Source organism: Granulicella sp. L60 (assembly GCF_009765825.1).
Taxonomy (GTDB): Bacteria; Acidobacteriota; Terriglobia; order Terriglobales; family Acidobacteriaceae; genus Edaphobacter.
On sequence record NZ_LMUR01000015.1, the window covers coordinates 528,798 to 644,140 of the forward strand.

Sequence of the window (115,343 nt, forward strand, 5' to 3'; positions counted from 1 at the left end):
CATCCTCCTCCGCATAGTCGACCGTGATTGCGCCTAGGCTTCGCGCCATCTCTAGACGTTCGGGCAGACGATCAATCGCGATCACTCGAGCTGCACCAAGCATGAACGCGCTGGCGATAGCGAACTGGCCGACGGGTCCACAGCCCCACACAGCGACGGTATCTCCCGGCTGGATCTGCGCATTCTCAGCTGCCATGTATCCAGTTGGAAAGATATCGGAGAGGAACAATACCTTCTCATCGGGAAGATCGCTCTCGATCTTCAATGGACCGACATTCGCAAAGGGAACACGTGCATACTGCGCCTGGCCACCGGCGTAACCGCCCATCATATGCGAATAGCCGAACAGGCCTGAGCCCGAATATCCGTAAGCCGCTTCCATCAGGTGAGCATTGGGATTGCTGTTGTCGCAGGCCGCCCAGATCTTCTTCTTGCAGAAGAGACAGTTCCCGCAGGCTATGGTGAACGGCACCACCACTCGATCGCCTCGACGCAGATTAGTCACGTCTTTGCCGACTTCTTCGACAATTCCCATGAACTCGTGACCCAGGATGTCTCCTGACTCCATCGTGGGAATGAATCCGTCATACAGATGAAGATCTGAGCCGCAAATCGCAGTCCGGGTGATCTTGATGATCGCATCATGCGGATTTAGTAGCTGCGGATCTGCTACGGTGAGTGTTTCTACTTTGCTTTTTCCCATCCAACAAACAGCTTTCATGACTTCCTCCGGTTACGCGAACTGGAACTGCGTGGGCTTCGATTGCGGCTTAGTTCGAGCCTGGTGGCGTTGGGATCTTCTCACCATAAGTGGACGCCTTTGTTTTTCCGATAAGGCCTCGATCGCCGTGAGGTTGTCCCTGGGTTCTTGGTATCTCTCCGGCCTCAGCGAGCGCTTTAAAGTGCCGCAGATTTTCGATTACGGCTTGCTTTGGATTACGGCCCACGAAGGTCTCCCATGCGCTGGCGAGCTTCCCCATGCGGAACTCCTGCAGCACTGTCACCATGGTGCCGCGACCGCCTGAAGCCTCTTCAAAGATAACCTCGCCTGCATTGTCTGAATCACCCCCGGTTGATCGCCACGCGATCCGCTTACCCGGTTCGTCCGCTAAGATTTCTGAGTCCCATTCAATGGTCTTTCCGTCTGTTTCCATAACCCAATGGGAGGTCCGTTCACCAGTTTTGACGACCCGAGTGATCTGTTCTTGCCATGCGGGTGCCCGTTCGACGTTGCGCCAGATTGTGTAGAGGTCTTCAGGGGAGGCCTGAACCAAGGCCGAAGTCCTGACCCATAGCTTGCCATCTTTGTCTTCGGGAGGAGGCAGATAGCGCCCATTGAGAATCATGCCGGCTGCACCGGTAGTGGGTAATTCTTCAGCGTACGGCTTTTCCGTAAGGGCAGAGGACATCGCAATCTCCTTTGCGTATCCGTACAACGCAATGTTTGGGTTTGTCTGGTGGCTTTCTCACAGACCTACTGACATAGACGCAGAAAGCTCGGTTCGCGTGGTCTGCCTCCGCAGACACAAAACACCGAGGCCCCTGTTGAGTAGGCCTCGGTGATCTTTGCTCTTAGCATCCCGTTACTTTTCCGAATTAGGCTTGGCCATCTTCTCGTGCATGGCACCCTTCACATTACCTGGCACAACGTTGGCTAGCGCACCTTCTAACTTCGTTTTGAAAGATGCGGCGTAGACATGATCCTTGCCCGCCAGCAATGCTTCGACACCCTGATGAGCTACATCGCCAGGCTGACTCTCCGACTTACCATTCTGTCCGACCTCGGTATCGTCCATCCCTGCGCGATGGAAAAAATCGGTATCCGTCGGTCCGGGCTGCAGCGCGGTGACGGTGATACCCGTCTCTTTCAACTCGTAGCGCAAGCTGTGAGCGAAGGAAAGAACAAATGCTTTCGTTGCCGCATAGACAGCCTCTCGAGGTGCTACCATCTCGCCTGCGATCGAAGCGGTAAAGAGGATCTTTCCGGCATCAAGCTCTCTCATATGCCGTACAACGGCTTTGGCCAACTGTACCGTGCCGACGCAATTGAGTTCGACCATATTCAGCTCGGCATCCAGATCCGTTTCTGAAAATAGTCCGCCTACTCCGACGCCTGCGTTGATGCAGGCGATATCGAGTGGCCGACCGAGCGACTGTATCTGAGACCATAGCTGATCGACACCGTCTCGGGTGGCGAGATCGGCATTTACTTCAATTACCTGATGTCCAATGCTGCGAATTTCTGCTGCGGCGGGAGCCAACCTGTCTCCTGCTGAAGCTATGATCACGTCATAACCTCTGCCTGCCAGCTCCTTCGCCAACCCGAAACCGATTCCGCTCGACGCGCCTGTAACTAATGCCAGCTTGTCATCCATGACCTTTGCTCCTGCAACTCAATGTGCGTGCGATCGTCCCACGCAGTCAGATGCAGACGCAACCGGACGCGATGGTCCGGTCCATGCGTGGTCATCACGAGCAAAGTCGAATAGTTAGATTCGTCCCCGTCCTCGTCCAAAGAGCAGGTAGATGACGACTAAGGCAAGGATCAGGCTGATGCCTCCCCCGCCGTAGTATCCAACGCCAGGTCCCATGTAGTACCCGCCGCCGCCGAAAAGAACTACTAAGAGAATGAGTATGAGAGGCATAGGCGGAAGTCTAGCATCTGTTTCGAGTCAGTTCTCGCGCTGTTCGCGAGCGAGCATCTTACATAGAGTACGCAGCACGTAAACCAAGACAGAGGCTTCCAAATGTATCATCACGTCAAAAAGTTAATGTACACCGTAAATATCGGAAAGCCGGACGTCCGGTTCGGCAATATGCTGCTCGAACAATTTGGTGGCGCCAACGGGGAGTTAGCCGCTGCGATGCAGTACACCATTCAGGGATGGAACTGTGTCGACGACCTCGGTCGCCGCGATTTGTTGCTCGACATTGGAACCGAAGAGCTAAGTCACCTTGAGGTCGTGGGCGCTCTCATTCGAATGCACTTGAAGCCATTGAAGACGAATCGCGAGGCGGCCGAAGCTGATCCTCTAGTCACGATCGCAGGTGGCGGCGGTGTCAATCTGTTTGATTCCATGGGCAACGCATGGACGGCGAACTATCTCAAGATCACGGGCGAGCTGGATGTGGACCTTCGCAGCAACATAGCGGCCGAAGCCCGGGCGAAGATTGTCTATGAGCGCCTGATCGACCACACCGACGATCCTGGCTCCATCGACACGCTCCAGTTCCTGATGACAAGAGAAATCACCCACATGAAAGCATTCCAGGCTGCGCTCGATAGCATGGAGAAACAGCCATTCTCGATTGGTATGCTGAAACCCACCCCGGGAATTGTGGACGAGTACTTCAATGGATCTACTGGAGATGGATCCGAGGGTGATACCGACATGCATGGACCATGGACTTCATCATTTGGACTTCACCCCGTCGAGTCGCAGCTCGTAGGAGGAAAGGGTCTATCCGTCGGCAACATCAACGGAAAGATTGCTGGAGAAGATCGGGGCAAGCAGGACGATGCTCAGAAAGCGACAACCTCTCCGGGGGCTGAAGCGATTGGTAAGAAGAAGGCCGTCAACGGAAAGGATGGGAAGAGCACCTCTCCGAAGAAGCGTTCCTGATCTGCAACATACGGCTAAATGTAGCGAAGGGCGATGGAGAGTGGTTGGTTCTTCCATCGTCCCTTTTCTAACGTTCTTCGACAAACTCTTCCAGCATGGAAAGAATCTGATCTCGGTGGGCACGGTAAAAAGCCAGATTGTCCGGAGCTATCGATTCGCTTTCAGGTTCTCCTGGCCTTCTCAATGCGCGACTACGTGCGTCCCGGCGACCAGCCCGAACAAGCACTATAACTCCCAGCACGACTTCTCTCGGGCTCAAACCGCATTTCTCCAAAGATGTGTGTTCTCGCGGATCCTGCGCGAGTTCGCGAACTAATTCATTCAACGAAGAATCCACCGCGCCCGTTGCTCTGACCATTGATCGCTCCGAGGCCTGAGTTGGAATCTTTCGCCTCATCCAGGACAGCCTTGTAGCGATTCAGGTAATCGTCCGTTAGTTTAAAGTTGCGAATTTCTCGCTCGTCCGTCGGGCTGAAGGATTGGGCCCGGGACGTGAGGGGGCAAAGAGCACACACACATGACAGTGCAAGCAGAATGGTTAGTTTGCTGGAAAGGAGCATCGACGACCCCAAAAATTGAAGTTAGGTCGAACTGATGAGAAGTTATATTGATGTTCTGTTGTGGGCGTTCGGATCGATACCTGCAACCCGCACAGCGTGCAATTGATGGGACGCAGACGCGTCTGAAATAGTTGTTACATTCAGTTAATGCCAGAGAGGGCGCGGAGCCAGAGTCGGTCCTGGCAATCGAACGCTCTTTCGTTCCGATAAATCGGCTAGCCGCGATGTTCCCGCAAATAAATCGGTTAGTGTCAAAGTCTATTTTGACTTCTCAAAGGGTTCCGATACCCACGTTGGGCTTGTCAGAACCATCGTCCACCTCGGCCCTTTCTGGTAAAGCTCGCCTTCCATCTTCACGAATGTCGGTACCTCACCATCAATGACCCACAGCTTAACGTCAGCGGGCTGTTTACCGATGACGGGCGCGACGACTCCAGATACTCCTCCGGGCTCGATATGAACGTTGAATCGATTGGAGCGGCGACTACCTCCTCCAACTCTTGCGCTGTCCGTACCATCCGGTTTGATCGAGAGTTTGACGACGCGGGGCTTTGAGGCCACAGCAAGATATGAGGTCTTGAATTCGGTCGCCTTCGCTGGAAAGTTCTCGACCACCATGGAGACCATTCCATTGACGAGATCGGATGGCAGGTCCATATGTTCAACCTTCAACTCGTCCTTCCCATCCTTCATCTCGCGCCAGGTGACCGCGCCAGCCGGAACGTCAACGGCCACGTCAACTGGCTCCGGGAAAGACGGCCCCTTTTGAATATGATGATCGCTTATAAGCTGAAAGACAGAACCCTGACGAAAGACAGTGCTTTCGTCGTCGATCGACCCATCCCGGAAACGGAAAACAAGGCGAGAATGTACTTTATCTCCTCGGATGACATTCACCTGATCACCAATCGCGATCACACGTCCGTCGTTCGTCTTCAGCAACAGAAAGCCGTGTACTGAGCCCTGCTTATGGGTTGCCGGAATAGGATCCGAGAAGGCAGAGAGAGCCGTGATCCAAAGGACAATGAGCGCACAGGCCAGGGATCGGCCCGATGCAAGCAACTGCGATTGAGAAAGTGAGGACATGATTGAGTTAGGCAGCTGAGTAATAGCTAGAGAGTTGGATGGTAGCTAGAGATATGTCAGTTGCATGTAGTGACCTTAGACAGCTAAGCCAAAAGAGCCAGCCTCGAGAGGCCGACTCTTGAATTGCCTGGCGTTGGCGGTCAATTAGTAGCGTGTTGTTACCTTCTCAACAACCACGGGCTCGTCATCGACGCGACCATCTACAACCTGATGTCCTTCCGAGATGTTTCCAAAGGTTCCGCGACCGCCTTTTGCATCTTCATTGCCCGCTTCGTTGGCGGAGGAGACATCGTGAGCGCCAGTGTCCTTCAGAGCTGCCTTGGCAGCATCGATCTGCTCCGAGGTATCGCAATGAACCGAGAGGAGGGTTCCGCCATCCTTGACCGCACCCTCATAGCGCTTTGCTTCGTATTCCGGAATGCCAAGGCCCACAAGCGCACCGACGATTCCGCCTACTGCTCCGCCAACCCCGAGGCCGGCGAGTGCTCCCATGATTGGACCCGCGGCGATGAGTGGGCCGACGCCGGGAATAGCCAAAGCACCTATGCCCGCCAACAGGCCCAGGGTTCCACCGATAACACCACCTGTCGTGACCCCGGTCGCTGTGCCTTCGGGAGCCTTGGTGCTCTTTTCATGAGCGAAGGCGCGTGTGCTCTCATCATCGGGTAGAAGAACAGAGATCGATTCGTTGGTGAATCCCTTCGACAGAAGGTGATCCACTGCGGCCTCCGCGGTAGCGGGGGTCTTATAAATACCGAACACTGCAACGTGTTTACTTGACATGTGTAGCTCCTATGAAACTTTCGAATCCGGGGTTGATGAGCGCGCGGCTTATTGCTTGACCGTGAGCTGATTCGTGAGATTGTCGGCGGAGATCACCGCAGCCGCATCGGATGCGACCTGCTGCTTCTCTCGTTCTGATTTCACAGGCCCTTTTAAAGTGACCTTGCCATCGAGTGTGATGATCTTCACGTTGTGGGCGTACGTCGAAAGCTGTTTGTCTGCGATGATGGCTTTCCGTATCTTTGCTGTGGTCATGCGATCAGCGGTTGCATTCGATTGGTTATCGGCGTTTTGGCTCTGGTTCTTATTCTGTTGTGAGTTATCGGGTGCGGTCTGCTGAGCATGAGCAATTGAGACCGGTCCGAGAGCGCAAAGGACCAACACCGCGGCAGCGGTGGGTATCTTACTGAGATGTTTCATGAGGAGCCTTTCGTCGGACGGATCGTCTGACCTACCGGGTTTACGCATCTAGCTTCCCGTATGTATTCATATAGTGTGACGGGAAGGACTGATGGCGAGTTGTCCTCTGTATTGACTATTACAAAGGGAACACAATGCAACGATGAGCGGGAAGGAGAATTCGTCTAATTGAAGGATGGGTGAGCTGACCCTCAACTTCGTGACTTTTTGAGTCTCAACTTCACATATTCGGCGTTTGACTTTGCCAATGCCGTGGAGATCCAACCGGTAGCGAGATCCGAAAGATAGTCCCACTTCTGCCCGAATCGCAGCTACTTCGGTATTGGATTGTTCCGCCATGACCTTGAACGATCTCTTTCACGATCCAAAGGCCGAGGCCGTTGCCTTCGACTTTGTTGCTCTTGAACGATTCGAATAGAGTCGGCCGCATGTGCTCAGGTATGCCGATTCCATTGTCTGCGATTGTGATAGTAGCGACATTCCGGCGTAATGCCACTCGCACGAAGAGATTGCCTGAGTGTGGCAATGCATCGATAGCGTTCAATAATAAGTTTGTGAGAACCTGAAAGATCTCGCCCTTCTTAACCGCAACCAACGCGGTCTCCACCGATCGAGTCTGAAGGTTGATTCGGTTCTTTGAAATTTGCTGGTCGTGGAGACGAAGGGCAGAAGTTGCCAACTCCACCAGATCAATCTCTTTGGCCTCTCCGTCCAGGCGAATGAAGCTTAGGCTTCTACTCGTGATCTCTCCCAGACCCCGTAACTGGCTGTCCGCCTCATCCAGATAGTCGATGCTCGGAGACGAAGGCTCAGCGAGGTTCCTGGACAGGAAAATAAGATTCGTGAGGGCTGCAAGACGATTATTGACCTCATGCATCGTTGCGCCAACCCACCTGCCCGCCAAGGCAAGTTGGTGATAGCGTCTGAGATTTTCTTCGCAGGCTTTGAGCTTCTGACCTTCGTCCGCAAAGGATTCGCGATTGGAGGGGGGCGAGTGCATGAGCTATCTGAGGAGATTGGATGTCTTAAGGTTGGCTAGGGGCGCAAACGCTAATGTTCACGTTACCACTTGCGTCAGCCAGTTGACACAACCAATCGGCCAGGAACGAAAATCAGGCTCTTAGCTTTGCGAGCAGGTCCGTAGGATGGACGGGTTGGAGAGTAGATCGAAGTGATAGCCCTGCTCCCGAGCTTCCTCAAGGAGATCCGCTGTCGAAGCCTTTCCAGAGAATAGCAAGACCTTGCATTGAGGCTGCGCTTTCCGGAAGTGAATCGCTAATTCAATTCCTGTCATTCCGGGCATCATGACATCGCTGATGAGGAGATCAGGAGTTGTGTCGTCACATGCGGCAATCGCCGTGTTTGGGTTATCGAAAGCGCTCGCCTTGAATCCTGCTTGATTCAAAATGATGGCGAGGGTGCGTGCAATCACAGGTTCGTCATCGACAACAAAGACGACACGACTAGTATCTGGCACCCGACACCTCTTTCTGCTTCCTGGACCTTGCTGCCCAATAATTCCTCAGGAATGGATATTAGCATTGGCTCTCGCTCCAGACGTGATGAGTCTTATATAGGAGACGAAATACTGTAGAGAAAAGATGCGTCGCACATCATCAGATGCTTGACCAAGTGAGAGCTGGCGAGCTCACTGCTCCATTATCGCCGGATGGCTGGGACCTTGGACATCAGAAGAGCTGGTTTGCGACCTTGAGAGATAACGCTTCCATTCATCACCTTCAGCGATAGTCTTGAGCAACGTGAAACGTTTGCGCATCAGGCCGGCTATATGTGGCACCAATACCCATTGGCCGATGAGATCCCCAAACCATCCCCACTGCATAACGAAACGCAGTTCGTCCGATAGAAGGACGGTTCCATCGCCACGATCATTGAAATGATGATCATGTTCAAATCGGGCAAATCTTCCTGCGATCATGCGGTCTCGGAAGAACAGCAGAGGTTCGAAAAGTTCAATGAGGCTCTCGTGAAACTGGGGCAGACCCAACTGCCAGCCCTCCCATCGCACGGTATCGCCTTCCACTACCAGACCCGAGGTGCGCCCTTTGACCGGATGCATCCCAAGTTCTCGCTCGACAATCTCAACGCTTGTGGACAATAGAAAACAACGCTCCATTGGCGCACGAACCAGGATTTCTTCGCGTACGTGGTACTCCCGATTCATAGGCCTTTTTATGCGGCCTTCTGTGCATTTTTGATCAGCTTCAATCCGGTGTCTGCACCTTTGCATCCCAGCAAGTGATACTTCTTCCCTTCGAGATTGTGATAGTTGACGAAGAAGTCCTGCACCTCCTCCAACCATTCCGAGGGAAGATCCTTTAGCCTCTGGATATTCGCATACTGATGGTTCGCTTCGGCCACCGCGATCAGCCGGTCATTCCTGATCTTGTCTTTCCCGTCAAGTTGCTCTCCTTCAATCACCCCAATGAGGCGGGCGCGAACGGCGCAGCCCGGAAAAGCGGGCTCGTCCATGAGCAGCAAGACATCGATCGGATCGCCATCCGGCGCAATGGTCTGAGGAAGAAAGCCGAAATCATAAGGGAATACCATGCCCACCGGGAGGACCTTCTTGAGCGCGAAGATCCCCTGGTCGGGATCGTAGGCAAACTTGTTCCGGCTACCGGCAGGCGTTTCGATGATGACCTGCAAGAGCCCATCTTTTTTATCGATCGGTTTCAACTTTGTGGGATCTGCGAGCGATTTCATGCTTCTACCTCTTTTCTGCCTGGGGAACTACGCCTGTTACGCTCGATGCATTCTGCTCGTATCTTTTCGTATCGCGCCTGCAATACGTCCAGCTCTCCATCGCTCAGCTTCTCAATGTCCATCATCTGATCGCCAGCGGCATCAATGGCATGAATCAATTCGTTGAGCTTGAGATTGATGGCTCTCGCATCCCGGTTCTGAGTGTTCTGAATCAGGAAGACCATCAGGAAGGTGACGATCGTAGTGCCCGTATTGATGACCAGTTGCCAGGTATCGGAGTAGTGGAAAAATGATCCCGTGGCCGCCCAGATCACGATCAGCAGAATAGCTCCAAGAAATGCCCACTTCGATCCGAGCCAACCGGACGATGTCGTTGCGAACTTGCCGAAGGCATCGCCTTTGGTTTCGACAGCAATTTGTGTCGATATCTTGCCCACTGTATCTTTGGTCGTGTTCTGGGCGGTTACACGAATCTTAGCCAACTGAGTTCCTCATTCCTGCACTTATCGTGAACTCTATCCTTCTCGTTTTGCAGTCGCATTGACTTGCTTTGCGACTCCGCTCAACGTCTTATCGGCAGCCTTCTCCTCGGCCAGGGTTTCGTCCAGGAGAGAAGCAACTTCGGATAGACCCAGCAGCTTTGCAAACTCTCGGGCGGATCCATATCCCGCCATCTCGTAGTGTTCCACTCGCTGGGCCGCAGAGATCAGGGCGGCATCACGAATCGTCCCCTTATCCGTATCCTCCAGAACTTCGGAGCCTTCTTCGAGGACCCCCTTCATTCCGACACAGGTCTTGCCTGTCAGCTTTTTGCCCACCAACTCCCCGATCTTTTCGAGTCGGATCACCTGCCCCTTCGTCTCTTCCAGATGGTTGAGAATCGCTTGTTGCAACTGGGGGGTGGTCGCGGCTTTGGCCAACTTGGGTAGCGCCCGGACGATTTGTTTTTCCGCTGAGTAAAGATCCTTCAACTCATCGATTAAAAGCTCCTGCATTGTTCCAACGCTCATTGGTTTCCTCCTGGGAATTGCAGCTGTATCGCCTTCATGAGATGAATTTGTGCATCTAACTGTTGTATATAGTGAGCAAGAGCCGAGCCTACTATTGCTTTAGTATGCAGACGCTTCACAGACGAAGGTTCGCGTTTTTCGCCAAATAGATCTGTGAGCCGAATTTCTAAGCAACATCGATGGAGTTACAAGTCTTGAAATCCGAACCCGACATGCCCCTCTCGGCCCCCGGCAAGTCCGGAAGAACCGATATCGATACCCGATTGCATTTCGCCGCCCTCGTCAACTCCTCGAATGATCCGATACTCACGAAGGATCTTGATGGCAGGATCCTTAGCTGGAATCGTGCCGCGGCCCGAGTGTTCGGCTATGAGGAGAACGAGATCGTGGGCGAATCAATTTTGCGGCTTATCCCGTCAGACTTCCACCAGGCGGAGAACGAGCTCCTTCGACGGCTAAAGGTGGGAGAAACAATCGATCCATACGAAACCACCTGGACCCGAAAGGACGGAGCAGACATACCAGTCTTGGTAACGGTCTATCACGTGAGAAACGAAACCGGAGATGTGATCGGAGCCTCCAAAATCGCATGCGATCTTTCCGAACGCAAGAGGAACGACGAGAGTCGTTTCAGGTTGGCGGCTATCGTTGACTCTGCCGATGACGCCATCGTCAGCAAGGACCTGAACGGCATTATCTCGACCTGGAACGAAGGGGCGCATCGGATGTTCGGCTACAGTGCGGAAGAGATAATTGGCCAATCCATCCTGCGAATCGTTCCGGATGAGTTGCGTCACGAAGAGGACGAGATTCTGCGGAAGTTGAGAGCGGGTGAGCGAATAGATCACTATGAGACGACCCGCAGAAAGAAGAGCGGTGAAAGCGTTGACGTCTCGGTAACGATCTCACCGATCCGGAACGGAGCGGGCCAGGTGACGGGCGCCTCAAAGATTGCGCGCGACATCTCGGACCGGAAACGGATCGAGCGTCTGCTGATCCAATCGGAAAAACTCGCGGCCACGGGGCGGATGGCGGCGACGATCGCTCACGAGATTAATAACCCCTTGGAATCCGTAATGAACCTCATCTATCTGGCACGTCAGCATAGTGTTGTCGAAGGAAAGGTCCATCAATATCTCGTGACGGCGGAAGAGGAGCTAGAACGCGTCTCCCATATTGCCCGGCAGACACTGGGCTATTACAAAGACACTGGATCACCCTCCGAGGTCGCTCTCCATGCGCTCATCGAAAACGTGCTTGCGGTTTACAATTCCAGACTGACCGCCCTCGGTATCTCGGTGGACCTTCAATTCAACGATCTTCAGAAGATCGTTGTGAGTAAGGGGGAGATGCTCCAGGTGCTGTCGAATATCATCGCAAATGCCATCGACTCCATGCGCGATGGTGGATCTTTGAAGATTTCAACCCGAAAGGTGCTTGGATCCTCAGGAGATGGTATTCAGACCGTGATTCGCGACAGTGGGACTGGGATCAAACAGGAACATCTGGAAAGGATCTTCGAGCCCTTCTTTACGACGAAGGGCGATCTAGGGACAGGCATCGGTCTGTGGGTCGCCAGACAGCTTGTGGAGCGGCGTGGCGGCCAGATCTCTGTCGCGAGCAGTACTGAAAAAGAAAGCAGCGGGACCACCATCACGATCTTTCTCCCTCTTGCCTTTCCCATATCGCGCCTTACCACTGAGCAATAATAAAATATTGAAACTGGGTCATATCTATGTTCGAGCCGTCCTCAATTGTCATTCACGCAGCAGATGAATTTCTCCGAAATCACTTTAGGAATTTGATGGATGGAGCAGATTCTAAAGAGCAGCAGCGAAGTCTGCCCAAAGTTCTGGTTGTAGACGATGAGCGCCGCATCGCCGATACCCTGGCTGAGATACTCGAGTTGGCGGGTTTCCATGTGATGGTCGCCTATGACGGGTGGGAAGCCCTGGACCAGGCGGCACGCTTTCATCCCGACTATCTCCTTTCCGATGTGTTGATGCCGCAAATGAATGGCGTCGAGTTGGCCATTGCCATCCGGAAGATATATCCGGCCGCAAGAATACTGCTCTTCTCGGGACAGGCGGGAATATCAAATATCCTTTTGGAGGGACAAAGGCAGGGCTTTGAATTTGAGTTGGTCGCCAAACCCATTCACCCTACTAAATTGATAGAGCTCCTCAAGAGCGACGACTGACTCCCAAAACGGTGGGGGTGCCCGTTCTGGATGTCCTGATGTTTGCTAATCAGGCATTTTGCTGCATCGGAATATTCTGCGGTTCTGGAAGTGAGCCTGCCGGCAGTTGTTCGGCCTTCGACTCTCGATTCGCTGCTGCAAATCTTGCCGTAGGGAAGGCCGTGGGGTAATGCTCTCTTACCCAATCCATCATCTCTTCTCTCACCAGGCATTGCAGGTCAAAGGCCTTGCTTGAATCCGGTGCGCCCATGAGGCAGCGTATCTCCATACTGCGATCGGTCAGGTTCGTCACTTGAAGCCCAATCACTGTGCCATCCCACTGGGGAGCGGCCCTGACCACGACCTCCAGCTGCTTGCGAAGCTCTTTCACAGGCACCTCGTAATCGAGGTAAAGAAACGACGTAGTCAGGATATTTGCGCTCTGCCTCGTCCAGTTCGCGAACGGGTTCTCGATGAACCAACTTAGCGGAACGATCAACCGTCGCAGGTCCCAGATCTTCAGTACCACATAGGACGACGTGATCTCCTCGACCCGGGCCCATTCTCCGGAGACCACGACAACATCATCGATTCGGATCGGCTCTGTAAGCGCGATCTGTAATCCAGCGAGGAAGTTGGATGCCGTGGTCTTTGCCGCCGCCGCCAGTATCAGTGATGCCACACCTGCTGACGCCAGCAAGCCCGATCCGTAGTGCCATATCCGCGGATCATCGAAGGTCCACAATAGGGCGCCCATCGTCAGAACGATCACGAACGTTATTGCGATTCTGCGGAACAACTGAAATTGAGTATGAACCCGTCTCGCCCGAATATTGTCGGCAACCGTCACATCGTATTTGCGCAATAAGAAATCCTGAGCGACATACACGCATCCTGTGAAGAACCAACCCAGGGCGACAACGACGATCATGAAAATGACGTGTTGCACCTTATGTTCGATGTCAGCAGGGAGATCAGGCACAAACGGCAGCACGATCAATACGCACGTCAACAGAAAAATGGCACGCGCGGGGCTGCCAAGATGTTTCTGCAGACCCCAGCCGACTCTTAGCTCTGCCGGCCCTTGTCGGCGAAGCAGTCGAAACAGTAAAAAGTGAAAAGCATTCGCTAAAAATAGCGCGGCGCAGAAAAGAAAGATGACGAAAAACCATCGATGATGCGTGTACATCGCGAATATGACACCCATTGGCAAAATTCTCCTCCGAAGTCCGATGAAACTGTTCTCTTAGACGCGATTTGTGATTTGCTATCGATTGCAGAAGTTAGGATTTCGATTCCACCGGTCGACTAACCGGCTCTAAATCGGCAAATAATGAGTTGCTACACCAATGAATGCGATGTGCGATCGAGGTCGATACTCTCGGGATTGTCTAAAAGTTTCCTGAGCCGATGCCTCGATTTCCTGCCGAGAGATAGAGAAATGGGGCTCCTCTCTTGGCCTCCAGTCCCTCCGCGAGCGCCACGTGCTGCACCCGGGCGCTGGCTCCGCCCGTTTTTCCGCGGATTCGGGAATAGCCAGAGGCCGTTTTGTCAACGGTGGGCTTCTGGACTACGTTCGATCAACCGGCGGCGGCGCGGTGGCTCGCCGCCTATCTGCAAAATCGCTCGGTGAAGAACTATCTCGAGTCCGTGATTACGACGTCAGAGGGGACCGGGGGGAAGCCGCAGGTATATTCAGATCCGCAGCTTTGAGCGCACGATCTCGGTCGAAGAGCTCGAGGGCAGGGGCAGGCAGTATCTGACTGGAGATCTGAGCGGGGAAGAAGTCGACCTCGTCAGGCTGTTCCATCGCGGGGTGAAGCGACGGGCGGACGGCAGGAGCATCATCCGATAGGCATGCTCGATGATGACGAAGATGCCTGAGGCTCGCTCGTCTTCGGCGTTCAGATGCCGACAACGAGACCGAGGTATCGACCTATCTCCGCCGTCATCCCTTCGTAGAAGCCGGAGTACCCTCTCACGTCAAACAGAGATTGCGTGAATTCGGTAGTCTTAGAATCTGCGGCCAACAAGGGACCTTGGAGACATATTCGATGCAAACACCCATTTTGATTCTTCCCGGTCTTAACAACTCAGGATCTCAACACTGGCAGACCGCGTGGCAGGGTCGTAGGGTCGACGCACTGAGGTTGGAACCTGCCAGCTGGAACGCTCCCCAATTAGACGACTGGATGGAAGCGTTGTCCAAGTCCATCCAGGCTTGCGCGGGCCCCCCGATTCTCGTAGCCCATAGCATGGGGTGTCTCCTATCCGTCAACTGGGCGATCCATCATCATTCGAATCTCTCGATTCGAGGAGCCTTCCTTGTCGCCCCTCCAAACTTCAAGCGGCGGGAGTTTCCAGCTCAGTCGTTCACGCAAATTCCGGAATCGCCGGTCCCTTATCCCTCCCTCGTCGTAGCCAGTACGAATGATCCGTATTGCCCAATCGTCGTAGCTGCGGAGTTGGCGAAGAGTTGGGGAGCTGGATTCGTTTGTGTCGGGGAGCGCGGGCACATATCAACGGAGCCGGGGAATGGAGACTGGCAGGAAGGGTGGAATTTGCTCGAAGCTTTTGCCGCGGGAATCGGCGTGCACATTTGAAAGTTAGCTATGGTTTGACAAATCGGTCTTCCGCAATCAAGCTGTTAGCTCGACGGCTGCTAAGCTTGACTCGACTGCGTAGAGCTTCGACTGCAGCTCCAATAGATGTTCGCGGCGGGATACTCGCTGTTCCGGATCGGGATCAGAAGTTGTGTCAAGCGAAGAGTCTCCTCTGGCTATCGCATTTTTCTCAGCCTCAATAGCCTGCTGCAGGCGGTCCCGCTCTTTTTCCAATGTCCGTTTTTCGATGGTTCCCATAATGGAAGGCTATCATTTACGTCGGTGGACAACCTTTTGTGCGTATCCATGGAAGAGACGACGGCGTTTGTGATTTTGCGACAGCGGGTTGCACTGCGAGTAGCCCCTGGTCTTGCATCTGACAGATCCTGCGGACGGCATGGAGCGGGGACCTTGATATGCCCAGGAGAAGGTTGATCTCGCGGCCGTGTGGAAACACTTGTAACGATATTCCTGAAATCATCAGAACTTCCATCGTCGTGATGCTTAGACTCTTGTAATCTCCGAGCGTACGATAGCCGGCAAGATAGATAACGGATGTTTTCATTGAGCAGTAGCCAAACCATAGGAGGCAAACGTGTATTACAGCAAAGGGAACTACGAAGCATTTGCACGGCCTCGGAAACCAGCGAACATTGAAACGAAATCAGCCTATCTGGTTGGCGGTGGTCTGGCCTCGCTGGCAGCTGCCGCTTTTCTCATACGCGATGGCCATATGGCCGGTGATCGCATCACGATCCTGGAGGCAGCGACTATTGGAGGTGGCGCGCTCGACGGTGCCGGCAATGCAGAGACCGGCTGGCTGATCCGTGGTGGCCGCGAAATGGAGGATCACTTTGAGTGTCTCTGGGATCTCTATCGGTCGATCCCATCGCTTGAGATCGAAGGTGCCTCCGTACTCGACGAATTTTACTGGCTTAATAAAGACGATCCAAACCATTCGCTACAGCGAGCGACAATCGAGCGAGGGCTGGATGCGAAGACCGGCATGGATTTCACCCTTAGCTCAAAAGCCCGAAGAGAGATCATTGAGCTTGTTCTTGCGCTGCCTGAACATCTCTACGAGAAGCGAATCAATGAGGTTTTCGGCAAAGATTTTTTCGACTCGAACTTCTGGCTCTACTGGCGAACCATGTTTGCGTTCGAGGAGTGGCACAGTGCGCTGGAGATGAAGCTCTACGTCCAGCGCTTTATTCACCACATTGACGGTCTACCTGACTTCAGTACTTTGAAGTTCACTAAGTTCAACCAATACGAATCCCTTGTTTTACCGCTCATCACGTGGCTGCGCCAGCAGGGGGCCAGGGTCCAGTTCAATACGCAGGTGATGAATGTCGTCTTCGATATTGCGCCAGACCACAAGGTGGCGCGCCGGATCGAATGGATTCAAGACGGACAGCAGGGCGGGGTCGATGTTACTGAAGACGATCTAGTCTTTGTAACCAACGGATCATTGGTGGAGAACTCCGAGTGGGGCGATCATCACACGCCTGCGAGATTTGACCCTATCGTGCATGACGGAGGCAGCTGGCATCTCTGGAGAAATATCGCGGCCCAAGATGCAGCTTTCGGAAAGCCAGACAAATTCTGTACGAGACCGGAGGAGTCTCAGTGGGCTTCCGCCTCGATCACGACGCTTGACCCTAGGATACCCGCCTACATCGAGAAGATCGCTAAGCGGCCAACCAGGACGGGCAAGGTGGTGACAGGTGGCATCGTCAGCGTGCGCGATTCGTCATGGCTTCTGAGCTGGACCGTCAATCGTCAGCCACACTTCAAACAGCAGCCCCCTGAGCAGACCGTTGTTTGGTGTTATGCGCTCTTTACCGACCGTCCCGGAGATTATGTTACAAAGCCGATGCGAGACTGTACTGGCGAGGAGATTACAAAGGAGTGGCTCTTCCATCTCGGCGTACCTTTGCATGAAATCGATTCGTTGGCCGCCGCAGGTGCCTCACGCGCCCCTGCATGATGCCCTTCATCACGGCGTTCTTCCTGACGCGCAATGGGACCGACCGACCAAAGGTCGTGCCGGACGCAGTGAAGAACTTCGCCTTCATCGGCCAGTTTGCTGAATCGACACGGGACTGCATCTTTACAACGGAATACTCGGTCCGAACGGGAATGGAAGCGGTGTATCAACTCCTCAAGATAGAGCGCGGAGTTCCTGAAGTATTTGGGTCCATTTACGATGTCCGAGAACTCATTAAGTCGACGGTATTCCTGCGAGACCGTGAGAAATTAACCATCCCATTCTTTGCAAAACGCTGGGTGGAAAAGACCATGATCGGGCGTTTGCTTGAGGAGTATGGACTTATCTGAAGTGCGTTATCGGCTTTATGCTTAGCGTTCCGGATCAACTTGGTTCTGAGGGCAGGCGGGCACAATAACCCGGAAAAAACACAGCAATTCAGTCTTCAGCGACGCTTCGACGATAATCGACTCGATTTCCACTATCCGACCATGATTTGCACAAAAAAAACGGGTCTGACAATCGATGCTTTGTAGGCAGAACGCGAGTATCTTACGAATCAACGGAGGAGAAATCTTCCAGCAGAAGAGAGTCGACAAGGGCTATCAGGAGAACCGGCAACGGTGATCACGAAGTACTTAGGAAACTGAATGCTTATGGATAGACCAAAGAAGCTCTGACAACGAAGGCAATGACAGAGGAGTAGGGAAGTGCGGGCTCTGCTCGCGGTCTCCAAGCGAATCTGAAATGGCAATTAGTTGTGATCTCGGCGCCGAACCGGATCTTCGAAACATCGGAAAGCAGAGGGGCGGGATCTCGAAAGAGATCGCCCCTTTTTGCTTGCGCAAATTCGTGCCGGCTTCCGTAGTCAGAGTGGATGGAATGAGGTCTGTAGAATTCAACCGCTCATTCGGTGATCTCGACATCACGCCAGAATGCGATGTGGTGTTTTAGGGAGCGTGCTACAGGCTTGGGATCGGGGTAGTAATAGGCGGCGTCCAGATTCTCCGCACCGTCGACCAGAAGGGTGTAAAACCGTGCTTGGCCTTTAGATCCATCGGTGGAGGTAGTTGAACTCGGTCGGAGGAACTCTCGTTTCACATCTTCGTCAGGAAAATAAGTGATTCCATCTGATACTTTGGCGTTTTCGCTCGGGGCGATTGCTTGGCCGTTCCATATAGCTTTCTTCATTACGTTCACTCGTTTTATATTAGCCTCATTTCCCTCAGGTCTCTCTGGTTGGTTGCGTGCCTCGAAGGGCGACCTCGCTTCGCCCGGGTTCGTTATACCGTCTCGGCCGTTCGACTCCCATCAGCAGAGACCGCGAAATCCATAAGGAATATGGCAAACGCAAGAGACCCGAAGCGCCAAAACTGTTGGATCGAGGGAAAGGGATCAGAACCTTCCAGCTTGCACAGGCAGGTCAACCCAAAGGCGAACAATAGGGCAGCCATGGACGGAATCAGCTTGTCGCGGAGATAGACATGATCGAGATACCGCCAGATCTTTGCAGTAGAGACCATAACGAAGGAGAACGCCACGGCAAAGACGAAGGCCGCGAAGACTCCTGTATTGCCATGTCCCTTCAGTACCGCCACGGCACTGAAGGGCCCGATGTCCGGTGTTTGAGTGAGGATCGCGATTGCATAGAATCCGATCGAGAGAATTCCTGAATAGGTGGTCAAATCTTTAAGCGAAATGGTCAATTGGGAAACTCCAAAGAATTATTTTCTCTATTTAAAATGACGACCTCACAACGGTTAAAATCTTCGCTCATTCTGCCTCGACGAGCGTTCGAAACGTAAGGGAGTATCGCAGCGAATCTACGGGAGGGATGCTATGTTCCCACTTGGTTCGGGAGGCGCCCTCCAGAATATAGATCGATCGCGGCTTTATCGTTTGCGACCGGCGAAGCCAGCCAGTATCTGTGGGAAGGCGGAAGCGCATCGTCGCCGGGGACAGAAGAGAAACGCCGACAATGACGCCAAATTGCGGCTTGTCCTTGTGCCAACCGATTCCAGCTCCCGGAGGATACTCGTTGACTCCGCCTTGCTGGAAGTCTTCCACATGCCGACCGGAGAATTTCGCGACCTTCTTGCGAAGTTCCGTCATGAAGGAAGGGAAGCCATCTGCAGCTTCGACCTGCCGTCGCGAGTAATCGTAGCGGAGCCCAAACGAGGTGACACGGCGGTTACCCAGATAACCATGAAATTCAAAGGGTTTGAGCTCGAGAGTGGAAAGTGACGCTACAAGCGCAGCTTCTTCCGCTTCGCTGATGATGTCTGCTTCATAACGAAACCCGGCGGGCGTTGAGGGCGGTTCACTCTCGAATTCAGCAAACAGTCCACTTTGCGTTGCCATTAGCGTCCTCCTGAAAATCTTTCTTCCCCGGTGCTTAACCACGAGTGGGTAGAACGAAACGATCCGACTTTAAAACAAATTCAGCTGCGGCGTTTGGGCCGATCTCGTACTAGGGATCTTGTCATCGAATACCGTTCTGCCTCCGATCGACCGAGAGATAGAACGCTCATGCGCGATTGCAGCGTCAAAATCCGCAAGCGGCTCCCGTTCCTCCTCGACCGTACGAGTGAGTCTGTCCAATCGCCGGAAACCCTCAAGCTTTTCCGTATGTCCAAGTCGAGCTGCCTCCAGAGACCGACGAAGAACTGCCAGAGATTCATCGTAGGTTTTGAGAGGTACGGGGAAGGGATGTCCGTCTTTGCCCCCATGGGCAAACGAAAAACGCGCGGGATCGGAGAATCGGCTTGGCGCTCCGTGCACGACCTCCGCAATTAGAGCAAGCGACTGCAGCGTTCGCGGTCCAAGCCCCTCCACCAGCAATAGCGATGCGAAGTCGCGAAGTTCCTCTTCATGTGCCACCGCCAGCACCCCACCCAATCGCTTCAGGTCTACTTCCTTCGCACGAACATCGTGATGCGCCGGCATCGTGAGTTTACGGGCATCGTTCAGGACATTTGCGACAGGTTCCCTCGTGATCGAAAGCAACGCACTCTGTGCCCGTTCGGCGCGGGCATCGACGAGGTTCACAATCTCTCCCTGCGGTTTGCCCACAACAGCTGCGTGAGGATCGGACACAAAGTCGCGCACCGTGGCCGAATGCCAGTGGTAGCGTCGAGCCAGATGATTCGCAGAATTCATCCCTTGCTGCACGACTGCCCACTCCCCGGATTGCGTCACAACGAAGGAGTGAAGGTAAAGTTGAAACCCATCGACGACCGCATTGTTATCGACTCGCGCGGTGAGCCGACTCGTACGTGCCAGCGCGTCACCGTCAAGTCCGGTTCTCACCGAGAACGAACGAAGTTCGTCCGGCGTCCTGACGGAGTGTCTGCCACGTCCACCGCAGACCATAAGGCCGAGTTCTGAGAACCGCGGATTGATCCCGCGTTTAAGTGCGCCAAGTACGGAAGTCGTTATGCCTGATGAGTGCCAGTCCATGCCCATCACAGCCCCAAAAGACTGAAACCAGAATGGGTCGCTCAATCTCGTGAGAAATTTCAATCTGCCGTAATTGAGGATCACCTGTTCTGCAATCGCAGTTCCAAGCTCGGTCATTCTGTCAGCCAGCCATGCAGGCACGCGGCCGCCGTGGAGCGGAAGATCGGCGGTTCCAGAGCGCTTCATGCGGACAAATACCTCAGCTTTATATTCGCCCTCTATTCGCTTATAATCAAGGGGACCCAAAGCTCTGAAGGTCATGGTCTCGGTAGGTGGCTATCAGGTGACGCAACCCCGATCCAGGTGATATTCACCGGTAGCGTTCGTTTAAAGTAATCACCAACGATGAAAGATCCGGACTCGAATGGCGGCCGCGCGGCCAGTACCGCACGTCGTCGGCGCAGGCAGTTAGCTCAGGAAGGCCCGGATTTCCAGGGCGAATTCTTCGCGCCTCCGACTGTGGCTGCTCCGGCTAAAGTCACAGCACAACCGCTCGCGACGGAGGTTGCGACCCCTCCAGCAGAGATCGATGTAACGCCCGATCCTGAGCTTACAGTCGACCAGGCCGAGGCCCTTCGAAGTATCGAGGCCGCATACGAGCCGGGTGGATTTTACCTGCTCACAGGACATGCCGGATCGGGGAAGACATACCTGATGCAGCGGCTGACCAAGAGCATGCTCGCGAAGAATCGCCGTGTCGTCCTCAGTGCCCCCACACACAAGGCTGTGGCAGTTCTCGCTCTCAAGTTGACCGAGGCGAACATTAAGGACGTAGCTTGTCGTACGATCCATAGCGTTCTCAGCCTGACACCAAAACCCCGGACGGATCGCCTTGTCTTCGAAAGAGACCGCGATGCAGAGCCAGTCAAGGCCGATGTGGTAGTGATCGACGAATGTTCTATGGTGGACCTTGAACTGTTTCGACACATCAAGCGCCATCTTCCAAATGCTTTTGTACTCTTTGTCGGCGATCCGGCCCAGCTACCGCCGGTTGGGGAGGCAGAGAGCGAGACATTTAATACGCCAAACCGCTCTCACTTGACGACGATCGTCCGGCAAGCGGCAGGAAATCCGATCCTCGAAGCTGCCAGCATTATCCGCAGTAGTCAGGGAGGTCCTTCCGATTGGTCGTGGCTCCGGCAGTCAGCGCTCGAGAGCGGACATGGCGTATTCCTGCCTCGTGAAGCTGCACATCGATGGATGCGTAAGGCTTTCACCTCTGAAGAGTTTGAAGCCGACCCGAACGCGTTTCGCTACCTCGCGTGGACGAATCGGCGCGTTCGCCAGACCAACGAGACGATTCGCCGCTGGCGTTACGGGGACAACATTCCTACGCCGTTCATGCCTGGGGAAAGGGCACTCTTTCGCGCACCTGTCATCGTGGAAGACTCCATCATCTTTGCCAACAACGAGGAGGCGAAGGTACTGGGTATCGAAAAGACCTTCCTCAGCCATGACATCAAAGAGGCCGCGGGTGTTCCGAAGTGGACTGCCTCAATCCCCACATGGCTTATCCGTCTGGAGGACAATGAAGGTGACGAGAAAGCCGTCCACATGATCTCGGATGAGAGTGAATTTCAGAAGGCGGTTACCCGGATCAAGGACGAAGCGGCAGAGTCACGTATTCGGTGGATGCATCTCCATGAGTTTCAACAGAGCTTTGCCAGGCTGCAGTCGATCTATAGTCTGACGGTCCATACGAGCCAGGGCGGGACATTCGGCTCGGTCTTTATAGACCTTCCCGATATCCGTCGACGCGAAGAAACCAATCTGCTGGAAGCGCAACAGATGCTCTATGTCGCCGCAACACGTCCGTCGAAGCGACTCGTGGTGATTGAAGCCTAGTTTGTTGTGTACTCTTTCGTTATAGGGCGCTGCCGTCAATCGCCGTTGTATTCGGGCAAAGGGTGATTGTGATTGTCCAGGACCCGAATACCAAGGCGCTCGATGGCTGCCCGGTTTGAGGCAGGAATCGGCTCAACAGGAAACCCGAGCTTCTTCCATGCGGTTAATCCTCCCTCCAACACCCATACTCGCGCCACTCCTTTCCTTCGAAGAGCGAGAGCAACTCGGGCGCTGGTCAGTTCTCGAGCGGAGGAACAGTAAAGAACGACGTCCAGGTCCTTTGGAACCTTGACATGACCGGGAACGCGAAGGCGTTGCGGGTCAACCCGGATAGCTCCTGGAATGCCGGGAAAGGGTTCGGTTTCGTCGAAGCTTACAAGATCGACCAGAGCAATATTTTCATCCGCATCCAGTCTTTGGCGCAACAGCGAAGGGCTTATCTTGCGGAGGCGCAATTTATGAATCATCCGGATGAGCGTTATTGCCCGCCAAGCGGCGTAGAGAATCAACGGAACCCCTATCGCCACGGCCAGAAGATGTCCGAAACGGGTTACATATGTTATTGCGACATTCAATCGGTCTGCAAACACATATCCGACACCGACATAAAACGTGGACCACAGGAGAGAACCGACGGCATCATAAGCAAGAAAGGAGGTTATCGGGATGCCCTCCATGCCCGCGAGGGGAGGAGTCACACCATCCAGTCCAGGAACGAATTTGGCAACCAGAAGAGAGCGCGGACCCCAACGTTTGAACACCCGTCTCGCTCGCTGTGCGGCGTATCCGGGGTCGCTGCTAAAACTGCAGAGCAACCGAAGGATCCTGCTGCCCCACCGCCGCCCGGCCTCAAACCAAACGAGATCGCCAGCCAGACAACCGAGAATACCCACGAGGATGATGAGATCTATCCTGAACTCACCGTGGCCAACGAGAGCTCCCGCCATCATAAGGAAAGCAATCGCGGGCACAGGCAAGCAGAGTTGACTCGCGAAGACCACCAGCCATAGGGTGGGATAAGTGAGTGGGACCATGTTACCCATTGATCGGCCACAATTTGTACAGTTGAGAAATCGTAGAAACGGCTCTCCCTATCAAATCTCTAGGCCGTTCCGATTGAAGGAAGAGGCATGAGAGCGGCGAGTTCGGAAGACTTAATGGAATCATCGAGAAAGGATCATTCATTGTCCAAGCGACTGATAACGCTGGATTCAGGCCCGCGTCGTTCCAGCCAATGATTCGATGCGGTCATCGACTTCATTTACCTAAATTGAGTCGAAAGGGCCCGCCGGTCGACGGCACCCTTTGCTGTGTTTGGAATGCTGCTTACGATGTGGATTCGTTCGGGAACCTCAAAGCTGCTGAGCTTTGACCGGCAGTAGTCCTCAAGTTCCTGCTCAGACGCATTACTTCCAGAGCGCAACACGACTGCCGCATGAACACATTCTCCATAGATCGGATGCGGCTCCGGGAAGGCCACAGCTTCGAGCACTGCCGGATTCGAAAGGAGTGCGACATCGATATCGCCCGGCGCGATCTTTTCGCCGCCCCGGTTGATCTGTTCTTTGATTCTTCCCTTCAGATCTAGATATCCGGGTGTGTCCATGCTGCCCAGATCCCCACTACGGAACCATCCATCGGAGAAGCTGGAGGCGTTTGCCTCAGGATTCTCGAGGTATCCGGAGATGACAGTCGCACCGCGGACCCAAACTTCACCTATACCGCCAACGGGTAGGTCATTTCCATCCTCTGCAACAATCCGCATCTCAACTCCTGTGGGTAAGCCGACCGAAGATATTCGATTCGTTCCATGCATAGGCAGAGGATTGGACGATACCTGGTGGGTCGCTTCCGTCATCCCGTACGCCGAGATGACGGGCGCACCAAAAGTTTTATCCATCGCAGTGGCGAGATCTTCGTCGATGGGCGCGCTGCAACTGCGAATGAAGCGGAGCGCCGGAGCTGATAATCCCGGGTAATCCTGCGATGCACGGTTAACCAGAATGCGGTGGATGGTGGGCACCGCAGTGAACCATGTCGCCCTAACCCTAACCATGTCCGGCCAGAACAAGTGGGCAGAAAACCCGCCGGTAGTGGGAAGGTAGACGCTCCCACCGCTCACAAGGGTTGCGAGTAAACCCGCGACCAGACCATGGCCATGGAACATCGGCATAACGATCAGTGTTGCGTCTGCGGGTGAGAGATCATACCAGGAAGCTATATTTCGAATCGATTCAAGGATATTGCGATGTGTCCACGGAACGGCTTTGGGCGCTCCTGTCGAGCCGGCTGTGAACATCACCAGAGCGACATCATCGCCCGCTATAAGAGATGAGCTGGTCCCTGCCTCGGCAGCCGGAGTCTTGTTCGCAATGTCATGAATGTGGACTGCTGCGGAGGAGCTTGAGACCTCGACGTTCACGGTCCACAAAGCTGATGTTCCGGACAAAAACGCGGAATGATCCACCTGATTTTCCAGATGTTTTGGGATCAGCAAAGCATGCGCAGATAGGGCGTTGAGGCGTGCCTGCACATCGATCACGGTGAGCGAAGGATTCAGCGGGGCGAGACGAGCTCCGAAAGAAGTCACCGCCAAGAGTGCTACAACGAACTCGATACAGTTGTCAGCGAGCAACGCAACCGTATGGCTGCGATTCAAACCTAGTAAAGATAACTGCGTCTTCGCGCTGTTCACTAACAATTCCAGTTTCTGGTAGTTGACCACATGACTCAGGTCAGAGATCCCGATAGCAATCCGTTCCGGTTGCGTTTGGGCATGTTCGGTAAGTAGCTGAGACAGATTGGTCAGAGGTGGATATCCGATGGTCGCAGTGCTCGGTCTCTCTATGGTTTTGTATTGTGTCATGGGCCTGATCGATCTACTGCTTCGGTGGAGGATCTGTGAGTTCAATCGCAAAGACCAAGTGGAGTCGCCTCACCTGATTCTTCACCAACGTTGATACCGGCTCGAGAAGACTCGTGAGCCTGTTCGTATCTACCAGCAAGCCTGGAGACGATCTAAGCTTCCCACCTTTCTCCTGATCCTTCGGTGACGGCCGTCACATACGAGACGACATGGCGAGGCTACCTTCGAGTTCAGCAACAGGCTCTTCGAGACACCGCCAGAAGGCACCAGCGGTGAAAGAGCTTCGCAACCTATCCGCGACGGTGCCGCAACAAAAAAGGGAGTCTTTCACTATGAGTTTGCCGCTTGAAGGAATCAAAGTAATTGATTTTACCGGTGTCCAGGCAGGTCCAGCATGTACCCAGATGATGGCATGGTACGGAGCCGATGTCCTGAAGGTCGAACGTCTCAACGGGGGCGATGTCACACGGCATCAGTTGCGTGACATTCCCAATGTCGATGCGTTGTATTTCACAATGCTCAACAGCAATAAGAGATCGCTGACCCTCAACACCAAGACGTCGGAAGGCAAAGAGATTATGGAGAAGCTGATCCGAGGAGCCGACGTTCTCGTTGAAAACTTCGCTCCGGGCGCCATGGACCGGATGGGATTTTCATGGGAGCATATTCAGGAACTTAACCCAAGACTGATCTTCGGATCCGTCAAAGGCTTCAACGACCAGTCGATTTATTCCGATATCAAGGTTTACGAGAATGTCGCACAGTGCGCTGGCGGCTCTGCCTCGACGACTGGGTTCTGGGACGGTCCTCCGACGATTAGCGCAGCCGCCCTCGGCGACAGCAACAGTGGAATGCACCTGTTGATCGGCATCCTGACCGCGCTTATGAGCCGTCAAAAGACAGGAAAAGGCCAAAAGGTATCTGTTTCGATGCAGGATAGCGTGATCAATCTCTGCCGCGTGAAGTTACGCGATCAGCAGAGGCTCGAACGTGTTGGCTATCTCGAAGAGTATCCCCAGTATCCCAATGGAAAGTTCACCGATGTAACTCCTCGGGGCGGTAATGCAGGCGGCGGCGGCCAGCCGGGCTGGATCCTCAAATGCAAAGGCTGGGAGACTGATCCGAACTCGTACATCTACTTCACGATTCAGGAGCAGGATTGGGGACCGACTTGCGATGCAATTGAGAAGCCTGAATGGAAAAACGATCCAGCCTACACGACAGCGGCTGCACGCCAGCCACACATCTTCGATATCTTTGCCGATATTGAGAAGTGGCTTGCCGACAAGACCAAGTTCGAAGCAGTCAACATCCTGCGGCGATTCGGAGTTCCGTGCTCTCCGGTCCTGAACATGAAGGAGATCGCCTATGACACGACGCTGCGGGCGGCCGGGACGATCGTTGAGGTTCCACACAAGGAGCGGGGTACCTATCTGACCGTCGGCAGCCCGATGAAGTTCTCGGACTTTACGCCTAAGATTACGGGTTCGCCTCTCCTAGGCGAGCACTCAGATGAGGTACTCGCCGAACTGGGGTACAAGCCGGAAGAGATCGCCAAACTGCACGACGCGAAGGTTATCTGAGGACATCAGGCGCTTAGGGTACACACTCAGGCGCCTGACCCGTCGTTATATGAGAGCGGATACATCGAGGTATCTACGTCCATCCCAGGCTTTTCGCGTCATGGCGTGGCTCAGCTGCCTCCTTGACGATCTCGTCCATCAGATAAGCCCCAACAGAACAGAGAATTGGAAGGAATTGGCAATATGGCAAGCGAATCGCAGTCTGCTGCCGTTATGACGGACGGCTTTCATTTGGTGGTCGATGCACTAAAGCTGAATGGCATCAATACAATTTATGGTGTCGCTGGCATTCCAATCACGGATCTGGCGCGCCTGGCTCAGGCAGAAGGAATGCGATACATCGGCTTTCGGCATGAGCAGTCTGCAGGCAATGCCGCAGCGATATCTGGATACCTTACGCAAAAGCCGGGCATTTGCCTCACCGTTTCAGCACCGGGGTTCCTGAACGGCATGGTGGCGCTGGCGAACGCTACTACCAACGGTTTCCCAATGATTCAGATCAGCGGATCGAGCAACCGTGCGATCGTCGATCTCCAGCAGGGCGATTACGAAGAGCTTGATCAGATGAACGCAGCGAAACCTTACGCGAAGGCGGCCTTCCGCGTGAACCGACCTGAAGATATCGGCATCGGAATCGCACGAGCAATCCGTGCGGCCGTGTCAGGACGGCCAGGTGGGGTTTATCTGGATCTGACGGCTGAAGCACTGAGTGCCGTCATCGATGCCGAAACCGGAAAACAATCTCTCGTACATGTGGTCGATCCGGCACCGCGAAGGATACCCGCTCCCGAAGCGGTCGAGAGAGCCTTAGATCTGCTCGCGACGGCAAAGAGGCCACTCATTATTCTTGGTAAAGGCGCAGCATACGCGCAGGCTGATCAGGATATTCGCTCGTTGATTGAGACGACCGGCATCCCGTTTTTACCCATGTCGATGGCGAAAGGATTGCTGCCTGACGACCACCCGCAATCAGCCGCCGCCGCCCGTTCCCTCGTTCTTGCCCAAGCCGATGTAGTGATGCTCATCGGCGCGAGGCTCAACTGGCTGCTTGCACACGGCAAGGGTGCGCAATGGTCCCCTACGGCTCAGTTCATCCAGGTCGACATCGAGCCAACAGAGATGGATAGCAATCGCGCTATAGCCGCGCCCGTGGTGGGTGACATTGCATCCGTCGTCTCGGCTTTCCTTGCATATGTTAAGCCAGGCGCCACTAAGGTGAGCACCGAATGGCTGACAGCGATTGCCGAACGCAGGAAACACAACACAGAGAAGATGGCAGTTCAACTCGCTGCCAATCCCAGCCCGATGAACTTCTCGAGCGCGCTCCGCGTCATCCGGGATGTGCTGGCCGATAAACCGGATATCTACGTGGTTAACGAAGGCGCAAATACGCTCGACTTCGGACGCAATATCATCGATATGCGCAAACCCCGCATGAGGCTCGACTCCGGAACCTGGGGTGTCATGGGGATTGGAATGGGTTATGCGATCGGCGCCGCAGTCGTGAGCCATCAACCTGTTGTGGCAATTGAAGGTGACAGCGCCTTCGGCTTCAGCGGTATGGAACTTGAGACCATTTGCCGCTACGAACTTCCTGTGGTGATTGTCGTCTTCAACAATGGGGGTATTTACAAGGGGAATGGAGTAAACCCGACCGGAGGATCTGATCCATCGCCTACGACGCTTATGCAGGGCGCACGTTATGAGAAGCTGATCGAAGCATTCGGTGGCGTTGGATATTCCGTGAGCGATCCTCAAGCTCTGACTTTAGCCCTGAACGATTCTCTTGCTTCCGGGAAGCCGACGCTGATCGATTGCATCATCGATCCGAAGGCAGGGACCGAAAGTGGACATATCCAAAACCTAAACCCAAAGAACGCCCTGTCCTCCATGAAATGATGGCAGGACCACAAATCAGCCGGCCTCGGATCTTCCGAGGCCGTTTATTTTAATACACGATTCTATAGGGGGTAAGCTTGCTTATGGCTACAGTTACTGACAACACAACGCTTCATCGCTTCGAACTGATCGAGCAAGGTGAGACTGCTTTCCTTGATTACGCATACGCAAAGGGCCAACTGGTTCTCGTTCACGCGGAGGTCCCACAGGTGCTCGAGGGTCACGGCGTTGGTGGCACTCTGGTACGGTCTGTGCTGACGGAGGCACGCACCAGGGGTCTGCAGGTTGTTCCTCAGTGCTCATTTGTTGAGGAGTACATTCACCGTCATCCGGAGTTCGCCGATCTCGTCGCTGCATCTTCCGAACAACTGTAATCTGCCTCAACAGGCGGGCGAAGACAGCCTGAATTGTCGATCATGTCATCGATCTGCTCTTTCCAGAGGCTACTTCCGAGTGGCCTCTGGGTCATGATCCAGCCTGAACCGGTATGTGAATGATATGTAGGAAAGGGTCAATGGTGCGCCGTGACCGTTTACTCTCATGAGTTCGCCTGGGGAGAAGTGCCCGACACCCGCATTGACCACGAAGTATTGGTGATACACATATTTCAGTGAAGCATCGAAGTCCCGACCGATGTTATCGCTGGTAAATCCTCCTGTCGGAGGCTTCACAAATTCCGATCCGCTACCGTTGTAGACTCCATCCTTCATCGTCGCCACACGCAACAGCTCTTCTTGAATCAAAAGCGTGAGATGAGGTATCGGCGTTAGGCTGAGGTTTACGCGGGTCTGCCGAATATTCTGCCAACCAAAGAGATCGACGAGTCCGAAAGCATTGTGCGAACTTGGATACTGTTGGTCAAAGGTGCTGATCCGTTGCGGGTTCTTGTGGGTATTTCCCGTCGCATAGTCGTATTCACCCTGGACACGAGGTGTCCAAGGAAGGCGAGCCGATGTATACGCGGCTTTGGCATATCCAGCACCGGCGTGAATCGAGTCGTTTGAATAGCTGCCGCGTTGCAACACGCCCTCGACGCTATAGTCAAAACCGCCCGGCATATTGTCGCTCACGCGTAGCCCCGGGGTTGTCTCCGTTTCCGTGCCATAGCTTCCTTGCTGGCTCAGGACGCGCGGCATGGCCTTCACGAGGACGTATGGTTCAAAGGTTGTGTGTGGAATCCAGGAATTGATCGAAGCATAGGCTCCGTGAAAGTTGAGGCCGCCGGAGTGCATATCAAGGGCGGTGGGATAGATGTTCACCACAGATGCGCTAAACAGATCGATTCTGTTTTTTTCTCCGATGCGAGCGTCAAAGCCATCAAATGTGCGACTAACGTTTGTCCAGTCGCTGATCCCCACTAATCGCTCGTCGCCGAACTTCAATTCTTGCCTGCCCGCAAACACTGAGACATGTTTGATGTGAAAGTCCAGATACGCCTGGCGGAAGTCGAACGTGTCGCGCATATTTGCGGCGGTGTACTGAAGAGGCAGTCCCAACGCATGAGCGTCGTGAAACTGGAGGTACGCTGCCAGCCACCTGGTCGGCCGCACCTTGATTCCACCATGCACTCTCGTCAGGTCATACGCCTGGGCATTTCCTGAGCTGTAGTCAATCGCGGTTTGACCTTCCCCACGTGTACGAAGATCCATATCCAGAGTCATCCATGAAGGAACGTCAGGTGACTGCAAAGACTGAATATTGCCTACAGGTTGCGGATAGTCTAGATACTGTGCCGAGGCTTTCGGGACCGCAACCGCAAGCAATGATGCTGATACCAGGAATAGCAGAGGTTTTGAAGACTTGAAGTGCATTGATTCGCTTCTTTCGGTGTCGTACATATGAGGAGGTCGGGAGATATAACTGCGAGCTAAGGGGACATCGACCGATCATGACTGAACGTCGCCTTTTCTAATGACTTCTGCCCGCGATTTGAGAGTACGGCCAGTTGCAACGATCTCCTGTGATGCAGGTCACACGAGATCCCGGGAAAGCTTCATACACTACGACTAACCATCGCGTTAGGAGTAGCTAGTTGTTCGTGTGAAGCCTATGAGATCAGTTGTAACGACAGTCGCACCTCAGATATCAAAGCTTCCATCCCTGGCTCGTTCTGTTCAGCGTGTCGTTGCGCTGGCGGGAATCGCAGGTTATGTGGAGGTCATCGGTTTCTCCGATGTTGGCGGGATCTATCCAGCCATCATGACAGGCAATACCGTTCAGCTAGGCCTGACGGTGGTTCGCGCGCAGTGGGCCCGATGCGGTCTTCTGGCCTTTGCCGTGGGCCTTTTCTTTCTAGGCGGAATTATCTCGAGTCTCATTCGCAGACACCTGCGGCGCCCTCCCGTGGAACTGATGCTGATGGCCGCGGTTCTTGTAATCGCCGGTGTAATTCGGCTCCATGTCTCCTGGCGCATCCCTGTCGAGCTGCCCTTACTGGCGCTAGCACTAGCCATGCAGGGCGAGACGATCGCCAGGTTCGGAGGCGTTTCGCTGCAAACGATCGTGGTGACAAACAACATGGTGAAATTTTCGGACGCACTGGTAGGACGCTACCTGTCTGGGCAGTCCGCTCCGAAGTCCGACGAAAAACGACCCGACCTCAAAGAGGTCGTGCTTCCAGGACTTGCATGGCTCAGCTATAGCGTAGGAGCAGGTGCGGGCGCGATGGCGTCCGCTTGGATGCGGCTGCCGCTCATTGTTCCTGCTGTCATCCTTGTATTCCTGGCAGGCGATTTATTGCGGGCAAATAGCGTGGGCAGTGAGAGCGCAGGATGACACGATCCAACACGCTATGGGTCAGCCGGCTAAATCGGAATCCTTCCTGACACTGAATGCTGAAGCCGTTCCGGTATGCTCCCCTATCAAAAGCTACTTGTGTTTTCCGCTCCTTCACGTGTGAAGGAGCTCAAAAACAAAAGCTCTCAAGAGATGTTCAAACGAGCAAAGATAGGAATTTTGATGCTGGAGAGAATCAGCCAGAAGATCATTGCGGCGCCGAGTTCGCAGGCGATAACCGATATAGGTAAGGCTGTCATTACAACCCCTCGAACGGCCAAGGTGGAGATGATAAGTACGTCAAGTATGGACGAACCCATCAGCCAGAAGGTGGGACGCAAGCCCCAGAAGTGACGGCGCTCCCGTATGGCATAGGTTACGGCCTGACTGCCAAAGACGATGGCGACAATGGATAGGGTTCTTAGTGCGTCGAGGTCTAACCGCAATTTGAATTTACCGATAGTTAGAATGATCGTATAGAACACTAGGGCGCAGGTTCCGAGGATGACTCCGGCGATGGTGATCTTGCTGATCTGCCATGAATTTGGCGCTTCCGAAGGTCTTACCCTGTCTGTCGTGAGCGACATCGCGAGGAAGTCTCCGGTGATCATCAGGATAACCATTAGGGTAGGAGTCAATACAGCATGGCCAGTCATGAGCAGTCCGATTGCGAGCAAGAGGATCTGCGAAATCTTCCCGGTCGTCGATCTGAGCGTATAGCTAAGGATTCGCTGGAACGTGATCCTCCCCTCTTTTACGGCTGCGACTATACCGCCTAATCCGGGCTCGGTGAGGACGACGCCGGCGGCCGATTTTGCAACATCGGTCGCGGTCGACACAGCGATACCTATCTGGGCCTGACGAAGTGCGGGAGCGTCGTTGGCGCCGTCCCCGCACATCCCAACGGTATGGCCGTTCTTTTGGAAGGCCTTGACCAGATCGTATTTCCCTTCGGGGAGGACGCTGGCAAAGACCGAAAAATCCTGAGGCTTCACATTGGATGGCATCGAGCCTTGAGGACAAGTAGCCCCTTGGAGACCCACTGCACGGGCTACGATTGCCGCGGTCGCAGGCGCATCCCCGGTCACCATTACCGTGCGGACTCCTAGAGTCTTGAGTTCTGAGATCAACGAGGATGAATCCTCGCGCGGCGGATCGCTCAAGGCAATAAAGCCTATAAGCTGCAGAGACGACGGCGCTCCGGCCGCTACTGCCAGAACTCGGAAACCCTGCTTTTCAAGGTCATTTGCCATCCCTTCAGCCGCAGGAGATTGAGCCGCCAGGGTGCTCACCGCTGTAAAGGCTCCTTTGACGATCCGCTGCACATCTCCCTTTGCACCCGTCGCTGTCGCCTCGGACGTCTTTCGAGCTGGATCGAATGGCAAAAAGGTGTTCCGCTTTGGCAGATCCGACGCGGGTTTGTGCGCGGACGCACCCCGGATTGCATCGTCGACTGAATCCTGACCGCCATCGGAGCTCGCGAGAGCGGCCATGCCGAGAACATGGGACTCATCGAAGCCGGGCATGGGCATCACATTGGTGACGGAAAGCTCATTTCGCGTGAGGGTCCCCGTCTTGTCCGAACACAGGACATCGATTGTTGCAGCTTCATCGACGGCGGAGAGTCTCGTGGGGAGAACGCCGACTTTCGCCAGGGTTCGTGCGCCGAGCGCCGTCGCAAGAGTAAAGGTCGCTGGCAACGCTACGGGTATCGCAGCGAGAACTGCGGTGAGCAGGAGGGGAATGATCTCGCTCCACGATAGGGAATGATGAAAGGCATAGGCTCCCATGAGGAGGATGACGACGCCGTTGAAGATAGCGAGATTTCTTACAATTCGCAAGACTGCCTTTTGTTGGGAGCTGACGACATGAGCCGTCTGAACTAGCTCCGCTGTGCGGCCGAACTTCGTTCGGCCTCCGGTGGCAGTCACCTGGGCCGTGGCCTCACCTCTCCGCACGAGGGCGCCTGCGAAGGTGGCGACTCCCGCCCCGGCCTCAGTCGGCAGAGATTCGCCCGTAAGCATGGACTGATCGAGTAATACTGATCCATCAAGCAGACGCACATCCGCTGCGACTACGCCACCAAGCGAAAGCTTAAGCAGATCGCCGCATACGAGTTCAGTGGCCGGTATGGTCTTCCAGGCGCCATCGCGTCGGACAGAGGCATTCAGGGCGAGACGAGACTTCAGCGCGGTGAGAGTCGCCTGTGCGCGGCCTTCCTGAAAATAAGCCAGTGCCGCATTGAACACCAAAAGTCCCCCGATGACTGATGCCTCGACATGCTTATGGAGTACAACCTGCAGTACGATGGACGCTTCAAGCAACCATGGCACGGGAGCCCAGAACTTGGCGAGTGCATTGCGAAACGGATGGACTGACGTATCCGGCATTGCATTTGGGCCATCCTTACGAAGGCATTCTGCCGCCGCATCACTCGTGAGGCCCGCGGGTGCTGTTGTATTAGTCGCTGGCAGGTTTGGAAGGGGGATCGTAGCTACGGCTGTCATTGTTTGTCCTGACTTTCCGCTCGACGCAAATCTCGAAGCAACTGAGGACGGGGGCGAGTCTTGGGTCTTTTCCCTGGTGCGGCACAGTCCCAAGGCAATACATATAGTGATCGAACTTTGGAAGCTGAAGTGTAACGCCAGTAAAATGCATCCGAAAAAGACGAATTTGGGATCCCGCCAAACAGGAAGTGAAGGACTACGGCTGCTGCGCAGCCGTTTCGAAAGAACGAAGCAAGAGAAGAGGACACTGCACCAGTTTGACCACCTTCTCAGCGATCGAACCAAAGATCATCGGTTTCCATCCCGACATTCCGTGAGTAGAGATCACGACCATATCGATCTGTTCGCGATCGATCACCATCATGATGTTACCGGCTATATCATTTCCGATCTCTACATTTGAGCTTGCCCTGAGACCTTTCGAAGCAAGAGCCTTGACACATGACTCCAATTGTTCTTCGGCGCGCTCCTTCATCTCCTGTAGGATCGCCTCCTCCTGAAAGAGTTCCGCCCCTGTAACCGGTGGAAGCATGGGAACGACGTTGAGCAGATACAGCTCAGCAAGAAAGCGTTGAGCAAGCGCGGTCGCTGATTCCAGCGCGAAATGGGAAGATGGGCTGAAATCTATGGGGAGAAGGATCTTCTTGGGATGAAAATGGGTGTGGGGCGCCTGCGACATGAGAATCTCCTCGTCGAACGGTGGATGATGGCTTAGGTGCGGTTGTTGGGCAGGGCCGCGTGCAACAACTCGCTGGCCAGTCAGGGCTTTGAATCACCCTGTTCTTGTCAACAATCAGAACTTTGAACTGAACTGCAACCTCAGGATTGAGAGACAGTAGATGGCCACTTCCACTCTCGTATCTCTTGGCGATCGATCCCATTCTCATGCGCGTAGTTCACGCTGTCGATGATCTGGTCCTTCAGCCACTCTTTGGTATGGGCTGCAGCAGCTTCCAGGGTGGGTACACGGTCGATCACATCGATCGCCAGATTGAAGCGGTCCACTTGATTGAGGATGGCCAATTCCAGAGGCGTGTTGATGTTGCCCTTCTCCTTGTATCCACGCACATGGAAGTTGGCATGATTCGTTCGCCGGTAGGTAAGTTTATGGATCAACGACGCGTATGCGTGAAAGTTAAGGATCACCGGTTTGTTCTTCGTGAAGAGACTGTCGAACTCGCGGTCGGAAAGTCCATGAGGATGTTCTGATTCAGGCATCAGTCGAAATAGATCAACCACGTTGATGAAGCGGATCTTCAGATTGGGGCATCGTTCCCTAAGGATGGCAACGGCTGCAAGCGATTCTGACGTAGGGATGTCGCCGGCGCACGCCATGACGACATCTGGTTCTTGCCCTTCGTCATTGCTGGCAAAATCCCAAATCCCTATTCCTTTCGTGCAGTGTTTGACTGCCGCGTCCATATCGAGATATTGCAGATGTAGAGCCTTGTCCGCGACGATCACATTAATGTAGTTCGTGCTGCGCAGGCAATGGTCCGCAACGCTCAACAAGCAGTTTGCGTCCGGCGGGAGATAGATTCGCGTAACTTCCGGACTCTTGTTTGTCACCAGATCGAGGAAGCCGGGATCCTGGTGAGTAAAGCCATTGTGATCCTGCCTCCAAACCAGTGACGTAATCAAGAGGTTGATCGAAGAGATGGGGGTTCTCCATCGCAGCTCAAGCTTGCTCTTTTCCAGCCACTTCGCGTGCTGATTGAACATCGAGTCGATGATGTGGACGAAAGCTTCGTAGGTTGAGAAAAAACCATGCCGTCCTGTGAGCACATAACCCTCAAACCAACCCTCGAGAGTATGTTCGCTCAACATCTCCATGACCCGTCCGTCGGCCGAAAGGAAGCCGCCGTCGGCGTCTTCCGGCTTTCTACTTGCCATCCAGGTCTTCCCGCTTGCCTCGTAGATCACATCGAGCTTGTTGGACGCCGTCTCGTCCGGTCCAAATACGCGGAAGCTGGTCATGTTCTTCCGCATGACATCACGAAGGAAGTGGGCAAGTGTATCGGTCGAGGAAACCTCTTTCTGGCCCGGACCGTTGACCTGCAGCGCATATTGGTGGAAATCTGGCAGATCGAGGGGCTTCCTGAGAATCCCTCCATTTGCGTGGTGGTTGGCCGTGATGCGACTCGTGCCTTTGGGAGCCATCTCTTGTAACTCCGCGATCAACCTGCCCGACTCGTCGAATAGTTCGTCGGGCTTGTAACTCCGCATCCAGGTCTCAACCATTGCAAGGTGGGCAGGGTTGGTCACAGGATCGAGAATCGGCATCTGGTGAGCACGCCAGGAACCCTCGAGCTTATGCCCATCGATCTCTTTCGGGCACGTCCATCCTTTTGGAGTGCGAAGAATGATCATCGGCCAGCGAGGGCGATCCGGAATCGTACCCGACGGCGCGTTGCGCGCCTTCTCCTGAATCGCGCGAATCTCTTTTACGCAACCCTCAATCACTCGCGCCATGAGTTGATGCATGGTCTCCGGATCATGACCTTCCACCACATATGGAGTCCATCCGTATCCCTTGAACAGCCACTCCAGCTCTTCGGACGAAATTCTCGCCAGGATCGTGGGGTTGGCGATCTTGTATCCGTTCAGGTGCAGGATCGGGAGGACGGCTCCGTCCCGAACCGGATTCAGAAACTTGTTCGAGTGCCAAGAGGTTGCCAGAGGCCCGGTCTCAGCTTCCCCGTCCCCTACAACGACAGTCACGATCAAATCGGGATTGTCGAAGGCGGCGCCAAAGCCATGGGAGATGCTGTAGCCCAACTCGCCGCCCTCATGGATGGAGCCAGGTGTCTCCGGGGTACAGTGGCTGCCGATGCCGCCCGGGAACGAAAACTGTTTGAAGAACTTCTGCATGCCAGTGGCGTCTTCACTCATCTCTGGATAAATCTCTGAATAAACGCCTTCCAGATAGCTATTGGAAAGAGTCGCGGGCGCTCCATGGCCTGGTCCCGCGAGATAGATGAGGTTCAGATCGTACTTCTTAATCAGGCGGTTGAGATGCACCCATGCAAACGTCTGACCCGGATCGGAGCCCCAGTGCCCGAGGAGTCGATTCTTGATGTGTTCGGGGTTGAGCGGCTCTCTTAGAAGCGGGTTGGCCCGCAGGTAGAGCATTCCGACGCAGAGGTAATTGCAGGCCCGCCAGTAAGCGTCGATCTTACGCAGTTCATCAGGAGTCAAAGATTGATCGAGGGGATGCGTTTCGTTGGTTTCAAGGTCGGGCGACAGGACGCTGCTCATGAAATTGCCTCATGCATGATCTGTGGAAGCTGTTATGGGGCGAAAGTGTTTTCTTTGCCGAGCAATATCGTCCGGCGAACAACGGATCGGCAATCCAGGTTCTTCACATGATGCATTCTGTGTCCGGGAGATCTGAATACATCTTCATGATCGCCCGGTCTTCCATCAGAATCTGTGACGGCCGTCACAAGAGATCAGGCAGGAGGGGTTGGCCTTCTTTCCCATTGGCAGGAAGCCTGAAGAGATCAACTTCGGTGATGGGTGTCACAGTCTTCAGTGCAGGAAACTCGTACATTCGGCTCGAGAGCGATCTCTTGGCTATTCGCGATACATGATTTCGTAGGAGAAAGAGTGAAGTCAGTGGAAAATTTACAGCGTCAACCGCAAATCTCTTTTGGAGACATCCTTCTCGCCACAGACTTTTCTGTCGCATCCGAAGCTGCCTATCAGGCTGCACTGAACATGTGCCTGTCCTTCAATGCGAAGCTCTTTATTTTGCATGTGTTTGAATACGCAAACGCCGTCCCTCCCGAGAACGGTGGCCTGTTGATCGGACTGAATAGTTTCTATCTGGAAGCCCAGAGTTCGCTTGATGAACTCCTGCGCCGTACGAAACTACAGGGGATAGACTGCAAAGCAAAGATAGGCTCGGGCATCCCCGCTGACACCATCCTCGACACCATCACCTCTCGTAACATCGACCTTGCCGTACTGGGAACTAATGCTCTTCACGGCTTTGATCGTCTTGTCTTTGGTTCGACCGCTGAAGCGGTCCTGCGAAGAGCTTCTTGCCCCGTACTGACGATAGGTCCTGAAGTTCCGCAGGAAGCCCCACGTGGGACACGCAGCGGTCCCGTCGTATTTGCCACAGATTTTCATATATGGACGACCTGCGCGATCCGGTATGCCGACTTCTGCAGTCGAGGAATGAAAGCCCCGCTCCATTGTTTGCACGTGCTTCCAAGGGCGCTCGAAGGAAAATCCCAGAGTGAAGCGATTCCCCAGATTATGACTGAGGCCCTTCAGCAGGTTGCGCTTGAAAACCGCACTCTTGTCGATCCACCCGTTTGCGCAATCAGCTATGGCAGTCAGATTTCGACTGCCATTATTGAGTACGCCAAACAACAAAACGCGAAGCTGATTGTCCTTGGAGTCCGTCAGGCTTCGATGCTTGCCTCCCACATTCCGGCTCATATTGCTTTCCGTGTCATTACCGATGCACCTTGTCCGGTTCTGACCGTCTGCTACGCTTCTCCATACGAAGAAACATTCCATAACGCTGATATAAGTACAAAGGCCCTGGGGGACACTAGAGATGGTGTTCTGAATGATTTGGACGGCATCCAATAATTCAACAATCAGGCTGGAGGATAACGATTGAAAGCAGCCACCTTTGCATCCGCCCGAGGTCCAGCCGGACCGTTCCTTGAAATCAGAGAGATCGTGCGTCCAGCACTTGTGTCAGGTCATGTAGTGCTCCGGGTCCTTGCATGTGGAGTATGTCGTACTGACCTGCATATCATTGAAGGAGATTTGCCTCCTGTTCGGCCGCTTCTTATACCAGGTCATCAGATAGTAGGCGAAGTTGTCGAAGGCATGACACCCGATCTTCCGTACGGAACTCGTGTTGGGGCCTCATGGATGGGCGGTGTCGATGGTGATTGCTGGTACTGTCGACATCAAATGGAGAATCTCTGCGATAGCCCTGCATTCACCGGATACACGGTGGATGGAGGCTACGCTGAGTTTGTCCTTGTAAGGTCGGATTTTGTGTTTCCGCTGCCTGAAGGACTTGACGCGGTCCAGGTCGCCCCATTGCTGTGCGCCGGTATCATCGGCTTTCGCAGCCTGCGTGTTGCCGGTGTTGAACATGGAGAGCGAGTTGGTCTCTTTGGCTTTGGCAGCTCGGCCAGTCTGGCAATGACCGTATTGAGGTCCTGGGGCTGCGAAGTCTATGTGGTAACTCGAGGCCAATCCCATAGAGATCTCGCCACCTCCCTTGGAGCTACCTGGGTCGGCAGGGAAGATGAGTTGCCTCCAGTACAGCTGGATCGTGCGATTACATTCGCGCCGAGTGGCAGGGTAGTGGTCAGTGCTCTCTCGGCTCTGCGTAAAGGTGGAGTGGTGGCGATCAACGCCATTCATCTCGACTCTATGCCAACATTTGACTACGACAAATTGTTGTGGGGTGAACGACAAATACGTAGCGTCGCCAATATGACAAGGCAGGACGCGCGCGACTTTCTGGAGATAGCCCATGATCTCAACATCCAGCCGCGGGTCTTTGTATTTTCATTGGACGATGCGAACGCCGCGCTTCTTGCCGTTAAAGAAGAGTCCGAGAAAGGATCAGCGGTGATTGTCCCGTGAACTGATCACGAGAGGCGTTTCAATCGGAATGCACCAGTGACGGCCGTCACATACAACCGCTGGACAGAGCTTGATCCTTGTAGCCAGAGGTATTTGATGACATCCGCATCCACGCCGCTAATCGTCGGTCCTAAGGCATCCAGCAAAGCATGCTCTTGTGTCGGACCTTGCCCCGGATACGACAGTTGCAGCAACTGCCCGCCACTGATCGTACTAGCGGTTCTCGCGGACTCTGAATCCACCCTCTCCGTCAGAACCGATGCAGGGCGGCAGCGATGAAAGCACGGGGCCTGGCGCAGGTTCTCGCGACGGCCGGACTTTTGCTCTTTGCAGCGCCCTTATCGGGTCAGCCTACTGTTCGCAATTTGACCGGAACCGTGCAGGATCGACATCATGAACCGCTAAAGGGCGCGATCGTGGAAATCGAAAACGAAGATACGAAAGGCGTCGTTTCATACATCACTGATAGAAACGGACGGTACAGCTTCAAACGTCTCGAGGGTGAAGCCGATTACCGTATCTGGTTCACCTATCGTGGCCACCGATCAAAGATCAGACAACTAAGCCAGTTCGACGGGCGCCACGATGCAACGATCAATCTGGTGATCAAAGAGTATTAGAACGGACTCTGCAGCAAGATGCCGGAGGGCCTACCCGTTCGGCATAAGGGCCTCGACGACCCATTCGAAGCGCCAAATGTCGGACTCCGCAGGAAACTGAGATGATAGATGCTGGATGCCACAGCATTATCTGAGACGACTTACCGGTCGGGAACGTACCCAAAGGGCCAATCGCCAGTTGGCACGCTATCTGGCGTTTGTGGCCGGAGCGGTGAACGCTGGAGGATTCCTCGCGGTGCGTCAGTACACCTCGCACATGTCGGGCATTGTTTCTGCGATGGCCGACAATGTCGCCGTCGGAAGCGCGAGGCTGGCATTTGCAGGTTTCGCGGCTGTTTTTGCGTTTCTGCTTGGAGCTGCCTGCACCGCCATTCTGGTGCGATGGGCTCGCAAACATGCACTGCAGAGCGAATATGCGCTTCCACTCATGGTGGAGGCGGGACTCCTGATTTCATTTGGCCTAACCGGGCGTTCGTTTGAGGGACGCCGGGTTCTCGGCACCGTGATATTGCTTTGCTTCACGATGGGGCTACAGAATGCGATCGTCACGAAGATTTCGGGTGCAGTCATCCGAACGACGCATTTAACCGGGATGGTCACTGATGTCGGTATAAAGCTCGGACGCATGGCATATGCGTTTGCAAATCGAGAGCCCCTGACAGCGGAGCTCGATATGACCAAACTGACACTCCTGACATCACTCATTGTCCTGTTTTTCGTCGGAGGCGTGGTCGGCGCTGTGGGCTACAAACACTTTGGATTTCTGTTTACGATTCCATTGGCAGTTCTATTGCTATTACTTGCTGCTATGCCCGTCATCGATGACCTGCGTGGCTATCGCGAGCCTGCGCGAGGCTGAAGTGGGCCGGAAGCTGTATTTGTGTCACCCGGCCCTAGAAGGAGAGCTGCTCCAGGACGTCAGGAGCGAGGATCAAAATCGAAGAACCTCGCATTTGAATAATACTTTCCTTCTTAAATCGCCCTAAATTGCGGGTCACAGTTTCTCGCGAACTGCCTACCAGGTTTGCCAGTTCTTCATGTGTAAGCGCCATGGTAAAGCGCATCTCGAACTTTCCACATGCGGCCGCGGTTTTGCCCCAATCCAGCAGAACCCTTGCAAGCCTGCCCGCTGAGGAGCCTGAGAGTGCCAGCCGGCGGGCATCGAAGAATGCTGCCTTATAGTCTTCCGAAAGAGCTTTGGCGGCGTGCAATCCCACTTCTTTGTGTTTTTCGAAGAATGCGAGGAATTCCTCTCTTCGGATCTTCTTGACCTGCGTAGGTTCAATTGTTTCTGCCGTCACTTCGTATGTGGCGCCGGATACTAGCGCTCCCAAACCAAGGACATCACCCGGCATAGCAATCTTCAGGATGAGAGTTTTTCCGTCTTTAGAAGTGCAGAACAGTTTGACGTGGCCGGTACAGAGCACGAAGACACTGCTGCTTTTGGCATTCTCCTCAAACAGAATCGCTCCCTTCGGAAGATTCGTCTCGGTGCCGATTGCCGCGTAGTCAGCAAGCGCTTTTTCGTCGAGATTGCAGAACATTCGCAATGCTCGATGTTCGCAGTTTGCACAGTCAAGTATGGGTCGATTAGGCATTCGTGCGCCTCAATCCGGTACGGGTAAATGCTGCCTTACTGTATAGATTACATTCGTTTGACCGGTGGCCAGCGGTAATCGGTGCCAGTCAAACGTGTCATAGGAGGTCAAACTTCCTGCCGGGTGGGTATTAAAACGCTTCACTCAGCGCAGCGGAAAAAGCGCATATGCTGGAAACAGATCTCTTGTCAGCGCATAAATTTCCATTCAGGAAGTCTCCCTGCAGGTCCATTTGATCGGCCATTGTTGCATAGTGCATGAGATGCCTGAACCTGGCTGTGTGTTCATTACATTACATAACTAATACGATGAATTAGATCTTTGGTCTGAGGAATCGCATGTAAGTGCGCTTTTTAGGGCCCGTTCAATGGGCGAAAAGGCGCATGCCTTCGATGGTAGCGGAAAGACTACTTGAAGAAATGCAGGCGCCAACAAGCGGACACCTTTGAGCTTACGGTCAATCGTGTACATCGCGGGCGCCGGCCCCGTTGGAATGGATGCAGCTGCGTCGGCTCGGATACTGGGGGCAGCACTTGTGATGGTTGGTGACATGAACGCAGAGCGGCTGTAGCACTGAAAAGGTAGGCTTCACTCCCGTCGATCTCACCAAGGGAGATAATCTAGGCGAACTGATCGCTTAGGTAGTAGGGAAGCCGGAGGTCGATGCGGCGGTCGATGCCGTCGGCTTCGAAGCGAGGGCGCAGGGCAAAGATGGAAAGGAAGCTCCGGCGACCGTGCTCAATTCCCTGATGTCGATCGTTCGTGCTGCGGGAGGAATTGGCATCCCTGGACGGTACGTGACGGAAGATCCCGGCGCTCCTGATGAAGCGGCAAAATCAGGTAGTCTCAAAATGAGATTTGGTCTTGGTTGGGCGAAATCTCATCGGTTCTTCACCGGTCAGACTCCAGTATTGAAGTACAACAGGCAGCTGATGCAGGCAATACTTTATGACCGCCTGCCCATCGCTGAAATCGTGAACGCTACAGTCATCCCACTCGCCGATGCGGCAAAGGGCTACAGCGACTTCGATTCTGGGGTGGCCAAAAAATTTGTAATGGATCCACATGGATTGCTGAAAGCAAATTAATGATACTTAGGTTCTAGAGGTCGCGGCTTGGCCTCCGCTGCCTCTAGGACAATTATCTATATCTGAAGCCGGCAAATTCCAATGGGTGCTGGAGAAGATGTCTAGATGCGCCCAACCAACAGAAAGAATACGCCGCCAACAATGAGGAGTGAGGCCACCAATGTAAGGGTGATGTACCACGCTGCGACGTTTTCGTTGCCGGGTTTCGGACGGGTGATGCCAACTCCCCAGATAAAGCCCTCGCTTATCGCCTGTGCTAGTGCTCTCATGATCTTTACCTCCGCCATTAGTATCGTGGGAACTAGCATCGCCCAATATGCAATTCTTGTCGGGAATGCTTGGTCGGCAAGAAGACGAGAGAAAATGCAGCTGAGATAATGGAAGTGCGCTGACTTGGCAACCAGCTGTGGCCGTCCGGGCCTGTTCTACTGTCGAATATGACGGCTCGAAGCGGGCGCTTCGGTCCTTGTCATATTGGGCGGAGGATGCAAACTTGGAAGGTTCGAATGGCACCCAAAGACGCCTCGAAGCGAACGGCAGGATCTCCGTTCTTCGAGATGGCGTTCTGGTGCCACTTTTACCCGACGTGAGCAGCATCCATTCGAAAAGTCCAGAAACCGGAATACTGATCGAGAGGCACACGGTACGTCGAGGGGAAGTTCCAACGCATGAGCATAAGGACCTTTGCATCCATCTTCAGCTCAGCGGCCCCGCCGAATTTGAATGGTGGTCGGGGGGCGACAATCGCAAGGTATCGACCGACTCCGGATCATTGATACTGATTTCGGAAGGAACAGCCGATCGACTGCGATGGGCCTCCCCATCAGAGCGGGTGATTCTTTCCGTCAAGGGACGCTGGCTCGAGGAATTTCTTCAAGAATCGACTGGCAAAAATGGAGTGCATTTCACGACTCATTGGGATCTTCGCGATGCGTCGCTGCAGTATCTCATCGCAGAGATGGGAATCCAGGCAACGGACGATTGGCCGCTCGGACGACTCTACGCTGACCTCGTTGAAGTAGGATTTGCATCTCATCTGATTCGCCGATATTCCTCAGACAAGATGAAGCTGCCAATTCTCAAGGGCGGGTTGAGCCTTGGACGAATACGTCGGGCCATGGAATTCATCACGGGACGCCTGGCGGATGATTTGCGACTAGAAGACATCGCTCGCGAACTTGATCAAAGCTCCTTCCATTTTGCCCACCAATTCCGAAGCAGTACCGGAAAAACACCCTATCAATATCTGCTGGACCAGCGCATGGATCGTGCTAAATCGCTGCTTAGGAATTCATCCTTTTCCGTACAAGCGGTCGCAGCAGCGACGGGATTCTCCTCGCCAGTGAATTTCATTCGGACTTTCCGGCAACGAATCGGTTGCACTCCTGGCGCATGGCGGGACGCAAATGGAGTTTCTCGTTCAAAGGTATTGGGTCCAAGCTCGATCTGATCGCCATCAACGTGGGGCCAGACCTCGATTTATAAGCGCTGTCCCTAACACGGACGGTCCAACACTTTAGCGAACCAGCTTCTGTTGATATCTGCCTAGCGTGGCTTTTTAAGCTGGGCATTAAGAACGGCATTGACGTAGCTCATATCCCGTATCAGATGACAAAGCGTGCGATCACCCCGTCCCAGCGAACAGAGTTCCCATACTTGCTCAGATACCAAGCGATGATTGGATCAAACAGCCGCTCTCGCTCGGTATCGTCTTGTACGGAACCGTAAGTCTTCTTGAAAGAATCCAAGGCTAGATACCGCAGCGAAACGCCGGTCGCGGCCAACTCCCGGTCTATTTCCTCTAACTGACCATCAGAGAGCGCAGCGTTCATATGGTGCAATTGTCTGTGAAATAAACCAATCCAGCGAAGTACTTGCATCGCTTTCAATCAAATATTGCGATCTAGCCATTCCAGAATGAGAGCAGCAGTCGCATCGCTGTTCTCTTCCATCATCAACATATGGCCGTTACCGCTTATCCCCTTGTCAGCGAGCCAAACGAAATCCCCTAAGGCCCCACAGGACACAAGCCATTCCGTCAGGTGCTTATCAACATGGAGGGGGTGCTCGAGGTCTTCACTGCCAGTCAGCACCATTACGGGCATCTTCGCGAGTAAATCGGTGTTTTCGACTCGCACCTGGGAGCAACGAACGTTCAAACGCTCATAGAGCAATCGCCAGCCGGTATATCCCAGACTCTTGGAATAACGGTCGATCTCATTCAAGGGGAATTTGCGGCTATTCCCGATCAGTTTGTCACGCACGAATTGTTCATCAGGCCTGATTGCCGGTTCATTCGGTAAAATCAATTGCCTGAATGGTGTCTGAAGGATCAGCCGTTCAGCATCTTCGAAAACAATTTCTGGTTCTGGTTGGATATTGCCCGGGGGTGCTGGAGCGGCGGCTACGACAGCAGCTATTTGATTTCGACACAGCTCGGCTAAACGCCACCCGAAAGCGCTACCCATCGAATGCGTCAAAAGGACAATTCGATCTGCTAGTCCCCGGATTAGCGAAGCCAAAGCATCGCAGACTTGGTTGCCAGTGAGAGTTTTGAGATCCACGCAGCCGCTTCTGCCATGACCCGGCCAATCAATCGCAACTACCTGATATCCCCGTTGAGCAAAATCATAAGCCCATCCCGGCGTTCCGTTTGCGGTGCGCAGATAGCAACTACCGTTGTGAGAGCCTCCATGGATCATGAGGACGGTTTCGCGACGGCAGTTGCTACCAATCGCCGGCATCAGTCGATCAAAATAGATTCCTAAAGGGCCGGCGAAAAAGTCGACTGTATGAGTGATTTTCACGTTCTTGTTGATTTGCTGCTAAATGTGCGCTGCTTCACGCAAAAGGGTGGCTACGCCATCTGTATCGTCCAGCATCGCATCGTGACCGGTCGCAATGGTCCGAGTAGTCCACGATTCATCTTTGACTAAGTTGGCATAAAACTGAGTGAATGGGTTGGGGCTCCAGTTTGTTGCCAAGACGTACATCTTGGTTTTTACTTTGAGATGATTTCCCTGAAGGCGAATCGCTTCGGCCATTGTGGCGAGTGGTTGAGGCGTCGATTTCGAGTCCACCATTGCCTGGTCGCGTGCATTGGCCAAAACAAAGGGTATGGGGCTGACCGCCAAACCACCGTGCTTGGCAGAATCTCTTATAGCTCCTACCTGCATTGGTTCAGGAGAAAGTGTCAGTACGGAATCTCCGTGCTTCGGGAACCACGCATCAAGGTAGACCAGCGAAGACAGTCTCTCCCAGAGCTTGTCCGCAACACCACTGATGACCATCCCGGCATAAGAGTGTCCACAAAGGACGACATCATCAAGATCTTCATATTCAATGAGACCCACAGCCTCCTGAATATGAGTTGAGAGGTTAATCCCAGAGTGAATCAGATGACTGCGCTCTGCCAGACCGGTCAGCGTTGGTGTATAGACATCGTGGCCTTCTTTCCGAAGAGCTTTCGCAACTCGTTTCCATATCCATCCACCCCGAAATCCCCCATGAATCAATACAAAATTCGCCATTATTTCTCCGTGTACAAATGCCTGTGCCGGGGTCACGCGCTTTTTCCGGCTAGGCGTTAACGATGCCGTTGAATATAAAACCGCAAGATCAGAAGAATATCCTGCAGCGCAATAGGACAGATCACAAGATCCCGCTATGCAATTAATATTCCTGCCTTACACCCTGAAGATGAGAACTTAGCGACGTCACCTTCAGGCTTTGTAGAAGCTCCGTCAGACTACGAGCAACGCCATAGCGTCGACGGAGACATGAGCTGCATCAGCCCCACAGGTATCAGACATCACGGCGCTAACCGCAGCAATGACAACCTCTGCATTTCTCTTGCTCATTCCTGCAATTGCATCGTCAACTGCGACCAGAGGCAGAACTGTCGCGGGTGGAGAGACGCCAGCTTTTGCTTGCCTACGACGTAGGGAGAATTCCTGCATGTTTGTTGCTCATTCCTGCGATACTTCCGAAAGTTGAATACAATTCGCACACGCGATGGGAAGATGGCTACCAGAGTTTAGCTAATTTAATTCTGTCCTGCCTCCTGTTCTAACGATCAATTGAATCATCTGGTCTCGGATAGGTATGGGACTTGGCGCGAGAAGGGATGACGGACAAGCGGTGTATTTGGATTTCGAGATGGATGGCTCTGTCAACAAGTAACTAATTCCTCTCGAAGAGTGCTTCGATCTCTCATCCTCCAGGGCACCAGCTTTTCCTGGTGCATGCCACCCGCCCAAGGAGCCGGATGACTGGAAAATCTCCACATCTCCTCCAGAGTTTTCGAGGCGGCACGGTCTAAAGTTGTTTTGATAGAGAACCAAATGAGCAGGGAACCGGCGAAACTCTTATGAAGCTCGTTGCATCTTCGCCCTGAGATGATTTTTAGTGTGGCGCGGTTGGGCTCAGCAGCCGATCCGATACCAACACATGATTTGCTGTTCAACGTCATCCCGTCAATGCCAGTTGAATCACCGAAGTTTGAAGGAGTTGGAGCGACTCATTGGAACTCCAGTGGTCGTAAATCTGTAACTCAGGAGTAGAGGCAAAGGTACCCATGGGAATCGACCGATCGCTGGAAATCTCATCAAAGTCTGTCTCGCGCATTTCTCTGGAGCTAAGGCTGCTTTTAGCAGACGTCTTTGCACTTTATCTGAAAACGAAGAACTTTCATTGGCACATGCGAGGTTCCCATTTTCGCGACTACCATTTGCTGCTGGATGAACAAGCCGACCAACTTTTCGCAATAACCGACGAGATCGCAGAACGGTCACGGAAGCTCGGTGGAACAACACTGAGATCGATCGGCGATATCGCTCGCAATCAGCGGATCAAGGATAACGAAAAAGAACAGGTTCCTCCCGAAATGATGTTGGCGGAGTTGCTTGCGGACAATCAAAGTCTGACAACATGGTTCCGTTGCGCTCACGTAATGTGCGAGGAATTTAGTGATGTTGCCACAGCCAGCCTCATAGAGAGCTGGATAGATCAAACAGAACGCAGGACCTGGTTTCTGGCAGAGACCATCGAGAGTGAATAGATTCGAGCGTTACCGCGGAAAGTAGCCGTCGGTAGCCGTTTCGATTAGACGGCCTCCTCATTGGGGAGGTGGAGTACAGGTAAAAGGAGAGACAATGAACAACGACACACAAAAGCTAGTGCCCCCTTTCACGCGGGAAACCGCCATTCTGAAGGTCCGGAAAGCTGAAGATAACTGGAACACCCGGATCGCCCAGCACGTTGCGTTAGGCTATACCGAAGACAGCGCGTGGCGTAACCGTGCAGAGTTTATCAACGGCCGCGAAGAGATCGTTCGTTTCCTGCTCCGCAAATGGCAGCGTGAGCTGGACTACCGGCTGATCAAAGAACTCTGGGCCTTCGATGGCGACCATATTGCGGTTCGCTTTGCCTATGAGTTTCACGATGACTCTGGGCAGTGGTACCGCGCGTACGGAAACGAGAACTGGGCTTTCAACGCCGAGGGCATTATGCATCATCGTTATGCGTGCATCAACGATATGCGCATCGACGAGAAAGACCGGCTTTATCATTGGCCGATAGGGCGTCGCCCCGACGATCACCCCGGATTGAGTGATCTAGGGCTCTAGTCAGATGCGGATGGGTGCGAACAGTAATGTCGTGATCGATGCGCGCAGCCGCATAGAAGCGTCAGGGCCGTCGCATCCCGTATCTAACTGTAAACCGTGTTCCAGCAAAGGTGGTATTCCCATGCACATCCAATCCGTGGTGCGGGACGAGTCGGAACTTCACTGCCGACAGATATCTTCGTATTGCAGATGCCGATCGACAAAGGCTCGCGATGTCGTATATATAGTTGATACTGACTTCCAGACCCGCCAGGCTGTTTCCAATCTAAGTAGCCTTATCGATCTGGAAGTGGTGTCTTTCGATTCGCCACAACAATTTTTGGCATACACAAGGGAAGACGAGTCATCATGCCTCATTCTCGAGTTGTGCCGACATGACCAAGAGAAGTTTCATCTCCAATGTCGTCTGGCCGCTGAAGCATTTCCTCCCGTGATCTTTACCTGCGGTCATGGAGATGTGTCCTCAGCCGTACGAGCGCTTAAGTCGGGCGCGATTGAAGTGTTGACGACTCCGATCAACTCTATCGATTTGGCGGAAGCACTGCTTACGGCATTCGCTCTGGATCGACGACAGAGACGTGAAAGGGCCAAGCAGGACGAGCTACGGAAGCGGCACGCGCTTTTAACGCCGCGAGAACGCGAGGTGTTGCCGCTTGTCGTCGAAGGGCTGATGAACAAACAAGCCGCGGACGTTCTTGGCATCTCAGAGACGACGCTGCAGATTCACCGAAGTCAGGTGATGAGAAAGATGAAGGCAGAATCCGTCCCAAAGCTTATCAGGATGGCTGCGGCTCTTGAGATCCCTTTGTGGAGGGATTCTGACACAGATGATGTTAAAGATTATCCAGATCTTCACGTCATGACAATGCTGCGGCGACGCTCGGCATAAGGGTTCGGTAGATCGCCGGCATCATCATCTTGTGGGTTTCAAGCACTTTATTCGTGACTTCAAAAAGCGGAGTTCTCTGCGTGGATGACGTCCGCTCGTCCGAGATGGGATAGCAATTGCATTGCAGGTGCAAAGGGGTATTGAGAGGCGACAAACGGTGAACACGCCGTCACTGAAACGGGTGAGATCGTCAGCGCCCCTAGCAAGAAAGATCATCGGGAACGCGGGGAGCACGTAGGAGAGGGCACAGTCCGCTAGCGCCTGTTCTCTATTTGGGCTGGGCAGGAAACGGGACAGGAGCCTAACTAAAGACCTAAAGTGCAACAATCTACCAAAGTCCAATCTACTTAGGCCGTTTATGCCTGTGGAGCCCTCCGGTCGGTTGGGCTTATTTCAAGGATGACTGAAAGCCAGACGACAAAGCGTGAGTTTGTTGAAGTCTATGTCTTTGCAATCTCCAGATCTAACTCGTGAACTTCGGCAAGGAGCTTTGAGACCATAGGAGAAGATAGAAATGCGGCTTTAAGCGGATGTTCAACCCCTATGGAATCTGCCAAGGCGAAGACACCGTCCACGGCAGCCTCACGGTGACTTCGTTCCAAATCTTCTTCTCCAGTACTGGCAAATATTCGCGCCGCAGTCGCGTGTACGCGCCAAGCAGATACAGGGACATCATGTTTCTCGATCCCGTGGATCGCAGTTGCAATGGAATCCTTGGCCGAAGATAAATCGCCTGCGGACAGGGCGATACGGGCTAGGACTTCAAGCGCAAGGGTGCGAAGCGTGAAGTCCTTAGTTTCTAAAGAATGAGTCAAGTAACGGGACGCCTCGAAACGTGCTTTTTCCAAATCACCGGTGGAGAGCCAGAACTCGGCGAGCGCTGCATAAAGAGACAAGCGGAAACGCCAGTCAAAAATGATTGGACGACGATCCATTTCATCTTGTGCCTTCATCAGCGCCGCTAAACCACGGTCGTAGTTGCCGAGTGCCGTGTGCGCCGATCCGGACAGGAGGTGACTCATGCGCACTAGATAGCTTCCGCCAAATTCATGATTGATGTGTTCCATTGGCTCACTTGTCGCGAGTACCTCTTCGAAGTCCATCGCATGGAAGTGGATCCATGCCCGGTTGAGCCGCATCATCTTTACATATGTGTAGTCCCCGTTCTTCGCAGCGGTGTCGATTGAAGTATCGAGTGCTGCCAACGCCTGGCCCCACTCGCCGCAGAAGAAAAGGGCCCGAGGTAAATAGAATTGAGCTTTTTGATAGTCGATGCTCAGATAAGGATTTTGGTCGCCCATTGCTTCTGACAGCGCATTCAACCCTTCAGAAATGAATTCGTATGCTTCTCTGTACTCGGACGATGCCCACTGAACTATTCCGTATTGAATTGTCTGCGGAGCCAGAGCGATCCGGTTGATGTTCACGCGAAGCTCCTGAAATTTCCGCTTGAAGAGATTAACCCGAAGCGAATCCCACCCGTCTGCCCACACAACCAGAAACTCATAGGTAATCTCCAATTGTGCCCGGATGAGGGGATCCTGGATCGTTGCAATGACTTCAGACGCACGTTCTGCAATTTTCATGCAGCGCTTCATGTCTTCACTCCAGAGGCATGTAGCCAAATTCAAGAGCGCACGCGCGCTTATCTCAACACGCCCAAAGGCAGTAGCCCTTTCAGATAGTTGCTCGTAGATCTCGGTGCATCGAGGATCGAAGGAGGCAACACAGATCGTCGCCAGCCGCTCTAGAATTTGTAGTTCGATGTCAGGTCGTTCCGTCGCTGAGATTCGGTCGACCAGACCAAGCGCGCGTGTCAGGAGCGCGATGGCTTCGCGGTGTGCATATCGGCGCTCAGAGTTCTCTGCGGCCAGGCTCAGGAACTTTACCGTACGAGTCCAGTCTGAAGCGTGTTCAAAGTGAAGTGCGATCTCTGCTGCCACTTCTTCCTGACGGCCCCTATGAAGCGTTTCCAGTTGAATACCAATTTGGTGGTGTCGCGCTGACTTTCGTCCCGAAGACTGTCTCTCATAGAGAACATCCCGATAGAGCACATGCACGAATTGGTAGCAAGGCAGAATGGAGCCGTCGGCCAACTGGCGGCCCTGCGCGACTGAAAGGATCTGATTTCGGGTCGAAAGATCGTGACAGATATCTTCCACCTCTTGAGAGGTATGGTCCGTGGCAAGGGCGATAACCGCCGGGGAAAACACGACCCCCTCCACGCTCGCTACGTCGAGAATCCGTCGTTCTTCCGTTCCGAGATTATCTAGTTGTGCTTCCAGAATGCGCTTCAGGCTTTGGGGTATGTCCAAAGCGAGCCGGTCAAACGGTATGCTCAGCTGGAGCCGTCCCTCCGTACTCACCAATAGACCCTGTTCAAAACTATGCTCAAGAGCCGCTACCATGAACAGAGGGTTACCTTCCGACCGGCGATAGAGCAGTGTCGCCAGATCAGTTCGGACATCTGGCTGGGGTGCCATTATGCTCAGGTATTCGTCGACGTCTGACTGGGTTAATGCCGGTAGACCGATCTCACTGCATAGACGATGCGAGAGCAACTCTTCTTTCAGCACCGTGATCGGATTGCCATTGAGAAATGCATCCAATGGACGAAACGTCCCAATGATAAGAAGCTTGGCCGGCCTATGTCTCCGAGCAAACTCGGAGAGAACATCGACTGTAGCGCGATCTACCCATTGAAGATCGTCCAATACGAGGATGAGGAGTCGGGATTCTGCCACCGTCTCCAAAGCGTCGATAACCTCGCGTAACATCCTTCCGCTCGTTGCCCCTCGGACGTCGACGTCCAGGGCCTCACGCTCGTCCCGCGTAAGGATGTCCGAGAACTGCACGATGCAAGTCGGTGCCTTCGACTTGAAGATCTGGACAACCGGCTCTCCTTCCGCCCTGCACAAGTCGCCAATTGCCTTCAGTACCGGAAAGTACGGTTCCTCAACTCCATATCCTTCAATGCATTGGCCCCACGTAACGTAAGGAGATTGGGTATTCGAGGCCCGCCGGAGAAACTCTCGGCACAAAGCCGTTTTTCCGATACCAGCTTCTCCGGTGATGAATACTAGTTGTCGCTTTCCATTCAGCGCTGCACGATAGCACTGATGTAGTTTCGAGAATGCTGAATCTCGTCCCACTAATCGCAGGTTGAACGAGTCGAGCGCTTGTCGTGACTCAGCCGCCGCGGTAGTTTCTACCGTGGCGATGAAGCGATAACCTCTGCGCGATACGGTTTCTATGAATTTCGGCTTCCTGGCGTTGTCACCGAGCGCAGCTCTTACATCTCGAATGTGACTGGATAATACCTCGGGTTGGACAAACGTATCCGACCACACCTGTTCCATCAATTCGTTGTGCGCAACCAATCTGCCAGCGTGTTCGACAAGATACCGCAAAACAGAGAATGCCTTTGGCGGTAGATGTATTCGCACTTCTTTGCCTGAAGACTGCTGCCTCATCAATAGGGATTGGTCAGCCGTATCGAGCCTAAATATCGAGAATTTGTACATTGGACGTTCCTAACGAAAAGCAGCTTCGATTAAATGTGGGGATGTAATCTCTGCATAGGGAACGAGGACTGGATAGCAAACCTATACGGTGAAACATGGTGAACTGTTTGCCTAAAAACGCCTTTCTGCCACTGACCGCTCCTGACTCATCTCTCAATGGTCGGGTTGGTAGAGGTTGGAATATTATGAAATGTGCGAGCTGACGCGGGTCGAGAGCGAGAGCCATCAGCCGAAATACGGTTGGCGAAAAACCTGGTGCGGTATTTTGTTTCGCTCTCATCTCACTATCTTCACGGGACTCGCACCAAAAGCTCAAGGGCTTGATAGAGGATTGGTGCTAAAGGTGGTGCATTCTTGCTGCTATCTTTAGGAAGGAGTCATGGAGCTATGGCGAGACGGGACCCATCACGAGACTCCACGGTTGGAAAGAGTGACGAAGGTGTAGCCTTGCACCCTTCCGAGCAAACCAACAGCAGGCGCCTGTTTGTCAGGGTCGGCGACCGAACGGTCCCATTGTTCGATGAACGGCCCATATTGGATAGTCGCCAATCTCCCTGGCACGGACTGATCCTCGAGAAATACCACCACCGAGGATGCGAAATTCCGGTTCATGACCACGATACTCTCTGTTTGCATTTGCAAACCGGCGGACAGGTGGAGATGGAGTGGTTTTGTTCTGGAAAGTCCGGGATGGTGCGCTCAGTACCCGGGAGCATGATGCTCTTGCCTGCGGGTACCCGAGATTCCGTTATCTGGCATGGGGCGACGCAAAGAATCGTCGCTGGAATCGAACCTGCACTGCTGAAGGACGCGGCAGAGCAAATGGGAATCAAGGGTCTGTGCGATTTCAGTCTCCGTTGGGGATTTCGGGATGAGCGCCTCGAATTGTTGCTCACTGAAATGAATCTGGAGATGAGGTCGGGTTGGGCAATGGGCGCCTTGTACGGGGACCTCGTAAGCATGGCACTCTCGGTGGCGCTCATCCGTCGATATGGCGAGCTTTCGAATCACATTCCCGAGAGGAAGGGAGGTTTATCTCGGTCACACCTCAATCATGTTCTCGCATATATCGAGGAAAACCTGGAAAGTGAACTCAGGCTGGAAGAGTTGGCTCAACTCAATTCGCTCAGCCGCTTCCACTTCGCACGATCGTTTCGGGAGTCACTTGGAGAAACACCTTATCAATACATACTGCGAAAGAGGATGCAACGTGCGAAACGTCTTCTTCTTTCGCCGAATTCAACGGCCGCAGAGGTTGCAAAGAAAACTGGTTTCTCAGATGCCAGTCAATTCATAAGGATGTTTAGGAAGGCCACGGGTGTTACTCCTCGTGCATGGCAGAGAGGCTTGTGAAGGGTAGCCTGGTGAAGAATACGAGGGCATCGTGTTGGCTGAACGCAGATCTCCATCCATCTTCTTATTCCGTGGGTTCGCCTTTTACGTAGCCAATGAAGCCTAATGGAAACCCGTTATAAGCTACTTCCTCACATCTAGCGGGAATACCTTATTGTGTCCACCTCGCTCAGGCAGCTACTGTACCTAAGAAATGTTTGTAGCGGAGGCGAGGCATGGCAAGTGTGAAGGAAAGCAAGACTACTGATGGGTTTGGGGAGTTCGTATATTCCAAGACCCCGGGCTATGACGAACTCACGGTGAGGGCAGCGTTCAAGCATGCGGTGCCTCTCAAAACAATAGCTATCTATTGTTATGATCCGCGAGCAGCCGAGATACCGTTCGTGCTGGCTAAAACCTTGCCTGGTGAGGTTTATCCAGGAGATGTCGTGTATGACAAAGATGGGAAGAAAGTTGGAGGCACCGCAACCATTTTTTCCGGTGGTCGTCGCGGGTGGTCGCGCTATTGACGCTCTACGTTCAATCACGATCGGACAGCATCTTTTTGGTGTGACTAACATCGTCGTAGTGCATCATACGAATTGCGGCACGAGCAGCTTTACGGCACATGGCCTCATCGATGCCTTCAAGACAGAGGAGGGCAAAGACCTTTCGACTGTGTACGAACAGGAGAGTCTGGCCATTGGTAATCTGAGAGAAACTCTCGAGCACGATGTAAAACTGCTCCGTTCGTCCCCCGGGGTCCCGAAAGAGGTCAACATCTACGGTTATCTGTTTGACATCGATACGGATGAGTTTACTTCGGTTGTTTCGGATCCGGCCGGCGGCCGGTGAAGGTGTGACTTGAGTTCACTGGTTTCAGTAAACGTAGGTCTTCCTCGCGACGTCGAGTGGCAGGGGAAGATTGTGTGTACAGGTATTTGGAAACGCCCCGTCGCCGGCAGGATTATTGCGCGGCGTCTCAATCTGGACGGAGACGGGCAGGGTGACCTCGAAGGGCACGGCGGGGAGCACCGCGCCGTCATGGTCTATCAACTGGACTCATATCGCTACTGGGAGAAGTTCCTCCAGCGCAGTGGGCTTGAATATGGCCAGTTCGGAGAAAACTTCACTGTCGACGGCCTGGCGGATAACGAGGTCTGTATTGGTGATCATTACCGGATAGGCGGAGCTCTCTTTGAAGTAACACAACCGCGGGTCACTTGCTATCGTGTCGGCATCAGAATGAACGATCCGCAGATGCCCTCACTTCTCGTATCGCACAAAAGGCCCGGCTTCTACTTTCGCGTGCTTGAGGAAGGCGAGGTTGGTGCCGGGGATGAAATTGTCAGAGTCGCGGAAGGACCAGAACGGGTCAGTATCGAGGAGATCGATGGTCTGCTTTACCTGCCGGGGCACCCGCTGGAGTCTCTACGACGCGCTTTGCGTGTGCCTGCACTGAGCTTTGGTTGGAAACAATCGCTCGAAGCCCTGGCCGAGGCCGGAAAGCAACAAGAGCCATATGGTAATGCCGGGCTCGCTCCGTCGTCTACGCCGGCGCCGGCGTGGTCTGGTTTTCGGCCTCTTCGCGTTGCGAATATCCAGCGTGAAAGCGTTGACGTGCTCTCGTTTGTTTTCGAGTCTGAGGACCATAGTCCTCTACTGTCTGCCATCCCTGGCCAGTTCCTGGCACTTAGGTTACCGGTCGACAGCCATACCGCTCCACTGGTACGCAACTACTCGATATCTAACTTTGAAGATGTGGGCAGATATCGCATCAGTGTTAAACGCGCCGCTGGTTCTGGCAGTCACTATCTTCACGACCAGGTGAAGAGCGGGGACATCATTCACGTGAGTGCGCCACGAGGAGAATTTGCCGTTGCCCCAGGAGCGAACCCTGTCGTCTTGATTAGTGCAGGCATTGGGGTAACGCCAGTGCTCGCAATGCTGCACTCGCTTGCGGCGTCGCAGAGCGGCAAAACGCGGGAGGTCTGGTGGTGCTACGGCACTCGAAATGGTGAAGAGCATCCATTTGCCTCTGAAGTGAAGGGATTACTCGAGGGATTTTCCCGGAGCCACTCTTTTGTTGCCTACAGCAGGCCAGCTGATGACGATCGGGGCTACGATGCTTCAGGCCATCTGAACCTTTCAGCATTGCAACGGTTAGGGATTCCTGAAGAAGCAGATTTTTATCTCTGCGGGCCGGCCGCTTTTCTCGCCGATTTTATTGCGGACTTGAATACGTGGGGAGTACCTGGAACCCGTATTCATTCAGAGACTTTCGGCGCTGGGGCGGCATTGACTCCAGGTATCGCAAGTAAGCCATCCCTTTCGCCACATCCGCCCAAAGGGAGCGCCGGTATCGGCCCGCTTGTCTCCTTCACACGAAGCAGTTTGGTTGCACCCTGGGACTCTCGATACGGGAATCTACTTGAATTTGCTGAAGCATGCGACGTTCCTGTGAGGTGGTCGTGCCGGGTGGGTGTTTGTCATACTTGCGAGTCCGGACTCATAGACGGAAAAGTCCGCTATATACCTGAACCGCTGGACCAGCCAGCGAGTGGAGATGTTTTGATTTGCTGCTCATCCCCACTCACGGCGATTGAATTGGATCTTTAGAATCCTGGGTCGGCATTTTCCAGTTTCCGGGGCGACAGCCTACGACGCATTGTGAGCCATGATCTCCACTGCTTCGGTTGTCGTCAGAACAGCGTGAGCAAGGTAGGCATAGTTGATCAGCGCTGCAGTATAGCCGTATCCCCATTCAGGATGCTTCGGTGCCGCGGTGGCATCCTTCACGACAGCCACTTCAAATCCCTGTTCCAGCAATTCCCGAAGGTGAGATTCAACACACATATTCGCAAGCATTCCGCCCAGAATGATTTTGCTGATCCGATATTTCCGCAATTGAAGAACAAGGTCGTTGGTTTCCGGGCCCCAAACACGATGCGGCGAAACCACAACGGTCTTACCGTCCTCGATGTATGGCTTATACCGTTCCAACCAGTCTGCGCCTGAACCTCTCAACCCATCGATACTTAGTCTGCCCTTTCTTGCGAACATATTCTCGGTCGCCTCGTCAGTTTCAAGCGGGCCATTAAACTTCCAGCCTTTATCTTCGGGGAAGAAGTAGTGGGGAGAGATAAAGACCTCATAGCCATGTGCCTTCGCAGCTTTGAAGATTCGCTCGATATTCTCGACGGTGTTGTTTTCCTTGAGGCTTTCGTGGAGCAGGGGCCATGCAAGACCTTTTTCACTCAGAACATCATTCTGTGGGTCGATGATTACGACTGCCGTGTCGGATTTATGTAGGGTCAAGCCGGGAGCCGTGCCCTTGTGCTGAGGTTTTTCGGTTTGGATCTCGCCGTCTTGCGCGGTGAGACTAGACGAGAGAAGTGCAGCAGCGGAGGCGCTTGCAGTCGTCAAGAACTGGCGGCGGGATGTGTTCAACAGATCGTTCAATTCCATGGTTTTTCCCTGTTGTGTGAAGGTTTAGGTACTTACGGTTTGGTTTTTCTCACTCTTTGGTTTCTCGCTCTGTTCCTGCCGTAACGCCTTGTTTTCTGCTTCCAAAGCGGTGACCTTTTCCTCGAGCTCATGCACGGCCGCATGAATCTCCTCAGCGGTATAGCGAGGAATAATATGCTGCTGGCAGTTCCAGTCAAATGCTTCAATGTGAATCACGAAGACTCTTTCGATGTGGGCCTTATACCCAGGCACTTCCACCCGATTCAGCCATTCAGCAGCATCCTTGCCCTCGAAGACTTCTCCGTGTCCCAGGATCTTAAGGCGCGCCTGCCGAGGATAATCAACGAAGATCATAGCAACCCTGTTATCTGTGAGCAGGTTCCCTGTAGTGATGTACTGTTTGTTTCCAGAGAAATCAGCGAATGCAAGAGTGTGGGTATCGATGACCTTTAAGAAGCCTGGCGGCCCGCCTCGGTGTTGCACGTAGGGCCAACCTGAGGAGCTGATGGTTGCCCAGTAAAAGCTGTCTCGCCCGGAGAGAAACTGGGTTTCAAACTTTGTGAGATGCTCTTGCCCCGAACTCGAATTCACCATCCTCTCGTATTGGCGTCGACTGCCGTGACGCTCTTGAAGTTTCTTGACGATGGGTGTGAAAAGAATTGAACCGATAGGCATGCGCTCTCACAGTAATCATGTGTGTGGACGCCACAGAACATGTCGTCCACACACATGGGCAATTAGGCGTTCTTTTCAAAGAACTCCAAGATGTGATTTGCAATCTCCTCACCGTGAGTCTCGAGTGCGAAATGTCCCGCTTCGAGAATATGGGTTTCAACTTTGGGAAGATCACGCTTGTAGGGAACGGCACCCTCGGGCGGGAAGATGAAATCTTTCTTACCCCAGGTGATGAGCATCGGCGGTTGATATTTGCGGAAGAACTCCTGAAACTGCGGATAAAGCGGCACGTTCGTCCGGTAGTCGTACAACATGTCCAACTGAATATCGGCGTTTCCGGGGCGATCCATCCCGAGCTGGTCGAGCGTATAGGTAGTTGGGTCCACCAGAGTCTTGTCGGAGACGCCGTTTTCATACTGCCATTTGGTCGCGTCCGGTTGGGTCAGATAGTCCAGTGCCGCGCGATTTTCGGTGGTCGCCTCGCCCCAATACTTCTTAATCGGATCCCAGAACTCGCGAAGCCCTTCTTCGTAGGCATTGCCGTTCTGGACAATCAGGCCCGAAACCTTCTCAGGGTGACGAATGGCCAGGCGGTATCCGATGGGTGCGCCGTAATCCATCACGTACATTGCGTACTTTTCGAGCCCGAGCTTCTTGGTCAGCTCCTCAACAAGGTTCGTCATATTTTCGAACGTATATGCGAAGCTCTTGCGATCTGGCATGCTGCTGAATCCGTAGCCCGGGTAGTCGGGAGCGATAATACGGAACTTCCCGGCAAGCCGAGGAATCAGGTTGCGGAACATGTTTGACGACGTCGGAAAGCCATGCAGCAACAGGAGGACAGGTGCGTCCTTCGCGCCTGCTTCGCGGTAGAAAAGATCGATATCTCCAATGCGAATTGTGTTGTAGTGCACGGTCGACGCTGACTCGGATGCGTTGGTCTTAGCGGTCATGATGTATTCCTTAAACCTCGTGTAGGCGAGACGAAATGCCAGCCCCGCCAAAACAATAAACAAAACTACGACGCTTGCCTATAGTGTCTTCCCGGTAACGTGTTTCTCGTAGCGTGGATACCCAATTGGCGCCGACGAGGATATCCGCTACGCTTGCGATGAAAATGGTTTCTCAGCTTTCTGGGGAGAGTCTATCCATGTAGCTGAAGAGTGATGGCGAATTACTTCGTCCTGGTAGCGATTCTTAGGTCCGCGGTGAAGGACTGGCGCCTTCGTTCGCTGGCCTCAATGAAAGTAAGATCGTCCAATTCCCGACCTCGGTCGGCTAACCTCGAACTCCCCACAGGAGGAGAAGAAATGGCGTCTAGTGCAGACAATGGACTTGTAAATCTCAGCAGCCCGTACTCTGCAGAGCAAAGTGTAGAAAGGCTGGAAGGACTCCTTAAGTCAAAGGGTATTCCCATCCATGGCAAAGTGGACCACGGTGAGCATGCCGCACACGTTGGATTGAAGATGAATCCCTCTGTGTTGCTTATGTTTGGCAATCCTAAAGCAGGGACACCGTTGATGATCGCATCTCCTACTGTGGCGATTGATTTGCCCCTCAAAGCACTGGCCTGGGAGGATGCACAAGGCAAGGTGTGGCTCACGTATAACAGCCCCGAATACCTGGCCGAGAGGCACAACCTGCCGCAGGATCTTATGCAGAACATCGTTCTGATCAAGGACCTTTGCGAAGAAGCCGTGAAAGCTTAGCCTCCAAGGCACTGAACCCCTTAGGACACTGAGAGATATGACACAAGACGAGGCAAAATTGCTGGTGGCAAAGCGTGCTATGGAGTTTATCTCCGATGGCATGAGGGTGGGGTTGGGTACCGGGACCACCGCAACCCCGTTCATTTATGAGCTGGGAGAGGCAGTAAAGGCCGGTCTACGCATTGAGGCAATCGCGACCAGTGAAGGGAGTGCAAAGCTCGCAAAGGAGCTGGGGATTCCACTTACAACCTTCGACGATACCCCTGTCCTCGATGTGGTTGTTGATGGTGCAGATGAAATTGCACCTGGACTTGCTCTGATCAAAGGTGGCCATGGAGCGCATCTCCGCGAGAAGATCGTTGCCTCCGCGTCAAAGCAGTTCATCGTGGTGGCCGACGAATCCAAGGTAGTTCATAAACTGGGCAAGTTCCCTTTGCCTGTAGAGGTGATCCAATTTGCGTTACCTCTGGTCACTCTTCGACTCGATGATCTGGGACTGAACCCTGTTCTTCGCCCATCGCCCGGTGGCGCAGGGCCATGGATCACCGACGAAGGCAATGTGATCCTCGACTGCCACTGTGGAGAGATCCAAGATCCCGAGAAAACCGCGAAAGAGATTCGCAACATCGTGGGTGTGGTGGAACATGGGCTGTTTCTCGGCATGGCCAACCTGGCGCTGATTGCAGGTGAGAGCGGTGTGAGGGAACTGCGGGTAGGGAATGTTCTGCAGGGACCAGGAGGCACCGGCACCTCAGAGCTCCGCTAATGTCAGCAATAAGAGAAACCGAAGCTCACGAACAGTTCTTAACCCGAAATGACAAACTCTTCCGCTTGCAAAGTTCGTAGTGTCGTCGTCACCGCCCTCCAGTCATCGATAGGGGCCCGCGAGAGCTTAGAGCGCCAGTCGCGAGCTGAATATGAACTCTCATTGATAAGTCGCGTTCAACTCGGAGACGCGGCAGCCTTTGACTTACTGATCCGACCCCATCGGAGAAGACTTGAGGCGACAGTTCTGAAGATCGTCCGAAATGCTCAAGATGCAGAGGATGTCGTTCAACAATGCCTTTTGAAGATCTTTGCGAAGCTGGATCAATTCCGAGGTCATTCGCAGTTTTCCACCTGGATTACTCGTATTGGAATCAATCAAAGTTTGATGTTTCTACGGAAGTCCCGAAGGCATTTGATATCGATCGACTCTCACTCAGGAGAGGATGAACAACTTTACTCGATGGAGCTACGAGATCCCGGGCTGACTCCTGAGGAGACCTGCATCGCGATCGAATTGGCGGACCTAATCAGAAATCAGATTGATCGGCTCCCCGAATCCGGTAAGTCCGTGTTTGTGAAGCTCTACCTGGAGCATTTGTCGATGGACCAGACTGCGCAAGTTCTGGGAATCAGTGTCGCCGCAGCCAAGTCCCGCGCTCTTAGGGCACGCCGCGATATTCGAAGGGCTTTCGAGGGGCGATTCGCTCGGGTCGATATCAGGAGATCGGTCATAGTCGCGGCCAGGAAACATCACGAATCGAAAGCCACATAACTGTTTGTCCTTAAGCCCCTCCAAGTGAGCGGGCTTAGATTTTGCTTTCAACAACGCAACGTAAACACCGACCACATAGATCAAAGGAGAAGAAATGCCAGTCAAACCAGCCACAGCGACACCTGAGCCGTCCCCCACGAAACCTAAGTACACGGGCTTCGACGGCCAATACATTGATGGTGTATGGCTTCCCGGCAAGCATGGGTCGAAACTATCAGACACCGATCCCTATTCGGGCGAAGTCCTGGCGGAGATTGTTCAGGCCGACAAGGACGACCTTGATCGAGCCTATCGCGCTGCGGCAGCGGCTCAAGTTGCATGGGCGGCCGCAACGCCGATTACTCGTGCGGGCGTTATGCTCCGCTCGGCACAGATCATGGAGGAGAGGCACGCAGAAATCGTCGACTGGATCGTCCGCGAATCCGGAAGCACGATCGCCAAAGCAGAAATCGAGTGGCAGTTCGTCTACTCGGTGACTATCGAAGCTGCATCCTTCCCCCACCGCGCGTCGGGAAAGATTCTTCCGCTCGATGAGGCTGGCAAGGAAAGCCGTGTCTACCGCTCTCCACTTGGGGTCATTGGTGTCATCAGCCCATGGAACTTCCCAATGTACCTGTCGCACCGCTCAGTCGGACCAGCGCTCGCACTGGGGAACGCGGTTGTTCTGAAGCCGGCCGAAGACACCCCCATCACTGGCGGCCTCCTTCTTGCGAAGATCTACGAGGAGGCAGGCCTTCCTCCCGGTCTACTAAACGTTGTGATCGGCCCGATTGATGAGGTTGGCGATGCATTCTCTCTTCATCCAATACCAAGACTCATCTCCTTCACTGGATCGACACGGGTGGGACGACATATCGGTCAACTGGCTATGACCGGTCCATCATTGAAGAGAGTTGCGCTTGAACTTGGCGGCAATGCCCCTTGCGTCATCCTTGACGACGCCGATCTCGATGTAGCTGTTCGTGCCACGGTCATTGGGCGATTCCTGCATCAAGGACAAATCTGCATGAGTACCAATCGGATCATCGTCGATGCGAAGTTGCACGACGAGTTCGTCGACCGGTTTACTGCCCATGTCAAACAGCTTAAGTATGGCGATCCCAAGGATCCGGAAGTGGCGATTGGTCCTGTCATTAACCAAAAGCAGTTGAAGGCGCATTTGGCACATATCGCCTCAGCGCGATCCGAAGGGGCGACGCAATTGCTGGGTGGAGACCCTCAGGGTCAGGTAGTACCTCCTCACGTCTTCGTGGGTGTCAGGAATGACATGACCATCGCAAAGGAAGAGATGTTCGGGCCGATCGCTCCGATCATCAAAGCGAATGGAGAGGCCGATGCTTTGAGGTTGGCGAACGAGACTGAGTATGGCCTGTCGAGTGCAGTATTTACTCGGGATCGCGAACGTGGCGTGCAGTTTGCCCGAAAGCTCGAGGCAGGCATGACTCATGTCAACGATCACAGTGTGGATGACACATCGACCGGTCCGTTTGGTGGTGAGAAGAACAGCGGGCTGGGACGGTTCGGTGGTGACTGGATCATCCAGGAGTTCACAAAGGAGCATTGGATTACCGTCAGGCATGAGCCAGCCGTCTATCCGTTCTAGAAGTTGGCAGGAGCGGTGAGTCTCCAAAATCGGAGACTCATCGGTCCGTCTTAGCGAAAGCGGTGTGGCGTAGATTAAACAGATTGCGAATCTGCGTTAAGTGTGGGATTGCATGCGAGGGCGTAGCACAGCGGTCAAAAGCAACATGAATACTCCCACACCGACAAGACTAAGTGTCGGCACCCGGAACGAACCGGTACGGTCACGTAGGATACCAACCAGAATAGGACCGGTGGCCGCGATGAGATACCCAAAGGTCAGTGTGAAGGCGTTCCACACATCAGTCTCCTGCACGGTATCTGTGTTATCCAATGGCAATGTCATTCCGAGCGTAAATCCTCCGGCCTGACCGAAGGCAATAAGTGAGACCCACAGGTAAGGGGCAGATAGAGGGGCTAACGCCAAGCCTGCCAGCCCGATGCAGCAAAGAATGCTCGCCCCAGCAAGCCATCCGCGCCTATCTCGCGAGCGACTCAGAATTCCAAAGACTGGATTCCCAAGCAGGGAAGCGACTGCGAACGTCGCGAGGATCAGATCGGCCTTTACGTCCGAATACCCCAATTCCCGATAGATGGTAACGGTCCATGCCAGGAAGGCGTAAAACAACAGATTGTTCACACCAAAGAAGATGGTGATGGCCCACGCGATTCCCTTGTTTAACGGCAAAGGGACGTCATTTGCAACCGCTGTAGTAGCCCCATTCCGACCGGCCGTGCGTACCTTCACCATCGACCAAAATAAAATGGCCCCGACACCGAGGAGCGACCATATGCCAGTGGCAAAGCGCCAACCGTCAGGGCGATTCCCGGCTAGCGGGTTCGTCAAAGCGGCTGCTGCGACACTTCCTACAGCGAGAGCTGTCGCGTACACGCCCATGACAAGGGCCAAACGCGTAGGAAATTGTGCCTTGATAAAGCCGCCGATGAGCGTTCCTGCGATGGCGATTCCGGCGCCTACCCCTGCAGTAGAGATCATGAGCGAGGGGACGGTCTGTGCGAAGGCTCTCAGCCCAATGGAGGCAAGGAGAAGGAGGAGCGCGAGCAGCATGACGCGATCTCGCCCAAAGCGTCGAGCCAGCCATGGGGTGGGAAGAGCCAGCAGACCCATGAGCACATCCGGTATCGATGTAAGAAGCGCAGCGGTCCCATGAGACAGTCGAAATGCTTCTCGAATTGAAGGAAGTGCCGGGCCGATAGAAACGAGTCCTGGTCTGAGATCTATGGCGACAAAGATAATCGCAGTGATTGCAAGGCCTGCCGGAATGACGGCGGACTTGCTGGGTGAAGCTACTTTGTTGACAGGCTCTTCCATGGGCTATCTAGTAATTCATCTTCGAAGTGGTCATTGGAAATCTCGCCGTCACAGTCTGCAAACGGCTCCGGCGCACCTTGGATTCCAAAGAGTCTCGGAGCAGTCGAAGAGATCGTGTTTCAGTTTAATGAGACGACCTCGAAAACTTCTGGCCGAATCGTGGAGATTTCCTGAAGATGCGGGGGCAGAGTCTTCGGGAACAACGCTAGAAGACGATTCACATACGGAAACCCATCGAAACCGCAAAATAAGGTTCAGCACCGTTTGTGGGATGGATGGGGACTTCAACGGCAGGTCCAATTTCGACGATCTTCAAAGGCGCGTTGAGCAGGGAAAATGGCAGGAATTGCCTGACGCCGAAGCGTGTATTACGCTGTGGGGTCGATTGGTGTGAATTCTTGTACTGGGGATTGTGTAGCGCAAGTTGCGGTGGCAGGCTTTGCGCGAATCCCACTTGAGCTGAGCAAAGAGCATACGAATATGACGACCAATGAGGCGGACCCTGTATCCAGCCTGTTACGAAACCGCCGATCGCCATTCTGCCGGCCCGATGCTGACGAGGAGCCGACTTGTCGCTACTGATCTGGTGTCACTGAGCGCATTGGTGATAATGCGCTCAGTGAAGAACCGTTGGAAAGATCGGTTTTCGTCGGTAGCGATTCGGTTGGGACGTCGTCTTGTGATAAAACCAGTCATCTATGCAAAACAAAATTCGCAGCTTCGCGATAGAGGGTCTCTACGGTAAGTTCGACGTGAAGATTCCAATGATTGATAACCGCATCATCATCGTGGGTGCGAACGGTCTCGGAAAGAGCACATGTATTAACGCCTTCTATTATTTGCTCTCCCGGCAGTGGTCTCGGCTCGCCGAGCTAGACTTTGAGCGGGTGGTAATTGAGAGCTCCCTCGAGAGCGTTGCTTTGACGAAAGCAGACGTGGAAACGTTCACTCTGGCCGACGAACCCGGGAGGGTACCTCATAACGTTCTTCAACGTGCCCTGCATCTGGATCCGAGAAGTTTGGAAGAATTTCTGGAATCGGGCCCGTCGGAGATCGGGCGATTCCGAGAATTGCTGAACTATCCGAACTCTGTCCTTCGAGAGATTCAATCAGCCCTGCGTGGTAGTTTGCGGCGAAATGGCGCCCTTGAGAAGGCCGCAGAGGTGATTCGAGAGCTCGTTTCCGAGAATCAGATACTTTACCTACCTACATATCGACGCATTGAAAAGGATCTGAAGGCTCTTGTCGATCGAGAAGAGACCCGTAGAAACCGCATCGACGCAGAATTTATACGCAAGCTGGGCTTCAGGACTGACGTCTACGCAGAACTGGTCGAATTTGGCATGGAGGACGTCAAGATCCGCCTATCTGAAACTCTATCCGCGCTGAACGACAATAACAGAAAAGAGTTTAATGCTTTGGCTGGCAGCTACCTTCGGGACGTAATCAAAGGCGAGGGACAGACTTATTCTGCGGAGGAAATCTCGAGTTTAACCGGCGAGGAGGTTACAAGGATTCTACGTCGAGTTGAAGAGAACACTCTTAGCTGGCAAGAGAAGGCACTTCTGACACAGGCCCTTGATCGCCTTAGAAGCCAGTCACCGAAGGATTCGGACTCGTATGTGGCGCATTTTCTTACAAAGTTGGTCCGTTCTGCCGAGAATCTGGCCAGACGCGAAAAGCCTGTTACTGATTTTGTGAGGACTTGCAACTCCTATCTCGACGGGAAGGAGCTTGTATACGACGAACTCAGCTACCGCGTCTTTGTACGAGAAACAGGGACTGACGGACGGGAGATCGATTTGCCATTTCTTTCATCTGGCGAGAAGCAGGTCGTTTCATTATTTGCACACCTCTATCTGAGTGAGCGGAAATACTTGATAGTCATAGATGAACCGGAACTGTCGCTTTCGGTTACATGGCAAAAGACATTTCTGCCAGATATCTGGGCATCAGGAAACTGCACGTATATGGCAGCCGTCACTCACTCCCCGTTCATCTTCGATAATGACTTTGAAAAATACACGTTCGACATGAAAGACGGTATGCGACGCAATGGGTAATTTTCTAGACGACCTCAAAACTGCTCGGTACGCTCCTGTAGCAATCAGACAGAGATTTCGGATCGAGTACGACGAAGCTAGAGAAGACGCTTATGCGTTTTTCGAATCTACAGACGACGGAACGTTTTACCGGAAGCAAATATTCCAATACTTGCCTTCAGCTGGCCGACTCAGAATCTACTATTGTGGGAACAAGCGCTCGGTTTGGTATCACTATGAGTTTGCGGAGCAGGAACGCAAGCTCAAAAATACCCTCTTCTTTGTAGATAAGGATCTGGATGATTTTACCGGACACGCTTTGCCGTGTCGCTCACGAGTCTTTGTGACAGACCTTTATGCTGTCGAGAATTATCTGTGCACAGAAGAAACGTTGACTTCAGTCCTAGAAGAATTGATATTCCTACCCGATGAGCAAAATCGCCATAGCCGAATCTTGAAAGAGTTCACAGACGGATTCAATGACATCGCGTCTCAGCTGCGGCCTCTATTCGCAGAAATAATACTTCTCCGGCAGCTGAACGCAAACATCTCGTTCAGTGATTTCGGTGATAGTCTTTCACCATGTTTCGAAATGGTTGAGCTGAAGCCGGGCCCCGTTTCGGATTGGGACAAGATTTTTCGCACGCGCTGTAAATATGACCCCTCCAGTCTGTCTTCTGCTGATATTCGGGAAAAAGCCGATTGGCTGGCCGAAAAGCCCCACCACGAATGGATGAGGGGGAAGTTCGCTTTGTGGTTCTTCTTGCGGTTCGTCGGGGAGCTCTGGGGTAGTCTCGTTGGAGAGCTAATCAACGATCGTAAGAAAATAAAGAAAACCGTTGATATGCAGTCCGACAACGTATTTTTGATTATGCAAGGTAGACACCCACTACCGAGAGGTCTGGAGCAATTCATTACAAATAATATTTGTCAGGATCAGAACAGCATGTCCGTTCAATTCTGATGAGTCATAGTCCTCAGGAATGTCATCGGATTTTTCATGGAAAGATGACGACAGGGAGCGCTTATCGAACGCGCGGAAGCGCCATCTGTGGATCAGTCACGATAAACGTTAGTACAAACGCCGTTCTTGGAAGTAATCGGATACGTTCGATCGTTGGTGAGTGAGTGTATTGACCTGGAGTCGTCTAATGACGACGCTCTCCCACCTGTCTTGGACGACGCCGATAGTAGTACTGCGAGAATTTCTTCGCCAACTTTCCATATGATGATTAATCGAGCTCAATCTGCGCGACAGCATCGCGGAACGAAGACAATTGTTCAGTGTGAATGGGATATATGCCAGTGCCACAATCATGCATTTTTTGCGACAATAGCGCCTGCAGCTGCGAGCATCTTTGGCCGCAGTGGATACTTGATAGGAAAAGTTTCGGCTCTTTCCGTTTGAAACGTCCAGGAGCGCTGGAGGTTATCCTTAGCAACATTGAGTTAACCGTTAAATCGGTGTGTGAGAAATGCAATAACGGCTGGATGAGAGCACCGGAGGGAGATGCCAACCCTCTCCTTGAGCAGATGTTCGACGATAAGCCACTTGCGTTGGACCTTAACCAGCAGCGGACTATCGCCACTTGGATCACCAAGATGGCATTCCTCTTCGACTCGAAGAAGGGCCGCAATGCGCCCAACGTGTTCTACGAGGAGAACCAGGGCACGGCATTCAATGAGCATCTGCTGACACCGCAATTCACTCTGATCTGGATTGGGAGGCTTGACGAGGAACATCGGTCGGCAGACGGAGCAGGTTTCACATTGTTGTCGAAAGAGGAGCGCATTGGAGAAGGAACATCGCTGACCCTCGCAAACGAGCATTTCGTCCCAGATCGCCAGCATCCGTCTGAAGGTGACACCGACGGCTCCTACTGAACTCGACATTGCGCCGAAACCCGGCAATTGGGACAGCCAGCAATACGAATTTGGCCCCCTCCAATTCCATTCACGAACGGTGGACCTGATGGCTATTTCTACTTGATGAATCGTTGGAGACAGGGAGATGAAGTCACCAGGATTACGAAAGATAGTATTGGGTGACTTAAAGAATCTTAAAGGTTTTAAGTTCACAGTAGCGCTCCGCCAAAGCTTTTGAATCCGTGGTGTGCTCAGGAACGAACCCGATCATTTTGTTTGTTTGGAGCATGGAGATGAATGTCAGGATATCGACCGCGCCGATCGTCTTGTAGAAATTGAGCGGCCGCCCGTAATCCGAGTCCCGGTAAGCGCCGTGAAGAACCCCGTGTCGATTGGTTTTGTCCAGCAACGGATAGAGAGCCGAATTTTCGAAAAAGTATTTCGTGAGGAAATCAAGAGCCCCTGTAAGCATGTCGTCGATCTCTTTTGTATTTCCAATCTTCCGAGCCCAGGCATCTTCTTTCGCATTCGTTATCAGTTCAATGAAAACAGCCTTAACCGAGCCTTCATGCCTTAGGTTCTTTGTCCGCGCCAACTCACGTCCCGCTCCCTCAATAACCGGCATCAGTCCGGCCACAGCCACATGATGAAGGCCGGAAAAGTGCGCAGCTATCGATTCCGCAATAGTTCTCTTGTATAGATCTACAACGGGTATCTGCGCATACATGTTGATAGCCATCGACGCTAGCCGGTCGGGAGTATAGAAGAACCCCAATACCCGCTCGATCTCGAATTCTTCGAATTGACCATTCGCATTGTTGATCTCGCGTGAAACGATATCCAACCGGCCTTGGTTGCCGTAAGGAGGCATAAACCAGCCGACGGAACGCATCGCTCTGACTATATCGTCGTAACGGCCCACCTTTTTATGGACTGTGTATTCCAATCGTAGAATCTCCCTTGATTTACTGATCTGCGTCGATGCGTACATTATCGCCGCCGCGTCCATTGAGAAGCTGATTGCTTCCGACGAGCGGACTTCATGTTACTGATTCTCTCAGGCGGCAGAGAACAGCTCAGCGCTTCACCTAGCGCAAGGTAGCCCTACGTTTCCCTGGAGGCTTTGAACCGATCCGGTTTTCTTTTGCGGTCGTCATATTGGACGAGGAGAGATCGTGCGCCTCTTGGAAGGCTTTGACGATATGCTCACCCAGATCAATCGTGCCGTCGCCAAACCATGCCTGCACGCCGTGGTTGAGTACCGCCATGCCTATCTGTGCCGCCAGATTCGCCTGCGGAGCTGTCAAGCCGCGCTCGCACGGCGGCCGCGCTGCCGATGGCGGTCGAGGCAGCAGCACGCAGCATCGATCTGCTTCCGCTGACTGCAGGCCAAACCCTTATGGTTGACGGCGGTGAAACCATGACGAGATTCGCTGCCGTTCAAATCGCATTGTTGCGCGGCGCGCATGTCATCGCCTCGGCGGGTGAGACGTTTGCGGATCGCCTGCGTGAACTCGGAGCGAAGGTGACGCCGTACAGCGAAGGAATGGTTGAGCGTGTTCGCGAACACGCAGGCGGCGCGCCTGACTTTGCGCTCCATACGGCTCAGGTCAAAGGCACCCTGCCCGATCTGGTCAGAATCGTGGATGGCGATCCCAAACGTGTATTCAGCTTTGCCGATCAGGACGAAGAAGGCATCGGCGTCCGCACCGCGTGGAAGGAGCAGGGCACCAATGGCCTACGCTACGACGTGCTTGTGCAGTATGCGCAGCTTGCCGCTAAGGTCGCTTTTCGATTCCCATCGCTCGAACGTTTGCTTTGGAAGATCGGCGTGAGGCAGCAGAAATCAGCATGAGCAAAAGGGCACATGGCAAGCTCGTGCTGCTGCTCGAAGCTTCCAGTGCTGGAAAGCGATAGGGCCTAAACGCGAAGGCGGCTCCCAGCTTCTTGAGGGAGCCGCCTGATGCATCTTGCGTAAGAGTTGGTAACGGGAAACGCCCCGTTTGTTAGGCTGCTAACAACTAGGTTGACGAGGAAGTCGCAGCGCTGACTGATCGCATCGCTGCAAGCGCGGAGTTCGGCTCAGCCGGAAGGTTGTTGCGATGGTCTGCAAGATAACGATGCACATCTGCTATAACAACCGAACCTTCGCCAACTGCCGACGCTACGCGTTTCACTGACTTGGAGCGCACATCCCCGACGGCAAACATGCCAGGCACGCTCGTGGCGTATGGTGTACTTTCAAAACCTTCCGTGCCTCCGGTAATAATGAAGCCTTTCTTGTCCAATTGCACGGTCCCGTAGAGCCATCCGGAATTTGGTTCGGCTCCGATCATGACAAAGACGTTCCCGATCGGTTTAACGATAGATTCACCGGTGCTCCGGTTAGTCCAAGTGACATTTTCCAGAGAAGAAGAGTTTCCCTCCAGCTTCACGATCTCGGATTGGTCATAAAGTGTGATTCGTGACGAGCTTTCGAGACGCGAGATCAAATACTGCGACATGGTCTGCGCCAGCGATTCAGCACGGATGATGTGGTGTACGTGCTTCGCGATGCCAGATAGAAATAAGGCGGCTTGCCCGGCTGAGTTCCCGCCTCCTACGACAATGACTTCTTTTTCGCGGCAAAACACTGACTCCATCGCTGTCGCTGCGTAATAGATCCCGCGGTTTTCGAACTCGCTGAAGTTCTCGACAGAAAGTTTGCGATACTGCGCGCCAGATGCAACAATAACGGCTCTGGAACGGACGGGTATGCCGCCCGCGAGTGTCAGCTTGTGGATGCCGTCGATCTGCTCTGCCGTTACCGTTTCTCTCGATATCGCGAAGCGTACACCGAACTTCAACGCCTGCAACTGGGCGCGGCTCGCAAGACGCTGGCCGGAGACCCCTGTCGGGAAGCCGAGATAGTTTTCGATTTTGGAGCTGGCTGCTGCCTGTCCGCCAGGAGCGGTGCTCTCGATCGCGATGGTGCAGAGTCCTTCCGATGCCGCGTAGACAGCGGCCGCCAGACCAGCAGGGCCAGCTCCGACGACGGCTACGTCGTAGATCATCTCCGGATCAGGAAGTTCTGTGATGCCTAGCTCGTCGGCGAGTTGCGTAATGGTAGGCCGATGCAGGAGACGGCCATCCGACAGTTTCACCGCAGGCAGAAGAGATCCAGCATCGGATTGCGAGATTTCCTGTGGGGACGGCGACACAATCTTGTGCGGGTAGCTATTGCGAACCAAGAAGCGCTGGAGCTCGGTAGTAGCAGCATCGTTAGTGCTTCCCCTCAGAACAATCCCCGCATTTTCTTCAGCAAGAATGCCGATACGTCGCCAGACGGTGGCTGAGGTGATGAGATTCGCGATGTCCCCTTCCGCGCGCATCAGTTTCTGCAACTCGCCACGCGAAATGCGAAGAATCCGGCTCTCCTTGACCGTTCGCGCATTGACCAGCGTTCCCTGCGAGGTCAGAAGGTTTAGCTCGCCGGAGAAGTCGAACTTGCGATGATGGGCGATGACCGTGGACTCGCCGTTAGCGAGGGGCAGGGAGATGTCGACCTGCCCCTCAAGCACCACGAACATGTCGACCTGTCGCTCGCCGCAGGTGAACAACGGGACTTCCGCAGGAAAGGCTTCCTCTCGACCGTAAGGAGTCAGGCGCTCGACCATGTCATCTGTGAGCTTGGCGAATGCAAGGTCCGGGCGATATTCCGGATTGTTCCAAATAGCGGTTTTGCTCTCTTCGTCATCGATCATGGTGTTTGATCCCATTGTCTCTTATCAATGCGAGCAAATTCGTCATTGATCCTGTTGAGACAGTCCAAATTATCATGCTTAAGCTTAGCGCCAGACCCTTATGCCGAAGACGAATGAACTTGTATGCGTGCTTTCGCCACCCTGGCGCTGATAGATCGCAGAGTTTCCATAGGCTCCGCTGTAGGTATATCCGATATAAGGTGCGAATTTCCTGGTGAGTTCATAGCGAAGCCGAAGACCGCCGTCTATATCGCTAAAGCCGGAGCCCGTTTTTCGGGCTGGGTCATCTTTACTGTAGAAATTGACTTCCGCCTGAGGCTCCATCACCAACCGTTGTCGAAGACGAAACTCGTATGCCCCTTCAATTCGACCGGCAACCCGACCGTCATTGCGGATATAAAAGGTTGGTGCAAATTCAAATTCATATGGCGCAAGCCCTTCAATACCGATCGCCGCCCACGCGCGCCTTGGATCCGAATCGAGATCGGCACGAACGCCGACCTGGGCGTCGAAATACCGCATCCCCGGAATCGGCCGATCATAAAGAAACTCGTGATCGCCGTCGCTCATCGTGGTTCCGTCGAGGAAACCTTCGGACTTGACCCACACTTTGTTCATGTCGGTACCGATCCAGCCTTGCCCATCCCATCGGAACTGCGTGCCCGCGGCGGTCGAGCGGCCCTCCAACTCGTCAAAGAGAACATGAGCGAAGATCTCATTGTCCATCACCGGTGGACGCCAGTTCTGGCTTTGGGATTGGGGTTGGCTTTCCGTTACTTGGGCCATTGCGGGAGGATGGAGGTATCCATACAGCGTTAGTGCCACCAAGAGGGAACGCCTGATCAAAGATGCTATAGACGCGTTCCGTCGAAACGAACAGCCGAAGACATTATCCTGATGGTTCATTGAACCACCACAGTTCTGAACATGCCTGCTTCCATGTGGAACATGAGGTGGCAGTGGTACGCCCAATGGCCGGGAGCATCGGCTGTAACGAGATAGCTGATGCGTTCAGCCGGCTTCACGATCAAAGTGTGTTTATACGGATTGAAATCTCCGTGCCCATTTTCGAGTTCACTCCACAGGCCGTGGAGATGAATCGGATGCTCCATCATCGTGTCATTGACGAGTATGATCCGTACACGCTCACCATAAGACAAGACAATCGGATGCGCTTCTGAGAACTTTTTCCCATCAAATCCCCAGATGAAACGCTCCATGTTACCGGTCAGATGGAGTTCAATCTCCCTCGTTGGTGATCGACGATCAACGCCCTGATACCGGGCTCTTAGATCGGCATAGGTGAGGACGCGTCGCCCATTACGCTGAAGACCATCTCCCGGCTCTGCCAACTTCGGTAAAGTCACCTCTGCAAGGGTTGCGACCTCGGGACCGGTTTTGAATGGGCTGGCGAGATGTAGCGGCGAGGACATGTCCATCATGTGTGCCATGCCTATAGGTCGGGTCTCGGGACTGGGCTGGGGCAGGGGGAATTGGCTGCGGAAGGGGAAGCCTGTCTCCTCCTGCTCCATCTCCGTTCTCATCTTGTTATCGCTTTGGACTGCCATGGCGGACATTTGGGAATGATCCTCATCTTTCAAGCCAGTGTTCGTCATGTCCACTCCCGGCATGCTCATGTTGCCCATCGAACTCATGCCCTTCATCTTCATTCCCATGTCCGCCATCGTGCGCACCGGACGCGGATCCATCCCTGGTATCGAGACCGCCATGCCGGGGTGGGGTGCGAGCATGCCTCGAGCGTATCCAGTTCGATCTTCGGATTGAGCAAAGATCACATAGGCGCAGTCTTGAGGAGTAACCATGACATCATAGGTTTCGGCGGTCCCCATGCGAAATTCATCTACAACGACTGGATCGATCGCATTACCATCCGCGGCAATGACCGTCATCTGGAGCCCAGGAATGCGCACGTCAAAGAACGTCATCGCCGAGCCGTTGATGAAACGCAACTTCACCTTTTCGCCTGGAGTGAACAGACCCGTCCAGCCAGTCGCAGGCGGAGCGCCATTGCAGAGGTAGGTATAAACCGAGCCCGAGACATCGGAAATGTCCGTCGGGCTCATGTTCATCTTCGACCACATCAGGTATTGAGCAAATGCCGTCGAGAATTTCTTTGTTTGAGGATCCCCGGAAAGCTGGTTTAGCGCGGGCTGATGGTAGTTGTAGTAGCTGCTGTCCTGCTTCAGATTGCTCAGAATGGAACGTGGGTTCACATCTGTCCAATCGGAAAGAAAGATGACGTAATCCCGATCTGCAAGGTCTAGATCAGTATGTTGTGGCTCAATGACGATGGCGCCGCTAATTCCGGTCTGTTCCTGGTAGCCACTGTGGCTGTGGTACCAAAAAGTTCCATTCTGTTTCACCGGGAAGCGATAGGTAAATTTATCTCCGGGAGCGATACCTTCGAAGCTGAGCCCCGGAACACCATCCATTTCAGTAGGAATGCGCATACCGTGCCAATGAATTGAAGTGGGAGTCTTCAGACAATTGGTGACCGAAACGGTCACAGTTTCGCCTTCCCGCCACCGAAGCGTCGGCCCTGGGACGGAGCCATTCACAGCAACCGCTACGCGTGGCTTCCCAGTAAAGTTGACCGGAAGTGTGTTGATAGTGAAATCGAACTCCGTCCCCCGCAATTCAGTTGGCGGACGTGATGACGCCGCTTCAGCCTCCCATCCCGGCCACCAGCTTACGAGTCCAGCAGCGATCATCCTCTGCATGAAGCGACGGCGATTCAAATTTGGCATGCTCATCTGGAGACAGTAACTTTTTACCGGGACTGGCACAATAATGGATTCCCAATAAGGGTTTCCCCATAATGGGTTTCCGCTAGAAGGGGATTGCGTCCAATGCCTTGGGGAAAAAGTCCTAGCCTTGGCGGCCGGCAATGAAGAACCTGTTGGCTGCTAGACGACAGCGAGGATCGGGCATGGTGTTCTATTCGCGATTTGGCGAACCGTACCCACCCACTCAAGGTGCTGGTCATGCCGCCGCAGCCCGACGACAATCAGGTTAGCCTTTAGCGCGGTTGCTGCTTCGAGGATTCCGGTCACCTCATCCGCCTCAATCAAGGTGGTCTCTATCGTCACTCCGTGCGCCTTCGCAAGTTCGCTCGCTTTTACCTGGAGTGAACCGAGCCGCTGCAATTGATCCTGCCGGAACTGGTCGGGAGCTTCAGGTGCTACAACAACAGCAAGGCCGTAGTATCCAGGCATTGGTTCCGCAATCGTCGCCAGGGTGACATGCGAACCCAGTGCCTGCGCAAGTCTGACACCTTCATCGAGAGCTCGTTCGGCTTCTGTTGAACCGTCGTATGCAATGAGAATTTTTTCGTACACCGAGCCGTTCCTCTCTTTCACGTCCGATTGATAACTGCCTTCTTTGTCGATGACCATACACCTCGATTTCTCGGTCATATATAGCGTCTATCTATTATGGGAAAGCTCGTAGTGGTAAGACCGGATTGCGAAGATGAGGAACGGTAGTTAGGATTCGAATGATCCGAGGATCTGTTTAAGCTTCCTTGGCGTGGATATTACTCATATGGAAAAACCGACGGTTCGCCTCACCCTGATCGATGGCCCGACACTTCTAGTTGAATACGCTGGTCTGCGCCTCCTCACTGACCCAACCTTCGACCCGCCACAGCTATACCCCTTAGGGGGCGAGAACCTTACGAAATTCAATGCCCCTCCGGTTGCGCCTGAGTCATTGCTGCCGGTCGATGCCATCTTGCTCAGCCATGACGAACACATGGACAATCTGGATCAGGCTGGACGAGAGTTCTTGCCGAAGGCAAAACGCGTGATCACCACGAAGGGCGGAGCGAAGCGACTTGGTGGAAGCACGATTGGTCTCGCTCCCTGGGAAACGACCACAATTCCACTGCTCGATGGACGAAAGCTCACGATTACAGGGACGCCCACCCGTCACGGCCCCGTGGGAATTGAGCCGGTTACCGGTATCGTCACCGGGTTCGTGCTCTCAATCGACGGGCATCCTGACGTTTACCTCACTGGGGATACGGTCTGGTTTGAAGGCATCAACGAGGTGGCGCAACGCTTCAGCAACGTAGGTCTTGCAGTCCTCTTCGCAGGGGCCGCGCAACCGCGCGGGCCGTTCAATGTCACGATGAATACCAACGATGCCATCGAGGCGGCAACCCGGTTTAAGAATGCCAAAATCGCATCCGTTCACAACATTGGATGGAGCCATTTCAAGCAAAGTCCGGAAGATCTTCAGAAGGCCTTCAGCGTTGTGAAGATCGATCGATTTGTAATGTTGCAGCCCGCCATTCCGGTCGACGTGGAGTTATAGATACCAACGATCGAACTTAACGCATTTCGGCGCTCAAAACGGCCTTGATCTGTTTTTTTGTCGAAACCCGGGAAGGACGCTTTTCTACTCCAGCGTCTACCGGGTTCTTGCTTTTTTGCCGGGGCTGAAATCTCTGGAATATCTACAGAGTTTGGTCAGAGTTCCCGAACCGATTTCGGGTACAGTTCGATGAGGTTTCGGTAAAACTGAACACGCCACAAGAGGACCTTCTCAGGTTTCACCGACCCACAGCAGCTATCTTGAACGAAAGAAGTTTGCAGGAATGAGCAAGAAGTTTGCAATGGAGCATATGGACGTTCGAGTCAACATGCGGTCTCCTAATTGTTGTGGGAAGGGTTCATGTAGCTGCTGCGGCTGGACCCAGCGCGGGTTGTTTTGTGTATTTATCGGTTTCGACGGGAGTTCCACCGAAGCGGGGAGGCCAGGTTGGCGTAGGTAGACTCGCGGGGCAGAGAACACAACGAGACAGCAAAACTTATGGCGGAAATCCAGGGAAGACTCAAGGCTAATCTCGAAAAGGCGAAGGACTTATTGCTTGGTTTGACGACTGCGGATGGTGTTCAGCCCTCGAAACTAGATGATGTGCAGCTGATACGCGCCTTAAGTGGATCGACTCGAAGTCTTGCCCTGTACGAGCCAAGCATCTACATCCTTGCCAGTGGACGGAAAAAAGTCTTCAGAGGCGATGATCAGTTTGTTTGTCATGCCAATCAATACCTTGTATTCGCCGCATTGACATCTCTTGAGATGATGACGGAATCCAGCGATGATGGAGAACCGGTACTGGGGCTCTCAGTACGGGTGGGGTTGCCGACACTGCTGGAGCTGATGCACAAGCTCGGAATGCAAGGCGCGAAGGTGAATCAATCCGATAATATACTCCCCACGGCTCTTGATCTTGAGATGAGTGAAGCCATTCTTCGTCTCCTTGGGTGTCTTGCGTCTGAAGCCGACGCAGCGATTCTGGGGCCCGGCGTCGTTCGCGAGCTAATCTACCGTGTGTTGATCGGACCACGTGGAGGAGAACTCCGGTCGATGCTCAATCGGACGAATCAATCAGGAAAGATCTTCGCTGCGCTCGAATGGATTCACCGGAACTATCAGCGCCCCCTCACGATTCCGGAGATTGCGAACGAGGTGTGTATGAGCGTTTCTGCCTTCCACCACTCCTTCAAAGAAATAACCGGCAGCTCTCCACTTCAATACATCAAGTCGGTCAAACTACAACGGGCGCGACTCCATATCAAATATGACCGTCTAGGCGCCTGGATGGCGGCCGCCAAAGTCGGCTATGAAAGCCCGTCGCAGTTTAGCCGAGATTTCAAGCGATACTTTGGATACACTCCCACCGAAGAAGAGACCGGTGGAGAGCCGAAGGTAGAATTTGGAGCCCCGGCCGCTTCCCATAGCATTTTATTTGTGCCCGAGATCAAGCCGCTTCCTGCGATTCCGGAGCAGCCTGATTTGCAGGTCAACGACGAAGCCAGCAATAAAGATGATCCTCTTTGTGAAGAGCAGCTGGTTCGATTGATACCCGCAATAAAGTCAGATCAGGTTCGTCAGCCCTTCAGCAGATTCGGGGATGAAGGCAGTTTCGTCACCATCGGTCCCCACAAGGCCGTCGCCAAGCACTGATTCCTGTGTCGGGGCGTAACCGAAAAAGCTTTTGAAGTCGCGGCTGAATTGGGACGGGGTCGAATAACCGACCCTCGCGGCCGTTGCAGCTGCCCCCAGACCGTCATAACGAATAAAGAGCCTCGCCTTGTGTAGCCGTACAGCCCTGAGATACAGGACTGGGGAAGTGCCCGTAACCTTTTTGAAGAGTTGATGGAAGGTCGAGATGCTTACACCAAGTGCTTCGGCCGATCGTGCAGTATCGATAGGTTGGCTGTATCGTTTGTGAATTGTATCGAGGACGGTCTGCATCTTCGCTATCGCGCTACCTTGGTTGAGTGCAGAGACGAGGGTATCGCGATTAGAACTGGAGAGAACACAATATATGATCTCCCGAATAATCTCCGGCCCAAGAATCAACGCGTCTTTGGTTGAATGAAGGCTCGCAACGAGGCGAATGGCAGCTTGGCACATCCGAGAATCCATGGAAGATGGCTGGACGGATGCATGGTTGTCGGACTCGGTCGACTGCGGCGACAATCCCATCTTGCTCACCAGCTCGGCGACGACAGACATGTCGAGATGAACCGAAATGCCCAACATCGGGCCGCTCTCCTCCAATTCGGTTATCACCTCAAATGGAAGAGGTACGGTTTGCACCAGATAGTTGTGCTGGTCATAGACAAACCGGTGCTCCTTAACGAAGCCCGTCTTCCTGCCGCTCGCCACAATGTAGATGCTTGGTTCGTACAACACCTGGTGTCTGGGAAGTGCGGAGTTCGCACGCGCAATCTTCACTCCGTCCAGAACGGTTGGAGTAAGTCCCTGTTCAGTGTCCAACTGTTCCAGAAGCAGTCGTAGTCGTTGGCGATCAACTTCGAACGATGTGGCGGAATCATTTATGCCTGCATTCATAAGCTCTATCTCCCGAGGGCCCACCCAGGTCAGGTGTCAATATACGTTCATCTCCGACGAGTCGAAAGCACGTGTGACGCGTACGTAGGAGTAATTTTTCACCGGGTGAGTGGCCTATCAACCCGCGAGACTCATTCATATCAATAGATGTCCCAACATTTAACGAAAGGTCTGCAGAACGCATGATTTTTGCAGAAATTGGCAATAGATTTAGAGCATTGATCAATGTATCTCTTTAGGGCAGCAGTTACTCTAAGGTCTAGTCTTGTTCGGTCAATCAATCCCGACGTAAGCAGATGCATAGATGATTGTTTGGTTGCGAAATGGCTGCTATGATCGTCGCGGTCTCGCCGATAAGGCATCCTCATTGATCATGGCCTCGCTTTGAAAGTTAAGAACCCCTATAGGTAAGCTGCTGTCAACAAATTGCTTGATAAGGAACGATTCAATGATTCGGAATATGTGGCTGGGTAAGGTTGCGATCACCTCGGTTTGCTTGATTGGACTTTTCAGTGCTTGCGGTGTGCAAGCCCAACAGGATGTTGCTCACATTGTGACTGGCATCGTGAAGCACGTCGACCACGACGCAAAGGTCGTCGTAGTCAAGTCGGCTGACGGTACCGAGCATGCGATTAAGTACACCGACAAGACGTCGGTCAAGACTGCGAAAGGTGTCGACAAGGCTGGAGCAGACACCTGGCTGGGAGCCAAAGAAGGAGCGAATGTCACCGTTCGCTATACCTCCAAGGCCGGCGAAGATACCGCAGTCGGTGTTAAGGATGCCGCTGTGAAGACTGCTGACGCGGTTAAGTAACTCTGTCGCGTTTTTGATCAGCTCTCAGCAGTGAGATGGCAGCCAGTTGCGATCTCACTGCTGAGGGGCTTTGCCTACCCCCACCGGTCCCCGGGCCCAGGAGTCCAAATTCATCAGAAAACGCAGTGGGAGATCGACCGCTTTGGTGATACCTATTCTCTTCGTCACGAGAATCTCGTTGGGCTCAAAACCGTCGTCCTGAATCTGGATCTTCGAAGATGAAGACGTTACATCAAGCCCATGGCCATTTACTCGGGTGATGTTTAGCGCCTGACATACTTTTCCCGGTCCACCGGCTATGGTATGTGCGCCGGCATTAATCGCAACGCAGCGCATCCTGGCCATCGCCGCGACACCATCGATTGGTTCGAAGGCTCGAATGAGCACTCCGCCTGCCTGTCCATCCGGAAGGGAGGACACATTCAGGCAGTAGTGAAGGCCATAGATGAAGTACACGTAGGTGAATCCAGGCGGTCCGAAGAGAACCGAGTTGTGGGCGGATTTCCCTCGATAAGTATGCGAGGCGGGATCTCGTTTTCCAAGATAGGCTTCGGTTTCAAGGATTCTGCCGACCAGACTACGGCCCTTATAGCGACGTACCAGAAGCTTACCAACCAGGCCTTTCGCAACAACTGCAGGTTCTCCTTCGTAGAAGGTTCGAGGAAGCAGAGTGCGGCGCCGCTTCATCGTCTCAGACATTTTTCGTGGATTCATTCGATTCGTACGCTTTTGTCCAGATCGCCATTTGAAGAAGCGTCGATTTTGACCACGAGCGGTACATTTTTTCGACGTCTTCTGCCGGATGATCCTTCTTTGCCAGATACTTCTTCATCGTCTCGTTGATCACAGGAATGAAGGACAGAACGTCGCGAAAAGGGACTTCTGGAGTAGAAGAAACACGGTCAACCTGATTTTTCCTGGCAACGGTATGCCTGAGTCCTATCTCGTGCTGATAGTCGAGCCAGGTACGGTCGTAGGGCCTAAAACAGGTATCCAGAATCCATTGTTCAAAACGTTTGTTCGACTTCGCCAGGTAATCCGGGAGCAGGCCTCCATCAAGAGCGCGCGAATGCTTTGCCAGGTGCGGAATGTGCGCGATGATGTCGGATCTCCAGCGACGCACGATCTCCTCAGTTTGATCTCTCAGGACTTCGCCTGCCATCTGCAGATGGTGGACATCCTCTTCCGTGAAGCCAGCGCCACTCTTGAGTTGTTCCAGCTCTTCGTCAGAAAGAGGGGAACGAGCAACTTCTCGGTCGCCGTAATTGTAGCCAGGAATGTCGTTGCTCATAAATTGACCTCAGTTCTTAATGATTGAATGACTTTGATAATCGACATCCGAGTCAGTCCCGCCCGATGCGCTCGTCGTAGTGTGCGCCTGAGCATCCCACTCAATTAGTGGTGATGTTGATGCTTGTGGTCCCCGGGCTCATGGTGGGAATCGCTCATCATACGCAACATCTCAGGGCCTCCGGTGCGAAGGAAGCGGATGGTGAGCACTGCTGCAAAGAGGAGAAACACGATGTTGAGCACGGTCGTGTAGTTCCAGTGGATCGACTCCTGCATAATCAGAGCTTTCCGTTCATGAGGAACGAGATGGAGAACGCTGAATATGGCTTCCACGGCCAGAGCAGCGGCGGCCATCGAGACGTAAAAGCAACCAGCAGGAACGCACTGATCCCGGCTCCGTAGTATTTGCGATAGATATCCAATATCGGAAAGACAATCAAATCAGCGAAGAGAAAAGACACGACCCCGCCAAAGCTGATTCCACCGTTCCAGAGCACGGCGGCCAAAGGAACGTTGCCAACCGAACAAACAAATGAAACGATGGCCACGATTGGGCCAATGAGAGGCCCCCAGAGTTTTGCGAGTAGCGGATGATCCTGGAGAAAGAACGCTTGCCAGAATGAGTTCGGTACCCACGCGCTAAGGGCTCCTGCAATCAACAAGCCGACACCGATGTCGATCCAAAGTGAAGCCCAGTCCATCACGAAGAAATGGCTGATTGCGGTTCGGCCTTTTGCTGAGGTCATGCGCTGCCAGACTGAGCCTTCATGGATCGACATATCCATCGAAGCGTGTCCTTCCATTCGGCCCTGAAGTCCTTTTTCGGCCTGGTTCCGAGCCGCTTCGACGATCCTGGGTGTCAGGAACACCTTGAAGAGCAAAACCATGATTGCAATCATCAATGGGCCGCCCACGAACTCGGCCAGCGTGAACTGCCAGCCCATGAGGACGCCAAGCAATATGCCAAGTTCAAGAACCAAGTTCGTAGACGCGAACTGAAACGCCATGGCCGCGGTGAAGTTCGCGCCCTTGCGAAACATAGACCTTGCCAGCGCCACGGCGGCATAAGAACACGATGATGAGGCCGCTCCGAGTCCGCAAGCCAGAATGATCGTCTTAGGGGAATCGTCCGGTAACAGCCGGCTCATCTCCTCTTCCGAAACCACTGCCTGGATGACGGCTGAAAACCAGAAGCCCAAAATCAGAGCCCATAGAATCTCCCAGGCCATCGTGAAAGCCATCGAAAGGGCGTGCGCGATTGCAACCAGCATCTGAAACGTCTCCTCAAACATTTACGAACTTAACACCCGGAACTCCCGCTGCCCTTCAAGATTTGAAGAGCTTGAGGTACTCCCCGTAACCTTCGCTCTCCAGTTCGTCGACTGGGATAAACCGCAAAGAGGCGGAGTTAATGCAATAGCGAAGTCCACCGTGCTCGGCGGGACCGTCATCAAATACGTGGCCCAGATGACTGTCACCGTTTGATGACCTGACCTCAGTCCGCGCCATGCCATGACTGTGGTCGACATTGTGTTCAATATGGTCCGGTTCGACTGGTTTAGTGAAGCTAGGCCAGCCACAGCCACTGTCAAACTTGTCGAGGGAAGAAAACAACGGTTCACCTGAGACGACGTCGACGTAAAGCCCCAGTTCATGGTGCTCATCAAATTCATTCGCAAAAGGAGCTTCGGTAGCATTTTGTTGGGTTACGGCATACTGCTCCGGTGTGAGACGGGCAATCGCGTCCGTGTCTTTTCTGTATTCCACCATAGGGACTATTTCTCCTGAATTCCAATCAAGCTGATACCGTTATGGAGCGGAAACCAAAGTTCATGAGCCTTATTGAACTTGGTCATCAGCTCTTACACTTTCAAACTGAAGTTCAGCTTCCAGGCTAACTTTGTCTCTGCCAATGGTTGCTACCGCCACAGTCTCGCCCGCAAGCATGTAATCGATCTGGCAATCTCTTTCCTCTATAGATCCTGTGATCCTGCTTTGGTCAAAGAACTCAGGATAACCGACATAGTTGATAGCAACGTCGTAGTGCTGACTCCAGAAGAAGGGAACTGCTTCGAATGGTTCTTGTTTGCCCAGGATATTTCTTGCAACGGTTTGACCCTGTCGCTGTGCGATCACGAAGTGCTCTACACGAATCGATTTTCCCGAGTGTGGATCCGGCCAGCGTGCAATATCACCGGCCGCGTAGATGTTCGGGTCGCTGGTCATGAGATAGCGATTAACCACAACTCCCCGATCTATTGTGAGGCCAGCCTGCTCGGCTAGCTCCAGTCTTGGGTGCACCCCGATGCCGGCAACGATCAGGTAAACTCCATGAATCTGCGAGCCATCATCGAGCGTAACCGCATGGTCGGTCACACTTGCCAACCGCCGCCCGAGATGAAACACAACTCCATGAGATTCGTGAAGCTCTCGAACAAACCGACCCACCTCATCGCCAAGCACTTTGCCTAGGGGTGTTGAACCCGGCGCCACCACATGCACTTCAATTCCACGGGCACGAAGAGACGCGGCGGTCTCCAGCCCAATGAAACCTGCGCCGACGATAACGACGCGTTTGGCGGACCCGACCGCCACGGCGAGATGTCGCGCATCATCGAAGGAACGCAGATAGTAAATGCTTGCGGCATCTAACCCTTCCACTTCTAAAGGAACGGGTTGTGCCCCAGTCGCCAGCAACAGGGCGCCGTACTTATAGGTCTTCCCGCTCTCAAGCGCCACTTGCTTCTGGACTCTGTCGATCGAGGAGACGCGCGTGTTCAAGAGAAGGTCGATGTTATGGGTATCGTAGTAGTCAGGGACTCGCAGGGGCATCCACTCAGGCGGAGCATTGCCGGCGAGGAAATCCTTGGAAATGTTCGGGCGATCATAGGGGGCGTCCCCATCGGCGCTCAGTATGGTGATCCGACCTCTGTAGCGCTCCCGACGCAACATCTCTGCCGCGCATAGTCCGGCTGCTCCGCCGCCAACAATCACGACTGACTCGGGAGTTTGCGACGATGCCTGCGACGCCAACTCAGCTTTTAGGATCTCGCGCACGAAGACGAGATCTCCGACTTGTTCCGTCCGCCAGCATTGAAGCGGGTCCAGCGCCGGAGCGGCCAGCGCTTCACCTGTCTTAAGGCTGAAGCAGGCATGGTGTAACGGACACCGGATCGTATTGCCGACAACGATCCCATCCTTCAAGGGACCGTGATAGTGAGAACAAAGGGCGTCGACCGCAAGGATCTCTTTGCCGCGACGCACCACGACGACGTCCTGATCTTTGACCTTGCCTGCAACGATCTCTCCCTCGGGGAGGTCTACAAGTGGGACACCGTTTCCAAAATCACGATCAGATTGTTCAGTCATAGTTGTCTGCCAGTGTTACACGCGTCACGAGCTACGCAGGTCGACCGGGAACGTCAGCCTGAACCGTCGAGGGCCTATAAGTTAGGAAACCCTACGACACACGGACCAGTCTAGGCAACATACTCCAAAAAGCTTGTGCATTTCTGCAAAAAATGCAGGTCCCCGTTTTACTCCCTCACTTAGCCTTGGAATCTTCCGATTAGAAACGGCGCGGGAAGTGTTCGGTAGATAAAGCGCTCAATTCCTGCTTTGATAACGTACTGCTAATCTGGCCGGTTGCCTGGTGGATTTCTGCAAATCTTGTGTTCTTTCCTGCAAATGTTATTGCGTCCGTGGCAGGGCATCCCGCCTCTCAATAGACTTGTTTTCGACTGAGTCGAATTGAAACGGAATACGGCAGAGATTCTGGAGTTGGTGTCATATTGCCGAGCCGTTTTGGTGTCGATACGGTCCTCAGGAGCGAGCCCATGTTGGTTACCGGCGGCAGTACCAAACTTCATGGGCAAACTGCACTGGCGCCTCCTCGCGCCCGCACTCCCGGCGGGCGCGTAGGAGCAAAATTTAGTTGGCTTCGCGCAGTACATCCGCGAAGTCAGAGACGCAAACTTCGTCGTAGCGGGGATTAGCTGCGACGACACCAATGGAGAGTTACTCGACTATGACCACTCACACTTCCACTCTGCAGCATAAGGCCGCTGGGACAACTGACCTTTCTACCGATGCTACTCGTGACATCGGGACTGCCCTTGAGGCGCTTCTTGCCGATGTCTTTGTGTTGTACCTGAAAACCAAGAATTTCCATTGGCACATGAGCGGCCGCCATTTTCGTGATTACCACCTTTTGCTCGATGAACAGGGCGATCAGATCTTTGCGATGACTGATGAGATCGCTGAACGCGCGCGTAAGGTAGGCGGAACGACGATCCGCTCGATCGGCCATATCGCTCGAGTACGACGGATTGCTGATAATGACGCCGAGTATGTTGCACCGCAGGATATGCTCGCGGAGCTCAAAGAGGACAACCGTCAGTTGCTCTCGGAGATGCGCCAGATGCACAACACCTGCGAGGAATATCGCGATGTAGCGACCGCGAGTCTGCTCGAGAACTGGATCGATCAAACCGAGCGCCGAATCTGGTTTCTTTATGAGGCCGGTCGGCAGTCCTCGAAATAGGCTGCAGCCTGGTGAGCGACCACCTTAATTTCTAAGGTGGTCGCAATTCTACTGAAGTGGACGAGACATCATGTCCTTGATCGGTGGAGAACGGTGTAGAAGCTCCCTACAAGGCATGACGGGGGACATCCTCCTGAGAATCTCCAGAGAAAACACAGGACTTCGGACAACCCCCGCTATAGCCTCTTCAAGGGAAAGTCTGGCACATCGGCGATATCTTCGTCTGCCTGTGGTCCAGGCTGACTCATTAATCCCGCGTCAACGACGAAGTTTCAAATCTCTGGAAGACTAGATCGAGGAAGTGTCCGCACCTATGGAATCAATTGAAACAACGGATGTTCCTGAAATAAATAGAAACGAAATCAAAGAAGTATCGCGTCGGAAAGTTCTAATTGGTGGCGCCGCTGTAATGGCCGGAATCAGTCTTCCCCCGGTAGCCTCGGCTCTGTCAGCCTTCCAATCAAATTCCACAACCTCAAAGGAGAGAGACATGCCCTTCGTAAAGACCAAAGATGGTGTTGAGATTTTCTACAAGGACTGGGGAACCGGTCAACCAATCGTATTCCATCACGGCTGGCCCCTTTCTGCCGATGACTGGGATACGCAAATGCTGTTCTTCCTGCAACATGGCTACCGAGTCATTGCTCACGACCGCCGAGGCCATGGGCGTTCGTCCCAAAGTTCAACCGGCCACGACATGGATACCTATGCTGCTGATGTCGCAGTTCTCACCAATGCACTTGATCTGAAGGATGCTGTTCATATCGGCCACTCCACTGGTGGTGGCGAGGTTGCACGTTATGTCGCTCGCCATGGCAAGGGCCGTGTCGCGAAAGCTGTACTTGTGAGTGCCGTGCCCCCGATCATGGTGAAGAACGCGAACAATCCAGGTGGCCTTCCTATCGAGGTATTTGACGGTCTCCGTAAAGAACTTGCCGCCAGCCGCACCCAGTTCTATCGTGAGTTGCCGATCCCGTTCTATGGATTCAATCGTCCCGATGTCAAGGTGATCGACGGTGTCGTGGATAACTGGTGGCGTCAGGGCATGATGGGCGGTGCGAACGCTCACTATGAGTGCATCAAGGCCTTCTCGGAGACCGACTTCAATGAGGATTTAAAGGCGATTGATGTGCCCACGCTGGTCTTGCATGGTGAGGATGACCAGATCGTTCCTTATAAGGACGCAGGTGTCCTCTCAGCGAAGCTCATCAAAAACGCGAAACTCAAAACCTACCCTGGGTATCCGCACGGTATGCTTACTGTTCATGCGGATGTTCTCAATCCCGACTTGCTTGAGTTTGTACGCAGTTAGCATATACAGGCGGCGCGACTTCCATGGTAGTCGCGCCGCTTTGGTAACTACGCGCCTTTTCCATGTCGATCAAGTGGTGAGTCAAGGGTCGACGGAAGCGAAGGCCAGGATTATCTGGAAACTGGAGAGTGGCAAATGAGTGAGACGCGCACCGCGGAACAGAATGCAGGTGTTGAGGACTACGATCTGGTAGTCCTTGGTAGCGGAGAAGGCGGCAAATATCTTGCCTGGGCCCTCGCCAAAGAAGGCAAAAAGGTAGCCGTCGTCGAGCGGAAGTACGTCGGTGGATCGTGTCCAAACATCGCCTGCCTGCCGAGCAAGAACATCATTCACAGTGCCAAAGTTGCTTCATTTGCCAAGCGTGCCAGCGAGTTCGGCGTGCATATCGACAAATACACCATCGACGGCGAGGCGGTCCGTGACCGGAAACGGATGATGGTCAGTGCTCTTGTCGATGTGCAGTACAAGAACTATTCGACCAGCGGTGCTGAACTGATCATGGGCACCGGACGCTTTGTAGCGCCAAAGACTATCGAGGTAACCCTAAATGATGGCGGGACTCGGACTCTCCTGGGTAAAGACGTGGTGATCGGAACGGGAACACATGCCTCGCTAGGGGATACCCCCGGTTTGGCAGGCGTTCAACCATGGACCCACATCGAGGCTCTCGACGCCGGGGTCATTCCCGAAAAGATGATCGTTTTTGCGGGTGGATACGTGGGTCTCGAACTGGCGCAGGCCTTTCTCAGACTCGGGAGCAAAGTCACTGTCATCGAGAGATCTGCACGCCTATTGCCGCGGGAAGACGAGGACGTCTCTCATGCCGTTGAAACTCTGTTCAGGGAAGAGGGCGCTGAACTCCTTCTGGGCTGCGACGTGACAGAGGCCTCCGGCCGCAATGGTGACAGTGTGGCTCTAGTCGTACGCCATGAAGGTCAGAGCAAGACGATCGTGGCAACACACCTGCTGGTGGCGCTCGGGAGGACCCCGAACACTGAGGGGCTCAACCTCGATGTGACGGGCGTTAAGTTGACGCCGCATGGTTATATCCAGGTGAACGAGAAACTACAAACTACCGCCGCAGGCATCTGGGCGGTCGGCGAAATCGCGGGCAGTCCGCAGTTTACTCACATCTCCTACGATGACCACAGGGTGATTCACGCCAATCTCGCTGGTCAGTCCCGCACTACCACTGGGCGACAGGTTCCTTATTCGCTGTTTACCGACCCAGAGGTCGCCCGCGTCGGACTCAATGAACAGGAAGCCAGAGCACAAGGCATCAGCTATCGTCTCTTCAGACTACCGATGGCGGCTGACCTGCGCGCGCGCACTCTTTCCGAGATGCGCGGTTTTATGAAGGCGCTAATTGGGGAGGACGATCAGATCATCGGATTCACGGTGTTTGGGGTATCGGGCGGCGAGATCATGGGCACCATCCAGATGGCGATGCTGGGGAAACTTCCATACACAGCTGTGCGAGACGCCGTCATTACGCACCCGACCCTGTTGGAAGGGCTTGTGTTCCTGTTCTCAAGCAAGCCCACCCAGGTCAATAACCAGTCTTCAATCAGATAAGTGAACCGGCCTTTCTCAAGCCGGTTCTCTGCAAACCGCAACGGTGAGGTGCCAAGATGAGTGATCCAGCGGCTGCAAGTGCGCTTCGGCAATCCATTCAAGAAGATGAGGAAGCTCTCGCGCGTCTAAAAGCGGAGGAGGATAAGATTCTTGGCGATATTGAAAGAGACAGATTCCCTTCTGCTAACGCGCGAGCGAAATTGCGGACTGAGATGCAAGTTCTTGAAGAACGCCTCCGCAAGACGCGTATGAGATTGGCAACTCGATAAGTGGGGCGATTCTCACCGCCGTACTCGACATGAACAGACAAGTCGCAAAACGGGATGGACGGCACGAGTGACCGACCAGCCCGATATTGAAGAGTTGAGCGAGCAGAACTCCATTGAATACAGGCTAAGACTATTCAGGAGAATCTGCAAAATGCGAATAGTGAGAAGCTATCGAGTGTTGCGCTAGAACGGTCGACTTCCACTTAGCCGAACGACGGGCTAGTGGGATTCGCGAATCCTTCCGCGTCTGAAGAGTTCGTTTACGGTTCTGACAAAATGAGCGGCGCTCGGCGGTGTGGAGACCCTGCCGCTCAAAATCACTCTATACGGGATATCCTTGCCGTAGAAAGAGTTGGTATCCGCGGTGTTTTGATGGACGACGTCGCCATTCAGATCGATCCCCGCAAAGAGCCCCTTGCTGCGCGAGTAGGTGAGAAACTCAGCATTGGCAAGTTCGGTAGTCGCGGCCTGGGAGTTGCGACCCACTGGCCCGGCAGCTACAGCGGCGTCGCCGCCCAGCTTGACTTTGTCTTTTAGCAGAGCGTCAAGACTGTGATGAGAGACTCCCACGAGAACCAGATCCGTGGACTGGCCACCGATTTGAAAGCCGAAACTCGCACCTTCCATCTGGATGAAAACCGGAGCACTCCAGCCATGAGCCGTCCGGCAGGTGGCAACCCCTTGTCCATATTCGGCACCCACGATGAAGGCCCCTTTCTTAAAACTTGGGATAACGGCGACGCATTGCGCTTTAGCGGCAATATCAAGTGGAATTCCCTTATCCGGCGTATCCATCAACGCATGAAGGACTTCATGTGCCGAGTTAATGCGGTGATTGAGTTTTCCCATACTGTCTTCCTGTGCGGAGGCAGCCATAGACATGGTCAAGCAGAGAGCGCCGGCGATCAAATATTTATTCATCAGTGGGTGTCCGTCCTTTTGGGTTGGTTCAAATACTTTGATGTTGAATCGGACCACAGTGGCCACGTTGGGCGAAGCTTTGCAAATCACATTTCTTCTAAGCGAGCTTCGGGGCAGTGGTTGATGGCCGAGGATCAAGCATTTACAACCAAGACAGGACACGATCCCAATTGCATCACTCGATAGGTTGTTGAGCCGAACACCGCGACATCCAAGGTCCCACGACCACGTATCCCCATAGATACCATGTCGGGTCTCTCTTCCAACGCGTACTGGATGAGTTCCTGGTACGGTTTTCCGACACGTACGATAGTTTTTATCTTGCGCGTCGTGTGCGTTGGCTCCGCTGGAATGAGACGGTTGAGCTGCTCCGCTGCCCTCGCCGTCGCGTCCTCGAGGTTGCCGTGCAACAGCAGGCCATGCTCGACCACGTGCAACAGTGTGAGTTCGGCATCATATTCATCGGCAGCCGAGACGGCATAGTCCAAAGCTGCTGCTGAGTTGTCGGAGAAATCAGCGCAGAAGAGAATGCGACTCAGCCGACGCACTGAATGCGATTCATCGCCCGCTGCCATGGAGTCCTGGGGAGGCACCACCATCACGGGGCATCGAGCAGTTCGCATGACCCGATCTGTTGTGGAGCCGAGCACAAGGCGATCAAAGCCCCGTTGGCCATGGGTACCCATAACAATCACATCGGCTTTTCGCGCTCTGGCAAACGATAGAATTTGATCCGGAGCCGTTCCTCTTTCAACGACCAGCTCCGGCTGGCTCTCATCGTGGGTGTGACTCTTCACGAACTCCCCCAGCCGCTGCCGGCCATTGGCGCTGAGCTCCTCGTAAAAGGCATTCAGATCGGCAGCAGAGGCGGCCCAAGAAGCCGATGGATGTCGCCATTCTTCTACGATATGGAGCACAACCAACTTTGCTTGATAATGTTCTGCCAAAGAAAGTGCATGGCGGTAAGCTCGGATTGAGATATCCGAAAAATCTATAGGGCAGACGACAAGTTCAATTTTGAGCATGATTCCTCTCCGCGATCCCTCGCGGACACAGCTTGTAACTAAATGAAATGACCAATCCTAAGATAGTAGAGAATCGCTCGAATAGACACTCTTCATTGGACGGTGACCGAAGGATTAACGGAGCCCGCACGAACCACCGATGCATTCCACGAATCGGAGCATCAATTCTGCAAATTTCTTGCCTGTTTCTGCATAACTCGGAGGGGTTGAGGGCAGGGAATTGACTCTCGCCTCCTCATATACTGTTCCAGCCGTCCAGCGGCTTATACAAGACCTGGTCACGGAGCAGATGAGTCAGGTGTTGATCGATCCACTGCCCACCTATAGATAGGGTCGATACGATTATGGCTATCAGGATCAGCGCACACAGCGAATTCACCACAATCTCTAAGCGTGATGGCCTCTTCGTTTCAACGATGGCTCCGCACGATGGACAGCACTCACTCGAGGGAGTCGACTCCTTTATCAGGTAACGACAACTCGCTGCCAGCCTTGAGGTAATAGCGATCATCTTCTCCGTCCTCATCCTCTTCTTCCTCCTGACCATGATTCTCGTGACGCGCCTCAAAAGAAGCGCGTTCCTTCTTGTCTCTCCTCACATCGAGAAGCTGGCTGCCCATCGTGTGTTTGGGCGAATAGCAATACTGCAAGTAGGCCTCAAACAATGAAAGGTTCGCCGCTCCACGCGCGAGAAGCTTCGGCAAATGATGTTTGTAGAGCTGGCTCAGTGCTTCCGGAGTAATCACGTAGAAATGCCTTCTCCCGCGATCTTCCACAGACACCTGCAGCCAGCCTTGATCGATCCAGTAACGAATTTCCGACTTACGGATGCGCAACGCAGCCGACAAACTCTCGAGAGAGAAGCGGTCACATCGAATCTCACGAAGGCTGAGATCATGTCGCTTCAACATACTTCGTATAGCCTCGGGGGTGCGGCGGAGCTTTTCGGCTACCTGCTCGATCGGCTTTCTGACCAGTTCCTCACGCGCCTCCTCTATCTCTTCCTCCTTCCATCGGCGATGATCAGTGCTCCTCTTAAGGCCATGCTGGATGATGAAGCGCCAGCACTGATCTTTTGTTTTGCCGGTACGGCGCTGAAGGCGGACGACCAGTTCTTCGAGCTTATTGCCAGACAACACCCGGGCTTGGGCAGCCATTGCGTATGCATCCGGCCCCCACTCCCCATCTACTGACAGCGCGTTTGATTGATTCGCCATTTCAGTTCAGCGGAAACAAGCACGAGCCGATATTCCCCTTCACATATAGAGCCGTCGAAAATAGAAAAACCGAACATGTCAATCTGGAAAATTTGGCATTTGTGTGAATATGTGAGACCTCGGCATATGGGCCTGCATCCAATCAGCGTCTGCATGCTTTGGGAATACCAGCGTCAAAGGCTTTGGGCTAAGACATGCTCTCAACGTCCCCTTCAGATCTGATTTGGGTCATTGGCTTTTCCCCGCACAGCCGATGGATTGCTCCTGTCGTGCGAGCAGCTATTCGAGGCGCATGGCCGGAAGCGCAGGAGATCGCCAACACACAGCTTGGTGACGAAGCGCTTGCCCCGGAGCTGATGGAAGTCGCAATACAACAGACCGCTGAATATCTCGCTTGCTCTTCGCCAATAGGCGTTGAACAGACGCAGGAAATTCTGTCGCGCTATTATCGCAACGCGGTCAGGAGAAAAAAGCGGGCTACGCAGAGACTCCTTTTCAGAGGATCGACGCGAGAGATCGAGTTCCTACTTCCATCGGCCCGATCATTCGAAAGCGCCGTTGAAGCTGACATTGATCTCGGTAAAATACTCGACGAAACACCTCCAGACCTACGCCACGCAATGCTCATGCGCCTGGGAGCACGTAGTTCATGGAAGGATGTGGCATCCGCAACGGGTAAGTCGATGGATGCGATCCGCATGGGTTGCCGACGTGAGGTAGAACGCATTCGTAAGAGGTTCGGGGTTCAGGGTCCTGGTCCGAAGGTTTAACTTCGGGGACCGCGACTTCACAAGAAAGGAATCCGTGAGTAATTTTCCCAAATTCATGGAGGACGACGAGAACGACACACTCGCATTCGAGCGGTGGGAAGCATACGTCATCGAGCACTATCCCAATCCCGAGCGTACCGGTTGCCCGAGCCGCGAAACGCTCAAACGGTTCGTTGATTCCCCGGCACAGGTAGGACTTGAGGATCTGAATGATACGCACATCACACGCTGTCGGGAGTGTGTGATGGATTTACGCGAACTGCGCCGGTTACGCGACACGAGCACACCCAATGTCATAACCGAGCCATAGTTCGGCTGGCGTTCGCAAGCCAGGCTTGCCGGCGTGCATCCTTCTGATGGCCGGCGCTATTCTCTGGCGCCAGAGGACCGCGATTCGAGGACGAGCTGTTCAACCCCGGAGGTTGCAAAGATTTCGATCGACCTCGGCGGAGATGGAGTTCCCCGTGGCAGTGACTCCGCCGCTCCAGCGGCGATCTATCACCTCCACAAGGAAAAGAGTATTTTTCCGATTCGGCACGAACTGGCCAAAGCAGTGGCGACAGGAGCTGACACTATTCTCGAGGTCCGTCTCGATTTGCATGAGCTAACTTCCGGTCGCTCCTACCTGGGCACAGCCCATGACGGCGAGCCTACCTACTTCTATGCAGTCTCCTTGAATTAGAGAGTGGGCGGGCGGAGGCTCTGCTCCTGGCTTGTGGCTTAAAGGGCTAACGGATACTCAGGCACAGATCGAGATATTGTCTTCGATCATCTGTGCTGCATGGTCGAGCTGTCGTGCGAGAATCCGTGCATAGCTTCGAGACAAAGTCCGGTCAGTGCCGCTTGCCGTCAGCCATTCGCGGCGGCAGCAAAGGTTCGAAGCGATGGCAATAAGGGGCAGCAGCCTAAAAGCTTGATTCATCTGATCTCTTGGAATCGTGTCCGCCCAGTTGCTGCGATAGATCTCAGTGAGTCGTGGCAACAACGTTTTCGTCGCTTCCGTCTGATTGAGCTGCAATCGAAGTTGTTCGAATGTCACGAGGGGGTTGCCGACACCGGCCTGAGCCCAATCTGCAAACAAACAGTCCTTCCCGGACAGGAGGATGTTCTCAAGGCTGAAATCGCAATGCAACAGAGTAGCAGGAATATCCAGCTCTTCTATCCTTGCAATTACATGCGCAGTCAGTCGGCTGATCTGACGAATCCGTGAAATTTTTATCCTGAATCCGGTCTGGGCATGCTGGCTGCGTCCCGCCTCTTCCAGATAGGGAGTCAATTCAGGCAGCTGCACACGCAGGTTTGCCATACGATGATCGTCAAAGCCATTCGCGAGTAAAGTGCCGACGTGCTCAATACTTGCTTTCTGCAGCTGCGCCAGCCGTTCAACAACATTCGCCAGACAGGCCGGGTTCAGGACAACGGTCGATAGTGCGGCTCCACCATCTGACATGAGCCATGCATTCCATTCTGAGTGAAATGCGATCAGTTCGGGAAGATATGGAGAGAAAAGAGAAGCCAGAATCTTCGTAACATGTGCTTCATTCTGGTCAGCCGGGCTAACCGCCTTGAACCAAAACGCGCAGCCTTCGTCATCCACAAACCGTGCCAAGGAGGATGTAGCGGAGGCATTGAACTGCTCAACTGTCCAATGACGATGGGAGCCGCGACGCTCGGTCGCCGCGTCGACCCACGCGATGACATCGTCTATCCAGCCCAGACGCGAGAACGGTCCACGTCCAGTCTCACCCAAACGAATGAGACCGGTCACCGCGGCCTGTTCTATCTGATTCAGATCTGAGATGGGAACACTGCCGAACGCGGCCCAGACGTAAGGCGCTGGCAACAGACCTGTCTGTCGCAGAGACTCCAGCAAGACGATACTGTTGTCACCGGGACGTTCTCCGAGGAAGTCGAGAACAACCACTTCCAGGCCGATCCGTTTTCGTAACATGCTTCGGATCTGGTAGGCAGGTCTTGTCCAGCGGGGCACGCTTATTTCCGGCAAGCGTAAAGCTTCTGCCGGCCCTTCCAAGAGAATTCGGCCAGTGTCGCGGCATACGACGATCAGGCGATATGCGTCGGATTGGGGGTCCCGTAGTGGCATTGTCGGACGGCTCAAAGCGAACATTAGGATGGTTACGAACCGCAGGATCCAATTGGTCAGTGCTACGAACTCACCGAAAGTGTGTCATCGAAACATCCACAACACAATTCGTAGAAGGCGACTTTTTGCAGTATCAATTACTAGAAAGAGCCAACTAACGTATATGTCGCGTTGATGGCCATCCGTGCCGATCCGCGCTCGACACCCTTAGACAGAGACCCCACGTGGGATGGGTTGGCTGGATTCGTAGAAGGCGACAAAATGGCATGGTGGATTCAGCACAAAAATAGTGTTAAGTTGCTGTCTGATTTGTGCCGAACAGATTCTGCCATGGACACGCCTGCTTCGTTGTCACGAGCTTCAATTGTCTGGTATTGTTCACGCATGTTTGAAGGTAAACAGCCGAGACTTTCAATCGCTGCTTCCGGGAAAATCCCATCGTCAGAGAGCAGTCTTGATATGCGGGATTGTGACACTTTTTGAATTACGTTTGATTGCTATATCTCGTCTAGCTGTCAACAATCTTCCCAGTTCGTGCGAGAGTTTCGCGTTTCCTTTCATCGTCAGCGATTCCTGGAAGGAAAATCGACTTCAATTTCGTTCCAATGAAATATAGCCGTTGAAATTTGTGTCGTCGTCGGTTGGTATCCATTATTCGAGGCATGACCTTGAAACGTTGAAGAAAGCCGACGCACTACAACCAGGGACTACCAGATGAGCGCTAACCCTCGGATTGACTCGGTGAAACACTCCGCAAAAGCGGTGCTATCCAAATGGCTGGCGTCCTTTCTTCTCGCAGTGATCGCTGTCGGAAGCATGGTTGCAATATTCCTAGTTCACTCTCAACCTATGGCCACAGCGCTGCTTGTACTCGCGGCACTTGGATCTTGCCTTGCATCGATACGATTTTCATGCGAAGTTGTCGATACAGTGAGTAGCGGAGTCACTCCTGTGGAAGCATTTATCCCGGGGAGTGACACTCCGTTCCCCAATCAGCACCGTTCGCGATGGGATGCGAGTACAACGTTTGCGTGCAGCAGAGAGAAGATGGATGCTTTCCTGGAGCAGGAGACGCGTCGATCCATCTTGAAATGGGTCCCGGTTGGCATCGTCTACTTTGGGCTCGATCGGGTCGTGCGGTTCTGCAACCCCGCATTTTGCAAGATGTATGGATTTGAAGAGAACGAACTTCTTGGCCATACTCTGTTACTGCCGGAGTGCAGACGTGAAGAATGGAGAAGACTTGAAGATGAACTGCGGCAGGGCAAGCAGTTTTGCAATGTGCGAACGGTACGGAAGCGCAAGGACGGAACTCTATTTCCTGCTTACATCTCGGGGGTACCGCTGTTTGACGACCGGAATGAACTCGCCGGGCTGCTCGGAGTGATTGTGGAGTTGGAGAACATGCCGATAGGCATGATCGAATACGAACATATCATGACGCTGGCCGAGAGCAGTTCCGACTTCCTTTTGTTACTCGATACGGATCTGCGAATCATCTATGCCAACCCTGGATTTTCCGTGGCAACAGGTCTTGATGACGTGTCCCTTCAAGGGACGAAGGTCCTCGATTATTTCTCAACAGAAGAGAGCGGGATCATTCTGGCAAACTTCAATGAGGCGCTCTCCTCAGAACGAACCATTTATGTGCTGAAAGCGCACATCCGTAATGACGACAATGCGGTGGACATCCCTGTGCGGCTAGAGTTCTATCCGGTCTACGGGGCCGATGCCAAAGTTCCCAATGGCATTGCCTGTATCGCTCATGATCTTCAAAAGGAGATGGAATTGCGCGAACAGCTTCGTCTAAGCGAGGCGGAGAGCCAGATGATCTTTGAAAGCGCTCCCATCGGGATAGCGAAGATCAACATTCGAGGTTTTCCGATCGCCAGCAACAAAAGATTCCAGGAGATCCTTGGTTATAGCGCAGATGAGATCACCGGCCGTCCATTCTCAACGTTTGTTTATCCAGACGATCTTAAGGAGGGCCGCGCTCTGTTTCTTGAGATTGTGGCCGGCGGGATCGAACATTACGAGATTCTCAAACGACTGGTCCGGAAAGATGGAAAGGTGATCCATGCAACTATGACCGTTTCCCTTGTGAGGGCGCTGTCTGGAAGGCCAAGTCATACCATCAGCATGGTGACACCACTCCCCGAAGGCAAAGTTTGTTCCCGGACCGAAGACCTCCCCCATGCGACTGCATGATTCGTGAGTTGTCTCCTTACGTGGACATTGCCTGGAACTGCATTTTGCTTGCTCGATCCTGCGATTCTGAAGCCTCCGGCGAGATTTCGTCAGACTGCTCAAAGAGCTCGCGGTAGAGGGCGCAATCCCGATACAGTTCCTCGTGTGTTCCTTCCGCGATGATCCGCCCCGCGTCAAGAAGGACGAGCCGGTCGACCCAGGTCAGGGAGCGCAGGCGATGGGAGATGATCACGACGGTTTGTTCCTGTCTTCCTTCAGCGATGGACCGAAGTATGGCTTTCTCGGTCGGAACATCGAGCGCGGAGGTGGCCTCGTCAAGGATGAGGATTGCAGACTCCCTGAGTAGAGCCCGCGCCAGCGCCAATCGTTGACGCTCCCCGCCCGAGAGCCCTGCCGCGTCGGGACCGAGCTTGGTGGAGAGGCCATCCGGCAGGCGCTGAACCACATCTCTGAGCTGCGCGGATTCGATGGCCGCCTCAAGTCGGCTATCGGAGGCCAAAGGCGAGGCGTAGAGCATATTGTCCCGTATCGTCCCGGAGAACAAGGTGGGCTGTTGTGGCACGTAGCAGATCGCACTTCGCAATGTTACGAGCCTGTAGTCTTGGAGTGCGATCTTTTCGAGCGTGATGGTTCCCCTCATCGGATTTGCTACGCGGGCGAGCAGCCGCGCAAGCGTGGATTTACCAGAGCCACTTCGCCCAACGATGGCCAATCGTTCCCCGGGCCGAATGGATAGGGAAATATCGTGAAGCGTCTGCTTGCCATCGGAATGCGAGAAGCATATGGAGTCGCATACCAGGCCGCGGCGCATGGGAGATGGAAGAGAATCGACTAACCCATGGTCCTGTACGGTCGCTGTTGTCTCGAGGATCTCACGAACACGGCGCGTGCTGGCCAACATTCTCTGCGAACGGGCGTACAGTTCCATGACAGTCGAAACGGGCTCAAATATCCGGGTGACATAGGAATAAAACGCGACCAGGCTTCCTATGCTCAACACCCCTCTCAGGTATTCGTGCGTCCCGACTCCGAGCAGGCACATGATCGCCAGGGCCATCACACTAGTGACTGCAACGCTGAAGCCGATTTCCGTGCGGCGTTGTGCCCATTGCGCCGCCGCAGTCTGATAGCGGGTATCGATGACGTGGGTAGCGCTCCGTTCCTCCGCACCGGGAAGCTGAATCTGCGGAATCGCACCGAGATGTTCGGCAAGTCGAGCTGAGCTTCGACCAACCTCAGCCTGTGCTCGATCTGCTCTGGCCAAGATTACGCTCCGAAATCCGACGCGCACCCAAAGGAAAAGGGGCAAAAACGGCAGGACTGTGAGTGTCATCCGCCAGTTGAGGGTGAACATGATGGCGAGATTCAACGCGAAAAACAGGACTGATCGCAGGATTGTATTCAGCGCGTCTGCAGCGAATTGCGCAACCTGCTCGGCATCCTGCTCGATGCGGCTGAGCTTCTCACCGACGAGAACGCGTTCATGCCAATCGGATGAAAGTGTACTCATGTGTCGTACAAGGTCACCACGTAACTCCAGGCCTATGTACTGGCCTATGCGAAAACTGGCCAATGATGAGACACCACCGACAACAGACCGAGCCAGGAAACATAGGGCTATCAAGCCGACCATCAATAGCGAGGAAGTATTCTTATGGCTTGGCAAAGTCACATCAAGCCAATGCCGCATCAATAACGGATCCACGGTGGCCACAATACCACCAACAATCGCCGCGATGACGCTAACAATCACAGAGCCTGTATGCGGCTTCGCTCGCCCAATGAGCCATCGAGTTGTGGTCGGGCTATCCATCGATGCGTTTCATTGTGAATGTGTAGTTAAAATATTGGCCGCCGTATTGCTATTTGCTTCTACTAGCTCGATGCGTGAAACTTCATGGATTTGACCGTCATCCAACGCGGAAGCGAAGATCTCGGGTTGCTGTCTACCGTTCACTCCCTCCTGAATCACGTCAAGCAGGGCAAGCTCTCTGTTTGACATCAGGCCACAAGCGTTCGACTCGGTGGCTCGCTCTGTTGCTGTTGCATAAGACTGGCGTTCCATCGCCCTATAGAGTTCCGATCCAGCTGGTGGATTTGTAACAGGCCATCTGCTCGATCCCGCGGGTTGGCGCTCCTCCTGCTTCAGTCGGCAGCACGCTCTGCAATAGCTCAAAGTTAGGCATCGCAGGAAAATTGAGAATCTCTGGATTTCGGATCCACGTGTACCTTGAGGACTGAGTTGAGATTTTGCCCTAAGGATGAGGCTGTGGCGAAGAGGGACGACGAGCGACTGACCGATATCGAGAAGGAGATCATAGCCGAGATCCGCTATTGGCGTTCGATGCCGGCAGGCGATCCGCGGAGAGAAGCCCTCAGCGATCCGGTCACCTACCTCCATCAATTGATCGAAGCCAGGCATGCAAATGTGCAATTGCACGTTAAGAACATCTTGCCAGCACTCGGAATTTCGCGGAGAACGTTCGAAAGAAAGTTCAAAAGGAAGTACGGAAAGAATGTTCGGGAGCATATCCAGGAGGTCAGACTTGAGACTGCCTGTTCGATGCTCGGATATGTACCGGTCGAGCTGATCGGAGACATTGCTGAACGGCTCGGCTATACCGAGATACGGGACTTCAATCGCTTTTTCTCTGACCATACGCATATGTCACCGACACAGTGGCGAGAACGTGAACAGGCTTTGACCATGCGCGACTGTCGCAAGTTCGACGAGGAAGACGACTCAAATAACTAGCCACACTCTATCGCGTGTTTTGCGAAACCGAACAGGCTCCCCGCATTTTGTCCACTTCTACGAATTGTGATTGCGTTTATGCAGTGGCACACTCATCTCCACAGTTGGATGGATCGTGTTGGAGTTCCTACTGACGTCCGGCGTAGCGTGAAAAGAGACTCCGGCGTACTGAGAAACCCACTCATCTTTCCATCTGGTACGCGTTAGGTGTATCTCCGGGGCCGACCGACGCAGTGATGCCTACTCGTCCGACCAAACCCGAGCAATTCATCTTCATTGAGGTGACAACGTGATTCAGACTGCTCCGCAGCTTAACTCGATCGTTGACCAGGATGGTGCAGTCATCCTCAACGGGCCTCGGTGCCAGATCACGACGCTCGATGCGATGGGTGGCTATATATGGCGTCAAATCGAACAAGGTAAGACGAAAGAAGAAATTGTCTGCCATCTCGTTGCGGAGACGGCGACCGACATCCAGACGGTCGAACGAGACGTACAGGAGTTCCTGGCGGACCTGGCGTCACGAGCTTTGATCCAAGATGTGGCTGCCGCCCAGCGGCGTTCGGAGGATCAATGACATTGACTTCGTCACACGACGAGCTGGAGTACTATCACTTGCTGCTTCTCGGTTCAAAAACACAAATCGCGTTGCTCGAAGAAGCAGGCGGCGAATCTCGCTTACCGCGTATTGGCATTCCGCGGTACACACGTCCGGCCGAACAGATTACGGCGTTGGTATTCGAAAAATGGCGTCTTCGCGCCATTGTCATCGACTGGCTGAGCGGGCATAAGGGATCACCTTATTGCGCTGTGCTCGAGATCTTCGAGCCGGTACCATTTCCTTGCGACGGGCTTAGTTCTGTTCCGATTGCGGAGGTTCCGAGACATGTACTGCCGAAGGAGTCACTGACCATGCTCGAAGGGATGGTGGAAGGAAATCCCGGTGAACGTGGACCCTTCTCGCGCCTTGGATGGATCGAGGACGCGAAAAATTGGATACGAGAAAGCGCAAACGATCAGGGACTAGAGTTTACGGATATTCGTCAACTCAACGCCGGCGGCTCGTTCGCGCTCGCTCGACTCGATACGCGCTGCGGCCGAGTGTATTGGCTCAAAGCAGTTGGAGACCCCAATCTACGCGAGTTCGCCACTACTTCCTATCTGGCCAAGCATTGTCCCCAATATCTTCCAAGGATACTGTCCCTGCGTGAGGATTGGCACGCGTGGATCATGGAAGAGTTTGGCTCATCCTTGCACTCCTCGGAGTCTTTCGCCGATTTTGAATTGGCTGCAGTTCGACTTGCTGCCCTTCAGATACAGTTCATTGGCAAAGATGAGGAGCTACTCGCGGCGCAGTTCGTCGATCATCGGATGCCGACAGTCGACGGCCATATCGACGAGTTGATCGCATATCTCGAAGAAGCGATGGCGCTGCAAACCAGCACTAGGGTACCTGCACTTTCGAAAACTCGTCTGCTTGAGATTGGAGTTTTGCTTCATCGGGCCTGTAGTGCGATGCAGGAGCTGGCGATACCGGACTCGGTGATGCATAGCGACATTAGCCCAGGAAGCATTCTCGGCGATGGAGTGAATTGCGTATTCACCGACTGGTGCGAAGCGTATCTCGGAAATCCCTTTATTGCCCTTGAACAGCTCTGTGTTCATGTTTCACGAAAGACAACCGTTCCCGATACCTGGCGCGCAAGGCTGACCAGCGCCTACAGGTATTGCTGGCGCGATGTCCTTACTGAGAAGCAAATCGAAGGAGCTCTGCGACTTGTTCCACTCGTATCAGTGCTTTCCTACCTTTACGGTCGCGGCGATTGGCTATACTCTCCGCGCCGGCAAGATCCTGGAGTCCAGGGCTATACGCGCAGCCTCGCTCGACACTTGGATCGGATCGCAATCAGCTCAGGTCAACAGGAGGCATTATGTCAATCTGCGTAGCTGGACCTATCGACGTTGTGGATACGATTCACGGCACGGTCGTAGCCGATCCCTACCGCTGGCTTGAAGAGAGAGATTCTCCAGAGACGGAACAGTGGCTTGTCGACCAGAGTGCACGATTTGAGGAGTACTTCAGAAGAGTTGGTAATTTGGACGCTCTGCGATCCCGGGTGAAGGAGGTTCTTGATGTTGAGACCACAGATCAGATCGGAAAAGTTCGGGATCAATACTTCTATCGTAAACGCAAAGTTGGAGAGCAACAGGCGTCGGTCTACCTCATGGACGCCGATACGCGGACCGAGCAGAAATTGGTCGACCCTAGCGCTTTGGGACCATACGCCTCGGTCGGGATCTATCGCATCTCGAACGACGGCAATTGGCTGGCCTACGAACTGAAGCATGGTGGTGAGCATAGCAAAGCCATCCACGTTGTCGATGTGCAGAGCAGGAAGATTCTCCCTGACCACCTAGCCACCGGACTTGCCCGAGGATTCGCATTCAGAAGTTCAGGCGACGGCTACTACTATTGCCATGATTTCCTCGCGAATGACGCTTCGAACCCAGAGAGTGACCATCTGATCCGCTTCCATCGGTTCGGAACTGACGCACAAGATGACCACGTAATTCTGAGACTTAGCCGGGGTTCTGCCAGCAAACTCGTTCTTGGATCTGACGGCGCAATGCTTTTAGCGGTTCTGTATCAGAAGCATGGCGAAGAATATGCAGCTGACGTCTACGCTACAAATCAACAACACCACGATTCCTGGGACCGTATCGCTCATGATGTACTTGGACCGTTCAATCCATTCTTTTGCCGCGGAATGCTGCTCCTTGTTGATCATAAGGACGACGCCAACGGCGAAATCGTCGAGTTGGACGCAAGCAATTGTCGGCGACGGCGAGTTATTGTCCCCAAATGGGAAAGACCAATCAAGCGACTGACCTTCGTCCGTGATCGCATCTATGTGAGTTATCTAATCGGAACTGAAGCCACGGTGCGAGTGTGGTCGCTTGATGGAGAGTTTTTAGGCGCTCTTCCCCTTGAGAGAGGGAACACTTGGGGTATCCTGCCAACCTACTCCGCAGAAGCCGATGAGCTGTTTCTCTCGTGCGAATCCTTTAATAAGCCTCCCACCCTGTATTCCTTCAGACCGGAGACCGGTAAGCGTGCGGTTTGGAGCCAGAATTATGTTCCAGGCCTAAAGCATTCGATCGTTCATCAAAAGCTCACCTACTCAGCGAAGGACGGTAAGCAAGTTTCGATGTCGCTGGTGGGACATATGAGTTCAGGGTGGAAGGACTGTCCCGTCATTATGACTGCTTACGGGGGGTTCGGGGTCACTCTGACCCCCCAGTTCTCCACCTTTGTGTTGATCATGTTGGAACTTGGATTTCTTCTCGCTCTCCCGGAGATACGGGGCGGAGAGGAACGGGGGACCGAATGGCATGCGGCTGCCCATCGAAGGAACCACCAGGTAGCGGTCGATGACTTTGTTGCAGCTGCGGCGTGGCTACAGACGGAAGGCATTACAAGGCCGGAAAAGTTGGCCATCTTCGGCGGATCGAACTCCGGTCTTCTCGTCGGTGCAGCCGTCACCCAGAGGCCGGATCTGTTTCGTGCCGCACTCTGCATCGCGCCCTTGCTTGACATGGTGCGCTATCACCTCTTCGACCGAGCCTACGTGTGGGCGGGGGAGTATGGAACGGCGGATGACGCGGAGGACTTCCTTGCACTCCATGGATACTCGCCGTATCACCGTGTCGATAGCAAACGGAACTATCCAGCGATCCTGTTCGTGAGCGGCGACAAGGATACCCGGTGCAATCCGGCTCATGCGAGGAAGATGACAGCCCTCCTCCAGCACCGCGCTGCCCAGAGATCTCCGATATTGCTTGATTACAGCGCCCAACGCGGCCACGCCGCGACGATGCCATTGGCTGTACGCATCGATGCGTTGACCAACAGGATCGCATTTGTGTGTCATGAGCTCGGAGTTTTCAATCATGAGACGCCCTGTTCTACAGCACTTGTTCTTCGAGCTTCACGCTACCTCGTTCGAACGGAATGGAATCTGTGGCGGCACAAAGAACGTCCCCTCCAGTCCTCGCTGACGGGGCTTGCCACTGTTGATGGGCATCGAAACCAATATTCTGTCCGGCAGGTATGCCATGCAATGGACATCGCATGTGTCCTCTACTTCAAAGAGGTGAAGTGCCTGCAGCGCTCCGTTGCCCTTACGATGCTGCTGCGCCGGTATGGTCTGGCTGCCGAACTTGTAATCGGGGGGCGCATCGTCCCAGCGAAGTTCCATGCATGGGTGGAGTTGAAGCGAGTCGTGGTTAATGACAAACCGTATACGCCACAACTCTACCGGGAACTGCAACGGTGCTGAACAAAGATCTGATCCTGGGGAATGCTTTATGAGTGTTATCTTTGGCATCCACGACTCGTCTGACCCGAGGGGTTTCAGGCAAGCTTTAGAGCTCCTGGCGCCGGTCACGATTCGTTATGGCCCTGACGGCACAACCATCTCTGCGAATGGTTCCGTTGGAATGTGTTTTCAGGCATTCCAAACTCATCAGCGATCATTGCTCGAACGGCAGCCTTATCTTGATGGCTTAGGAAATATGGTCGCGCTCGATGGAAGGCTTGACAACTACGAAGACATCGCCGCCGCCCTAGGAGTTAAAGCCGCCGAGAGCCCCGATTCCGTACTAATTCTTGGAGCGTTTGAGCGGTGGGGGCAGGAGTGTTTTTCCCGGCTTGTCGGAGAGTGGGCGGTCGCTTTATGGAACTCACAAGATCGCGTCCTCTATCTGGCAAGAGACCATGCGGGAACCAGAACTCTTTTCTACAGGAATGTAGGAGGTCGAACCATCTGGTCCACATATCTTGAGACCTTTTTCACAGAGAAGAATCCACTTGAGTTGAGCAAGGAGTATCTGGCTCGCACCATCGCCTGTCAGCCTGCGGGTGAATCGACCCCGTATAGAGACATTCATGCCGTTCGCCCTGGACACTATATGGCGATTAAAGATGGAAAGGCGAGTATACGTCCGCATTGGAATTGCATTGCAGAGTCCGAGATTTGTTATCGACGAGAGGCCGAATATGATGAGCACTATCTCCAACTCTTTGGGCAGGCGATCAGCCGCCGAAGTCCGCCCGGAACGCGAGCAATAGCTGAGTTGAGCGGCGGCATGGATTCTTCGGCTATCGTTTGCATGCGGGACCACATGGCCTGCGGCCCGATCAATGATATGGATACGTTAGATACCGTCTCGTACTATGACGACACCGAGCCAGATTGGGATGATCGGATATATTTCGAGGCAATCGAGAGATACCGCCAAAAGATAGGGATTCACATCGATGTCTCTCAAAGGATTGCTCAATACGAACCCTTGCTTCTACAAACCCGTATTTACCCGTATATTTGCGGGGATCGTAGCTACTTTGATGCTGCGACTAAGTTCGAGAATGCCGTTGGTGGAAAGGGTCATAGGGTTATTCTTTCCGGAATCGGGGGGGACGAACTACTCGGCGGCGTTCCAACTCCATTGCCCGAATTGACGGACTACGTCAGACGAGGTCAACTATCAAAGCTGATATCTCGAGCGTTCGCGTGGTCTTTAGTCGGACGCAGGCCGTTTGGACAACTGATACTTAGCTCGATAGAGGCGACAATTGCCCTTTGCCGCGGTTCTGTAAGTGAGGTCGCGCCGTCCTGGTTGACTCCCGAGGGGCGGAGGTTGTGCAGTCATTCCAATCCGCGCCGCGTAGAAAAAAGAACACTAATTTGTGCTAGACCAAGCGCAATTGCAAATGGTCACACCTGGTGGGTTCTTCTCGATACCCTGCCAAATCAAGCGCCAAAGCTATTAGGTTGCTATGAGTACCGGTTTCCATTTTTGGATCGAGATCTTGTTGAGTTTTTACATCGATTGCCCCGTCAGCAACTTGTACAGCCAGGTCGGCGACGTCTGCTCATGCGACGAGCGCTTCGAGGGATTATTCCAACCGAAGTTTTAGAACGTAGGCGTAAGGCGTTTGTCTCGCGTGGGCTGACCGCACATCTCCAAAAGGGGCGCCCTACAATCGAAAAGCTCTTCGCAGATTCACTCCTAGCGGAATACGGTCTCGTTGATTCGAGAAAAATCCAAGCCGCACTCCAAGCCGCATTGTCTGGCGAAATGGCGTGGATAGGGCACTTGACGAGAGCGATCGACATAGAAATATGGTTGCGAGGCCTTCGAACTTGATAGGACTCATGTGACCCGTCGTCTCGCAGCGACAATAGAGTTCCGCCCAATACAAATGGGGCGACTGAGATCCGTGTGAGCACTGCTGGCACATAGCCGTGTTCGCACGGAAATTGCACCAAAGAAAGGAACACCTCATGCGCTACACAAAACCAAATGTCCTGACCACGGTTGATGCAAACCGTGCCATCCAGACCCACAGCCATCCCAATGCCAAAATTGCGACCATGGCGGACAACGCCGCCGCAAATTCCTTCTCAACCACCGGAGCATACGAGGCGGACGAATAACGCCCACATGTCGAAGGTACGAGATCTACGTCCATCTTTCAACGACCTACGATAGGCAGACTCAGGGCCGTCTATCGTAGGTCCTAATTCCCGATGACTTCACAAGCTCTTCAGAAACAGCTTTTTAGCACCTGTTAGTGCGTATTCGATTATCCCAAGCTGGGACCTAATTGCGGACGGATACTTTGTTATCTACAGAGTTTTGCCCTCTGTCACGTTGCGCTTTTAATGCCCGCCAGCGCCGATACTGATCGTTCTTTCTCTGATCGTCATCCTCGTATCCCTGCAACCAGAAGCGATACCAATCGACATTCCGTTGTAGGCTGGCGATACGCGCCTTTGGGTGATCTGGTTGGTGCTGTTCATCCGGATAGTAATAGAGTTCGAATGGCTTGCTTAGGCGAAAGAGGCTTTCGCGAAGCTCGTAATAATGAATCAGGTTTCCGGGCACTTTTTCGGGTGACTTATAAGGAAGCTCTTCATGGAAGCCATATCCCATCACCTCTATGAGCAGAGGTGTCCGTATCTTTGCGTAGTTGAATGACGGGGAGTACTTGAGCCAGTTCTCTAGCGCCCCTCCTTCGGGCGAGCCGCCATACATGTGTTCAATATCTGTTGCAAACCATGGAGCTAGCCAGTAATCACTCAAACTATATTGAATGTTGTCTGCGACAGTTGCGGCAGCGTAGAGGACCCGAGCATGGACCAGATCAAACTCAACTTGCCACCCTGTCCTACTGAACCCGATAATCCCAACCTTCGAGGGATCGATCATTCCTCTCTTGTCGAGCATGTTGACCGCACTGTCCCATATATCCATCTGTTGGACCGCCTCCCCAATGCCACCTGGATAGTTTCCTACATTTCGATTATCGAGATCGTCTTGAAATTTCCAATCGTCAGCTACAGTGCGGACAAGATACATTATCCCAGCCGTCGCCAGAGGTTGTGGCGCAAATGAGGGATCGTGATTGCTGCCTGAGTCACAAACAAACCATCCCGCTCCGTCACCTTTCGTTTGGATTACGAGTGGATAGCGTAGGCCTTGTTTGTAATTCGGCGGTAGGAACAGCAAACCGTTCACACTTAGCCCGCCAGTTGTGACCCAATGTACCGCTTCGGCCGATGCAAATTGTGCTCTATGAAGTTGAGGGTTTATATCAGTTAGTATTGCGAGTTGCTTTAGAGAAGATTGATATCTAAATAATTCAGGCGAGGTTGTGGCAGTCTCATGGGTTCCGATAAGCTCGGTTCCATCGGAAACTATAAAGGCGTATTGGTCGTTGTCAGGTTGGGGGAGCGTGATGTGTTCCGCCTCGTGCCACGCATTTCCGAACCGATGGAGCCTCGCAAACTTTGCAAACCCTGTTTGGATGATGATGTCCCCATCAGGTCGCCATACCAGTGGTCTCTCGTGATGAAAAGGAACATGGCGATAGACTTCCTCGACCGTTCCAGACGCGGCATTTACGGAAAAAAGATTTGCGTCTGCGACTGATGCGTGATGCTCTTTCACATCCTCTGCCTTCCATCGGCTGCCGACAGGAGAAGGCGAATTGACAAGGAACGACTGACTGTCGTTTGACCAAAGGGGGGTGCTTGCAGGAAAGGGAGAGTTCAACGCTAAGGCGGTACTTGCTTTATCTAGATCATAGAGAACCATGATGTCGTGCTGCGGAAGAGCTGCGAATGGTTTCATCGACAGATCGTCATTCCACTCAGCCGGAAAGCGATCAGAGAGATAGTTGAGCAATAGGCGTTTTCCATTTGGCGATAGGCTTAGCGACCGTGCCAAAGGTAGACGGGTCGACTTGAGGTGACTAAACGGATTTTCAATGTTAACCGACAACGGGACAGACCATTCGCCTGAAGTGTTTCGATGAGAAATGTAGATGGATCTGGTTACTGTTGTCTCACTAACGCTGGAGCCCGAGCTCACAAGGTAACCTCGTGCAATGTCGTCCTCACTTGTCCCCGCTACGTGCGAGTCTATGTTTTGCTTATCTTGGACCGCGTAGGCTACTGTGGTCCCCAAACTATCGATACTGTACGAATCAATGGTACTTGCAACAGGATCGATCACTTCCTTATGCCCTGTGGAAACATCGAATAGTACAAGGGTATTCGTGTCTCCATTGTCGTCCCCAAAAAGCATTGCAATGCGTCTGTCATCGCTTAACCACGTCAGCTCTGAGATATTACCGCTAAGAAGAGGTTTTCCGAGAGATACAGTCTTGTCATCGACATCTCGGACAAACAGCTCGTAATCGTTGCGATTGTGTTCGATGTCAGGAGTCTTCACTAGATAGGCAATCCGCCTGCCGTTTACACTTAATGACAAGCTGGTAATGTATCTAACACTGACACAATCGCTTGGCGACACCCCGGGCGCTTGTCCCCATAGATAGCTTCCGATTCTGCAGAACAAAAGAAAACCAATCATTGCAACGCACTTCGATGTGTAACGCATGTGACCTGCTCTCACTTTATTGTTCCCAGCTTTCAAAAGCTCAATTTAAGGTTCAACTGTAGCGAGCGGGGACCACCCATTTGATACAAGGGGCTTAGATTCCCAAGGCTCTGCGCAAGTATTTGAGTAGCTAGGCCAAATTGGACGTTAGCGCACGTACCGGCGACAGCACCTCCACAAGTTGCGCCAATCATGCCAAAGTTGGGATGATTGGAAATATTGAACGCTTCCACTCTGAACTGTCCTCGTAACTTGTCGTAGATCGGAAAAGAACGGCGGATAGCAACATCACCCTGGATAGCGCCGAACCCCGTCACGAAGTTGCGAGGCGCACTTCCGGTTTGTCCAGATGTTGGCACGGTGAAAGCAGCAGGGTTGATACGCCGCCTCCCGGGGTACATCGATCCATGCAGAATTAGCGGCACGTCTGCGACAAGATTCAATCCACCATATTCAGTCGCACCGTTAGCTGGATCAATGATTGAGTTGCCGTTGAGCGTGATAGGGAAGCCGGTTCTGGCCGTGAATCTTCCATCAATACCCCAATGCGAGGTCAGCGAATTCAACCAAGAGTAACGTCCGCCATGAGGAAGATCGTAGGACACTGCGGCAGCGACGTTATGCCGGACATCCAGGTCCGAATTGCCATGCTCATAGGGAAGGGCTGCGCTATAAGAGCCATAGTCTAAAGCGTGGGACCATGTGTAGGATGCCAGTGCTTGGAGACCGCGAGCGATTTGCCGTTGATATTTGACTTGCAATGCGTTGTAGCTCGATGTCAGTCCGTTACTGAATACAAAGAGGTAATCGAAATTCGGATTGATCGCTGAAACATTGGACTCGTCCTCCCGCAGAAGCTTTCTCCCATTTGCGCCAACGTAAGAGAGCGTGACAGACTCTGAGCGATCAAGAGCTTGTTCGAGGCTGACGTTCCACTGTAACGTGTATGGCAATTGGAAGTGCGAAGGGTTCGCGTATACGTTGCCGTAAGGGGCAGTAGGTGGATTAGTGATCGTTGGGGTCACTGTCGACGGAGCGACTGGAAAACTGGAGGCAGTTCCGTAGACTGTTCCAAAATAATTGACAGCCGTAAATCCCGGTCCACTGAACCCCTGCGAACCAGTCTGCTGTCCCGTATCGAAGAACACGCCGCCACCACCACGAATAACTGTTTCTTTTCCCGCATCGTTGTGAAGCAGGTATGCGACTCCCATCCTTGGAGCGATGCCTAACCAATCCGTCTTCCACAAGGGAGTGCCTTGAGGGGCTAGGGTCATGGTGGCAGGCTTATTGAAGCCGAGGACGGTGTACGGCATCAAACCATGAGATACACCCGGTGACGGATTAATATCCCACCGGACTCCCATCGATAGGGCCAGACGGGATGTGGCCTTCCATTCGTCTTGGAGATATGCGGAGAAATTCGTATATACAGGGACTTGTGCCGCAAACGACTCTCCCAGTCCCACATCGACACTGTTGGCGAGTATTGAGGCTACGCTCGCAAGTTCGTACAATGAACGAGATGCTACGGGAATGGTCGGGGCTAGTCTTCGCCAATCTATCCCGATTTTGAAGGCATGCTTCCCGTGTTGTATCGCAATCGAGTCAACTAGATTCCACTGTTTCTGTTGTCCCCAAATCGCCCCTGTTTCGTTGAGTTCCGGGAAATATCCGCCAAAAACTGGGTCAACTGTAATGCTTGCCCCCTCCCGAGGAATTCCCTGGATTGCGAAGAGATCGACCGGAACAGCACCTCCGAAATTATCATTCGAGTTAGTGGATACATTTGTGTTCGTGCTGAAGTTCAATTTGAAGTCGTTATTGGTTCTTTCGCTGAGATTCGCGGTTGTCCCGAATGTGTAGGTGCGGGAAGTATAGGCTGATGAAGTGATTACTGACGGTGTGCCGTCGTTCGCGGAAATTCCTCGTGAATCTGCGTCAGACGGGGTATTGCTGAAACGGAAGAAGAAGTGGATCCGCTGGCGAAAATTGTGGTCTATGCGAGCACTGATTGCATCGGCCTGGCTTGGGTTGGACCAAGCGCCCACGAATTGCCCCATTCCGCTGACAAGATCGGGGTATCCGAGAGTAGGCAACGGAAAGGCATTGAGAGCCTGTTGCAAAGGGCCGGTGGTGGAATGTCGCAGCGCAAGGTCCGGAACAGCGTTGACCGTGGCAGGCGATGGGACTACTAAGCGGAGGCCTTCGTAGGAGAAGAAGAAGAAACTTTGATTTGTGCCGTCGTAAAGCCGAGGGATTCTGATAGGTCCGCCTAAAGTTCCACCGAAATCATTTTGCCGCTCGGCAGTCTTATTGGTGACCGGAGTCGTATTGTCGTTAAACCAGCTATTGGCGTCCAGGACATCGTTGCGAAAATAATCGAAGGCCGTGCCATGCCAATCGTTTGTGCCTGACCGCGTCACCATTGAAAACTGGCCGCCGGGGTTGCGGCCATATTCCGCGGAATAGGTGGAACTCTCAACGCGAAACTCCTGCAATGCATCTACGGAGACGAGTCCTTGCGTCGTTCCCAAGGCTGTGGAGGCAGAAAGTGAGCCACCAGCAGCGGGCGATACATTGTTCAACGGCACTCCAGTGTTCGCACTCACTCCGTCCACGGTGTAGTAGTTCGATTCAGTTCGCTGGCCGTTGATGCTGAACTCCCCAGTGGTTCCTAAGACGCCCGCGGCGCGCTGCGGGGAGTTTGTGATCGCGCCCGGCGCCAACAGAATTAGGCCCTGAAAGCTGCGTCCATTGAGCGGAATATTCTCTACGAACTTTCGGTCAATGACTGTGCTAACTGATGCATTGCTAATATTGATCGTTGCGCCACTACCATCCACGGTTACGCTTTGGTGCGCCGCACCTACCTTAAGGATCAAATTCAGATGTTTGTCGTCACCAACGTTGAGAAGCAGGTTGTCAACGGAGATCTCAGAAAAGCCGGATTTCGACACGGCTAGCGAATAGTGCCCGGGCTTTAGAAAAGGGAAAGTCGTCGTTCCAGTTCTCCCACTTATGGAATGTTGCTCCTGGTTGGTATCGATGGCGCGGAGCGCCACCTCTGCGTCCGGAACCACGGCCCCAGAAGAATCGGTGACAGTGAGGGCCAGGCTGGCAGAACTTGTTTGAGCAAGAGCACTAATCTGTAGGGTGGCCGAAAGAAGGATGATGAATATCGAGCAAACGAATCTGCGAAAAAATAATCGAAAGTAAGGCATAGGACTCCTAAGGCCTCTCGGGCCTTCATAAAAATGAATGATCTGTCTGTTAGTTTTTTGCTTCAGCCTGTCGGAGCTTATGGAGTCGCTCGATGGTGCCTTGGAGCGTCTTCTCCTCAGTCTCGAGGTCAGACATCAACCCACCAGCATCTGCGAAGTTATAGTTTTCGGGGAGACTCGATGGAGAAAGTGTGAAGCCTGTCGTGAGGAGACGGTCCAAACGTTCACTGTCATGGTTGAGGATGATGGCGGCCTCTTCGAGTTCGCCGATGTTATGAAGCAGGGAGACACTCCATTGTGAATTCGGGAGGCGCGCTATTCTATTTTGCCCATACGGCGCCAGTTCAGCTCGAAGCGCCACCAGATGCTCGTTGAATGAGTGAATGTGCTTTTCAAGGAGAGTGAGCCAGAGCGTCTTGTCTTCAGGCGCCATTGAGCGAAGTTCACCGAGAGAGAAATCGCGGCCTGCGATCTGGGCGATACTCCAGCCTTCGCGATGAAGCTCGGCACTATTAAAGGTAACGTCACGAGAGAGCGTTCGAATCCGATCTTCCAGCGAAGTCTCCGCCAGCCCATCATGAGCAAGAATTGGGCGGATCTGGTCGTCGAAGGGTATGCGTCGGGTGTCCACTGCAATTGATTCGAGGGACTCCATAGAGACGGGTTGTTCTTTCTTGCGAGACGGCACGGGCTCGTCACTTGAGTGAAGATCGATCTTCAATTGATTACCACTTTTAAGAGATTGAAAGACTCGGCTGACAGAGGTCTTTTCTACGGATGTAGGAAAGACTCCATTGAGTTCTACAGTCCCGTCACTTCGCCGCTCGAGATTCACAATCCTCTCGACATCCGGCCCGAGACTGTTGAGAAGTTGAAGCGCTTCGAGCGTTAAGTGAGTTGAGGAACTGAGACCCGGGTTGAGATTAAGCGAGGAGCGAAGGTCACTGAGCGGGACGGAAGGGTCGAAATCGCCGTCTACCACCTGATCAGCGCGGAGTATTTCGTATGTGAGCTCCCTGAAATGATATTCGCGTGTAACCTTGCCCCTCCTCAGTCGTAAAGTCTCCGACGTCGGATGCAAATCCGTTCCCGAGAGAACAATATCTGCGTAGATGAGAGACGGTGGTGCAGAATGTTGGGGTGTGCCGTAGACAAGTTGGTAGTCATTCCGCCTCCGCTCCACGCGGAGCTTATCGACTTTGCCAATCAGCCGATCAAAATCCGATGCCTCCGGGATTTGGGACCATGCGTCATTAAGAATGTCCGCCGCAGGCTTGTCTGGCGCTTGGTGTCGCATTCCGTCTTTGGGCGTGTAGGTCGTGGATTTACCGGATGCATCAGACCAGCGACCAGCGAGAAGCTTGTGATCCGCTCCTACCATCCTGATGGCACGTCGCTCAAAAGCGTCATCGTGGAGTTCCTGAACTGTCGCCGATTCAATAACTTTGCCTCTGTCATCTCTGACTTCTAGGGCGAATGTCCGGCGGCTCGCGCCTCCGACAGGGATGGCGATCCGTGCTGTTCGCTCAGATTGGGCGAGCAGAGAGATCGCTCCGGGTACGTCGTGGGAGGCTATTCGTGGTTGTTTTCTCCACGGTAGAGCGAGCGCCAAGATAGCGGCCATACCGAGGGCGGCAAAAAGACCAATGTGAAACCGGATTTCAGCATTTGATAGCCAACTTAGCAGTCTCCGCCAGAGTTGCCGGTGTGAAACTGGATGCGCCGAAGCATCTGGAATCTCAACAGATCGTGGTTGGAAAATAGGAAGGCGCTCTTCTTCGAAGATCCAGCTCTCCTCCAACACCTCAAGCGCGGGGTCATAATAGGTGAGTTCAATCACGGAACCACTAGCTGAAGGATTCAATTCGAGGACAAGAAACCGCTCGTCACTGAATGGGATCTCGGTGCGTAGTGGATAGAATCCAGGGAACCCCTGATGTTGCAGGTCGACATACAGGAGGCTGTGACCCTGCTCGCTGAGGATCGAGATGTATTTCGGAGTCGTCGATGGCTCGAGCAGGATCTGGAAGCGGCTCAGGGCCGATGTGACTTTTTGAGCGCCGTGCACGTGGCCATCGACTGCGATTTCAAGAGTCTTAGGTCTGTGCTCCCGCGCAGCGCGGAGCTTCTTTCGCATTGCCGCCACGGTGCGGTTTCCGGAACTACGAGTTGAAGGAGGGTTGCTGCCACGATCGTTGGGATCGTCAGGAAATCGCTTGGAGAGTTCTGGAAAATGGAGCAAGTGATTTGCCCTCTCAAGGCAATCCTGGCAGCTCACGAGATGTCCGACTTCCCGTGTAGTCAGTTGCCGCGTTGAGTTTGCGGAGTAGAGAAGCTCGAGAGCATCCGAGGTAAAACATTCGCCCTCTTTGGCTTCAAAGACACGATTATGAAGCCAAACAAAGAGGGACGCAGGATCGTCTGGCAGACTCAGTTTTGTAAAGGACACCTTGACTATCGAATCCGAGCCCGGAAAGTGCAGAGATCCGGGCAGTTTCAGAAAAACCTTAGCCTCCAGCCGGGCGCTCTCAACCAACTTATAAACAGCAGCCGGAGTTGTCCTGAGAAGAGCAACGATCTCCGAGGGAAAGTACCCAAGAATGAAGCGAAGTATCAAAACACTACCAGCACGGGAGGACATTCGGCGCGCACAGGCGTATTCACAGATGCCCGCAAGATCGCTCCGGACATAGAGCAGCCTACTGTTATCTGCACCGGACAGAGCCGACTCCATCGTGTCGTAGTCTACGGTTTGCAGGTTTGAGAGGGGATCGCGTCCTCGGCGGCGGTGCTTATCATTCGAGAGGTTTTGAAGGGCGCGGTAAAGATAACCTTTCAGACGCTCATCGTCGGTGACATCAATGTCCGAGTGTGAGAAGACGAATCGGACATACAGGTCTTGCACCAGATCCTCGGCTTGATCCTTCGAACCACGTGTCAGAGGCAGCGCTCGGTCGAGCAACCACGCGTAACGATCAAGAAAGATGCTCTCGTGATCGGCTATCTTTTCCAGTTTCAGATTTTGACGAGAGCTCACTGTTTCTCCTCTACCCACCAGTACGAATAGGAAGTGTCATGCTTGATGTTTTGGAAAAATCTAGGACTTTCTGCGGAGACTTCAAGCGACAGAAGGAAGGCTTGCGTTGGCGAGGACATTTGCAGGATGTTGCCGATTATGAAAATTGACGCGAAGCGTCATATTCCTTCGACGAAAGCATCGGAAAGAATCTGTGGTCAACGCAGGTGAGGCAGGCGGTAGGCCAGAAGCTGGCGAGCCGGT

105 protein-coding genes and 2 pseudogenes are annotated in these 115,343 nt (G+C 53.5%); 49 read left to right on the plus strand and 58 right to left on the minus strand.

Going from position 1 to position 115,343, the window contains the following annotated elements; translation table 11 throughout:
* The 4 genes from GSQ82_RS09400 to GSQ82_RS09415 form a co-directional block, all read right to left on the minus strand.
* The coding region (locus GSQ82_RS09400; RefSeq protein WP_158791999.1) for an alcohol dehydrogenase catalytic domain-containing protein at positions 1–721 on the minus strand (721 nt) is incomplete at its 3' end.
* Between the two features lie 49 nt (positions 722–770).
* Positions 771–1,409: an SRPBCC family protein gene (locus tag GSQ82_RS09405; protein WP_158792000.1), complete on the minus strand. Its 639-nt coding sequence runs from the start codon at positions 1,407–1,409 to the stop codon at positions 771–773.
* A 174-nt stretch (positions 1,410–1,583) separates the two neighbouring features.
* Positions 1,584–2,375: an SDR family oxidoreductase gene (locus GSQ82_RS09410; protein WP_158792001.1), complete on the minus strand. Its 792-nt coding sequence runs from the start codon at positions 2,373–2,375 to the stop codon at positions 1,584–1,586.
* Positions 2,376–2,489: 114 nt separating this feature from the next.
* Positions 2,490–2,645, minus strand: coding sequence for a DUF3309 domain-containing protein (locus tag GSQ82_RS09415; RefSeq protein WP_158792002.1), 156 nt, complete (start codon positions 2,643–2,645; stop codon positions 2,490–2,492).
* A gap of 102 nt (positions 2,646–2,747) precedes the next feature.
* Between GSQ82_RS09415 and GSQ82_RS09420 the strand changes: the two genes are divergently transcribed.
* Complete coding sequence (locus tag GSQ82_RS09420; RefSeq protein WP_158792003.1) at positions 2,748–3,623, plus strand: manganese catalase family protein; 876 nt, start codon at positions 2,748–2,750, stop codon at positions 3,621–3,623.
* Between the two features lie 818 nt (positions 3,624–4,441).
* On the opposite strand, the gene GSQ82_RS09425 is transcribed toward GSQ82_RS09420, so the two are convergent.
* The 9 genes from GSQ82_RS09425 to GSQ82_RS09465 form a co-directional block, all read right to left on the minus strand.
* Positions 4,442–5,125, minus strand: a complete 684-nt coding sequence (locus GSQ82_RS09425; protein WP_158792004.1) for a hypothetical protein — start codon at positions 5,123–5,125, stop codon at positions 4,442–4,444.
* A gap of 288 nt (positions 5,126–5,413) precedes the next feature.
* Positions 5,414–6,052, minus strand: a complete 639-nt coding sequence (locus GSQ82_RS09430; protein ID WP_158792005.1) for a DUF3341 domain-containing protein — start codon at positions 6,050–6,052, stop codon at positions 5,414–5,416.
* Between the two features lie 48 nt (positions 6,053–6,100).
* Positions 6,101–6,472: a BON domain-containing protein gene (locus GSQ82_RS09435; RefSeq protein WP_158792006.1), complete on the minus strand. Its 372-nt coding sequence runs from the start codon at positions 6,470–6,472 to the stop codon at positions 6,101–6,103.
* A 220-nt stretch (positions 6,473–6,692) separates the two neighbouring features.
* Complete coding sequence (locus GSQ82_RS25680) at positions 6,693–7,472, minus strand: sensor histidine kinase (RefSeq protein ID WP_371417185.1); 780 nt, start codon at positions 7,470–7,472, stop codon at positions 6,693–6,695.
* A gap of 120 nt (positions 7,473–7,592) precedes the next feature.
* The gene (locus GSQ82_RS09445; RefSeq protein ID WP_371417186.1) at positions 7,593–7,949 is read right to left on the minus strand and encodes a response regulator; all 357 of its coding nucleotides are present in this window, start codon (positions 7,947–7,949) and stop codon (positions 7,593–7,595) included.
* 171 nt (positions 7,950–8,120) lie between these two features.
* Positions 8,121–8,657, minus strand: a complete 537-nt coding sequence (locus tag GSQ82_RS09450; protein WP_158792008.1) for a hypothetical protein — start codon at positions 8,655–8,657, stop codon at positions 8,121–8,123.
* Positions 8,658–8,665: 8 nt separating this feature from the next.
* Positions 8,666–9,199, minus strand: coding sequence for an inorganic diphosphatase (locus GSQ82_RS09455; protein WP_158792009.1), 534 nt, complete (start codon positions 9,197–9,199; stop codon positions 8,666–8,668).
* On the minus strand, positions 9,196–9,681 hold the full coding sequence (locus GSQ82_RS09460) for a low affinity iron permease family protein (protein ID WP_254061536.1): 486 nt from the start codon (positions 9,679–9,681) through the stop codon (positions 9,196–9,198). The genes GSQ82_RS09455 and GSQ82_RS09460 overlap by 4 nt, the downstream gene beginning before the upstream one ends.
* 33 nt (positions 9,682–9,714) lie before the next feature.
* Positions 9,715–10,209 (minus strand): ferritin-like domain-containing protein, encoded by a 495-nt coding sequence (locus GSQ82_RS09465; RefSeq protein ID WP_158792010.1) that lies wholly within the window; start codon positions 10,207–10,209, stop codon positions 9,715–9,717.
* 194 nt (positions 10,210–10,403) lie between these two features.
* On the opposite strand from GSQ82_RS09465, the gene GSQ82_RS09470 reads away from it, so the two are divergent.
* Positions 10,404–11,918 (plus strand): PAS domain-containing sensor histidine kinase, encoded by a 1,515-nt coding sequence (locus GSQ82_RS09470; RefSeq protein WP_254061537.1) that lies wholly within the window; start codon positions 10,404–10,406, stop codon positions 11,916–11,918.
* Positions 11,919–11,944: 26 nt separating this feature from the next.
* On the plus strand, positions 11,945–12,409 hold the full coding sequence (locus GSQ82_RS09475; RefSeq protein WP_158792011.1) for a response regulator: 465 nt from the start codon (positions 11,945–11,947) through the stop codon (positions 12,407–12,409).
* 49 nt (positions 12,410–12,458) lie between these two features.
* Here the strand turns inward: GSQ82_RS09475 and GSQ82_RS09480 are convergent, their stop codons facing one another.
* A complete protein-coding gene (locus tag GSQ82_RS09480; RefSeq protein WP_254061538.1) occupies positions 12,459–13,595 on the minus strand; it encodes a mechanosensitive ion channel family protein in 1,137 nt (378 codons plus the stop codon).
* A 341-nt stretch (positions 13,596–13,936) separates the two neighbouring features.
* Between GSQ82_RS09480 and GSQ82_RS09485 the strand changes: the two genes are divergently transcribed.
* The gene (locus GSQ82_RS09485) at positions 13,937–14,101 is read left to right on the plus strand and encodes a hypothetical protein (RefSeq protein WP_158792012.1); all 165 of its coding nucleotides are present in this window, start codon (positions 13,937–13,939) and stop codon (positions 14,099–14,101) included.
* 341 nt (positions 14,102–14,442) lie between these two features.
* Positions 14,443–14,991, plus strand: coding sequence for an alpha/beta hydrolase (locus tag GSQ82_RS09490; protein ID WP_158792013.1), 549 nt, complete (start codon positions 14,443–14,445; stop codon positions 14,989–14,991).
* A 36-nt stretch (positions 14,992–15,027) separates the two neighbouring features.
* Here GSQ82_RS09490 and GSQ82_RS09495 read toward each other — a convergent pair whose 3' ends face one another.
* Positions 15,028–15,249: a hypothetical protein gene (locus GSQ82_RS09495; RefSeq protein ID WP_158792014.1), complete on the minus strand. Its 222-nt coding sequence runs from the start codon at positions 15,247–15,249 to the stop codon at positions 15,028–15,030.
* Between the two features lie 337 nt (positions 15,250–15,586).
* Between GSQ82_RS09495 and GSQ82_RS09500 the strand changes: the two genes are divergently transcribed.
* Both GSQ82_RS09500 and GSQ82_RS24710 read left to right on the plus strand, forming a co-directional pair.
* Positions 15,587–16,981 (plus strand): oleate hydratase, encoded by a 1,395-nt coding sequence (locus GSQ82_RS09500; protein WP_216847053.1) that lies wholly within the window; start codon positions 15,587–15,589, stop codon positions 16,979–16,981.
* Positions 16,978–17,331, plus strand: a complete 354-nt coding sequence (locus GSQ82_RS24710; protein WP_216847054.1) for an oleate hydratase — start codon at positions 16,978–16,980, stop codon at positions 17,329–17,331. The genes GSQ82_RS09500 and GSQ82_RS24710 overlap by 4 nt, the downstream gene beginning before the upstream one ends.
* A 556-nt stretch (positions 17,332–17,887) precedes the next feature.
* On the opposite strand, the gene GSQ82_RS09505 is transcribed toward GSQ82_RS24710, so the two are convergent.
* From GSQ82_RS09505 to GSQ82_RS09520, 4 genes are all read right to left on the minus strand, one after another.
* A complete protein-coding gene (locus GSQ82_RS09505) occupies positions 17,888–18,172 on the minus strand; it encodes a DUF427 domain-containing protein (RefSeq protein WP_158792015.1) in 285 nt (94 codons plus the stop codon).
* Between the two features lie 92 nt (positions 18,173–18,264).
* A complete protein-coding gene (locus GSQ82_RS09510) occupies positions 18,265–18,687 on the minus strand; it encodes a hypothetical protein (protein ID WP_158792016.1) in 423 nt (140 codons plus the stop codon).
* A gap of 67 nt (positions 18,688–18,754) precedes the next feature.
* A complete protein-coding gene (locus GSQ82_RS09515) occupies positions 18,755–19,342 on the minus strand; it encodes an alpha-ketoglutarate-dependent dioxygenase AlkB (RefSeq protein WP_158792017.1) in 588 nt (195 codons plus the stop codon).
* A gap of 69 nt (positions 19,343–19,411) precedes the next feature.
* Positions 19,412–20,626, minus strand: a complete 1,215-nt coding sequence (locus tag GSQ82_RS09520; protein ID WP_158792018.1) for a DUF763 domain-containing protein — start codon at positions 20,624–20,626, stop codon at positions 19,412–19,414.
* 159 nt (positions 20,627–20,785) lie between these two features.
* Between GSQ82_RS09520 and GSQ82_RS09525 the strand changes: the two genes are divergently transcribed.
* On the plus strand, positions 20,786–22,285 hold the full coding sequence (locus GSQ82_RS09525; RefSeq protein WP_158792019.1) for an ATP-dependent RecD-like DNA helicase: 1,500 nt from the start codon (positions 20,786–20,788) through the stop codon (positions 22,283–22,285).
* Between the two features lie 35 nt (positions 22,286–22,320).
* Here the strand turns inward: GSQ82_RS09525 and GSQ82_RS25685 are convergent, their stop codons facing one another.
* Together GSQ82_RS25685 and GSQ82_RS09535 are read right to left on the minus strand one after the other, a co-directional pair.
* Positions 22,321–23,328, minus strand: a complete 1,008-nt coding sequence (locus GSQ82_RS25685) for a VTT domain-containing protein (RefSeq protein WP_371417187.1) — start codon at positions 23,326–23,328, stop codon at positions 22,321–22,323.
* Positions 23,329–23,546: 218 nt separating this feature from the next.
* Positions 23,547–25,151, minus strand: a complete 1,605-nt coding sequence (locus GSQ82_RS09535) for an AMP-binding protein (RefSeq protein ID WP_158792021.1) — start codon at positions 25,149–25,151, stop codon at positions 23,547–23,549.
* A 332-nt stretch (positions 25,152–25,483) separates the two neighbouring features.
* Here GSQ82_RS09535 and frc point away from each other — a divergent pair, with 332 nt between their 5' ends.
* From frc to GSQ82_RS09550, 3 genes are all read left to right on the plus strand, one after another.
* Positions 25,484–26,734, plus strand: coding sequence for a formyl-CoA transferase (gene frc / locus GSQ82_RS09540; RefSeq protein ID WP_158792022.1), 1,251 nt, complete (start codon positions 25,484–25,486; stop codon positions 26,732–26,734).
* Between the two features lie 183 nt (positions 26,735–26,917).
* Positions 26,918–28,633 (plus strand): oxalyl-CoA decarboxylase, encoded by a 1,716-nt coding sequence (gene oxc, locus GSQ82_RS09545; RefSeq protein WP_158792023.1) that lies wholly within the window; start codon positions 26,918–26,920, stop codon positions 28,631–28,633.
* Positions 28,634–28,716: 83 nt separating this feature from the next.
* Positions 28,717–29,007, plus strand: a complete 291-nt coding sequence (locus tag GSQ82_RS09550) for a GNAT family N-acetyltransferase (RefSeq protein WP_158792024.1) — start codon at positions 28,717–28,719, stop codon at positions 29,005–29,007.
* 69 nt (positions 29,008–29,076) lie between these two features.
* Here GSQ82_RS09550 and GSQ82_RS09555 read toward each other — a convergent pair whose 3' ends face one another.
* Complete coding sequence (locus GSQ82_RS09555) at positions 29,077–30,471, minus strand: alginate export family protein (protein WP_254061540.1); 1,395 nt, start codon at positions 30,469–30,471, stop codon at positions 29,077–29,079.
* Between the two features lie 211 nt (positions 30,472–30,682).
* Between GSQ82_RS09555 and GSQ82_RS09560 the strand changes: the two genes are divergently transcribed.
* Positions 30,683–31,408 (plus strand): YoaK family protein, encoded by a 726-nt coding sequence (locus tag GSQ82_RS09560; RefSeq protein WP_158792025.1) that lies wholly within the window; start codon positions 30,683–30,685, stop codon positions 31,406–31,408.
* Between the two features lie 146 nt (positions 31,409–31,554).
* On the opposite strand, the gene GSQ82_RS09565 is transcribed toward GSQ82_RS09560, so the two are convergent.
* The 3 genes from GSQ82_RS09565 to GSQ82_RS09575 form a co-directional block, all read right to left on the minus strand.
* A complete protein-coding gene (locus GSQ82_RS09565; protein WP_158792026.1) occupies positions 31,555–33,915 on the minus strand; it encodes an HAD-IC family P-type ATPase in 2,361 nt (786 codons plus the stop codon).
* Between the two features lie 196 nt (positions 33,916–34,111).
* Positions 34,112–34,594 carry a universal stress protein gene (locus tag GSQ82_RS09570; RefSeq protein WP_158792027.1) on the minus strand — a complete coding sequence of 161 codons (483 nt, stop codon included), beginning with the start codon at positions 34,592–34,594 and terminating at the stop codon, positions 34,112–34,114.
* Between the two features lie 140 nt (positions 34,595–34,734).
* Complete coding sequence (locus tag GSQ82_RS09575; protein WP_158792028.1) at positions 34,735–37,173, minus strand: phosphoketolase; 2,439 nt, start codon at positions 37,171–37,173, stop codon at positions 34,735–34,737.
* Between the two features lie 351 nt (positions 37,174–37,524).
* On the opposite strand from GSQ82_RS09575, the gene GSQ82_RS09580 reads away from it, so the two are divergent.
* The 4 genes and pseudogenes from GSQ82_RS09580 to GSQ82_RS09595 all read left to right on the plus strand — a co-directional run.
* Entirely contained in the window at positions 37,525–38,523 is a 999-nt protein-coding gene (locus GSQ82_RS09580) for a universal stress protein (protein ID WP_158792029.1), read from the plus strand.
* 93 nt (positions 38,524–38,616) lie between these two features.
* Positions 38,617–39,543, plus strand: a complete 927-nt coding sequence (locus tag GSQ82_RS09585; RefSeq protein WP_256370076.1) for a zinc-binding alcohol dehydrogenase family protein — start codon at positions 38,617–38,619, stop codon at positions 39,541–39,543.
* 275 nt (positions 39,544–39,818) lie between these two features.
* A complete protein-coding gene (locus GSQ82_RS09590; RefSeq protein WP_158792031.1) occupies positions 39,819–40,163 on the plus strand; it encodes a carboxypeptidase-like regulatory domain-containing protein in 345 nt (114 codons plus the stop codon).
* A gap of 115 nt (positions 40,164–40,278) precedes the next feature.
* A pseudogene (locus GSQ82_RS09595) lies at positions 40,279–40,995 on the plus strand (YoaK family protein); the annotation flags it as partial.
* A 61-nt stretch (positions 40,996–41,056) separates the two neighbouring features.
* Here the strand turns inward: GSQ82_RS09595 and GSQ82_RS09600 are convergent.
* On the minus strand, positions 41,057–41,707 hold the full coding sequence (locus tag GSQ82_RS09600) for a Crp/Fnr family transcriptional regulator (protein WP_158792033.1): 651 nt from the start codon (positions 41,705–41,707) through the stop codon (positions 41,057–41,059).
* A gap of 511 nt (positions 41,708–42,218) precedes the next feature.
* Here GSQ82_RS09600 and GSQ82_RS25690 point away from each other — a divergent pair.
* Positions 42,219–42,849 (plus strand): annotated as a pseudogene (locus GSQ82_RS25690) (glutathione-independent formaldehyde dehydrogenase); the annotation flags it as partial.
* Between the two features lie 101 nt (positions 42,850–42,950).
* Here GSQ82_RS25690 and GSQ82_RS09610 read toward each other — a convergent pair.
* Positions 42,951–43,118, minus strand: coding sequence for a hypothetical protein (locus GSQ82_RS09610; protein ID WP_158792034.1), 168 nt, complete (start codon positions 43,116–43,118; stop codon positions 42,951–42,953).
* A gap of 224 nt (positions 43,119–43,342) precedes the next feature.
* On the opposite strand from GSQ82_RS09610, the gene GSQ82_RS09615 reads away from it, so the two are divergent.
* The gene (locus tag GSQ82_RS09615; RefSeq protein ID WP_158792035.1) at positions 43,343–44,299 is read left to right on the plus strand and encodes a helix-turn-helix domain-containing protein; all 957 of its coding nucleotides are present in this window, start codon (positions 43,343–43,345) and stop codon (positions 44,297–44,299) included.
* A 154-nt stretch (positions 44,300–44,453) separates the two neighbouring features.
* On the opposite strand, the gene GSQ82_RS09620 is transcribed toward GSQ82_RS09615, so the two are convergent.
* From GSQ82_RS09620 to GSQ82_RS09630, 3 genes are read right to left on the minus strand one after another with little or no spacing between them, the layout of a single operon-like run.
* Complete coding sequence (locus GSQ82_RS09620; RefSeq protein ID WP_158792036.1) at positions 44,454–44,729, minus strand: hypothetical protein; 276 nt, start codon at positions 44,727–44,729, stop codon at positions 44,454–44,456.
* A 9-nt stretch (positions 44,730–44,738) separates the two neighbouring features.
* A complete protein-coding gene (locus tag GSQ82_RS09625) occupies positions 44,739–45,656 on the minus strand; it encodes an alpha/beta fold hydrolase (protein WP_158792037.1) in 918 nt (305 codons plus the stop codon).
* An 18-nt stretch (positions 45,657–45,674) separates the two neighbouring features.
* Positions 45,675–46,379: an alpha/beta fold hydrolase gene (locus tag GSQ82_RS09630; protein ID WP_158792038.1), complete on the minus strand. Its 705-nt coding sequence runs from the start codon at positions 46,377–46,379 to the stop codon at positions 45,675–45,677.
* Positions 46,380–47,425: 1,046 nt separating this feature from the next.
* Between GSQ82_RS09630 and GSQ82_RS09635 the strand changes: the two genes are divergently transcribed.
* The 3 genes from GSQ82_RS09635 to GSQ82_RS09645 all read left to right on the plus strand — a co-directional run bounded on the left by GSQ82_RS09635 (position 47,426) and on the right by GSQ82_RS09645 (position 49,365).
* Positions 47,426–47,908 carry a Dps family protein gene (locus GSQ82_RS09635; RefSeq protein ID WP_158792039.1) on the plus strand — a complete coding sequence of 161 codons (483 nt, stop codon included), beginning with the start codon at positions 47,426–47,428 and terminating at the stop codon, positions 47,906–47,908.
* Between the two features lie 94 nt (positions 47,909–48,002).
* Positions 48,003–48,476 (plus strand): nuclear transport factor 2 family protein, encoded by a 474-nt coding sequence (locus tag GSQ82_RS09640; RefSeq protein ID WP_158792040.1) that lies wholly within the window; start codon positions 48,003–48,005, stop codon positions 48,474–48,476.
* Between the two features lie 121 nt (positions 48,477–48,597).
* Entirely contained in the window at positions 48,598–49,365 is a 768-nt protein-coding gene (locus GSQ82_RS09645; RefSeq protein ID WP_158792041.1) for a response regulator transcription factor, read from the plus strand.
* Between the two features lie 440 nt (positions 49,366–49,805).
* Here GSQ82_RS09645 and GSQ82_RS09650 read toward each other — a convergent pair whose 3' ends face one another.
* Positions 49,806–52,889: an AAA family ATPase gene (locus GSQ82_RS09650; RefSeq protein WP_158792042.1), complete on the minus strand. Its 3,084-nt coding sequence runs from the start codon at positions 52,887–52,889 to the stop codon at positions 49,806–49,808.
* A 630-nt stretch (positions 52,890–53,519) separates the two neighbouring features.
* On the opposite strand from GSQ82_RS09650, the gene GSQ82_RS09655 reads away from it, so the two are divergent.
* The 3 genes from GSQ82_RS09655 to GSQ82_RS24720 all read left to right on the plus strand — a co-directional run bounded on the left by GSQ82_RS09655 (position 53,520) and on the right by GSQ82_RS24720 (position 55,076).
* Entirely contained in the window at positions 53,520–54,242 is a 723-nt protein-coding gene (locus tag GSQ82_RS09655) for an AraC family transcriptional regulator (RefSeq protein ID WP_158792043.1), read from the plus strand.
* A 215-nt stretch (positions 54,243–54,457) separates the two neighbouring features.
* Positions 54,458–54,751: a hypothetical protein gene (locus GSQ82_RS24715; protein WP_216847055.1), complete on the plus strand. Its 294-nt coding sequence runs from the start codon at positions 54,458–54,460 to the stop codon at positions 54,749–54,751.
* Positions 54,675–55,076: a hypothetical protein gene (locus GSQ82_RS24720; RefSeq protein WP_216847056.1), complete on the plus strand. Its 402-nt coding sequence runs from the start codon at positions 54,675–54,677 to the stop codon at positions 55,074–55,076. The genes GSQ82_RS24715 and GSQ82_RS24720 overlap by 77 nt, the downstream gene beginning before the upstream one ends.
* A 24-nt stretch (positions 55,077–55,100) precedes the next feature.
* Here the strand turns inward: GSQ82_RS24720 and GSQ82_RS25075 are convergent, their stop codons facing one another.
* Positions 55,101–55,277, minus strand: a complete 177-nt coding sequence (locus GSQ82_RS25075; RefSeq protein ID WP_254061542.1) for a hypothetical protein — start codon at positions 55,275–55,277, stop codon at positions 55,101–55,103.
* Between GSQ82_RS25075 and GSQ82_RS09665 the strand changes: the two genes are divergently transcribed.
* On the plus strand, positions 55,266–56,840 hold the full coding sequence (locus GSQ82_RS09665) for an MOSC and FAD-binding oxidoreductase domain-containing protein (protein ID WP_254061543.1): 1,575 nt from the start codon (positions 55,266–55,268) through the stop codon (positions 56,838–56,840). The genes GSQ82_RS25075 and GSQ82_RS09665 overlap by 12 nt on opposite strands.
* Positions 56,841–56,879: 39 nt before the next feature.
* Here GSQ82_RS09665 and GSQ82_RS09670 read toward each other — a convergent pair whose 3' ends face one another.
* From GSQ82_RS09670 to GSQ82_RS09680, 3 genes are all read right to left on the minus strand, one after another.
* Positions 56,880–57,689 carry a cysteine hydrolase gene (locus GSQ82_RS09670; RefSeq protein ID WP_158792045.1) on the minus strand — a complete coding sequence of 270 codons (810 nt, stop codon included), beginning with the start codon at positions 57,687–57,689 and terminating at the stop codon, positions 56,880–56,882.
* A 24-nt stretch (positions 57,690–57,713) separates the two neighbouring features.
* Positions 57,714–58,364 carry a pyridoxamine 5'-phosphate oxidase family protein gene (locus tag GSQ82_RS09675; protein ID WP_158792046.1) on the minus strand — a complete coding sequence of 217 codons (651 nt, stop codon included), beginning with the start codon at positions 58,362–58,364 and terminating at the stop codon, positions 57,714–57,716.
* A gap of 62 nt (positions 58,365–58,426) precedes the next feature.
* Positions 58,427–59,317, minus strand: coding sequence for an alpha/beta fold hydrolase (locus tag GSQ82_RS09680; protein WP_158792047.1), 891 nt, complete (start codon positions 59,315–59,317; stop codon positions 58,427–58,429).
* A 357-nt stretch (positions 59,318–59,674) separates the two neighbouring features.
* Between GSQ82_RS09680 and GSQ82_RS09685 the strand changes: the two genes are divergently transcribed.
* The 4 genes from GSQ82_RS09685 (at position 59,675) to GSQ82_RS09700 (ending at position 63,216) form a co-directional block, all read left to right on the plus strand.
* Positions 59,675–60,073, plus strand: a complete 399-nt coding sequence (locus GSQ82_RS09685) for a DUF302 domain-containing protein (protein ID WP_158792048.1) — start codon at positions 59,675–59,677, stop codon at positions 60,071–60,073.
* A gap of 37 nt (positions 60,074–60,110) precedes the next feature.
* On the plus strand, positions 60,111–60,839 hold the full coding sequence (gene rpiA / locus GSQ82_RS09690) for a ribose-5-phosphate isomerase RpiA (protein ID WP_158792049.1): 729 nt from the start codon (positions 60,111–60,113) through the stop codon (positions 60,837–60,839).
* A gap of 48 nt (positions 60,840–60,887) precedes the next feature.
* Positions 60,888–61,613: a sigma-70 family RNA polymerase sigma factor gene (locus GSQ82_RS25695; RefSeq protein WP_158792050.1), complete on the plus strand. Its 726-nt coding sequence runs from the start codon at positions 60,888–60,890 to the stop codon at positions 61,611–61,613.
* 94 nt (positions 61,614–61,707) lie between these two features.
* A complete protein-coding gene (locus GSQ82_RS09700) occupies positions 61,708–63,216 on the plus strand; it encodes an aldehyde dehydrogenase family protein (protein WP_158792051.1) in 1,509 nt (502 codons plus the stop codon).
* A 96-nt stretch (positions 63,217–63,312) separates the two neighbouring features.
* Here the strand turns inward: GSQ82_RS09700 and GSQ82_RS09705 are convergent, their stop codons facing one another.
* The gene (locus tag GSQ82_RS09705) at positions 63,313–64,527 is read right to left on the minus strand and encodes a CynX/NimT family MFS transporter (protein ID WP_158792052.1); all 1,215 of its coding nucleotides are present in this window, start codon (positions 64,525–64,527) and stop codon (positions 63,313–63,315) included.
* Positions 64,528–65,225: 698 nt separating this feature from the next.
* Between GSQ82_RS09705 and GSQ82_RS09710 the strand changes: the two genes are divergently transcribed.
* From GSQ82_RS09710 to GSQ82_RS09720, 3 genes are all read left to right on the plus strand, one after another.
* Positions 65,226–66,590 (plus strand): AAA family ATPase, encoded by a 1,365-nt coding sequence (locus GSQ82_RS09710; protein WP_158792053.1) that lies wholly within the window; start codon positions 65,226–65,228, stop codon positions 66,588–66,590.
* The gene (locus GSQ82_RS09715) at positions 66,583–67,533 is read left to right on the plus strand and encodes a DUF4435 domain-containing protein (RefSeq protein WP_158792054.1); all 951 of its coding nucleotides are present in this window, start codon (positions 66,583–66,585) and stop codon (positions 67,531–67,533) included. Before GSQ82_RS09710 ends, GSQ82_RS09715 begins: the two co-directional genes overlap by 8 nt.
* A 335-nt stretch (positions 67,534–67,868) precedes the next feature.
* Positions 67,869–68,453, plus strand: coding sequence for a hypothetical protein (locus GSQ82_RS09720; RefSeq protein WP_158792055.1), 585 nt, complete (start codon positions 67,869–67,871; stop codon positions 68,451–68,453).
* Positions 68,454–68,619: 166 nt separating this feature from the next.
* Here the strand turns inward: GSQ82_RS09720 and GSQ82_RS09725 are convergent, their stop codons facing one another.
* Both GSQ82_RS09725 and GSQ82_RS09730 read right to left on the minus strand, forming a co-directional pair.
* Complete coding sequence (locus GSQ82_RS09725) at positions 68,620–69,381, minus strand: hypothetical protein (protein WP_158792056.1); 762 nt, start codon at positions 69,379–69,381, stop codon at positions 68,620–68,622.
* A gap of 142 nt (positions 69,382–69,523) precedes the next feature.
* Positions 69,524–69,742, minus strand: coding sequence for a hypothetical protein (locus tag GSQ82_RS09730; protein ID WP_174243054.1), 219 nt, complete (start codon positions 69,740–69,742; stop codon positions 69,524–69,526).
* Positions 69,743–69,771: 29 nt separating this feature from the next.
* Between GSQ82_RS09730 and GSQ82_RS09735 the strand changes: the two genes are divergently transcribed.
* Complete coding sequence (locus GSQ82_RS09735; RefSeq protein ID WP_216847057.1) at positions 69,772–70,290, plus strand: hypothetical protein; 519 nt, start codon at positions 69,772–69,774, stop codon at positions 70,288–70,290.
* A gap of 166 nt (positions 70,291–70,456) precedes the next feature.
* Here the strand turns inward: GSQ82_RS09735 and GSQ82_RS09740 are convergent, their stop codons facing one another.
* From GSQ82_RS09740 to GSQ82_RS09755, 4 genes are all read right to left on the minus strand, one after another.
* Positions 70,457–72,178: an FAD-dependent oxidoreductase gene (locus GSQ82_RS09740; protein WP_158792058.1), complete on the minus strand. Its 1,722-nt coding sequence runs from the start codon at positions 72,176–72,178 to the stop codon at positions 70,457–70,459.
* A gap of 84 nt (positions 72,179–72,262) precedes the next feature.
* Entirely contained in the window at positions 72,263–72,904 is a 642-nt protein-coding gene (locus GSQ82_RS09745) for a copper resistance protein B (RefSeq protein ID WP_254061544.1), read from the minus strand.
* A gap of 176 nt (positions 72,905–73,080) precedes the next feature.
* Positions 73,081–74,952, minus strand: coding sequence for a copper resistance system multicopper oxidase (locus GSQ82_RS09750; protein ID WP_158792224.1), 1,872 nt, complete (start codon positions 74,950–74,952; stop codon positions 73,081–73,083).
* 153 nt (positions 74,953–75,105) lie between these two features.
* The gene (locus GSQ82_RS09755) at positions 75,106–75,594 is read right to left on the minus strand and encodes a universal stress protein (RefSeq protein WP_158792060.1); all 489 of its coding nucleotides are present in this window, start codon (positions 75,592–75,594) and stop codon (positions 75,106–75,108) included.
* Between the two features lie 148 nt (positions 75,595–75,742).
* Between GSQ82_RS09755 and GSQ82_RS09760 the strand changes: the two genes are divergently transcribed.
* Together GSQ82_RS09760 and GSQ82_RS09765 are read left to right on the plus strand one after the other, a co-directional pair.
* Positions 75,743–76,516: an MBL fold metallo-hydrolase gene (locus GSQ82_RS09760; protein WP_158792061.1), complete on the plus strand. Its 774-nt coding sequence runs from the start codon at positions 75,743–75,745 to the stop codon at positions 76,514–76,516.
* A gap of 498 nt (positions 76,517–77,014) precedes the next feature.
* Entirely contained in the window at positions 77,015–78,172 is a 1,158-nt protein-coding gene (locus GSQ82_RS09765) for an AraC family transcriptional regulator (RefSeq protein WP_158792062.1), read from the plus strand.
* On the opposite strand, the gene GSQ82_RS09770 is transcribed toward GSQ82_RS09765, so the two are convergent.
* Positions 78,083–79,066 carry an AraC family transcriptional regulator N-terminal domain-containing protein gene (locus GSQ82_RS09770; RefSeq protein WP_158792063.1) on the minus strand — a complete coding sequence of 328 codons (984 nt, stop codon included), beginning with the start codon at positions 79,064–79,066 and terminating at the stop codon, positions 78,083–78,085. The two genes, GSQ82_RS09765 and GSQ82_RS09770, sit on opposite strands and share 90 nt — an antisense overlap.
* A gap of 448 nt (positions 79,067–79,514) precedes the next feature.
* Between GSQ82_RS09770 and GSQ82_RS09775 the strand changes: the two genes are divergently transcribed.
* Positions 79,515–79,880, plus strand: a complete 366-nt coding sequence (locus tag GSQ82_RS09775; RefSeq protein WP_158792064.1) for a hypothetical protein — start codon at positions 79,515–79,517, stop codon at positions 79,878–79,880.
* 54 nt (positions 79,881–79,934) lie between these two features.
* Here GSQ82_RS09775 and GSQ82_RS09780 read toward each other — a convergent pair whose 3' ends face one another.
* The 6 genes from GSQ82_RS09780 to GSQ82_RS09800 all read right to left on the minus strand — a co-directional run bounded on the left by GSQ82_RS09780 (position 79,935) and on the right by GSQ82_RS09800 (position 84,539).
* On the minus strand, positions 79,935–80,579 hold the full coding sequence (locus GSQ82_RS09780; protein ID WP_254061545.1) for a DNA-3-methyladenine glycosylase: 645 nt from the start codon (positions 80,577–80,579) through the stop codon (positions 79,935–79,937).
* The gene (locus GSQ82_RS09785; protein WP_158792065.1) at positions 80,572–81,171 is read right to left on the minus strand and encodes a protoglobin domain-containing protein; all 600 of its coding nucleotides are present in this window, start codon (positions 81,169–81,171) and stop codon (positions 80,572–80,574) included. Before GSQ82_RS09785 ends, GSQ82_RS09780 begins: the two co-directional genes overlap by 8 nt.
* Positions 81,172–81,275: 104 nt before the next feature.
* Positions 81,276–81,446: a hypothetical protein gene (locus GSQ82_RS25080; protein WP_254061546.1), complete on the minus strand. Its 171-nt coding sequence runs from the start codon at positions 81,444–81,446 to the stop codon at positions 81,276–81,278.
* 2 nt (positions 81,447–81,448) lie between these two features.
* The gene (locus GSQ82_RS09790; protein WP_254061547.1) at positions 81,449–82,441 is read right to left on the minus strand and encodes a permease; all 993 of its coding nucleotides are present in this window, start codon (positions 82,439–82,441) and stop codon (positions 81,449–81,451) included.
* Positions 82,442–82,496: 55 nt separating this feature from the next.
* Positions 82,497–82,940, minus strand: coding sequence for a peptide-methionine (R)-S-oxide reductase MsrB (gene msrB / locus GSQ82_RS09795; RefSeq protein ID WP_158792066.1), 444 nt, complete (start codon positions 82,938–82,940; stop codon positions 82,497–82,499).
* A 69-nt stretch (positions 82,941–83,009) separates the two neighbouring features.
* On the minus strand, positions 83,010–84,539 hold the full coding sequence (locus GSQ82_RS09800) for an FAD-dependent oxidoreductase (RefSeq protein ID WP_158792067.1): 1,530 nt from the start codon (positions 84,537–84,539) through the stop codon (positions 83,010–83,012).
* Positions 84,540–85,197: 658 nt separating this feature from the next.
* Between GSQ82_RS09800 and GSQ82_RS09805 the strand changes: the two genes are divergently transcribed.
* From GSQ82_RS09805 to GSQ82_RS09815, 3 genes are all read left to right on the plus strand, one after another.
* Positions 85,198–85,713: a Dps family protein gene (locus tag GSQ82_RS09805; RefSeq protein ID WP_158792068.1), complete on the plus strand. Its 516-nt coding sequence runs from the start codon at positions 85,198–85,200 to the stop codon at positions 85,711–85,713.
* Between the two features lie 490 nt (positions 85,714–86,203).
* Positions 86,204–87,025, plus strand: coding sequence for an alpha/beta fold hydrolase (locus GSQ82_RS09810; RefSeq protein WP_216847064.1), 822 nt, complete (start codon positions 86,204–86,206; stop codon positions 87,023–87,025).
* Positions 87,026–87,160: 135 nt separating this feature from the next.
* Positions 87,161–88,600, plus strand: a complete 1,440-nt coding sequence (locus tag GSQ82_RS09815) for an NAD(P)/FAD-dependent oxidoreductase (protein ID WP_158792070.1) — start codon at positions 87,161–87,163, stop codon at positions 88,598–88,600.
* Positions 88,601–89,088: 488 nt separating this feature from the next.
* Here the strand turns inward: GSQ82_RS09815 and GSQ82_RS09820 are convergent, their stop codons facing one another.
* The 3 genes from GSQ82_RS09820 to GSQ82_RS09830 form a co-directional block, all read right to left on the minus strand.
* A complete protein-coding gene (locus tag GSQ82_RS09820) occupies positions 89,089–89,790 on the minus strand; it encodes a lipid-binding SYLF domain-containing protein (RefSeq protein WP_158792071.1) in 702 nt (233 codons plus the stop codon).
* Positions 89,791–89,924: 134 nt separating this feature from the next.
* Positions 89,925–90,815 carry a universal stress protein gene (locus GSQ82_RS09825; RefSeq protein WP_158792072.1) on the minus strand — a complete coding sequence of 297 codons (891 nt, stop codon included), beginning with the start codon at positions 90,813–90,815 and terminating at the stop codon, positions 89,925–89,927.
* A 440-nt stretch (positions 90,816–91,255) separates the two neighbouring features.
* Positions 91,256–91,663: a hypothetical protein gene (locus GSQ82_RS09830; RefSeq protein ID WP_158792073.1), complete on the minus strand. Its 408-nt coding sequence runs from the start codon at positions 91,661–91,663 to the stop codon at positions 91,256–91,258.
* Between the two features lie 48 nt (positions 91,664–91,711).
* On the opposite strand from GSQ82_RS09830, the gene GSQ82_RS09835 reads away from it, so the two are divergent.
* The 3 genes from GSQ82_RS09835 to GSQ82_RS09845 all read left to right on the plus strand — a co-directional run bounded on the left by GSQ82_RS09835 (position 91,712) and on the right by GSQ82_RS09845 (position 93,112).
* On the plus strand, positions 91,712–92,008 hold the full coding sequence (locus GSQ82_RS09835) for a hypothetical protein (protein ID WP_158792074.1): 297 nt from the start codon (positions 91,712–91,714) through the stop codon (positions 92,006–92,008).
* 293 nt (positions 92,009–92,301) lie between these two features.
* On the plus strand, positions 92,302–92,802 hold the full coding sequence (locus GSQ82_RS09840; protein WP_158792075.1) for a hypothetical protein: 501 nt from the start codon (positions 92,302–92,304) through the stop codon (positions 92,800–92,802).
* A 34-nt stretch (positions 92,803–92,836) separates the two neighbouring features.
* Entirely contained in the window at positions 92,837–93,112 is a 276-nt protein-coding gene (locus GSQ82_RS09845) for a hypothetical protein (protein ID WP_158792076.1), read from the plus strand.
* Positions 93,113–93,541: 429 nt separating this feature from the next.
* On the opposite strand, the gene GSQ82_RS09850 is transcribed toward GSQ82_RS09845, so the two are convergent.
* The gene (locus GSQ82_RS09850; RefSeq protein ID WP_158792077.1) at positions 93,542–94,753 is read right to left on the minus strand and encodes a phosphotransferase; all 1,212 of its coding nucleotides are present in this window, start codon (positions 94,751–94,753) and stop codon (positions 93,542–93,544) included.
* 1,200 nt (positions 94,754–95,953) lie between these two features.
* On the opposite strand from GSQ82_RS09850, the gene GSQ82_RS09855 reads away from it, so the two are divergent.
* Positions 95,954–97,114: a PAS domain S-box protein gene (locus GSQ82_RS09855; RefSeq protein WP_158792078.1), complete on the plus strand. Its 1,161-nt coding sequence runs from the start codon at positions 95,954–95,956 to the stop codon at positions 97,112–97,114.
* Positions 97,115–97,130: 16 nt separating this feature from the next.
* Here GSQ82_RS09855 and GSQ82_RS09860 read toward each other — a convergent pair whose 3' ends face one another.
* Both GSQ82_RS09860 and GSQ82_RS09865 read right to left on the minus strand, forming a co-directional pair.
* A complete protein-coding gene (locus GSQ82_RS09860; protein ID WP_158792079.1) occupies positions 97,131–98,867 on the minus strand; it encodes an ABC transporter ATP-binding protein in 1,737 nt (578 codons plus the stop codon).
* A gap of 69 nt (positions 98,868–98,936) precedes the next feature.
* Positions 98,937–99,179, minus strand: a complete 243-nt coding sequence (locus tag GSQ82_RS09865) for a hypothetical protein (RefSeq protein WP_158792080.1) — start codon at positions 99,177–99,179, stop codon at positions 98,937–98,939.
* Between the two features lie 204 nt (positions 99,180–99,383).
* Here GSQ82_RS09865 and GSQ82_RS09870 point away from each other — a divergent pair, with 204 nt between their 5' ends.
* The 6 genes from GSQ82_RS09870 (at position 99,384) to GSQ82_RS09895 (ending at position 106,369) form a co-directional block, all read left to right on the plus strand.
* Entirely contained in the window at positions 99,384–99,869 is a 486-nt protein-coding gene (locus GSQ82_RS09870) for a helix-turn-helix domain-containing protein (protein ID WP_158792081.1), read from the plus strand.
* A gap of 289 nt (positions 99,870–100,158) precedes the next feature.
* Positions 100,159–100,446: a PqqD family protein gene (locus GSQ82_RS09875; protein WP_158792082.1), complete on the plus strand. Its 288-nt coding sequence runs from the start codon at positions 100,159–100,161 to the stop codon at positions 100,444–100,446.
* Entirely contained in the window at positions 100,443–101,816 is a 1,374-nt protein-coding gene (locus GSQ82_RS09880; RefSeq protein WP_158792083.1) for a hypothetical protein, read from the plus strand. Before GSQ82_RS09875 ends, GSQ82_RS09880 begins: the two co-directional genes overlap by 4 nt.
* Positions 101,801–104,209 carry a lasso peptide biosynthesis B2 protein gene (locus tag GSQ82_RS09885; protein ID WP_158792084.1) on the plus strand — a complete coding sequence of 803 codons (2,409 nt, stop codon included), beginning with the start codon at positions 101,801–101,803 and terminating at the stop codon, positions 104,207–104,209. Before GSQ82_RS09880 ends, GSQ82_RS09885 begins: the two co-directional genes overlap by 16 nt.
* A 28-nt stretch (positions 104,210–104,237) precedes the next feature.
* On the plus strand, positions 104,238–106,079 hold the full coding sequence (locus tag GSQ82_RS09890; protein WP_158792085.1) for an asparagine synthase-related protein: 1,842 nt from the start codon (positions 104,238–104,240) through the stop codon (positions 106,077–106,079).
* Between the two features lie 137 nt (positions 106,080–106,216).
* Positions 106,217–106,369, plus strand: a complete 153-nt coding sequence (locus GSQ82_RS09895) for a hypothetical protein (RefSeq protein WP_158792086.1) — start codon at positions 106,217–106,219, stop codon at positions 106,367–106,369.
* 166 nt (positions 106,370–106,535) lie between these two features.
* Here the strand turns inward: GSQ82_RS09895 and GSQ82_RS09900 are convergent, their stop codons facing one another.
* The 3 genes from GSQ82_RS09900 to GSQ82_RS09910 all read right to left on the minus strand — a co-directional run bounded on the left by GSQ82_RS09900 (position 106,536) and on the right by GSQ82_RS09910 (position 115,100).
* Positions 106,536–108,671 carry a S9 family peptidase gene (locus tag GSQ82_RS09900; RefSeq protein ID WP_158792087.1) on the minus strand — a complete coding sequence of 712 codons (2,136 nt, stop codon included), beginning with the start codon at positions 108,669–108,671 and terminating at the stop codon, positions 106,536–106,538.
* 200 nt (positions 108,672–108,871) lie between these two features.
* Complete coding sequence (locus GSQ82_RS09905; protein ID WP_158792088.1) at positions 108,872–112,063, minus strand: TonB-dependent receptor; 3,192 nt, start codon at positions 112,061–112,063, stop codon at positions 108,872–108,874.
* 49 nt (positions 112,064–112,112) lie between these two features.
* Positions 112,113–115,100 (minus strand): RNA polymerase sigma factor, encoded by a 2,988-nt coding sequence (locus tag GSQ82_RS09910; RefSeq protein ID WP_158792089.1) that lies wholly within the window; start codon positions 115,098–115,100, stop codon positions 112,113–112,115.
* Positions 115,101–115,343: the final 243 nt, after the last annotated feature.

What these genes read in the sequence shown, in the direction of transcription:
- GSQ82_RS09405 (WP_158792000.1), bottom strand. Translation starts at nt 1,409, where the DNA reads ATGTCCTCTGCCCTTACGGAAAAGCCGTACGCTGAAGAATTACCCACT.
- GSQ82_RS09410 (WP_158792001.1), bottom strand. Translation starts at nt 2,375, where the DNA reads ATGGATGACAAGCTGGCATTAGTTACAGGCGCGTCGAGCGGAATCGGT.
- GSQ82_RS09415 (WP_158792002.1), bottom strand. Translation starts at nt 2,645, where the DNA reads ATGCCTCTCATACTCATTCTCTTAGTAGTTCTTTTCGGCGGCGGCGGG.
- GSQ82_RS09420 (WP_158792003.1), top strand. Translation starts at nt 2,748, where the DNA reads ATGTATCATCACGTCAAAAAGTTAATGTACACCGTAAATATCGGAAAG.
- GSQ82_RS09430 (WP_158792005.1), bottom strand. Translation starts at nt 6,052, where the DNA reads ATGTCAAGTAAACACGTTGCAGTGTTCGGTATTTATAAGACCCCCGCT.
- GSQ82_RS09435 (WP_158792006.1), bottom strand. Translation starts at nt 6,472, where the DNA reads ATGAAACATCTCAGTAAGATACCCACCGCTGCCGCGGTGTTGGTCCTT.
- GSQ82_RS25680 (WP_371417185.1), bottom strand. Translation starts at nt 7,472, where the DNA reads ATGCACTCGCCCCCCTCCAATCGCGAATCCTTTGCGGACGAAGGTCAG.
- GSQ82_RS09450 (WP_158792008.1), bottom strand. Translation starts at nt 8,657, where the DNA reads ATGAATCGGGAGTACCACGTACGCGAAGAAATCCTGGTTCGTGCGCCA.
- GSQ82_RS09455 (WP_158792009.1), bottom strand. Translation starts at nt 9,199, where the DNA reads ATGAAATCGCTCGCAGATCCCACAAAGTTGAAACCGATCGATAAAAAA.
- GSQ82_RS09465 (WP_158792010.1), bottom strand. Translation starts at nt 10,209, where the DNA reads ATGAGCGTTGGAACAATGCAGGAGCTTTTAATCGATGAGTTGAAGGAT.
- GSQ82_RS09475 (WP_158792011.1), top strand. Translation starts at nt 11,945, where the DNA reads ATGTTCGAGCCGTCCTCAATTGTCATTCACGCAGCAGATGAATTTCTC.
- GSQ82_RS09480 (WP_254061538.1), bottom strand. Translation starts at nt 13,595, where the DNA reads ATGGGTGTCATATTCGCGATGTACACGCATCATCGATGGTTTTTCGTC.
- GSQ82_RS09490 (WP_158792013.1), top strand. Translation starts at nt 14,443, where the DNA reads ATGCAAACACCCATTTTGATTCTTCCCGGTCTTAACAACTCAGGATCT.
- GSQ82_RS09495 (WP_158792014.1), bottom strand. Translation starts at nt 15,249, where the DNA reads ATGGGAACCATCGAAAAACGGACATTGGAAAAAGAGCGGGACCGCCTG.
- GSQ82_RS24710 (WP_216847054.1), top strand. Translation starts at nt 16,978, where the DNA reads ATGATGCCCTTCATCACGGCGTTCTTCCTGACGCGCAATGGGACCGAC.
- GSQ82_RS09505 (WP_158792015.1), bottom strand. Translation starts at nt 18,172, where the DNA reads ATGAAGAAAGCTATATGGAACGGCCAAGCAATCGCCCCGAGCGAAAAC.
- GSQ82_RS09515 (WP_158792017.1), bottom strand. Translation starts at nt 19,342, where the DNA reads ATGGCAACGCAAAGTGGACTGTTTGCTGAATTCGAGAGTGAACCGCCC.
- GSQ82_RS09520 (WP_158792018.1), bottom strand. Translation starts at nt 20,626, where the DNA reads ATGAAGCGCTCTGGAACCGCCGATCTTCCGCTCCACGGCGGCCGCGTG.
- GSQ82_RS09525 (WP_158792019.1), top strand. Translation starts at nt 20,786, where the DNA reads ATGAAAGATCCGGACTCGAATGGCGGCCGCGCGGCCAGTACCGCACGT.
- GSQ82_RS25685 (WP_371417187.1), bottom strand. Translation starts at nt 23,328, where the DNA reads ATGGGTAACATGGTCCCACTCACTTATCCCACCCTATGGCTGGTGGTC.
- GSQ82_RS09535 (WP_158792021.1), bottom strand. Translation starts at nt 25,151, where the DNA reads ATGACACAATACAAAACCATAGAGAGACCGAGCACTGCGACCATCGGA.
- frc (WP_158792022.1), top strand. Translation starts at nt 25,484, where the DNA reads ATGAGTTTGCCGCTTGAAGGAATCAAAGTAATTGATTTTACCGGTGTC.
- oxc (WP_158792023.1), top strand. Translation starts at nt 26,918, where the DNA reads ATGGCAAGCGAATCGCAGTCTGCTGCCGTTATGACGGACGGCTTTCAT.
- GSQ82_RS09550 (WP_158792024.1), top strand. Translation starts at nt 28,717, where the DNA reads ATGGCTACAGTTACTGACAACACAACGCTTCATCGCTTCGAACTGATC.
- GSQ82_RS09555 (WP_254061540.1), bottom strand. Translation starts at nt 30,471, where the DNA reads ATGTACGACACCGAAAGAAGCGAATCAATGCACTTCAAGTCTTCAAAA.
- GSQ82_RS09560 (WP_158792025.1), top strand. Translation starts at nt 30,683, where the DNA reads ATGAGATCAGTTGTAACGACAGTCGCACCTCAGATATCAAAGCTTCCA.
- GSQ82_RS09565 (WP_158792026.1), bottom strand. Translation starts at nt 33,915, where the DNA reads ATGACAGCCGTAGCTACGATCCCCCTTCCAAACCTGCCAGCGACTAAT.
- GSQ82_RS09570 (WP_158792027.1), bottom strand. Translation starts at nt 34,594, where the DNA reads ATGTCGCAGGCGCCCCACACCCATTTTCATCCCAAGAAGATCCTTCTC.
- GSQ82_RS09575 (WP_158792028.1), bottom strand. Translation starts at nt 37,173, where the DNA reads ATGAGCAGCGTCCTGTCGCCCGACCTTGAAACCAACGAAACGCATCCC.
- GSQ82_RS09590 (WP_158792031.1), top strand. Translation starts at nt 39,819, where the DNA reads ATGAAAGCACGGGGCCTGGCGCAGGTTCTCGCGACGGCCGGACTTTTG.
- GSQ82_RS09600 (WP_158792033.1), bottom strand. Translation starts at nt 41,707, where the DNA reads ATGTTCTGCAATCTCGACGAAAAAGCGCTTGCTGACTACGCGGCAATC.
- GSQ82_RS09610 (WP_158792034.1), bottom strand. Translation starts at nt 43,118, where the DNA reads ATGAGAGCACTAGCACAGGCGATAAGCGAGGGCTTTATCTGGGGAGTT.
- GSQ82_RS09620 (WP_158792036.1), bottom strand. Translation starts at nt 44,729, where the DNA reads ATGCAAGTACTTCGCTGGATTGGTTTATTTCACAGACAATTGCACCAT.
- GSQ82_RS09630 (WP_158792038.1), bottom strand. Translation starts at nt 46,379, where the DNA reads ATGGCGAATTTTGTATTGATTCATGGGGGATTTCGGGGTGGATGGATA.
- GSQ82_RS09635 (WP_158792039.1), top strand. Translation starts at nt 47,426, where the DNA reads ATGGGAATCGACCGATCGCTGGAAATCTCATCAAAGTCTGTCTCGCGC.
- GSQ82_RS09640 (WP_158792040.1), top strand. Translation starts at nt 48,003, where the DNA reads ATGAACAACGACACACAAAAGCTAGTGCCCCCTTTCACGCGGGAAACC.
- GSQ82_RS09645 (WP_158792041.1), top strand. Translation starts at nt 48,598, where the DNA reads ATGCACATCCAATCCGTGGTGCGGGACGAGTCGGAACTTCACTGCCGA.
- GSQ82_RS09650 (WP_158792042.1), bottom strand. Translation starts at nt 52,889, where the DNA reads ATGTACAAATTCTCGATATTTAGGCTCGATACGGCTGACCAATCCCTA.
- GSQ82_RS24715 (WP_216847055.1), top strand. Translation starts at nt 54,458, where the DNA reads ATGGCAAGTGTGAAGGAAAGCAAGACTACTGATGGGTTTGGGGAGTTC.
- GSQ82_RS24720 (WP_216847056.1), top strand. Translation starts at nt 54,675, where the DNA reads ATGACAAAGATGGGAAGAAAGTTGGAGGCACCGCAACCATTTTTTCCG.
- GSQ82_RS09665 (WP_254061543.1), top strand. Translation starts at nt 55,266, where the DNA reads ATGGTCTATCAACTGGACTCATATCGCTACTGGGAGAAGTTCCTCCAG.
- GSQ82_RS09670 (WP_158792045.1), bottom strand. Translation starts at nt 57,689, where the DNA reads ATGGAATTGAACGATCTGTTGAACACATCCCGCCGCCAGTTCTTGACG.
- GSQ82_RS09675 (WP_158792046.1), bottom strand. Translation starts at nt 58,364, where the DNA reads ATGCCTATCGGTTCAATTCTTTTCACACCCATCGTCAAGAAACTTCAA.
- GSQ82_RS09680 (WP_158792047.1), bottom strand. Translation starts at nt 59,317, where the DNA reads ATGACCGCTAAGACCAACGCATCCGAGTCAGCGTCGACCGTGCACTAC.
- GSQ82_RS09685 (WP_158792048.1), top strand. Translation starts at nt 59,675, where the DNA reads ATGGCGTCTAGTGCAGACAATGGACTTGTAAATCTCAGCAGCCCGTAC.
- rpiA (WP_158792049.1), top strand. Translation starts at nt 60,111, where the DNA reads ATGACACAAGACGAGGCAAAATTGCTGGTGGCAAAGCGTGCTATGGAG.
- GSQ82_RS25695 (WP_158792050.1), top strand. Translation starts at nt 60,888, where the DNA reads ATGACAAACTCTTCCGCTTGCAAAGTTCGTAGTGTCGTCGTCACCGCC.
- GSQ82_RS09700 (WP_158792051.1), top strand. Translation starts at nt 61,708, where the DNA reads ATGCCAGTCAAACCAGCCACAGCGACACCTGAGCCGTCCCCCACGAAA.
- GSQ82_RS09705 (WP_158792052.1), bottom strand. Translation starts at nt 64,527, where the DNA reads ATGGAAGAGCCTGTCAACAAAGTAGCTTCACCCAGCAAGTCCGCCGTC.
- GSQ82_RS09710 (WP_158792053.1), top strand. Translation starts at nt 65,226, where the DNA reads ATGCAAAACAAAATTCGCAGCTTCGCGATAGAGGGTCTCTACGGTAAG.
- GSQ82_RS09715 (WP_158792054.1), top strand. Translation starts at nt 66,583, where the DNA reads ATGGGTAATTTTCTAGACGACCTCAAAACTGCTCGGTACGCTCCTGTA.
- GSQ82_RS09720 (WP_158792055.1), top strand. Translation starts at nt 67,869, where the DNA reads ATGCCAGTGCCACAATCATGCATTTTTTGCGACAATAGCGCCTGCAGC.
- GSQ82_RS09735 (WP_216847057.1), top strand. Translation starts at nt 69,772, where the DNA reads ATGGCGGTCGAGGCAGCAGCACGCAGCATCGATCTGCTTCCGCTGACT.
- GSQ82_RS09740 (WP_158792058.1), bottom strand. Translation starts at nt 72,178, where the DNA reads ATGATCGATGACGAAGAGAGCAAAACCGCTATTTGGAACAATCCGGAA.
- GSQ82_RS09745 (WP_254061544.1), bottom strand. Translation starts at nt 72,904, where the DNA reads ATGGACAATGAGATCTTCGCTCATGTTCTCTTTGACGAGTTGGAGGGC.
- GSQ82_RS09750 (WP_158792224.1), bottom strand. Translation starts at nt 74,952, where the DNA reads ATGAGCATGCCAAATTTGAATCGCCGTCGCTTCATGCAGAGGATGATC.
- GSQ82_RS09755 (WP_158792060.1), bottom strand. Translation starts at nt 75,594, where the DNA reads ATGGTCATCGACAAAGAAGGCAGTTATCAATCGGACGTGAAAGAGAGG.
- GSQ82_RS09760 (WP_158792061.1), top strand. Translation starts at nt 75,743, where the DNA reads ATGGAAAAACCGACGGTTCGCCTCACCCTGATCGATGGCCCGACACTT.
- GSQ82_RS09765 (WP_158792062.1), top strand. Translation starts at nt 77,015, where the DNA reads ATGGCGGAAATCCAGGGAAGACTCAAGGCTAATCTCGAAAAGGCGAAG.
- GSQ82_RS09770 (WP_158792063.1), bottom strand. Translation starts at nt 79,066, where the DNA reads ATGAATGCAGGCATAAATGATTCCGCCACATCGTTCGAAGTTGATCGC.
- GSQ82_RS09775 (WP_158792064.1), top strand. Translation starts at nt 79,515, where the DNA reads ATGATTCGGAATATGTGGCTGGGTAAGGTTGCGATCACCTCGGTTTGC.
- GSQ82_RS09780 (WP_254061545.1), bottom strand. Translation starts at nt 80,579, where the DNA reads ATGTCTGAGACGATGAAGCGGCGCCGCACTCTGCTTCCTCGAACCTTC.
- GSQ82_RS09785 (WP_158792065.1), bottom strand. Translation starts at nt 81,171, where the DNA reads ATGAGCAACGACATTCCTGGCTACAATTACGGCGACCGAGAAGTTGCT.
- GSQ82_RS25080 (WP_254061546.1), bottom strand. Translation starts at nt 81,446, where the DNA reads ATGCAGGAGTCGATCCACTGGAACTACACGACCGTGCTCAACATCGTG.
- GSQ82_RS09790 (WP_254061547.1), bottom strand. Translation starts at nt 82,441, where the DNA reads ATGCTGGTTGCAATCGCGCACGCCCTTTCGATGGCTTTCACGATGGCC.
- msrB (WP_158792066.1), bottom strand. Translation starts at nt 82,940, where the DNA reads ATGGTGGAATACAGAAAAGACACGGACGCGATTGCCCGTCTCACACCG.
- GSQ82_RS09800 (WP_158792067.1), bottom strand. Translation starts at nt 84,539, where the DNA reads ATGACTGAACAATCTGATCGTGATTTTGGAAACGGTGTCCCACTTGTA.
- GSQ82_RS09805 (WP_158792068.1), top strand. Translation starts at nt 85,198, where the DNA reads ATGACCACTCACACTTCCACTCTGCAGCATAAGGCCGCTGGGACAACT.
- GSQ82_RS09810 (WP_216847064.1), top strand. Translation starts at nt 86,204, where the DNA reads ATGCCCTTCGTAAAGACCAAAGATGGTGTTGAGATTTTCTACAAGGAC.
- GSQ82_RS09815 (WP_158792070.1), top strand. Translation starts at nt 87,161, where the DNA reads ATGAGTGAGACGCGCACCGCGGAACAGAATGCAGGTGTTGAGGACTAC.
- GSQ82_RS09820 (WP_158792071.1), bottom strand. Translation starts at nt 89,790, where the DNA reads ATGAATAAATATTTGATCGCCGGCGCTCTCTGCTTGACCATGTCTATG.
- GSQ82_RS09825 (WP_158792072.1), bottom strand. Translation starts at nt 90,815, where the DNA reads ATGCTCAAAATTGAACTTGTCGTCTGCCCTATAGATTTTTCGGATATC.
- GSQ82_RS09835 (WP_158792074.1), top strand. Translation starts at nt 91,712, where the DNA reads ATGTCGCTTCAACATACTTCGTATAGCCTCGGGGGTGCGGCGGAGCTT.
- GSQ82_RS09850 (WP_158792077.1), bottom strand. Translation starts at nt 94,753, where the DNA reads ATGTTACGAAAACGGATCGGCCTGGAAGTGGTTGTTCTCGACTTCCTC.
- GSQ82_RS09855 (WP_158792078.1), top strand. Translation starts at nt 95,954, where the DNA reads ATGGATGCTTTCCTGGAGCAGGAGACGCGTCGATCCATCTTGAAATGG.
- GSQ82_RS09865 (WP_158792080.1), bottom strand. Translation starts at nt 99,179, where the DNA reads ATGGAACGCCAGTCTTATGCAACAGCAACAGAGCGAGCCACCGAGTCG.
- GSQ82_RS09880 (WP_158792083.1), top strand. Translation starts at nt 100,443, where the DNA reads ATGACATTGACTTCGTCACACGACGAGCTGGAGTACTATCACTTGCTG.
- GSQ82_RS09885 (WP_158792084.1), top strand. Translation starts at nt 101,801, where the DNA reads ATGTCAATCTGCGTAGCTGGACCTATCGACGTTGTGGATACGATTCAC.
- GSQ82_RS09890 (WP_158792085.1), top strand. Translation starts at nt 104,238, where the DNA reads ATGAGTGTTATCTTTGGCATCCACGACTCGTCTGACCCGAGGGGTTTC.
- GSQ82_RS09895 (WP_158792086.1), top strand. Translation starts at nt 106,217, where the DNA reads ATGCGCTACACAAAACCAAATGTCCTGACCACGGTTGATGCAAACCGT.
- GSQ82_RS09905 (WP_158792088.1), bottom strand. Translation starts at nt 112,063, where the DNA reads ATGCCTTACTTTCGATTATTTTTTCGCAGATTCGTTTGCTCGATATTC.